112 protein-coding genes and 1 pseudogene (2 of these 113 only partly in view) are annotated in these 111,233 nt (G+C 61.3%); 49 read left to right on the forward strand and 64 right to left on the reverse strand.

Annotated elements, in window-relative coordinates; translation table 11 throughout:
• Both rbbA and AC1MDC_RS15180 read left to right on the forward strand, forming a co-directional pair.
• Positions 1–519, forward strand: partial view of a ribosome-associated ATPase/putative transporter RbbA gene (gene rbbA / locus AC1MDC_RS15175; protein WP_085696898.1) — the end only. The gene continues 2,202 nt to the left of window position 1, outside the view; 519 of the gene's 2,721 nt are visible here — the last part of the coding sequence; the start codon falls outside the window, past its left edge; its stop codon occupies positions 517–519.
• A complete protein-coding gene (locus AC1MDC_RS15180; RefSeq protein ID WP_085702352.1) occupies positions 519–1,637 on the forward strand; it encodes an ABC transporter permease in 1,119 nt (372 codons plus the stop codon). The genes rbbA and AC1MDC_RS15180 overlap by 1 nt, the downstream gene beginning before the upstream one ends.
• 16 nt (positions 1,638–1,653) lie before the next feature.
• Here AC1MDC_RS15180 and AC1MDC_RS15185 read toward each other — a convergent pair whose 3' ends face one another.
• Positions 1,654–2,061, reverse strand: coding sequence for a flagellar basal body-associated protein FliL (locus tag AC1MDC_RS15185; RefSeq protein ID WP_027610485.1), 408 nt, complete (start codon positions 2,059–2,061; stop codon positions 1,654–1,656).
• Between the two features lie 150 nt (positions 2,062–2,211).
• Here AC1MDC_RS15185 and AC1MDC_RS15190 point away from each other — a divergent pair, with 150 nt between their 5' ends.
• Positions 2,212–3,189: an NADPH:quinone oxidoreductase family protein gene (locus AC1MDC_RS15190; protein WP_480393272.1), complete on the forward strand. Its 978-nt coding sequence runs from the start codon at positions 2,212–2,214 to the stop codon at positions 3,187–3,189.
• A gap of 51 nt (positions 3,190–3,240) precedes the next feature.
• Here AC1MDC_RS15190 and AC1MDC_RS15195 read toward each other — a convergent pair whose 3' ends face one another.
• Positions 3,241–3,849: an energy transducer TonB gene (locus AC1MDC_RS15195; protein WP_085696895.1), complete on the reverse strand. Its 609-nt coding sequence runs from the start codon at positions 3,847–3,849 to the stop codon at positions 3,241–3,243.
• Positions 3,850–4,175: 326 nt separating this feature from the next.
• On the opposite strand from AC1MDC_RS15195, the gene glpT reads away from it, so the two are divergent.
• Positions 4,176–5,525, forward strand: a complete 1,350-nt coding sequence (gene glpT / locus AC1MDC_RS15200) for a glycerol-3-phosphate transporter (RefSeq protein ID WP_085696894.1) — start codon at positions 4,176–4,178, stop codon at positions 5,523–5,525.
• Here the strand turns inward: glpT and AC1MDC_RS15205 are convergent.
• From AC1MDC_RS15205 to AC1MDC_RS15235, 7 genes are all read right to left on the reverse strand, one after another.
• A complete protein-coding gene (locus AC1MDC_RS15205) occupies positions 5,501–6,169 on the reverse strand; it encodes a gamma-glutamylcyclotransferase (protein ID WP_480393273.1) in 669 nt (222 codons plus the stop codon). The two genes, glpT and AC1MDC_RS15205, sit on opposite strands and share 25 nt — an antisense overlap.
• Positions 6,170–6,366: 197 nt before the next feature.
• The gene (locus AC1MDC_RS15210; protein ID WP_480393274.1) at positions 6,367–7,335 is read right to left on the reverse strand and encodes a CDP-6-deoxy-delta-3,4-glucoseen reductase; all 969 of its coding nucleotides are present in this window, start codon (positions 7,333–7,335) and stop codon (positions 6,367–6,369) included.
• Positions 7,335–8,801 (reverse strand): 4-hydroxy-3-polyprenylbenzoate decarboxylase, encoded by a 1,467-nt coding sequence (gene ubiD, locus AC1MDC_RS15215; RefSeq protein ID WP_085696891.1) that lies wholly within the window; start codon positions 8,799–8,801, stop codon positions 7,335–7,337. The genes AC1MDC_RS15210 and ubiD overlap by 1 nt, the downstream gene beginning before the upstream one ends.
• An 80-nt stretch (positions 8,802–8,881) precedes the next feature.
• The gene (locus AC1MDC_RS15220; RefSeq protein ID WP_085696890.1) at positions 8,882–10,837 is read right to left on the reverse strand and encodes an acyltransferase family protein; all 1,956 of its coding nucleotides are present in this window, start codon (positions 10,835–10,837) and stop codon (positions 8,882–8,884) included.
• A 134-nt stretch (positions 10,838–10,971) separates the two neighbouring features.
• A complete protein-coding gene (gene rho / locus AC1MDC_RS15225; RefSeq protein ID WP_007951825.1) occupies positions 10,972–12,231 on the reverse strand; it encodes a transcription termination factor Rho in 1,260 nt (419 codons plus the stop codon).
• 249 nt (positions 12,232–12,480) lie between these two features.
• The gene (gene trxA, locus AC1MDC_RS15230) at positions 12,481–12,813 is read right to left on the reverse strand and encodes a thioredoxin TrxA (RefSeq protein WP_085696889.1); all 333 of its coding nucleotides are present in this window, start codon (positions 12,811–12,813) and stop codon (positions 12,481–12,483) included.
• Positions 12,814–12,933: 120 nt separating this feature from the next.
• Positions 12,934–13,641 (reverse strand): FadR/GntR family transcriptional regulator, encoded by a 708-nt coding sequence (locus AC1MDC_RS15235; RefSeq protein WP_007951828.1) that lies wholly within the window; start codon positions 13,639–13,641, stop codon positions 12,934–12,936.
• A gap of 256 nt (positions 13,642–13,897) precedes the next feature.
• On the opposite strand from AC1MDC_RS15235, the gene AC1MDC_RS15240 reads away from it, so the two are divergent.
• The 5 genes from AC1MDC_RS15240 (at position 13,898) to ppx (ending at position 18,495) form a co-directional block, all read left to right on the forward strand.
• On the forward strand, positions 13,898–14,683 hold the full coding sequence (locus tag AC1MDC_RS15240; RefSeq protein WP_085696888.1) for a transporter substrate-binding domain-containing protein: 786 nt from the start codon (positions 13,898–13,900) through the stop codon (positions 14,681–14,683).
• Between the two features lie 21 nt (positions 14,684–14,704).
• Entirely contained in the window at positions 14,705–15,385 is a 681-nt protein-coding gene (locus AC1MDC_RS15245) for an amino acid ABC transporter permease (protein WP_480393275.1), read from the forward strand.
• Entirely contained in the window at positions 15,382–16,032 is a 651-nt protein-coding gene (locus tag AC1MDC_RS15250; protein WP_085696886.1) for an amino acid ABC transporter permease, read from the forward strand. Before AC1MDC_RS15245 ends, AC1MDC_RS15250 begins: the two co-directional genes overlap by 4 nt.
• A complete protein-coding gene (locus AC1MDC_RS15255) occupies positions 16,019–16,756 on the forward strand; it encodes an amino acid ABC transporter ATP-binding protein (protein WP_011336491.1) in 738 nt (245 codons plus the stop codon). The genes AC1MDC_RS15250 and AC1MDC_RS15255 overlap by 14 nt, the downstream gene beginning before the upstream one ends.
• 236 nt (positions 16,757–16,992) lie before the next feature.
• Positions 16,993–18,495: an exopolyphosphatase gene (ppx, locus tag AC1MDC_RS15260; protein ID WP_085696885.1), complete on the forward strand. Its 1,503-nt coding sequence runs from the start codon at positions 16,993–16,995 to the stop codon at positions 18,493–18,495.
• Positions 18,496–18,562: 67 nt separating this feature from the next.
• Here the strand turns inward: ppx and ppk1 are convergent, their stop codons facing one another.
• Together ppk1 and hemB are read right to left on the reverse strand one after the other, a co-directional pair.
• Complete coding sequence (ppk1, locus tag AC1MDC_RS15265; RefSeq protein ID WP_227233862.1) at positions 18,563–20,788, reverse strand: polyphosphate kinase 1; 2,226 nt, start codon at positions 20,786–20,788, stop codon at positions 18,563–18,565.
• Between the two features lie 18 nt (positions 20,789–20,806).
• On the reverse strand, positions 20,807–21,820 hold the full coding sequence (gene hemB, locus AC1MDC_RS15270; protein WP_085696883.1) for a porphobilinogen synthase: 1,014 nt from the start codon (positions 21,818–21,820) through the stop codon (positions 20,807–20,809).
• A 208-nt stretch (positions 21,821–22,028) separates the two neighbouring features.
• Here hemB and AC1MDC_RS15275 point away from each other — a divergent pair, with 208 nt between their 5' ends.
• On the forward strand, positions 22,029–22,685 hold the full coding sequence (locus AC1MDC_RS15275) for a DedA family protein (RefSeq protein WP_085696882.1): 657 nt from the start codon (positions 22,029–22,031) through the stop codon (positions 22,683–22,685).
• Here AC1MDC_RS15275 and AC1MDC_RS15280 read toward each other — a convergent pair.
• Positions 22,666–23,901, reverse strand: coding sequence for a sterol desaturase family protein (locus AC1MDC_RS15280; protein WP_480393276.1), 1,236 nt, complete (start codon positions 23,899–23,901; stop codon positions 22,666–22,668). The two genes, AC1MDC_RS15275 and AC1MDC_RS15280, sit on opposite strands and share 20 nt — an antisense overlap.
• Positions 23,902–24,016: 115 nt before the next feature.
• Between AC1MDC_RS15280 and elbB the strand changes: the two genes are divergently transcribed.
• A complete protein-coding gene (elbB, locus tag AC1MDC_RS15285) occupies positions 24,017–24,685 on the forward strand; it encodes an isoprenoid biosynthesis glyoxalase ElbB (protein WP_480393277.1) in 669 nt (222 codons plus the stop codon).
• A gap of 139 nt (positions 24,686–24,824) precedes the next feature.
• On the opposite strand, the gene AC1MDC_RS15290 is transcribed toward elbB, so the two are convergent.
• Together AC1MDC_RS15290 and AC1MDC_RS15295 are read right to left on the reverse strand one after the other, a co-directional pair.
• Complete coding sequence (locus tag AC1MDC_RS15290) at positions 24,825–25,280, reverse strand: YaiI/YqxD family protein (protein WP_085696946.1); 456 nt, start codon at positions 25,278–25,280, stop codon at positions 24,825–24,827.
• 4 nt (positions 25,281–25,284) lie between these two features.
• Entirely contained in the window at positions 25,285–27,180 is a 1,896-nt protein-coding gene (locus tag AC1MDC_RS15295) for an FTR1 family protein (protein ID WP_480393278.1), read from the reverse strand.
• Positions 27,181–27,331: 151 nt separating this feature from the next.
• On the opposite strand from AC1MDC_RS15295, the gene AC1MDC_RS15300 reads away from it, so the two are divergent.
• The 5 genes from AC1MDC_RS15300 (at position 27,332) to AC1MDC_RS15320 (ending at position 32,063) form a co-directional block, all read left to right on the forward strand.
• A complete protein-coding gene (locus AC1MDC_RS15300; protein WP_085696878.1) occupies positions 27,332–28,705 on the forward strand; it encodes a COG3014 family protein in 1,374 nt (457 codons plus the stop codon).
• Positions 28,706–28,907: 202 nt separating this feature from the next.
• A complete protein-coding gene (locus AC1MDC_RS15305; protein ID WP_480393279.1) occupies positions 28,908–30,302 on the forward strand; it encodes a COG3014 family protein in 1,395 nt (464 codons plus the stop codon).
• A 15-nt stretch (positions 30,303–30,317) separates the two neighbouring features.
• Positions 30,318–30,692 (forward strand): YcfL family putative periplasmic lipoprotein, encoded by a 375-nt coding sequence (locus AC1MDC_RS15310; protein WP_085696877.1) that lies wholly within the window; start codon positions 30,318–30,320, stop codon positions 30,690–30,692.
• Between the two features lie 36 nt (positions 30,693–30,728).
• Positions 30,729–31,316 (forward strand): penicillin-binding protein activator LpoB, encoded by a 588-nt coding sequence (gene lpoB / locus AC1MDC_RS15315; protein ID WP_007951848.1) that lies wholly within the window; start codon positions 30,729–30,731, stop codon positions 31,314–31,316.
• Between the two features lie 3 nt (positions 31,317–31,319).
• Positions 31,320–32,063 carry a penicillin-binding protein activator LpoB gene (locus tag AC1MDC_RS15320; protein WP_480393280.1) on the forward strand — a complete coding sequence of 248 codons (744 nt, stop codon included), beginning with the start codon at positions 31,320–31,322 and terminating at the stop codon, positions 32,061–32,063.
• Between the two features lie 60 nt (positions 32,064–32,123).
• On the opposite strand, the gene AC1MDC_RS15325 is transcribed toward AC1MDC_RS15320, so the two are convergent.
• The 3 genes from AC1MDC_RS15325 to AC1MDC_RS15335 form a co-directional block, all read right to left on the reverse strand.
• Entirely contained in the window at positions 32,124–32,756 is a 633-nt protein-coding gene (locus AC1MDC_RS15325) for a LysE family transporter (RefSeq protein WP_064600316.1), read from the reverse strand.
• 115 nt (positions 32,757–32,871) lie between these two features.
• On the reverse strand, positions 32,872–33,453 hold the full coding sequence (locus AC1MDC_RS15330; protein WP_011336505.1) for a mechanosensitive ion channel family protein: 582 nt from the start codon (positions 33,451–33,453) through the stop codon (positions 32,872–32,874).
• On the reverse strand, positions 33,453–35,363 hold the full coding sequence (locus AC1MDC_RS15335; RefSeq protein WP_480393281.1) for an ATP-binding cassette domain-containing protein: 1,911 nt from the start codon (positions 35,361–35,363) through the stop codon (positions 33,453–33,455). Before AC1MDC_RS15335 ends, AC1MDC_RS15330 begins: the two co-directional genes overlap by 1 nt.
• A 50-nt stretch (positions 35,364–35,413) precedes the next feature.
• Between AC1MDC_RS15335 and AC1MDC_RS15340 the strand changes: the two genes are divergently transcribed.
• A complete protein-coding gene (locus AC1MDC_RS15340) occupies positions 35,414–35,875 on the forward strand; it encodes a TIGR02444 family protein (protein WP_480393282.1) in 462 nt (153 codons plus the stop codon).
• Here the strand turns inward: AC1MDC_RS15340 and AC1MDC_RS15345 are convergent.
• A complete protein-coding gene (locus tag AC1MDC_RS15345) occupies positions 35,872–37,095 on the reverse strand; it encodes an AlgP family protein (RefSeq protein WP_480393283.1) in 1,224 nt (407 codons plus the stop codon). The genes AC1MDC_RS15340 and AC1MDC_RS15345 overlap by 4 nt on opposite strands.
• Positions 37,096–37,287: 192 nt before the next feature.
• On the opposite strand from AC1MDC_RS15345, the gene AC1MDC_RS15350 reads away from it, so the two are divergent.
• Positions 37,288–37,953 (forward strand): FKBP-type peptidyl-prolyl cis-trans isomerase, encoded by a 666-nt coding sequence (locus AC1MDC_RS15350; protein ID WP_085696871.1) that lies wholly within the window; start codon positions 37,288–37,290, stop codon positions 37,951–37,953.
• A gap of 60 nt (positions 37,954–38,013) precedes the next feature.
• Here AC1MDC_RS15350 and AC1MDC_RS15355 read toward each other — a convergent pair whose 3' ends face one another.
• The 7 genes from AC1MDC_RS15355 to AC1MDC_RS15385 all read right to left on the reverse strand — a co-directional run bounded on the left by AC1MDC_RS15355 (position 38,014) and on the right by AC1MDC_RS15385 (position 44,414).
• Positions 38,014–38,472, reverse strand: a complete 459-nt coding sequence (locus AC1MDC_RS15355; RefSeq protein WP_007951863.1) for an Rsd/AlgQ family anti-sigma factor — start codon at positions 38,470–38,472, stop codon at positions 38,014–38,016.
• A 185-nt stretch (positions 38,473–38,657) separates the two neighbouring features.
• Positions 38,658–39,209, reverse strand: a complete 552-nt coding sequence (locus AC1MDC_RS15360; protein ID WP_480393284.1) for a disulfide bond formation protein B — start codon at positions 39,207–39,209, stop codon at positions 38,658–38,660.
• A gap of 220 nt (positions 39,210–39,429) precedes the next feature.
• Positions 39,430–40,668, reverse strand: a complete 1,239-nt coding sequence (locus tag AC1MDC_RS15365; protein ID WP_085696869.1) for a heme biosynthesis protein HemY — start codon at positions 40,666–40,668, stop codon at positions 39,430–39,432.
• Positions 40,665–41,807: a uroporphyrinogen-III C-methyltransferase gene (locus tag AC1MDC_RS15370; RefSeq protein WP_085696868.1), complete on the reverse strand. Its 1,143-nt coding sequence runs from the start codon at positions 41,805–41,807 to the stop codon at positions 40,665–40,667. The genes AC1MDC_RS15365 and AC1MDC_RS15370 overlap by 4 nt, the downstream gene beginning before the upstream one ends.
• A 16-nt stretch (positions 41,808–41,823) precedes the next feature.
• The gene (locus AC1MDC_RS15375; protein WP_085696867.1) at positions 41,824–42,591 is read right to left on the reverse strand and encodes a uroporphyrinogen-III synthase; all 768 of its coding nucleotides are present in this window, start codon (positions 42,589–42,591) and stop codon (positions 41,824–41,826) included.
• Entirely contained in the window at positions 42,588–43,529 is a 942-nt protein-coding gene (gene hemC, locus AC1MDC_RS15380; protein WP_227233879.1) for a hydroxymethylbilane synthase, read from the reverse strand. Before hemC ends, AC1MDC_RS15375 begins: the two co-directional genes overlap by 4 nt.
• 138 nt (positions 43,530–43,667) lie before the next feature.
• Positions 43,668–44,414 carry a LytR/AlgR family response regulator transcription factor gene (locus tag AC1MDC_RS15385; protein WP_085696865.1) on the reverse strand — a complete coding sequence of 249 codons (747 nt, stop codon included), beginning with the start codon at positions 44,412–44,414 and terminating at the stop codon, positions 43,668–43,670.
• Between the two features lie 474 nt (positions 44,415–44,888).
• Between AC1MDC_RS15385 and argH the strand changes: the two genes are divergently transcribed.
• Positions 44,889–46,283, forward strand: coding sequence for an argininosuccinate lyase (gene argH, locus AC1MDC_RS15390; RefSeq protein WP_480393285.1), 1,395 nt, complete (start codon positions 44,889–44,891; stop codon positions 46,281–46,283).
• 126 nt (positions 46,284–46,409) lie between these two features.
• On the opposite strand, the gene AC1MDC_RS15395 is transcribed toward argH, so the two are convergent.
• A complete protein-coding gene (locus tag AC1MDC_RS15395) occupies positions 46,410–47,069 on the reverse strand; it encodes a glutathione S-transferase family protein (protein WP_480393286.1) in 660 nt (219 codons plus the stop codon).
• Positions 47,070–47,192: 123 nt separating this feature from the next.
• Here AC1MDC_RS15395 and AC1MDC_RS15400 point away from each other — a divergent pair, with 123 nt between their 5' ends.
• From AC1MDC_RS15400 to AC1MDC_RS15410, 3 genes are all read left to right on the forward strand, one after another.
• Positions 47,193–47,477, forward strand: a complete 285-nt coding sequence (locus AC1MDC_RS15400) for a hypothetical protein (RefSeq protein WP_085702337.1) — start codon at positions 47,193–47,195, stop codon at positions 47,475–47,477.
• A gap of 191 nt (positions 47,478–47,668) precedes the next feature.
• On the forward strand, positions 47,669–47,914 hold the full coding sequence (locus AC1MDC_RS15405) for a TIGR02647 family protein (RefSeq protein ID WP_085696861.1): 246 nt from the start codon (positions 47,669–47,671) through the stop codon (positions 47,912–47,914).
• Between the two features lie 195 nt (positions 47,915–48,109).
• Positions 48,110–50,953, forward strand: a complete 2,844-nt coding sequence (locus tag AC1MDC_RS15410) for a class I adenylate cyclase (protein ID WP_480393287.1) — start codon at positions 48,110–48,112, stop codon at positions 50,951–50,953.
• Positions 50,954–50,959: 6 nt separating this feature from the next.
• Here the strand turns inward: AC1MDC_RS15410 and rnk are convergent, their stop codons facing one another.
• The 3 genes from rnk to cyaY form a co-directional block, all read right to left on the reverse strand.
• A complete protein-coding gene (rnk, locus tag AC1MDC_RS15415; RefSeq protein WP_480393288.1) occupies positions 50,960–51,370 on the reverse strand; it encodes a nucleoside diphosphate kinase regulator in 411 nt (136 codons plus the stop codon).
• Positions 51,371–51,498: 128 nt separating this feature from the next.
• On the reverse strand, positions 51,499–51,723 hold the full coding sequence (locus AC1MDC_RS15420; RefSeq protein ID WP_085696858.1) for a DUF1289 domain-containing protein: 225 nt from the start codon (positions 51,721–51,723) through the stop codon (positions 51,499–51,501).
• Between the two features lie 4 nt (positions 51,724–51,727).
• Positions 51,728–52,060, reverse strand: coding sequence for an iron donor protein CyaY (gene cyaY, locus AC1MDC_RS15425; protein ID WP_085696944.1), 333 nt, complete (start codon positions 52,058–52,060; stop codon positions 51,728–51,730).
• Between the two features lie 239 nt (positions 52,061–52,299).
• Here cyaY and lptM point away from each other — a divergent pair, with 239 nt between their 5' ends.
• The 6 genes from lptM to AC1MDC_RS15455 are packed head-to-tail and all read left to right on the forward strand — an operon-like array spanning position 52,300 to position 56,907.
• Positions 52,300–52,473: an LPS translocon maturation chaperone LptM gene (gene lptM, locus AC1MDC_RS15430; protein WP_085696945.1), complete on the forward strand. Its 174-nt coding sequence runs from the start codon at positions 52,300–52,302 to the stop codon at positions 52,471–52,473.
• Positions 52,474–52,482: 9 nt separating this feature from the next.
• Complete coding sequence (gene lysA / locus AC1MDC_RS15435; RefSeq protein ID WP_085702335.1) at positions 52,483–53,730, forward strand: diaminopimelate decarboxylase; 1,248 nt, start codon at positions 52,483–52,485, stop codon at positions 53,728–53,730.
• Positions 53,731–53,734: 4 nt separating this feature from the next.
• Entirely contained in the window at positions 53,735–54,565 is an 831-nt protein-coding gene (gene dapF / locus AC1MDC_RS15440) for a diaminopimelate epimerase (RefSeq protein ID WP_085696856.1), read from the forward strand.
• A gap of 13 nt (positions 54,566–54,578) precedes the next feature.
• On the forward strand, positions 54,579–55,304 hold the full coding sequence (locus tag AC1MDC_RS15445) for a DUF484 family protein (RefSeq protein ID WP_007951894.1): 726 nt from the start codon (positions 54,579–54,581) through the stop codon (positions 55,302–55,304).
• A 2-nt stretch (positions 55,305–55,306) separates the two neighbouring features.
• Positions 55,307–56,206, forward strand: a complete 900-nt coding sequence (xerC, locus tag AC1MDC_RS15450; RefSeq protein WP_007951897.1) for a tyrosine recombinase XerC — start codon at positions 55,307–55,309, stop codon at positions 56,204–56,206.
• Entirely contained in the window at positions 56,203–56,907 is a 705-nt protein-coding gene (locus AC1MDC_RS15455) for an HAD family hydrolase (protein WP_480393289.1), read from the forward strand. The genes xerC and AC1MDC_RS15455 overlap by 4 nt, the downstream gene beginning before the upstream one ends.
• A gap of 65 nt (positions 56,908–56,972) precedes the next feature.
• Here the strand turns inward: AC1MDC_RS15455 and sutA are convergent, their stop codons facing one another.
• The 4 genes from sutA to glnK form a co-directional block, all read right to left on the reverse strand.
• Entirely contained in the window at positions 56,973–57,299 is a 327-nt protein-coding gene (gene sutA, locus AC1MDC_RS15460; protein ID WP_007951900.1) for a transcriptional regulator SutA, read from the reverse strand.
• 102 nt (positions 57,300–57,401) lie between these two features.
• Entirely contained in the window at positions 57,402–57,827 is a 426-nt protein-coding gene (locus tag AC1MDC_RS15465; RefSeq protein WP_085696853.1) for a secondary thiamine-phosphate synthase enzyme YjbQ, read from the reverse strand.
• Positions 57,828–58,041: 214 nt separating this feature from the next.
• The gene (locus AC1MDC_RS15470; protein ID WP_007951904.1) at positions 58,042–59,379 is read right to left on the reverse strand and encodes an ammonium transporter; all 1,338 of its coding nucleotides are present in this window, start codon (positions 59,377–59,379) and stop codon (positions 58,042–58,044) included.
• 37 nt (positions 59,380–59,416) lie between these two features.
• Complete coding sequence (gene glnK / locus AC1MDC_RS15475) at positions 59,417–59,755, reverse strand: P-II family nitrogen regulator (RefSeq protein ID WP_002555808.1); 339 nt, start codon at positions 59,753–59,755, stop codon at positions 59,417–59,419.
• Between the two features lie 398 nt (positions 59,756–60,153).
• On the opposite strand from glnK, the gene AC1MDC_RS15480 reads away from it, so the two are divergent.
• Complete coding sequence (locus tag AC1MDC_RS15480) at positions 60,154–60,414, forward strand: accessory factor UbiK family protein (protein ID WP_011336527.1); 261 nt, start codon at positions 60,154–60,156, stop codon at positions 60,412–60,414.
• 395 nt (positions 60,415–60,809) lie between these two features.
• A complete protein-coding gene (locus AC1MDC_RS15485; RefSeq protein WP_480393290.1) occupies positions 60,810–61,337 on the forward strand; it encodes a BRO-N domain-containing protein in 528 nt (175 codons plus the stop codon).
• Here AC1MDC_RS15485 and AC1MDC_RS15490 read toward each other — a convergent pair.
• Complete coding sequence (locus AC1MDC_RS15490) at positions 61,332–61,601, reverse strand: HigA family addiction module antitoxin (RefSeq protein ID WP_085696851.1); 270 nt, start codon at positions 61,599–61,601, stop codon at positions 61,332–61,334. The genes AC1MDC_RS15485 and AC1MDC_RS15490 overlap by 6 nt on opposite strands.
• A 487-nt stretch (positions 61,602–62,088) precedes the next feature.
• Between AC1MDC_RS15490 and AC1MDC_RS15495 the strand changes: the two genes are divergently transcribed.
• Positions 62,089–63,582, forward strand: coding sequence for a YifB family Mg chelatase-like AAA ATPase (locus tag AC1MDC_RS15495; RefSeq protein WP_480393291.1), 1,494 nt, complete (start codon positions 62,089–62,091; stop codon positions 63,580–63,582).
• Between the two features lie 105 nt (positions 63,583–63,687).
• Here the strand turns inward: AC1MDC_RS15495 and AC1MDC_RS15500 are convergent, their stop codons facing one another.
• Both AC1MDC_RS15500 and AC1MDC_RS15505 read right to left on the reverse strand, forming a co-directional pair.
• Positions 63,688–65,664 carry a methyl-accepting chemotaxis protein gene (locus AC1MDC_RS15500; RefSeq protein ID WP_085696849.1) on the reverse strand — a complete coding sequence of 659 codons (1,977 nt, stop codon included), beginning with the start codon at positions 65,662–65,664 and terminating at the stop codon, positions 63,688–63,690.
• 184 nt (positions 65,665–65,848) lie between these two features.
• Positions 65,849–66,769 (reverse strand): LysR substrate-binding domain-containing protein, encoded by a 921-nt coding sequence (locus AC1MDC_RS15505; protein WP_085685856.1) that lies wholly within the window; start codon positions 66,767–66,769, stop codon positions 65,849–65,851.
• A 158-nt stretch (positions 66,770–66,927) separates the two neighbouring features.
• On the opposite strand from AC1MDC_RS15505, the gene AC1MDC_RS15510 reads away from it, so the two are divergent.
• Complete coding sequence (locus AC1MDC_RS15510) at positions 66,928–68,322, forward strand: NorM family multidrug efflux MATE transporter (RefSeq protein WP_480393292.1); 1,395 nt, start codon at positions 66,928–66,930, stop codon at positions 68,320–68,322.
• A gap of 39 nt (positions 68,323–68,361) precedes the next feature.
• Here AC1MDC_RS15510 and AC1MDC_RS15515 read toward each other — a convergent pair whose 3' ends face one another.
• Positions 68,362–70,032, reverse strand: coding sequence for a putative bifunctional diguanylate cyclase/phosphodiesterase (locus tag AC1MDC_RS15515; RefSeq protein ID WP_480393293.1), 1,671 nt, complete (start codon positions 70,030–70,032; stop codon positions 68,362–68,364).
• 264 nt (positions 70,033–70,296) lie between these two features.
• On the opposite strand from AC1MDC_RS15515, the gene rep reads away from it, so the two are divergent.
• Entirely contained in the window at positions 70,297–72,306 is a 2,010-nt protein-coding gene (gene rep, locus AC1MDC_RS15520) for a DNA helicase Rep (protein WP_039765244.1), read from the forward strand.
• A 57-nt stretch (positions 72,307–72,363) separates the two neighbouring features.
• Positions 72,364–72,936: a xanthine phosphoribosyltransferase gene (locus AC1MDC_RS15525; RefSeq protein ID WP_075946495.1), complete on the forward strand. Its 573-nt coding sequence runs from the start codon at positions 72,364–72,366 to the stop codon at positions 72,934–72,936.
• 67 nt (positions 72,937–73,003) lie between these two features.
• Here the strand turns inward: AC1MDC_RS15525 and AC1MDC_RS15530 are convergent, their stop codons facing one another.
• The 6 genes from AC1MDC_RS15530 to dadA all read right to left on the reverse strand — a co-directional run bounded on the left by AC1MDC_RS15530 (position 73,004) and on the right by dadA (position 79,096).
• Positions 73,004–74,926 (reverse strand): acetyl-CoA hydrolase/transferase C-terminal domain-containing protein, encoded by a 1,923-nt coding sequence (locus AC1MDC_RS15530; RefSeq protein WP_480393294.1) that lies wholly within the window; start codon positions 74,924–74,926, stop codon positions 73,004–73,006.
• A 136-nt stretch (positions 74,927–75,062) separates the two neighbouring features.
• A complete protein-coding gene (locus AC1MDC_RS15535; protein ID WP_039765242.1) occupies positions 75,063–75,479 on the reverse strand; it encodes a c-type cytochrome in 417 nt (138 codons plus the stop codon).
• 181 nt (positions 75,480–75,660) lie between these two features.
• Complete coding sequence (locus tag AC1MDC_RS15540; RefSeq protein ID WP_003229444.1) at positions 75,661–76,209, reverse strand: cupin domain-containing protein; 549 nt, start codon at positions 76,207–76,209, stop codon at positions 75,661–75,663.
• Between the two features lie 88 nt (positions 76,210–76,297).
• Complete coding sequence (gene alr, locus AC1MDC_RS15545) at positions 76,298–77,371, reverse strand: alanine racemase (RefSeq protein ID WP_085612071.1); 1,074 nt, start codon at positions 77,369–77,371, stop codon at positions 76,298–76,300.
• A gap of 95 nt (positions 77,372–77,466) precedes the next feature.
• Entirely contained in the window at positions 77,467–77,820 is a 354-nt protein-coding gene (locus AC1MDC_RS15550) for a RidA family protein (protein ID WP_085696845.1), read from the reverse strand.
• Entirely contained in the window at positions 77,792–79,096 is a 1,305-nt protein-coding gene (gene dadA / locus AC1MDC_RS15555; protein WP_085685869.1) for a D-amino acid dehydrogenase, read from the reverse strand. The genes AC1MDC_RS15550 and dadA overlap by 29 nt, the downstream gene beginning before the upstream one ends.
• A 154-nt stretch (positions 79,097–79,250) precedes the next feature.
• Here dadA and AC1MDC_RS15560 point away from each other — a divergent pair, with 154 nt between their 5' ends.
• A complete protein-coding gene (locus AC1MDC_RS15560) occupies positions 79,251–79,739 on the forward strand; it encodes an Lrp/AsnC ligand binding domain-containing protein (protein ID WP_003177284.1) in 489 nt (162 codons plus the stop codon).
• A 4-nt stretch (positions 79,740–79,743) separates the two neighbouring features.
• On the opposite strand, the gene AC1MDC_RS15565 is transcribed toward AC1MDC_RS15560, so the two are convergent.
• Positions 79,744–80,097: a YkgJ family cysteine cluster protein gene (locus tag AC1MDC_RS15565; protein ID WP_480393295.1), complete on the reverse strand. Its 354-nt coding sequence runs from the start codon at positions 80,095–80,097 to the stop codon at positions 79,744–79,746.
• Positions 80,098–80,242: 145 nt separating this feature from the next.
• Between AC1MDC_RS15565 and AC1MDC_RS15570 the strand changes: the two genes are divergently transcribed.
• Entirely contained in the window at positions 80,243–81,553 is a 1,311-nt protein-coding gene (locus AC1MDC_RS15570; RefSeq protein WP_234206153.1) for an NAD(P)/FAD-dependent oxidoreductase, read from the forward strand.
• A 34-nt stretch (positions 81,554–81,587) separates the two neighbouring features.
• Here the strand turns inward: AC1MDC_RS15570 and AC1MDC_RS15575 are convergent, their stop codons facing one another.
• The gene (locus AC1MDC_RS15575; RefSeq protein ID WP_480393296.1) at positions 81,588–81,833 is read right to left on the reverse strand and encodes a DUF1127 domain-containing protein; all 246 of its coding nucleotides are present in this window, start codon (positions 81,831–81,833) and stop codon (positions 81,588–81,590) included.
• A gap of 179 nt (positions 81,834–82,012) precedes the next feature.
• On the opposite strand from AC1MDC_RS15575, the gene AC1MDC_RS15580 reads away from it, so the two are divergent.
• Positions 82,013–83,434 (forward strand): aminotransferase-like domain-containing protein, encoded by a 1,422-nt coding sequence (locus tag AC1MDC_RS15580; protein WP_085696840.1) that lies wholly within the window; start codon positions 82,013–82,015, stop codon positions 83,432–83,434.
• Here the strand turns inward: AC1MDC_RS15580 and AC1MDC_RS15585 are convergent.
• From AC1MDC_RS15585 to AC1MDC_RS15625, 9 genes are all read right to left on the reverse strand, one after another.
• Positions 83,431–83,958 (reverse strand): hypothetical protein, encoded by a 528-nt coding sequence (locus AC1MDC_RS15585; protein WP_480393297.1) that lies wholly within the window; start codon positions 83,956–83,958, stop codon positions 83,431–83,433. The genes AC1MDC_RS15580 and AC1MDC_RS15585 overlap by 4 nt on opposite strands.
• Before the next feature lie 13 nt (positions 83,959–83,971).
• A complete protein-coding gene (locus AC1MDC_RS15590; protein ID WP_480393298.1) occupies positions 83,972–86,395 on the reverse strand; it encodes a fimbria/pilus outer membrane usher protein in 2,424 nt (807 codons plus the stop codon).
• Entirely contained in the window at positions 86,395–87,105 is a 711-nt protein-coding gene (locus tag AC1MDC_RS15595) for a fimbria/pilus chaperone family protein (protein WP_480393299.1), read from the reverse strand. The genes AC1MDC_RS15590 and AC1MDC_RS15595 overlap by 1 nt, the downstream gene beginning before the upstream one ends.
• Before the next feature lie 101 nt (positions 87,106–87,206).
• On the reverse strand, positions 87,207–87,857 hold the full coding sequence (locus AC1MDC_RS15600) for a DUF1120 domain-containing protein (protein WP_085696836.1): 651 nt from the start codon (positions 87,855–87,857) through the stop codon (positions 87,207–87,209).
• 221 nt (positions 87,858–88,078) lie between these two features.
• The gene (locus tag AC1MDC_RS15605) at positions 88,079–88,621 is read right to left on the reverse strand and encodes a DUF1120 domain-containing protein (protein WP_227233907.1); all 543 of its coding nucleotides are present in this window, start codon (positions 88,619–88,621) and stop codon (positions 88,079–88,081) included.
• A gap of 13 nt (positions 88,622–88,634) precedes the next feature.
• On the reverse strand, positions 88,635–90,059 hold the full coding sequence (locus AC1MDC_RS15610; protein WP_480393300.1) for a fimbria/pilus outer membrane usher protein: 1,425 nt from the start codon (positions 90,057–90,059) through the stop codon (positions 88,635–88,637).
• Positions 90,056–91,018, reverse strand: a complete 963-nt coding sequence (locus tag AC1MDC_RS15615) for a fimbria/pilus outer membrane usher protein (protein WP_480393301.1) — start codon at positions 91,016–91,018, stop codon at positions 90,056–90,058. Before AC1MDC_RS15615 ends, AC1MDC_RS15610 begins: the two co-directional genes overlap by 4 nt.
• A complete protein-coding gene (locus AC1MDC_RS15620) occupies positions 91,018–91,725 on the reverse strand; it encodes a fimbria/pilus chaperone family protein (protein WP_085702324.1) in 708 nt (235 codons plus the stop codon). Before AC1MDC_RS15620 ends, AC1MDC_RS15615 begins: the two co-directional genes overlap by 1 nt.
• Positions 91,726–91,854: 129 nt before the next feature.
• Entirely contained in the window at positions 91,855–92,517 is a 663-nt protein-coding gene (locus AC1MDC_RS15625; RefSeq protein WP_480393302.1) for a DUF1120 domain-containing protein, read from the reverse strand.
• A 344-nt stretch (positions 92,518–92,861) separates the two neighbouring features.
• On the opposite strand from AC1MDC_RS15625, the gene AC1MDC_RS15630 reads away from it, so the two are divergent.
• Positions 92,862–94,430, forward strand: coding sequence for a phospholipase D family protein (locus AC1MDC_RS15630; protein WP_085696831.1), 1,569 nt, complete (start codon positions 92,862–92,864; stop codon positions 94,428–94,430).
• 21 nt (positions 94,431–94,451) lie between these two features.
• On the opposite strand, the gene AC1MDC_RS15635 is transcribed toward AC1MDC_RS15630, so the two are convergent.
• Together AC1MDC_RS15635 and AC1MDC_RS15640 are read right to left on the reverse strand one after the other, a co-directional pair.
• Positions 94,452–95,597: an MFS transporter gene (locus tag AC1MDC_RS15635; protein ID WP_480393303.1), complete on the reverse strand. Its 1,146-nt coding sequence runs from the start codon at positions 95,595–95,597 to the stop codon at positions 94,452–94,454.
• A 183-nt stretch (positions 95,598–95,780) separates the two neighbouring features.
• Complete coding sequence (locus AC1MDC_RS15640; RefSeq protein WP_085696828.1) at positions 95,781–97,274, reverse strand: aldehyde dehydrogenase; 1,494 nt, start codon at positions 97,272–97,274, stop codon at positions 95,781–95,783.
• A gap of 235 nt (positions 97,275–97,509) precedes the next feature.
• Here AC1MDC_RS15640 and AC1MDC_RS15645 point away from each other — a divergent pair, with 235 nt between their 5' ends.
• Positions 97,510–97,872 (forward strand): cupin domain-containing protein, encoded by a 363-nt coding sequence (locus AC1MDC_RS15645; RefSeq protein WP_085696827.1) that lies wholly within the window; start codon positions 97,510–97,512, stop codon positions 97,870–97,872.
• An 81-nt stretch (positions 97,873–97,953) separates the two neighbouring features.
• Positions 97,954–98,175: a hypothetical protein gene (locus tag AC1MDC_RS15650; protein WP_480393304.1), complete on the forward strand. Its 222-nt coding sequence runs from the start codon at positions 97,954–97,956 to the stop codon at positions 98,173–98,175.
• 155 nt (positions 98,176–98,330) lie between these two features.
• On the opposite strand, the gene rpmG is transcribed toward AC1MDC_RS15650, so the two are convergent.
• From rpmG to AC1MDC_RS15665, 3 genes are all read right to left on the reverse strand, one after another.
• Positions 98,331–98,486, reverse strand: a complete 156-nt coding sequence (gene rpmG / locus AC1MDC_RS15655) for a 50S ribosomal protein L33 (RefSeq protein ID WP_003177274.1) — start codon at positions 98,484–98,486, stop codon at positions 98,331–98,333.
• A gap of 11 nt (positions 98,487–98,497) precedes the next feature.
• On the reverse strand, positions 98,498–98,731 hold the full coding sequence (gene rpmB / locus AC1MDC_RS15660) for a 50S ribosomal protein L28 (RefSeq protein WP_003177273.1): 234 nt from the start codon (positions 98,729–98,731) through the stop codon (positions 98,498–98,500).
• Between the two features lie 199 nt (positions 98,732–98,930).
• Positions 98,931–99,098, reverse strand: a complete 168-nt coding sequence (locus AC1MDC_RS15665) for a hypothetical protein (protein WP_170929695.1) — start codon at positions 99,096–99,098, stop codon at positions 98,931–98,933.
• Positions 99,099–99,177: 79 nt separating this feature from the next.
• Here AC1MDC_RS15665 and AC1MDC_RS15670 point away from each other — a divergent pair, with 79 nt between their 5' ends.
• Positions 99,178–100,764 carry an ABC transporter substrate-binding protein gene (locus AC1MDC_RS15670; RefSeq protein ID WP_085696825.1) on the forward strand — a complete coding sequence of 529 codons (1,587 nt, stop codon included), beginning with the start codon at positions 99,178–99,180 and terminating at the stop codon, positions 100,762–100,764.
• A gap of 36 nt (positions 100,765–100,800) precedes the next feature.
• On the opposite strand, the gene radC is transcribed toward AC1MDC_RS15670, so the two are convergent.
• Positions 100,801–101,475, reverse strand: a complete 675-nt coding sequence (gene radC, locus AC1MDC_RS15675; RefSeq protein ID WP_085696824.1) for a RadC family protein — start codon at positions 101,473–101,475, stop codon at positions 100,801–100,803.
• 135 nt (positions 101,476–101,610) lie between these two features.
• Between radC and coaBC the strand changes: the two genes are divergently transcribed.
• The 7 genes and pseudogenes from coaBC (at position 101,611) to AC1MDC_RS15710 (ending at position 106,889) form a co-directional block, all read left to right on the forward strand.
• Positions 101,611–102,819, forward strand: coding sequence for a bifunctional phosphopantothenoylcysteine decarboxylase/phosphopantothenate--cysteine ligase CoaBC (gene coaBC, locus AC1MDC_RS15680; protein ID WP_085696823.1), 1,209 nt, complete (start codon positions 101,611–101,613; stop codon positions 102,817–102,819).
• Positions 102,820–102,824: 5 nt separating this feature from the next.
• Complete coding sequence (dut, locus tag AC1MDC_RS15685; RefSeq protein WP_007954445.1) at positions 102,825–103,280, forward strand: dUTP diphosphatase; 456 nt, start codon at positions 102,825–102,827, stop codon at positions 103,278–103,280.
• A 262-nt stretch (positions 103,281–103,542) separates the two neighbouring features.
• Positions 103,543–104,919, forward strand: a pseudogene (locus AC1MDC_RS15690) (phosphomannomutase/phosphoglucomutase); the annotation flags it as partial.
• A 24-nt stretch (positions 104,920–104,943) separates the two neighbouring features.
• Positions 104,944–105,849: an acetylglutamate kinase gene (argB, locus tag AC1MDC_RS15695; RefSeq protein ID WP_007954443.1), complete on the forward strand. Its 906-nt coding sequence runs from the start codon at positions 104,944–104,946 to the stop codon at positions 105,847–105,849.
• Positions 105,850–106,051: 202 nt separating this feature from the next.
• Positions 106,052–106,264 (forward strand): hypothetical protein, encoded by a 213-nt coding sequence (locus AC1MDC_RS15700; protein ID WP_085702321.1) that lies wholly within the window; start codon positions 106,052–106,054, stop codon positions 106,262–106,264.
• Positions 106,265–106,425: 161 nt separating this feature from the next.
• Positions 106,426–106,692, forward strand: a complete 267-nt coding sequence (locus AC1MDC_RS15705; protein ID WP_480393305.1) for a hypothetical protein — start codon at positions 106,426–106,428, stop codon at positions 106,690–106,692.
• An 11-nt stretch (positions 106,693–106,703) separates the two neighbouring features.
• Positions 106,704–106,889 (forward strand): hypothetical protein, encoded by a 186-nt coding sequence (locus AC1MDC_RS15710; protein ID WP_371918963.1) that lies wholly within the window; start codon positions 106,704–106,706, stop codon positions 106,887–106,889.
• A 64-nt stretch (positions 106,890–106,953) separates the two neighbouring features.
• Here AC1MDC_RS15710 and pyrE read toward each other — a convergent pair whose 3' ends face one another.
• Positions 106,954–107,598, reverse strand: a complete 645-nt coding sequence (pyrE, locus tag AC1MDC_RS15715) for an orotate phosphoribosyltransferase (protein WP_007954442.1) — start codon at positions 107,596–107,598, stop codon at positions 106,954–106,956.
• A gap of 82 nt (positions 107,599–107,680) precedes the next feature.
• On the opposite strand from pyrE, the gene AC1MDC_RS15720 reads away from it, so the two are divergent.
• Positions 107,681–108,460: an exodeoxyribonuclease III gene (locus AC1MDC_RS15720; RefSeq protein ID WP_007920349.1), complete on the forward strand. Its 780-nt coding sequence runs from the start codon at positions 107,681–107,683 to the stop codon at positions 108,458–108,460.
• An 80-nt stretch (positions 108,461–108,540) separates the two neighbouring features.
• On the opposite strand, the gene gltS is transcribed toward AC1MDC_RS15720, so the two are convergent.
• From gltS to rph, 3 genes are all read right to left on the reverse strand, one after another.
• Positions 108,541–109,749 carry a sodium/glutamate symporter gene (gene gltS, locus AC1MDC_RS15725; RefSeq protein ID WP_085696820.1) on the reverse strand — a complete coding sequence of 403 codons (1,209 nt, stop codon included), beginning with the start codon at positions 109,747–109,749 and terminating at the stop codon, positions 108,541–108,543.
• Positions 109,750–110,138: 389 nt separating this feature from the next.
• The gene (locus AC1MDC_RS15730; RefSeq protein ID WP_085696819.1) at positions 110,139–110,507 is read right to left on the reverse strand and encodes a DUF4870 domain-containing protein; all 369 of its coding nucleotides are present in this window, start codon (positions 110,505–110,507) and stop codon (positions 110,139–110,141) included.
• 29 nt (positions 110,508–110,536) lie between these two features.
• Positions 110,537–111,233: the 3' portion of a ribonuclease PH gene (rph, locus tag AC1MDC_RS15735; protein ID WP_003229494.1), read on the reverse strand. Its footprint extends 26 nt past the window's final position; the window shows 697 of its 723 coding nt (coding positions 27–723); its start codon lies off the right edge, out of view — the gene reads right to left on this strand; the stop codon is at positions 110,537–110,539.

Below are 111,233 nucleotides of genomic sequence, written 5' to 3' on the forward strand. Positions count from 1 at the left end.
CGCGAGAAAGAGCTGGGCTCAATCACCAACTTCTACGCCACGCCCCTGACCCGCCTCGAATTCCTCCTGGGCAAACAAATGCCTTATCTGCTGGTCAGCCTGGTCAACCTCGCCGTGCTCACGGCCATGAATCGCTGGTTGTTCGGCGTGCCCTTCAAGGGCAGCCTGCCGACCCTTGCGTTCGGCGGGCTTTTGTATGTACTGGCCACCACCAGCATGGGCCTGCTGATTTCAGCGTTCACCCGAACACAGATTGCGGCGATCCTCGGCACCATGATCATCACCAGCCTGCCGACCATTCAGTTCTCGGGTCTGATCGTGCCGCGTTCTTCGCTGGAAGGGGCCGCCGCCGTGATGGGCGTGCTGTTCCCGGCCGGTCACTTCCTCGACATCGCCGTAGGAACGTTCACCAAAGCTCTGGACCTGCGCCAGCTCTGGCCACAATGCCTGGCGCTGGGCGGCTTTTTTATCGGGTTCACCGGTTTGAGCCTGATCATGCTGAAAAAGCAGGAGGCGTGATGCACAAGCTCGCACATATCCTGCGATTGGGCCTCAAGGAGCTGACGAGCCTGCGCCATGACAGCGTACTACTGCTGTTCCTGTTCTATGCCTTCACCGTAGCCATCTATATGCCAGCCGCCGGTTCGGTGATCGGCGTGCATAACGCCAGCGTGGCGATTGTCGACGAGGATCACGGCGCCCTTTCGCGCCAATTGGCCGAGGCGCTGCAACCTCCGGAATTCCAGACGCCGGTACCGCTGCCCTACGAGCAACTGGATGAGGTCATGGATAGCGGCCGCTACACGTTCGTCATCAACATCCCCGCCAGTTTTCAGACAGACCTGCTCGCGGGTCGCCAGCCAGCCCTGCAGGTCAACGTCGACGCCACTGCCATGAGTCAGGCGTTCATGGGCGCCGGCTACATCAGCCGAATATTTCAACGTGAGTTATTGGCTTACTCAGGCCAGGGTGATGTGCAGACCGGGTCTGCGGTGCAACTGACGACTCGAGCCCTGTTCAATACCAATCTTGAGGGCGGTTGGTTTCTGGCCGTGATTCAGATCGTCAACAACATCACTATTCTGGCGATTGTTCTGACCGGCACCGCGCTCCTGCGCGAGCGCGAACACGGCACACTGGATCATTTGCTGGTGCTGCCGCTGACCGCACTGGAAATCATGCTGGCGAAAGTCTGGAGCAATCTGCTGGTGGTGGTGCTATGCACCTGGCTGTCCCTGGAAGTGATTGTCAAAGGTGCGTTGGGCGTACCTTTATCCGGCTCATTGAGCCTGTTCTTGCTGGTTACGGCCGTTTATCTGTTCGCCAGCACCGCGCTGGGCATATTTCTGGCAACGCTGGCGCGTTCGACACCGCAGTTCGGCCTGCTGGCCATCCCGGTGATTATCCCGATGTTGCTGTTGTCCGGGGGCAGTACACCGCTGGACAGCATGCCGCAGTGGTTGCAATGGGTCATGCAAGGGTCACCGTCCACCCACTTCGTCAGCCTCGGCACCGCGATCCTGTTCCGCGACGCCGGGCTGAGCGTGGTGTGGCCTGACTTGCTGGCGCTGGTCGTCATCGGTTTGCTGTTCTTTTTCATCGCCCTGGCACGGTTTCGCAAGAGCCTGGCGTCCTGAACAACCGCGACAACATTTACTGAATGATCAGGTTGTTGAACAACAGATCCTCGACCACCGGCTTGCCGGTCTCGTCATTCATCACTTGCTGGGTCTGCTTCAAGGCTTCCTGACGCAGTTTTTCCTTGCCTTCGATGCTGCCCATCGCTTCGGTGGTTTGCTGAGTGAACAGCGCCACCAGTTGATTGCGAATCAGCGGCTCGTTGGCCTTGACCAGTTTGGTCGCCTCTTCGCCGGTCACCCGCAGTGCCACGTCGGCCTTGTAGACCTTCAGCTTCGGCGTGCCATCCAGCCCGTAGTTGCCCACGAACGGCGGGCTCAGGGTGATGTAGTTGACCTTCGGCGCCTCGCCCTCTTTGGCTTCTTCGGCCAGCGCTGCCACAGGCAGAGACAGGGCCAGCAACAACATGATCCACGCTTTCACAATTCGCTCCTTATCCGGTTTGCGGCCTAGCATAACGACCCGCCGCGCAAGCACAAGCTTATGGCGGACTATCAGGGCCGGGCATGCTCGTTGACCCGTTGACTGCCACACCTACACTTATCGGCCATCACTCCCAAAGGAATAGCCCTGATGAAAGCCGTGCTGTGCAAAGCCTTCGGCCCTGCCGAATCGCTGGTGCTGGAAGACGTCGCCAGTCCTGTCGCCAAGAAGAACGAAATCCTGCTGGACGTGCACGCCGCCGGGGTCAACTTCCCGGACACGCTGATCATCGAGGGCAAGTACCAGTTCAAGCCGCCCTTCCCGTTCTCCCCGGGTGGGGAAGCCTCCGGCGTGGTCAGCCAAGTGGGTGAAAAGGTCTGTCACCTGAAGGTCGGCGACCGGGTCATGGCCCTGACGGGCTGGGGCAGCTTTGCCGAGCAGGTCGCAGTGCCGGGCTACAACGTGCTGCCGATCCCGCCGTCGATGGATTTCAACACTGCCGCCGCGTTCAGCATGACCTACGGCACGTCGATGCACGCCCTCAAACAGCGCGGCAACCTGCAACCGGGTGAAACCCTGCTGGTACTCGGTGCCTCCGGCGGCGTTGGTCTCGCCGCCGTGGAAATCGGCAAAGCCATGGGCGCCCGGGTGATTGCCGCCGCCAGCAGCGCGGAAAAACTCGCCGTCGCCAAGGCTGCCGGTGCTGACGAACTGATCAACTACAGCGAAACCAGCCTCAAGGACGAGATCAAACGCCTGACCGACGGCCAGGGCGCCGACGTGATCTACGACCCGGTCGGCGGCGACCTGTTCGACCAGGCTATCCGCGCCATCGCCTGGAACGGCCGCCTGCTGGTCGTCGGCTTCGCCAGCGGACGCATTCCCGAACTGCCGGTCAACCTCGCCCTGCTCAAGGGCGCGGCGGTACTCGGCGTGTTCTGGGGTTCCTTCGCCCAGCGCCAGCCGCAGGACAACGCCGCAAACTTCCAGCAACTGTTCGGCTGGTTTGCCGAGGGCAAGCTCAAGCCGCTGGTGTCGCAGGTCTACCCGCTGGGCAATGCCGCGGAGGCGATCAATGATCTCGGGCAGCGCAAGGCTGTGGGCAAGGTTGTCGTCAGCGTGCGCTAAACGGAAAAAGCTGTCTGGTCATGTACCTGACCAGACAGGCATGCACTGTTCTCATAAAACCTTGCGAATGTCTTCCGGCAGAAGGGTGACGTATTTAAGGCCTGGACTCTTTTGGCAGCGCGTCACAATGCTGGGAACACGCTTGTTCATTTTGGCAACCATGGCCAGGCGTTGCTCCATCGGGATCTGTCCCTGGAAAAACGTATTTGCCAGATAACCGCGCACATAATGAAACGGTGCAGCATCCACCCAGGCATGTCTTGGATAGTGCGCCAGCAAACTGTTGAACTCGCGGCATTTGAGATCCTTCAGCCACAGATTGACACCGTCGGGAGAGTCGAATCCGAACGTCATCGGGGCGATTATTTCCTGCTCTGGCGGGCGTTCTCCTTCAACAGTCCACGGTTTAAAGCGCCATTGCGCCAGCGCTTTTTTGACCGCATCGGACAGTTCGGCATGATCGCTTTTCAAAATGCCGACCTTACTCACCGCTCCGTCTGCACTGACGGTAAAGCTTACTTTGACGCCTCCGGTAAACCCGGCCCGTTGCAGCCCCGGAGGGTAGATTGGTTTCGGATGATGTTCCGGAATCAAAAATACCTCGGCCGCCCAGGTACTGCCCGCCACCAACAGCAAAACCAACAACATCCACCAGCGCATGATTCCTCCCCTCGCGACCCGAATGCCCGATCAGGCATCTGCGAAAAGGTTAAGGCGCGCCCCTCCAAAATAGAACGTCGCGGCTTCTGCGTTGCAAGCAGGAGATTTCCTCAAAACTTGCCCTACGTCTCGCTGAAACCCTGCAGGAAGCCGCCGAAGTAACCTTTCCCACAGCGCCCCTCACTTATATCTGAGCGACATGTTCATAAAGGAACGTGCGACTTCCAACATTTCCACTGTTTTGTCGATGGGAAGCGGTGCTATTTTCGGTAACGAAACTGTAACATTCGCATCCGCAGTCAAAACAAGAAATCTGGAGCTCTTGAATGTTTGCTTTCTTTCGTCCTGCCGCACATCAGGCTCCATTGCCTGAAGAAAAAATCGACAGCACCTACCGACGCCTGCGTTGGCAGATCTTCGCCGGCATCTTCTTTGGCTACGCGGGTTACTACCTGCTGCGCAAGAACTTCTCGCTGGCCATGCCGTACCTGATCGACGAAGGCTACAGCCGTGGCGATCTGGGCCTGGCGATGTCGGCGATCGCCATTGCGTATGGCTTGTCCAAGTTCCTCATGGGCCTGGTCTCCGACCGCTCCAACCCGCGTTACTTCCTGCCCTTCGGCCTGCTGGTATCGGCCGGGGTCATGTTCATTTTCGGTTTCGCGCCTTGGGCAACGTCCAGCGTGACCATGATGTTCATCCTGCTGTTCATCAACGGTTGGGCCCAGGGCATGGGCTGGCCGCCGAGCGGACGCACGATGGTGCACTGGTGGTCGCAGAAGGAACGTGGCGGCGTGGTGTCGGTGTGGAACGTGGCGCATAACGTCGGGGGCGGCCTGATCGGCCCGCTGTTCCTGGTCGGCATGGGCCTGTTCAACGACTGGCACGCAGCGTTCTACGTTCCGGCCGCTGTTGCTCTGGCGGTAGCGGTGTTCGCGTTCGTGACCATGCGCGACACCCCGCAATCGGTTGGCCTGCCGCCGATCGAGAAGTACAAGAACGACTATCCGGAAGGCTACGACGCCAGCCACGAAGACGAATTCAGCGCCAAGGAAATCTTCGTCAAATACGTGCTGCGCAACAAAATGCTCTGGTACATCGCCATGGCCAACGTCTTCGTTTACCTGCTGCGCTACGGCGTACTGGACTGGGCGCCGACCTACCTGAAGGAAGCCAAGGGTTTCACTGTAGATAAAACCTCGTGGGCCTATTTCTTCTACGAATGGGCGGGGATTCCAGGCACGCTGCTGTGCGGCTGGATGTCAGACAAGATCTTCCGTGGCAACCGTGGCCTGACCGGCATGGTGTTCATGGCGCTGGTGACCGTGGCGACCCTGGTTTACTGGCTGAACCCGGCCGGCAACCCGACCATCGACATGATCGCGCTGTTCTCCATCGGCTTCCTGATCTACGGCCCGGTGATGCTGATCGGCCTGCAGGCGCTGGAGCTGGCACCAAAGAAAGCCGCCGGTACTGCTGCGGGCTTCACCGGTCTGTTCGGGTATCTGGGTGGTTCGGTCGCGGCCAGTGCAGCGATGGGCTACACCGTGGACCATTTCGGCTGGGATGGCGGTTTCGTGTTGCTGGTGGGCGCTTGCCTGCTGTCGATGGCCTTCCTGGCCCCGACCCTGTGGCACAAGCAAGTCGCCAGTCAGACCCGCGAAGCAGTCGCCTGATCGGCCTTTGACCTGCAGCGCTTGAGCCGCGCCTCCAGATTCCGGTCTGGCATGGCGTGGCTGCGCAGGGCGTGAGCGGTCTGCTCGACATAATCGCGAGTCGTGCCGTAACGCCCGCAAGCGCTTTCGAACACCTGGCTCAGCACATGATCCGGCAAGTTGCCGGCATAGCTGGGCAGGTGTCGCTCCAATACGAATCCCAAGGCCTGAACCTGGCTGCCATCTTCGAGTCGGCAGTTGAGCCAGTGTGGGCGATAGGACGGGAACGGCATCTCGCGCTTCCACAACGCATAGAGCGCGCTGTCCAGGTTGTCTTCCGGCAACCGGTAGGCAAAGCCGCTGCATGAACCGCCCCGGTCCAGACCAAAGACCAGACCCGGCATTTCCGGCGTGCCGCGATGCTCGTGGGACCACAGGTACAAGCCACGATGGTAGCCATGCACTCGACCGCGCACACGCTCGGCGGCGGTGCATTCCGGCCGCCAGATCAGCGATCCGTAGGCGAACAGCCACACCGGCCCGCCCTTGTGGCGCGCCATGGTCGATTGCATGGAAGCGAGAAGTTGTTCGTGCGTCAGCTGCGGCCCGAGATCGAGCCGCGGAGGGTAAGCCAGGTTCAGAAAAGCGTTTTCAATGGCGCTCATGGCGAATAGCGTTCAGCTCCCCGCGGGTGAAGAATTACTTAATAGAACGCACCGCTGTAACAATAAGGCACATATGTTTTAAAGCAATTGGAGTGCCATGGCACAGTTCTTAATTTATTGCCTGATTGATATATAACCTACCGGCATTTATGCAATTACATAAATACCGATCGGCTATATAGAGAGTTATAAAGAATTCAGGAACGGGGCGCGTAAGCGAACACATCCGCACGCATCTGATGGGCATCCATCCCCGCTTCCACCAGCGCATCCAGCGTGCCGTAGACCATGGCCGGCGAGCCGCTGGCGTAGACGTGCAGCGGTTTCAGATCGGGAAAATCCTCACACACCGCCTCATGCAACATGCCGCAGCGCCCTTCCCAACCGCATTGATCACTGACGACCTTGTGCAGGAACAGGTTGGGCAACTTCAGCCATTCGTCCCAATGTTCGATTTCGTAGAAGTCTTCCGGGCGACGCACGCCCCAGTACAAGTGCACCGGCTGTTTGAAGCCGTTGGCCCGGCAATGTTCGATCAGGCTGTGGATCTGACCCATGCCGGTGCCGGCGGCGATCAGCACCAGCGGCCCGTCCGGCAATTCCGCCAGATGGGTGTCGCCGAACGGCAGTTCGACCCGCACCATCGGGTTGCGCCTGAGCTGATCGATCAGGTTCAGCGCACTGGATTCGCGCGCCAGCACATGGATTTCCAGATCGCGCCCGCCGTGGGGCGCCGAGGCCATGGAGAACGCCGACTTCTCGCCGTTCTCGCGCTCGATCATCAGGTACTGACCGGCGTGATAGCGCGGCGGCTTGCCGGCCGGTGCCCGCAGGCGCACACGAAAGGTATCGCCACCGACGTCCCGGCATTCGATGACCTGACACGACACACTGCGCACGGGCAGTTCTCCCAGCGCGAGCACGCCATCCCACAGCACGATGCAGTCTTCCAGCGGCTCCGCTATGCAAGTGTAGAACTCACCGTGGTCGTGCACCTTGCCGGCCTGTTCGACCCGGCCTTCCACCAGCAGCGCCGCACACACATGGCAATTGCCGTTGCGGCAGCTCTGCGGGCATTCATAGCCCAGGCGCCGCGCACCATCGAGAATCCGCTCTCCGGGCCGTATCTCGAGCACCACTCCGGAGGGCTGCAGGGTTACACGCATCAATCTATTCCTAACTGATTCCAGATGGCATCGATCCGTTGGGTGACGGCATCATCCTTGACGATGACGCGGCCCCACTCGCGAGTGGTTTCGCCCGGCCACTTGTGGGTGGCATCCAGGCCCATCTTCGAGCCGAGCCCCGACACTGGCGAGGCAAAGTCGAGGTAGTCGATCGGCGTGTTGTCGATCATCACCGTGTCGCGCTTGGGGTCCATGCGCGTGGTGATGGCCCAGATCACGTCGTTCCAGTCTCGCGCGTTGATGTCGTCGTCGGTGACGATAACGAACTTGGTGTACATGAACTGTCGCAAAAACGACCAGACACCCAGCATCACGCGCTTGGCATGGCCCGGATACGCCTTCTTCATCGTCACCACGGCCATGCGGTACGAGCAGCCTTCCGGCGGCAGGTAGAAGTCGGTGATCTCCGGGAACTGCTTCTGCAGGATCGGCACGAACACTTCGTTCAACGCCACGCCGAGAATCGCCGGCTCATCCGGCGGACGGCCGGTGTAGGTGCTGTGGTAGATCGGTTTGATCCGGTGGGTGATGCGCTCGACGGTGAACACCGGGAAGCTGTCGACTTCGTTGTAGTAACCGGTGTGGTCGCCGTACGGGCCTTCATCGGCCATTTCGCCCGGATGGATCACGCCTTCGAGGATGATTTCAGCGGTGGCCGGCACTTGCAGGTCGTTGCCACGGCACTTCACCAGTTCTGTGCGGCTGTCGCGCAGCAGACCGGCGAAGGCGTATTCGGAGAGGCTGTCCGGCACCGGGGTGACCGCGCCGAGAATGGTCGCAGGATCCGCACCGAGGGCCACGGACACCGGGAACGGCTGACCCGGATGCTTCTCGCACCACTCGCGGAAATCCAGCGCGCCACCCCGGTGGCTGAGCCAGCGCATGATGACCTTGTTACGGCCAATCACTTGCTGACGGTAGATGCCGAGGTTCTGCCGATCCTTGTTCGGGCCCTTGGTGACGGTCAGGCCCCAGGTAATCAGCGGTGCCACGTCGCCCGGCCAGCAGGTCTGCACCGGCAACATCGCCAGATCGACGTCGTCGCCTTCGATGACCACTTCCTGGCACGGCGCGTCTTTGACGACTTTCGGCGCCATCGCAATGATCTTGCGGAAGATCGGCAGCTTCGACCACGCATCCTTCAAGCCCTTCGGCGGCTCCGGCTCCTTGAGGAACGCCAGTAGCTTGCCGATTTCGCGCAGCTCGCTGACCGACTCGGCGCCCATGCCCATCGCGACCCGCTCGGGAGTGCCGAACAGGTTGCCGAGCACCGGAATGTCATGGCCGGTCGGTTTCTCGAACAGCAGCGCCGGGCCCTTGGCCCGCAGCGTGCGGTCGCACACCTCGGTCATCTCCAGCACCGGCGAGACGGGAATCTGGATGCGTTTCAACTCTCCGCGCTGCTCAAGCTGCTGCACGAAATCCCGAAGATCCTTGAATTTCATTGACGATGGCACCCTCAAAATAGGCGTACATCCTACCTGCTCTGACGGGCAAACAGCAGCCCGTCAGCATCAGGCCTCGCTCAATTGTGGCTCGTACCCAGCAGCAGAGGCGCAAACAGCGGGCTCAGCCGGGAGCTCCCCGCGTCCGAAAGATGATCCTCATCCTTGTACTGCGAATGACCGTTGACCTCGATGCTGCAGACGCCGTTGGCGCACATCAGCGGCGTTGGATCGATCACGTGCACACCCGGATCAGCGGCGCTCATTGAGTCGAACAGGCTGCTGAGGAAATGCTGGCGCGCCAGATGTTCCTCAAGCGGACGACCCAGCCCTTCGGCTGACCTTCCGATCCGCGCCAGGCTGGTCAAGCGGTTGACGATGCCTTTGCGTTGCAGCGGCACCTCCTTGAACAGCCAGACTTGCGCCCCCGTCGCTCTCAATGCGGCAACTCGCGCTTTCAGCGCTGCGGCCATGCGTTGCTCGGCCTGGACGGTATCGTCTTGCGAATTGAGCAGCACCTTCTTGTCGCCGTCTTCGCGGCCATACACGTAAAGGCTCCAGTTGGACGCCAGCACCACATCCTTGATGCCGAGACTGCGCACGCGTTCCATGGTCCGTTCGTTGAAATCCTTGCAGCGCTGACGCGGGTCGTCGCTGAGAATCGGCGGGCACGCGCTCATGCTGTACAGCCAAACCGGACGCCCCTCGCGACGGGCATTATTCTCGATAGCCGGCAGCAAGGCGGCGGCGTGGCTATCGCCCCAGAACAATTGAGTGGCCGGAACATCCCCACTGCCACCCACCAGACAAGCCTTGTCCAGCTCTTTATCCTGAGTCACCAACATGCATTTCATCTGCCCCGCATGCCACTCACGGGACTGTGCATACTCCAGCGCTTTACCGGTCAGACGTTGAGGGACGCCACCGGCGGAACGGATCGCCGACCCCGTCGCCACAAGTGCAACGATGGCCGCCAGACTGCCTGCCAGCACTGCATTACGCGAGGCGAGCAAGCGTTTTTCGCGAAACGGCAGCTCGATATAGCGCAGACTCAGCCAGGCCAGACCCAGCGCCAAGGCTATCCAGCCGATTGCTTCAACAGGCTGAATGCCATCGATGGAAATCGCGTTGGCATAGACAAACACAGGCCAATGCCAAAGATAGAGCGAATACGAAAGCAAGCCGACCCAGACCAACGGCCGCAGACTCAAGAGCCGCCCGGTGAGGCTCGCACCTTGCGCGCCCGACCAGATCAACGCCGTCGTCCCCAGTACCGGCAACAAGGCTGCCCAACCCGGAAACACGGTGGACTTGTCAAAAGTGAACACCGCAACCAGTACTGCCACCAGACCGGCCAGCCCCACAGCCTGATACAACCAGGGACGCACCGCCTGTTTCGGCGCCGGCATGACCGCGAGCATCGCGCCGCAGAGCAACTCCCACGCCCGGGTAGGCAGCGAGAAGAAGGTGAATTCCGGCTTGTGTTCGATGTTGGCGATGTTCAAGCCGAACGATACCAGCAACACGGCGAACAGCATCCAGCGCCAATGGCGGAAATAGCGGATCAGCACCGCCATCAACAGCGGAAAGAAGATGTAGTACTGTTCTTCTACCGCCAGCGACCAGGTGTGCAGCAGCGGCTTCAGATCCGAGGCTGGCTGAAAGTAGCCGTCCTCTCGCATGAACAGAATGTTGGAGATGAAAAGCGACTGATAGCGCACTGTTCGCCCGAGTTCGGCGAAGTCCTTGGCCGTCAGCAGCAACCAGCCCAATGCCAGCGTCACCAGCATGACCACACTCAGGGCAGGAATGATGCGGCGGGCACGGCGTGCCCAGAAATCAATGAAGCTGAAGCGCTGAGAGCTGATTTCGCGGAACAGGATCGTTGTGATCAGGAAGCCGGAAATGACGAAAAAAACGTCAACCCCGACAAAGCCGCCACTGAATGTACTGAATCCGAAATGAAACAGTACGACCGGAATAACCGCCAGAGCTCGTAATCCGTCGATATCACGGCGATTGCCAAACGTGTGCATGATCTTTCTCGTTCTGGATACAGAGTCCTTGGAAAGCGCGAAAGTTATCAGCCACGTACATTTCAATCCAGATACAAATAATCCGTTGCAAAAAAAAGCGCCCTTATAGGGCGCTTTATTCAAACAACAGCGAATTACTTGCGCTTCATCGACAGGAAGAATTCGTCGTTGGTCTTGGTCGTTTTCAGCTTGTCGACCAGGAACTCGATGGCCGCCACTTCGTCCATCGGGTGCAGCAGTTTGCGCAGGATCCACATACGCTGCAGCTCATCGTCGGCAGTCAGCAGCTCTTCGCGACGGGTACCGGACTTGTTGATGTTGATGGCCGGGAACACACGTTTCTCGGCGATACGACGATCCAGTGGCAGCTCCATGTTGCCGGTGCCCTTGAACTCTTCGTAGATCACTTCATCCATCTTCGAGCCGGTTTCAACCAGCGCGGTGGCGATGATGGTCAGCGAGCCGCCTTCTTCGATGTTGCGCGCGGCGCCGAAGAAACGCTTCGGTTTCTCCAGGGCGTGGGCATCGACACCACCGGTCAGCACCTTGCCGGAGCTCGGAATTACGGTGTTGTAGGCACGGGCCAGACGGGTGATGGAGTCGAGCAGGATCACCACGTCCTTCTTGTGTTCGACCAGGCGCTTGGCCTTCTCGATCACCATTTCAGCCACTTGTACGTGACGGGTCGGCGGCTCGTCGAAGGTCGAGGCAACCACTTCGCCGCGCACGGTGCGCTGCATTTCGGTCACTTCTTCCGGACGTTCGTCGATCAACAGCACGATCAGGTGAACTTCAGGATTGTTACGGGCGATGTTCGCCGCGATGTTCTGCAGCATGATCGTTTTACCGGCCTTCGGCGGTGCAACGATCAGACCGCGCTGGCCTTTGCCGATCGGGGCGCACAGGTCGATCACGCGACCGGTCAGGTCTTCGGTGGAACCGTTGCCGGCTTCCATCTTCATGCGCACGTTCGGGAACAGCGGAGTCAGGTTCTCGAAGAGAATCTTGTTCTTCGCGTTCTCAGGACGATCGAAGTTGATCGTGTCGACCTTGAGCAGGGCGAAATACCGCTCGCCTTCCTTCGGAGGGCGGATCTTGCCAACGATGGTGTCACCGGTGCGCAAGTTGAAACGGCGGATCTGGCTCGGCGAGACGTAGATGTCGTCAGGGCCGGCGAGGTAGGAAGCGTCAGCGGAGCGCAGGAAGCCGAAGCCGTCCTGGAGAATCTCCAGCACGCCATCACCGGAGATTTCCTCACCGCTTTTAGCGTGCTTTTTCAGCAGGGAGAAAATCACGTCCTGCTTGCGCGAACGGGCCATATTTTCTATGCCCATCTGTTCGGCCAATTCGAGCAGTTCGGTAATCGGCTTTTGCTTGAGTTCAGTCAGATTCATATAGGAATGACGTAATCATTTATGGAGGGGGGAAATTAAGCTTTTGGCTTAATGAGGCCGCGCCGCGGAGAAGGCGACAGGATCGCGTACTTATTCGAAAAGGAGTGCGTCGGCGACGGCTAGCAGGGGGCAGTGGAGAAACCAGTGCGGGGCCGAATGTATCACCTGAGTTTCGGAGCGTCTAGCCCTGAATACGCAAAAAGCCCCGCAAATTGCGGGGCTTTTCAAGGACAGTCTTTACCGCAACGCTTAGATGTTGGCGTCGAGGAAAGCTTTCAGCTGAGACTTCGACAGCGCGCCGACCTTGGTCGCTTCCACGTTGCCGTTCTTGAACAGCATCAGGGTTGGAATACCACGCACGCCGTGCTTGGCAGGGGTTCCCTGGTTTTCGTCGATGTTCAGTTTGGCAATGGTCAGCTTGCCTTCGTATTCCTCTGCAATCTCGTCCAGAACCGGAGCGATCATTTTGCAAGGGCCGCACCATTCAGCCCAGTAGTCGACCAGGACAGCGCCTTCGGCCTTGAGTACGTCGGCTTCGAAGCTAGCGTCGCTAACGTGTTTGATCAGATCGCTGCTGCTCATGGAATTCTCCAGGTTGTAAGCAAAAAAACGTGGCCCATCATAGCCGCCCTTCCCTTGTTCAGGAAGCCGCAGATGATTGAGTCTTGCTATGGCACCCGATGAGTTTGGGTATAGCTCAAGTCACGCGCTGGCGGGGGCAATGAAGGAAATTCCGGTGCGCAGGGCCGCGTTGCGCACGTGTTCCTGCATGGCTTTCTGCGCGGCGGCAGAGGCCCGGCGAGCCAGGGCGCGGAGGATCTTGCGGTGTTCCTGCCAGGTTTCCATGGCCCGCTCGGCGCGGATGAACGGTAGTTTCTGGCTCTCCAGAAAGATGTCGGCACTGGCGGTAAGGATGCTCAGCATCGCCTGATTGCCGCTGGCCAGCAGGATCCGCCGGTGAAATTCGAAATCCAGTTTCGCCGCCGCCTCGAAGTCGCCGGCGCGCAGTTGCTCGCGCATGGCCGCGACGTTGTCTTCCAGTTCGTCCAGATCAAACGTGCTCAGCGTCACCGCCGCCAGACCGGCCGCAAACCCTTCCAGCGCATAGCGCAATTGAAAGATTTCCAGCGGCGAAGCCTGGGCTGCAAACGGCCACGCCGGCGCGCCCTCGCCGCGCGGCAATTCCACCGGCGCCTGCACGAACACGCCTTTGCCCGGCTGGATGCTGACCACGCCCAGCGCACTCAAGGACGACAACGCCTCACGCAGCGACGCGCGACTGACACCCAACTGAACCGCCAGATCCCGTTGCGAGGGCAGCGCATCGCCGGGGCCGAAGCCCTGCTCGGTGATTAGTTTGCGGATCGCTTGCAGCGCCACTTCGGGTACGGCGCGGGAGATCGAGTTCATGGTTTTCCAGACGAACCAGGCCAAGGTGCGGCCAGTTGTAAAGCTATTCGAGGCATCAGGCAAGTCGTGCCCCAGCGGGGTTCGACAGGGCGCGTCGATGCGCTATCGCAGTGCGAAACGCGATCCGACTGTTCAGACCAGTAAGACCGAACAAACCCGCTAAACCCGTGGCTTTGCGGGGCCGAACCTCTGTCTTGGCACGGCCCATGCTCTGTCCGATCGCACATTTCACTTCCCGCCGATCCGGAGATTGTCCATGACGAAGCGTTACAGCGCCCTCCTCGCCGCCCTGTTTGCCGGTCTGATGCTGAGCCAGGCCCCCGCCCATGCCGACGGTCTGGATGACGTGGTCAAGCGCGGCACCTTGAAAGTCGCCGTGCCTCAGGACTTCCCGCCGTTCGGTTCGGTCGGCCCGGACATGAAGCCGCGCGGCCTCGATATCGACACCGCGAAACTGCTGGCCGAGCAGCTCAAGGTCAAACTCGAACTGACCCCGGTCAACAGCACCAACCGCATTCCATTCCTGACCACCGGCAAGGTTGACCTGGTGATTTCCAGCCTCGGCAAAAACCCCGAGCGCGAGAAGGTCATCGATTTTTCCCGCGCCTATGCGCCGTTCTACCTCGCCGTGTTCGGTCCGCCGGACGCAGCCGTCAACACTCTCGACGACCTGAAGGGCAAGACCATCAGCGTCACCCGTGGCGCCATCGAAGACATCGAGCTGACCAAGGTCGCTCCCGAAGGCGTGACCATCAAACGCTTCGAAGACAACAACTCGACCATCGCCGCCTACCTCGCAGGGCAAGTCGACCTGATCGCCAGCGGCAACGTGGTGATGGTCGCGATCAGCGAAAAGAACCCGAAACGCGTTCCCGCGCTGAAAGTGAAACTCAAGGATTCGCCGGTCTACGTCGGCGTGAACAAGAACGAGCCGGCGCTGCTGGGCAAGGTCAACGAGATCCTGGCCACTGCCAAGGCTGACGGCGCGCTGGAAAAGAATGCGCAGACCTGGCTCAAAGAGCCGCTGCCGGCCGACCTCTGACCGGCGCCGCGGGAGACTTTAATGGCCTATCAGTTCGATTTCTTGCCGGTGGTGGAAAACACCGGCCTGCTGCTGCGCGGGGCGTTGTTTACCCTTGAGCTGACGGCCATCGGCGCGCTGCTCGGGGTTGGCGTGGGCATCGTCGGAGCGCTGGTGCGGGCGTGGAAGATCCGTCCGTTCTCGGCGATCTTCGGCGTGTACGTGGAGCTGATCCGTAACACGCCGTTTCTGGTGCAACTGTTCTTCATTTTCTTCGGCCTGCCGTCCCTCGGCGTGCAGATTTCCGAGTGGCAGGCGGCGGTGCTGGCGATGGTGATCAACCTCGGTGCCTATTCGACCGAGATCATCCGCGCCGGCATCCAGGCAATTCCGCGCGGGCAGCTGGAAGCAGCGGCCGCCCTGGCGATGAGCCGTTTCGAAGCGTTTCGCCACGTGGTGCTGCTGCCGGCGCTGGGCAAGGTCTGGCCGGCACTGAGCAGCCAGATCATCATCGTCATGCTCGGTTCGGCGGTGTGTTCGCAGATTGCCACCGAGGAGTTGAGCTTCGCTGCCAACTTCATTCAGTCGCGCAACTTCCGCGCCTTTGAAACCTACGCCCTGACCACCCTCATTTATCTGTGCATGGCGCTGTTGATCCGTCAGTTGCTGAACTGGCTCGGCCGGCGCTACCTGTCCAAAAGCAGCGCAAGGAGCAGCCAATGAGCGACTTCACGTTCTGGGACATCCTGCGCAACCTGCTCACCGGCCTGCAATGGACGCTGGCGTTGTCGCTGGTGGCGTTCATCGGCGGCGGGGTCGTCGGGTTGCTGATCCTGATCATGCGCATCTCGAAAAACCCGCTGCCCAGCAGCATCGCCCGCACCTGGATCGAACTGTTCCAGGGCACGCCGCTGTTGATGCAGCTGTTTCTGGTGTTCTTCGGCGTGGCACTGGCCGGCGTCGAGATTTCGCCGTGGATGGCGGCGGCGATTGCCCTGACGCTGTTCACCAGCGCCTATCTGGCGGAGATCTGGCGCGGCTGCGTCGAGGCGATTCCCAACGGTCAGTGGGAAGCGTCGTCGAGCCTGGCGCTCAATCCGCTGGAGCAACTGCGCTACGTGATCCTGCCGCAGGCGCTGCGCATCGCCGTGGCGCCGACCGTGGGCTTCTCGGTGCAAGTGGTCAAGGGCACCGCCGTGACCTCAATCATCGGCTTCACCGAACTGACCAAGACCGGCGGCATGCTCGCCAACGCCACCTTCGAACCGTTCATGGTCTACGGCCTCGTCGCCCTGGGCTACTTCCTGCTCTGCTACCCCTTGTCCCTCAGTGCGCGCTACCTGGAAAGGAGACTGCATGCCTCTGCTTAGAATTTCCGCTCTGCATAAATACTACGGCGATCACCATGTGCTCAAAGGCATCGACCTGAGCGTCGAGGAAGGCCAGGTGGTGGCGATCATTGGTCGCAGCGGCTCGGGCAAATCCACCCTGCTGCGCACCCTCAATGGCCTGGAATCGATCAACGACGGCGTGATCGAAGTCGACGGCGAATACCTCGACGCTGCCCGCGCCGACCTGCGCAGTCTGCGGCAGAAAGTCGGCATGGTGTTTCAGCAGTTCAACCTGTTCCCGCACCTGACCGTTGGCGAAAACGTGATGCTCGCGCCGCAAGTGGTGCAGAAAGTGCCCAAGGCCAAGGCGCAAGAACTCGCGCGGCGGATGCTGGAACGTGTGGGTCTGGGCGAGAAGTTCGATGCCTTCCCGGAGCGTCTCTCCGGCGGCCAGCAACAGCGCGTGGCGATTGCCCGGGCGCTGGCGATGTCGCCGAAGGTGCTGCTGTGCGACGAGATCACCTCGGCGCTGGACCCGGAGCTGGTCAACGAAGTGCTCAGCGTGGTCCGCCAACTCGCCAAGGAAGGCATGACGCTGATCATGGTCACCCACGAAATGCGCTTCGCCCGGGAGGTCGGGGACAAACTGGTGTTCATGCATCAGGGCAAGGTGCACGAGGTGGGCGATCCGAAAGTGCTATTTGCCGATCCGCAGACGCCGGAACTGGCGAATTTCATCGGCACTGTGGAAGCAACTGCCTGAAACGGCCTGCTACCCGATCATTCCCAGGGAATGCAGCCCGGGACGCTCCGCGTCCCAAAAGCGGACGCAGAGCGTCCATTGAGGCATTCCCACGCAGAGCGTGGGAACGATCAGCGTCATTGACCGCGCAGCGGTCATTGACTTTATGCGCTGAATCAAGGGTTTGAACCCTGCGCGTTGGCGGCAGCGTTTGATCGTGGCACGATGGCGGGGTTATCGACCGAGACCCCCTGACCATGCCCCAATCCCAAGCCAAGAATCTGTCCCTGATCGCCGCGATCGACCTGGGCTCCAACAGCTTCCATATGGTCGTGGCCAAGGCCCAGAACGGTGAAATCCGCATTCTCGAGCGGCTCGGAGAAAAGGTTCAACTGGCCGCCGGCATCAACGATGAGCGTCAGCTCAACGAAGAGTCCATGCAGCGCGGGCTCGACTGCCTCAAGCGCTTTGCCCAACTGATCAACGGCATGCCCCTGGGCGCCGTGCGGATCGTTGGCACCAACGCCCTGCGTGAGGCGCGCAACCGTGGCGAATTCATCCGCCGCGCCGAAGAAATCCTCGGCCATCCGGTGGAAGTCATCTCCGGTCGTGAAGAGGCGCGCCTGATCTACCTGGGCGTGTCCCACACCCTCGCCGACACACCGGGCAAGCGTCTGGTCGCCGACATCGGCGGCGGCAGCACCGAATTCATCATTGGCCAGCGTTTCGAACCGCTGCTGCGCGAAAGCCTGCAAATGGGCTGCGTGAGCTTCACCCAGCGCTATTTCAAGGACGGCAAGATCACCCCGGCCCGCTACGCCCAGGCTTACACGGCGGCGCGCCTGGAAATCATGAGCATCGAACACGCCCTGCACCGCCTGACCTGGGATGAGGCCATCGGCTCCTCGGGCACCATCCGCGCCATCGGCCTCGCGCTAAAGGCCGGCGGCCATGGCACCGGCGAAGTGAACGCCGAAGGCCTGGCGTGGCTCAAGCGTCGCCTGTTCAAGCTTGGCGATGTCGACAAGATCGATTTCGAAGGCATCAAGCCTGACCGCCGCGCGATCTTCCCGGCGGGCCTGGCGATTCTCGAGGCGATCTTCGATGCTCTTGAACTGCAACGCATGGATCACTGCGAAGGCGCACTGCGTGAAGGCGTGCTGTACGACCTGCTGGGCCGCCATCACCACGAAGACGTGCGCGAACGCACCCTGACCTCGCTGATGGAGCGCTACCACGTCGACCTGGAACAGGCCGCGCGGGTCGAGCGCAAAGCCCTGCACGCCTTCGATCAAGTGGCCGTGGATTGGGAGCTGGACGACGGCATCTGGCGCGAACTGCTGGGCTGGGCGGCGAAAGTGCATGAAGTCGGGCTCGACATCGCTCACTATCACTACCACAAGCACGGTGCCTACCTGATCGAGCACTCGGACCTCGCCGGCTTCTCCCGCGAAGACCAGCAAATGCTCGCCCTGCTGGTGCGCGGCCACCGCCGCAACATCCCCAAGGACAAGTTTGCCGAGTTCGGCGACGACGGCGACAAGCTGATCCGTCTGTGCGTGCTACTGCGTTTCGCCATCCTGTTCCACCACATTCGTGGCACCCAGGCGATGCCGCAGGTTGCGCTGCATGCCAACGGCAACCACCTCGACGTGGAATTCCCGGAAAACTGGCTGGATGAAAACCAGCTGACCCAGGCCGATTTCGGGCTTGAAGCCGAATGGCTGACGCGGGTGGGGATTGTTCTGACCGTTCACTGAGTGACAAGTCAGGCGCAAAAAAGGCGATCCGGATGGATCGCCTTTTTTATTTCTTTGAAACCTGCGGTCAGCTGCTCACCGGCAGAATCGGGCTGCCCAAACGCTCCAGCAACGTCGCCTGCGCACTGCGCGGGTTCTGGTTGCCGGTCGGCGTGTTGCGGATGTAGCGGCCGTCCGATTGCAGGCTCCAGCTGTGGGTGTTGTCGGTCAGGTACAGCTCCAGCTCTTTCTTGACCCGGGTCAGCAGCTTCTTGCCCTCAACCGGGAAGCAAGTCTCGACGCGCTTGTCGAGGTTGCGCTCCATCCAGTCGGCGCTGGAGAGGAACATCTGCTCCTCGCCACCGTTGAGGAAGTAGAACACCCGGGTGTGCTCGAGGAAGCGGCCGATGATCGAGCGCACGTGAATGTTGTGCGAAACCCCGGCGATGCCCGGACGCAGGCAGCACATGCCGCGCACCACCAGATCGATGCGCACGCCGGACTGGCTGGCCTTGTACAGCGCGCGAATGATCTTCGGATCGGTCAGCGAGTTGAACTTGGCGATGATGTGCGCCGGTTTGCCGTCGAGCGCAAATTGCGTCTCGCGGGTGATCATGTCGAGCATGCCCTTCTTCAGGGTGAACGGCGCATGCAGCAGCTTCTTCATGCGCAGCGTCTTGCCCATGCCGATCAACTGGCTGAACAGCTTGCCGACGTCTTCGCACAAGGCATCGTCCGAGGTCAGCAGGCTGTAGTCGGTGTACAGACGGGCGTTGCCGGCGTGGTAGTTACCGGTGCCGAGGTGCGCGTAACGCACGATCTCGCCGGCCTCGCGACGCAGGATCAGCATCATCTTGGCGTGGGTCTTGAAGCCGACCACGCCGTAGATCACCACCGCACCGGCCGCTTGCAGACGGCTGGCCAGTTGCAGGTTGGATTCTTCGTCGAAACGCGCCCGCAGCTCGATGACCGCCGTCACTTCCTTGCCGTTACGCGCGGCGTCCACCAGCGCATCGACGATTTCCGAGTTGGCGCCGGAACGGTACAGGGTCTGGCGCACGGCCAGAACGTGCGGATCCTTGGCAGCCTGGCGCAGCAGGTCGACCACCGGGGTGAACGATTCGAACGGGTGCAGCAGCAGGATGTCCTGCTTGCTGATCACGCTGAAAATGTTCTCGCTGTTTTGCAGCAGTTTCGGGATCTGCGGCGTGAACGGCGTGTATTGCAGTTCCGGATGGCTGTCCAGCCCGGTGATGCTGAACAGACGCGTCAGGTTCACCGGACCGTTGACCTGGTACAGCTCGGTCTCGCTCAGGTTGAACTGCTTGAGCAGGTAGTCCGACAGGTGTTTCGGGCAAGTGTCGGCGACCTCCAGGCGCACGGCGTCACCGTAACGACGGGAGAACAACTCGCCACGCAGGGCGCGGGCCAGGTCTTCGACGTCTTCGGAATCGAGCGCAAGGTCGGCGTTTCGAGTCAGACGGAACTGGTAGCAGCCTTTTACCTTCATGCCCTGGAACAGGTCATCGGCGTGAGCGTGGATCATCGACGACAGGAACACATAGTTGTCACCAGGGCCGCCGACTTCTTCCGGCACCTTGATGATCCGCGGCAGCAGGCGCGGCGCCGGGATGATCGCCAGACCGGAATCGCGCCCGAAGGCGTCGATACCTTCGAGCTCGACGATAAAGTTCAGGCTCTTGTTCACCAGCAACGGGAACGGGTGCGTCGGGTCGAGACCGATCGGGGTGATGATCGGCGCGATCTCGTCGCGGAAATAGCGGCGGACCCAGGTCTTGAGCTTGGTTGTCCAGTTGCGCCGACGGATGAAGCGCACCTGATGCTTTTCCAGCTCGGGCAACAGAATGTCGTTGAGAATCGCGTACTGGCGGTCCACGTGACCGTGCACCAGCTCGCTGATGCGGGCCAGGGCCTGATGCGGTTGCAGGCCGTCAGCGCCGGCCTGTTCACGGGCGAAGGTAATCTGTTTCTTGAGGCCGGCGACGCGGATCTCGAAGAATTCGTCGAGGTTGCTGGAGAAGATCAGCAGGAACTTCAGCCGCTCCAGCAACGGGTAGGACTCGTCCAGCGCCTGTTCCAGCACGCGGATGTTGAACTGCAGTTGCGATAATTCACGGTGGATGTACAGGCTGCTGTCATCCAGGCCGGGAATCGCGATCACCGGTGCCGCCGCGGCAGGCTCGGTTGCCGGCGCGGGTGGCGCAGGCTCCAGTTCCGGCGGGGTTTCGGTAATCTGCTCGACCACGGGTTGAGCTTCTTTTACGGCAACTTCAGTGAGTCCTTCGGTATTCATCGAATGTTCCTGGGAGGGCTATTTCTGCTCTCGTAACAATTGAGCGGCACGGACAGCAAAGTAAGTGAGGATGCCATCAGCGCCGGCACGTTTAAAGGCGGTCAGGGATTCGAGGATCACGCCTTCACTCAACCAGCCATTCTGGATCGCCGCCATGTGCATGGCGTATTCACCGCTGACCTGATAGACGAAGGTCGGCACTTTGAAGGCATCTTTTACCCGGAACAAAATGTCCAGGTACGGCATGCCGGGCTTGACCATGACCATGTCCGCGCCTTCAGACAAATCCGCGCCCACTTCGTGCAGCGCTTCGTCGCTGTTGGCCGGGTCCATCTGATAGGAGGCCTTGTTCGCCTTGCCCAGGTTCGCGGCCGAACCCACGGCATCGCGGAACGGGCCGTAATAGGCGCTGGCGTACTTGGCCGAGTAGGCCATGATCCGCACATTGACGTGACCGGCCAGCTCCAGCGCTTCGCGGATTGCCTGGATGCGGCCGTCCATCATGTCCGACGGGGCAACCACCTGGGCGCCTGCAGCGGCATGAGACAAGGCTTGCTTGACCAGCGCATCGACAGTGATGTCGTTCTGCACATAGCCTTCTTCATCGAGAATGCCGTCCTGACCGTGAGTGGTGAACGGGTCGAGGGCAACGTCGGTAATCACGCCCAACTCGGGGAATCGGTCACGCAGGGCGCGGGTAGCGCGCTGGGCGATACCTTGCGGATTCCAGGCTTCGGCGGCGTCGAGGGATTTGAGCTCCGGCGGGGTGACCGGGAACAGCGCCAGCGCCGGAATCCCCAGTTCGACCCATTTGGCGGCCTCTTCCAGCAGCAGGTCGATGGTCAGGCGCTCGACACCGGGCATCGAGGCCACGGCTTCGCGGCGGTTTTCACCGTCGAGCACGAACACCGGCAGGATCAGGTCATCGACCGTCAACACGTTCTCACGCACCAGTCGCCGGGAAAAATCGTCACGGCGATTGCGACGCAGACGGGTGGCAGGGAACAGACGGTTGGCTGGGGTAAAGCTCACGGCAGACTCCTGAGCCCGCGCAAACCGGCGAGCGTGACAGTTATAGATGGCCATTATGACGGTCGTATGACAGTTATGTGCACCCCTGCGACAGGTAGTCGCTTTCCATTGTCCGTGTAGGAAATGTTCACGTCGAGACACATTTCGACACTTTCCTGAATGTGTCCGAAGGGTTAGGCTGCGCGTTCATTTCGCCAGCACCCAGACAATGCTCCAACAATTTCTGCATGACTTCGGCTACTTTGCCCTGTTTCTCGGGACGTTTTTCGAAGGCGAAACCATCCTGGTGCTCGCGGGCTTCCTCGCGTTCCGTGAATACATGGACATCAAACTGGTGGTGGTCGTGGCGTTCTTCGGCAGCTATGCCGGGGATCAGCTGTGGTACTTCCTGGGCCGCAAACACGGACGCAAATTGCTGGCGCGCAAACCGCGCTGGCAGATGATGGGCGACCGCGCGCTGGAACACATCCGCAAGCACCCGGACATCTGGGTCCTGAGCTTTCGCTTCGTATACGGCCTGCGCACGGTGATGCCAGTGGCGATCGGCCTGTCGGGCTATCCGCCGGGACGTTATCTGCTGCTCAACGGTATCGGCGCCGCGATCTGGGCCACCGCCCTGGCCGCTGCCGCCTATCACTTCGGCGCTGTGCTCGAAGGCATGCTCGGCAGCATCAAGAAGTATGAGTTGTGGGTGCTGGGCGCACTGCTGGTGCTCGGCCTGGGCCTGTGGCTGCGCCGCCGGTTCAAGAATGCCCGGCTGGCGAAAAAGGTCTACGAGGAAGAACAGGCCGAGCAACTGGCCAAGGCCGAACAGCACAAAGCCGACATGGCCAAGGCTTCCGACCCTAAGACGCCAGCCGAGTAAGTCGCTGGCGGCAGCAATACAGCCCGATGCCGCTGAGCAGGCTGTAACTGAGCAGGCCGACCCATATCCCCGGGCTGGCCGGCCACAGCCCGACCAGCGGCGCCAGCCACACCAGCGGCAGGTTCGATGCCAGCCGCAGCGCTTCCAGCCTTCCCGCCCACGGACGATTCTCCAGGGCCACGCCTAACACGAACAGACCGAACGCCACCGCGCTCCAGCCAAGCAGCAATGCAGCGGTGGACAGACTGTGTTCCAGATTCAGCAGGTAACTGCCCAGCGCCACGTACACACCGAACTGCAACCCCACGTACCACTGCCGACGGCTGTCCAGCGTCACCTCGAATTTGCGGAACTGACGCAGGTCCGGCTTGCTCATCGGGTACTTCGCCGCGACGTCCGCCGGACGCCAGCCGGTGCGCATGAACCAGATCCTAATTTTGTCCCACGTGCGCTCGGCCCGACGCGCGTCCTCCCACAGCTGCGCGTAGAACTGCAGGTTGGCCCACAACGGATTCCAGCTCGCCAACGGCGTGGTCACGCCAAAAATCACCGGTTCATTGTCGTCCTCTTCCTGGAACGAGCCGAACAGACGGTCCCAAATAATGAACACCCCGCCGTAGTTGCGATCCATGTAGAGAGCGTTCTGTGCATGGTGGGCCCGATGATTGGACGGCGTGACGAAGCACCACTCGAACCAGCCGAGCTTGGGAATATGCCGGGTGTGGACCCAGAACTGATACAGCAGATTCAGCGCCGCAACACTGACGAACACCAGCAGCGGCACACCGAGTACCGCCATCGGCAGGTAGAAAATCCAGCTCAGCAGAAACCCGGTGCTGGTCTGGCGCAAGGCGGTGGAAAGGTTGTAGTCCTCGCTCTGGTGATGCACCGAATGCGCGGCCCAGAGGATGTTGCGTTCATGGCCCATGCGATGCAGCCAGTAATAGCAGAAGTCATAGAGAACAAAGGCCAACACCCACACCCAGACGCTGTCCGCAGGCAACCTGACCAGCGCCAGATGCTCAAGGGCAAACGCATAGGTCACCAGGCCAACACCCTTGGTCAGCAGGCCGGTGGTGGTCGACAACACGCCGGTGCTGATGCTGTTCACCGCATCGGCCAGGCGATAGTTGCTCACCCCGCGCCAGCGGTCGGCGATGAGTTCGGCCGCCATCAATACGAAGAAAAACGGCACCGCATACAGAATGAAGTTCATGACGTGCCCTGGTCGAAATCTGTAGCACAGATCCTAGGTGTAGCCGCGGCTGCACCCTATGGCAACGAGCGACAAATTAGTGGACATTTAACGCCATGAATCTGGAGAGAAACCCATGAGCAAAAAAGTTGCAGTGATCTTGTCCGGTTGCGGCGTGTACGACGGCGCCGAGATCCAAGAGAGCGTCATCACCCTGCTGCGCCTCGACCAGCGCGGCGCTCAGGTGCAGTGCTTCGCCCCGAACATCGCGCAATTGCATGTGATCAACCACCTGACCGGTGAAGAAATGCCCGAGTCGCGCAGCGTGCTGGTGGAATCGGCACGCATCGCCCGGGGCAACGTCAAGGACCTGCGCGAGGCCGATGTCGAGGACTTCGATGCGCTGATCGTGCCCGGCGGTTTTGGTGCAGCGAAGAACCTGTCGAACTTCGCCAGCGAAGGCGCCGGCTGCACCGTACAGCCGGAAGTGCTGGCGCTGGCCGAAGCCTTTGCCGAAGCGGGCAAGCCTGTCGGCCTGATCTGCATCTCGCCCGCGCTGGCCGCAAAAATCTATGGCCCGGGCGTGACCTGCACCATCGGCAACGATGCCGACACGGCCGCCGCCATGAACAAGATGGGCGCCACCCACGAAGACTGTGCGGTGACCGACATCATCGAAGACAAGGCGCGCAAACTGGTGACGACCCCGGCGTACATGCTGGCGCAGACGATCAGCGAGGCGGCTTCGGGGATTAACAAGCTGGTGGATCGGGTGTTGGAACTGACCCACGAAAACGACGCCTGACCGGCGATAGCGATCGTTCCCACGCTCCGCGCGGGAATGCAGCCTTGGACGCTCCGCGTATGCCTTGCATCGGCGGTGAGGCTGGGACGCGGAGCGTCCCGAGAGGCATTCCCACGCAGAGCGTGGGAACGATCAACGTTCAGGTTTTGCGGGTGAGCCTGGTGAGGATCCGATCCAGCGCGTTGGCAAACGCCTGCTTCTCCCGGTCACCGAACGGTGCCGGGCCGCCGCTGACCTGGCCCTGTTCACGCAAGTCGGTGAACAGGTTGCGCGTCGCCAGCCGCTCAGCCATGTTCTGCGCGTCGAACTCCTTGCCTCGCGGGTCCAGCGCCGCCACACCCTTCTTCACCAGCCGGTCGGCCAGCGGGATGTCGCTGCAGATCACCAGTTCGCCCGGCACCGCGTGTTCCACCAGATAATCATCCGCCGCATCCGGGCCACTCGGCACCACGATCAGCTTGACGATCGCCAGCGCCGGTTTGCTCTGCGGCTGCCCCGCCACCAGCACCACCTCGAAGCGGCGCTTGAGGGCGAACTTCACCACCAGTTCTTTAGCCATCTTCGGGCAGGCGTCGGCATCGATCCATACGCGCATCATCTCAGGCCGCCACCCGGCGCTTTTCCGCCACCCGGCTGCGACCGTAGAGCACGATGATCGCCGCAATCGCCACGGCCTGCGCCGTCAGCGAATAGGCATCGGCGTGAATCCCCAGCCAGTCGAAATCGAAGAACGCCACCGGCCGGGTGCCGAAGATCCCAGCTTCCTGCAACGCCTTCACGCCGTGGCCGGCGAATACCACCGACAACGCGCAGAGCAGCGCTGCGTTGATGCTGAAGAACAGCGCCAGCGGCAGTTTTGCCGAACCGCGCAGGATCACCCATGCCAGACCGAACAGCAGCACCAGTGCCGTCGCGCCACCGGCGAGTACCGCGTTATGCCCGGCGGGACCGGCCTGCAACCACAGGGTTTCGTAGAACAGGATCACTTCGAACAGCTCGCGGTACACCGAGAAGAACGCCAGGATCGCGAAGCCGAAACGCCCGCCGCCACCGACCAGGCTCTGTTTGATGTAATCCTGCCAGGCCGCCGCGTGGCGACGGTCGTGCATCCACACGCCAAGCCACAACACCATGACACTGGCGAACAGCGCCGTGGCGCCTTCGAGCAGTTCACGCTGGGAGCCGCTGACATCGATCACGTACGCCGCCAGCGCCCAGGTGCCAAGGCCCGCCAGCAGCGCCAGACCCCAGCCGATGTTGACGCTGCGCACCGCCGATTGCTGGCCGGTATTGCGCAGGAACGCGAGGATCGCCGCCAGCACCAGAATCGCTTCCAGACCTTCGCGCAGCAGAATCAGCAGGCCGGAAATGTAGCTCAGCGACCAGCTCAGACCGTCGCTGCCCAGCAGACCGGCAGATTCCTTGAGTTTGGCCTTGGCCGCGTCCAGACGCTGCTCGGCCTGCGCCACCGGCAAACCGTCCTGCAGCGATTGCCGATAGGCCATCAGGGATTTTTCGGTGTCTTTACGCACGTTGGCATCGACGTTGTCCAGCGAGCTTTCGACCAGTTCGAAGCCTTCCAGATACGCCGCCACCGACAGGTCATAGGCTTGATCGTGCTCACCGGCACGGTACGCCGCCAGGCTGTTGTCCAGCGTCGCGGCGGTGTAGTCGAGCAACTGCGCAGGGCCGCGCTTGACTTGTGGCGGCTGCGCCCGTTGCACGCGGAAGATCGCAGCGGCTTCAGCGCCCTCGGCAGCCTGCACTTCGGCCGGAGTCTGACGGGCAAGGTCGGCGATGTTGTAGGTCTTGTCGGATTTGGCCGTGGCCGGATCGGCGCTGAACTGTGCGATATAGGTCGCCAGGTCCCAGCGCTGACGATCATCCAGTTGATCGGCGAAGGCTGGCATGTCAGTGCCTTCGACGCCCTGACCGAGGGTGCTGTAGATCGCATACAGACTCAGGTGATCCATCCGCGCAGCGTCGCGCAGATTGGCTGGCGCCGGCGTCATGCCAAGGCCCGCCGGGCCGTCACCGGCACCCGTGTCGCCGTGGCACACCGAGCAGTTTTGCGCGTAGAGCGGCGCGCCACGGGTCGGATCGGGCGTGATGATCGGGGCCTGGCTGACTTCATAAGCCACCGCCAGTTTCGCCCCCAGTTGCCGGGCCTGACGGGCCACGTCCGCGCCGTCCTGTTTCGCCGTGATGGCGGCGTGCAAGGCAGTGACACCCTGTTCCAGCGCCGCCTTCTCAGGTTTGGCCGGCAGGCCGGCGATCAGCCCTTGCAGCACTTGGGTGAATTCCAGCTGCTCGCGGTATTCACCGTCGTCGATGACCTTGCCAGCCTGCACCGTCGGCGGGTAATCGGCGCTGATGTAATCGAGCAGGTGCAGCGCTTGCGGTGCGCCTTCCACGGTGTCGGCCAGCAGATTGAAGCTGCTCAGCGCGCACAACGGGAACACCAGCCAGGCCAGAAATCGGGACGCGGCAGTCATGAATGAGTCTCAAGTGGAAATGCGAAGTTACATATTGTTCACGTCGAGGGAGCCTGACTCAAGCTTTCTCTCCAATCGCCGGCACTTGGCCATCGCCCGCCCATATAATCCGACACCTCCCGCCTTACTGTTCAAGGAAGAGCTGCACTCCATGCGCCAATGCCTGCTGTTCCCGATGTTAATCGGCACGCTCCTGCTACTTAGCGGATGCGCCGCTTACCGCAATTACGACCTGGAAATGCAGCAAACCAACGACCGGCTGATGCTCGGCGACTATCAGGGCGCACTGGATGTGCTGGAGTGGCACAACCCCTGGGAAGACAAGGACCTGCTCTACTACTTCGAGAAGGGTTCGATTCTCAGCTTTGCCAACGCACGCCCGCAGAGCCAGAAAGCCTGGCGCAGCGCCGACCGGATGGTGTTCCAGCGCGAAGAAGCCGTGCCTTCCGCCCCCATGAAGCTGCTCAACCGGTTTGCCTATGAAATGGGCACCATGCTGGTCAACGACAAGCTCAGTCGCTACGAAGGCTATGACTACGAAAAAGTCATGCTGACCACACAGATGGCCCTCAACCAATTGGGTGAAAGTGATTTCGACGGCGCCCGGGCAGACATCAAGAAGACCCACGAACGTGAAGCACTGATCGCCCGTCAGCGGGAGCGCCAGTATGAAGAGCTCGAGGAACAGGCCAAAGCTCAAGGCATCGTCGTGCAATACAAGGATCTGCAGGGCTATCCCGTCACCACCCTGGATGCGCCGGCGGTGATTGAACTGAAAAACGGTTACCAGAGTGCTTTCAGCCATTACCTGGCCGGGTTCACCTATGAAGCGCTGGGTGAACGGGATCTGGCCGCACCGGGTTATCGCCAGGCGATCGAGTTGCGCCCAAACACGCCCTTCCTCGAACAGGCGTTGCGCAATCTCGACAAACCGCCGGCCAAGGATGATGAAAGCGATGTTCTGATCGTCGTCCAGAGCGGTCTGGCGCCGGCCCGCAGCTCGGTAACAGTGCCGATCCCGGTGCGGCTCAATGAAAATCTGGTCATTACCGCGCCGATCTCGTTCCCCATTCTGGTGCCGGACACCGTCACACCGGCGTTCGACCACATCCTGGTGGATGGCCGCAAGCGGCGGCTGACCATGATCAACAGCGTTACCGACATGGCATTCCGTACGTTGCGCGACGACATGCCGGCGATCATTTCCCGGGCGATGTTCCGCGCCAACATGGCCGCCATTTCCCAGGCGCAGGAAAACGAGCGCAATCCGGCCAAGGCCTCGCTGGTCGTCACCGAGCACGATCCCTTTGAGGAGGCCGATACCCGAACGTGGCGCACGCTCCCCGACAAGACACTGGTGGCACGCATTCGACTGAAGAAAGGCGATCATCGATTCAATGCGCCCAATGCGCCCGGAGCGTCATCGGTCATCCTGCGCATCGACCGCGATCACCAGTTGGTCAACCTGCGAGTTCTGAGAGATGTCGCCAACGTAATCGGCAATGCCAGATTGCCGGATAAGTAATGGCACCTAACTAACCGGTGCAATTAAAAAGCTATTACATAGCCAGCATCGCCCGCTTATAATGCCGCGCCCGCGCTATCGCGATGCGGCATTAAAGCTCCTCTTTTTATGAGGAATTGGCAGGAGGCCAATGCCACTGTCGATCGGTCCCAGCAGCCCGACCCGCACCCGAGGCTGTCGCTACTCATGGAAGAAGTACCCCATGGCATTCCGCGCTCCCACTCTGATCGCGCTCAGCGCCGTCACCCTGCTGTCCGGCTGTTCGGCGTTTCGCAACTACGATTCCGAACTGGCCCAGACCAACCAGCAACTGGCTACCGGCAACGTCGACGCCGCCCTGACCCTGCTGGAAAAGAACAACACCGGCCCGGACAAGGACCTGCTCTATTACTTCGAAAAGGGTGAACTGCTGCGCGCCAAGGGCGATCTGTCCGGCAGCCAGAACGCCTGGACCAGCGCCGACCAGGTGGTGGGCAAGTGGGAAGACTCGGTCAAGCTCGACACCGACAAGTACCTGGCCCAGTTCGGCAGCTTCCTGGTCAACGACAAGGTGCGCCGCTACGAAGGCTACGACTACGAAAAAGTCATGCTGACCACGCAGATGGCCCTGAACCTGCTGGCGGTCAATGATTTCGACGGCGCCCGTACCGCAATCAAGAAGACGCACGAACGTGAAGCGGTGATCGCCGACCTGCGCGACAAGGAATACCTCAAGAGCGAAGAGGAAGCCGAAAAAGAAGGCATCAAGACCGAATACAAGGACTTGCAGGGCTATCCGGTCGCCAGCCTCGACGCGCCGGAAGTGATCAGCCTGAAAAACAGCTACCAGAGTGCGTTCAGCCACTACCTGGCCGGTTTCGTCTATGAAGCCCTGGGCGAGAAAGACCTGGCTGCGCCGGGCTATCGCAAGGCTGCCGAGCTGCGCCCGAACACCCCGCTGCTGGAGCAGGCGCTGGTCAACCTCGACAAGCCGGTCAAGAGCGACGACAGCGACATCCTGATCGTGGTGCAAAGCGGTCTGGCGCCGGCCCGCGATTCGATCCGCGTGCCGTTGCCGCTGCCAATCTCCAACAACGTAGTGATCACCCCGCTGTCGTTCCCGATCATCAAACCTGACACCTCCACCGCGACCTTCGCGCAGATCGGCGTCGATGGCCAGCAGGTCGACCTGACCGCACTGAACAGCACCACCGCCATGTCCCGCCGCGCGCTGCGCGATGACATGCCGGGGATCATCCTGCGCACCACCGTGCGCGCGATCACCAAAGGTGTGGCGCAAAAGAAGATCAACGAAACCAACCCGCTGGCCGGTCTGGCGGTCGGTATTTCTTCAGCTGTGCTCGAAGGTGCCGATACCCGTACGTGGCGCACCCTGCCGGACACCACACAAGTGGTCCGTCTGCGCCTGAAAAAGGGTGAGCACCAGGTTACTCTGCCGAGCGCCGTCGGGGGCTCTCAGGTCAAGGTGACCGTCGATCAGCGTTACCAGGTGATCACCCTGCGCGCCGTCGGCAATCAGGTGTTCGCCGCCGGCCTCGCCGCCCACGTCACCCCGAGCGCTGGCGCCACCGCCGTGGCCAGCCTCAAACAACCTTAAGAACGGAGTCTTTGCATGCGCCTCAAACTCATCGCCGTCGCCGCCTTCGCCCTTCTGGCGAGCGGCTGCGCCACCCCGCCACCGCCGGAGCCGGGCAGCGCCGCGAGCAAGGTCGTGGCCATGGGCCCGCAGAAACACATCGTGGTCGGCGCGATGCGCGTGGCCCGCGAAAACGGCTTCATGACCGTCAACGTGCAGTTGAGCAACACCCTCAACAGCAACAAGACGTTCTACTACCGCTTCGCCTGGCTCGGGCCGGAAGGGTTCCCGATCGCCGAAGAAGAAGTCTGGAAGAGCCAGATGATGTACGGCGCCCAGACCAGCTTCATCCAGGGCATTGCCCCGACGCCGAAAGCCGTGGACTTCCGTCTGGAACTCAAGACGCCTTAAGCCCGACACCCTATTTCCGATTCAGAGACCATTCCCATGTTTGCACGCTTTTCCTTCATCGCCGTCCTCGCCCTGCTGGCCTCCGGTTGCGCCAACACTTCGCCGACCCTGGGCAGCAAGAACATCAGCTACGGCGACACCAAGGCCGTTGAAACCGTGACCAACGAGTTCGGCTCCACCGACCTGCAGATGATCGCCGAATCGATGACCCGTTCGCTGGCCCAGTCCGGCATCCTGCAGGGTCGCCCTGTGGTGCAGGTCTACGACGTGAAGAACAAGACCAGCGAATACATCGACACCCGCGAAATCACCACCAGCATCAAGACCCAGCTGATGAAGTCCGGCACCGCCCGCTTCGCCAGCGACAACACTGCGATGCAGAGCCAGGTCGACCAGCTCAAGCTGCAAAATCAGAGCGGCCTGTACAAGAAGAGCACCGTGGCCAAGACTGGCAACATGATCGCCGCCAAATACCGTCTTGAAGGTTCGATCAGCTCGATCGTCAAGCGCAGCAGCGACTACAAGGACGTCTTCTACAAATTCAGCCTGCAACTGATCGACGTTGAAAGCGGTCTGGCCGAGTGGATGGACGAAAAAGAGATCCGCAAAACCACGGAGCGTTAATCGATGCGCGCATGGATTGGCATGATGGCCCTGGCTTGCGCGTTCAGCGTGCAGGCGGCCCCGAAAGTCGCGGTGACGGATCTGGCGTACCAGGAACGTGTGGAGCAATACATCCACATCGTTTCGGCACAGAACAATTACCGCGAAGGTTATTACAGCGCCAGTGGGTCTTCGAGCTACAACGAGCTCGAAGCCACCACCAGCTACATCGAACAGACCGAACTGCGTAAATTCACCGGTGACATCAAGGGTGAAATCCTGCGTACCGGCATGTTCCAGCTGGTGCAGGGCACGCCGTACACCGCGTCCTCCAAGGGTGACGTCTACGACGTGATCAAGCGGATCAAGGCCGGCAACTTCAAGGGTGCCGATTACGTGCTGTTCGGCACTGTATCGGACATCGACTTCACCCAGGACGTGAACGAGCTGGCGAACACCGACAGCTACTCCGCCGTGCTGGGCCTGACGCTGGTGGCTGACTTCAGCCTGATCAACACCAAGACCTACGAAATCACCTCGGCCTTCACGGCGATGGGTGAAGCGCAGGACACCAAACTGGTGAACCACCGCGACATCAAGATCTCGCTCAACCGCCCGCGGGTGGTGCGTGACGTGTCGAAGGCGCTGGGCGAAGACGTGGCCGGGCAACTGAGCATGCAGCTCGGCGGTGGCGGTCACGAGCAGCCGCGTGAACCGCAGCAACGTAACAATCTGCCGCGTGATACGGCGCCAGTGATTCTGCGCTGATTAACAGCCGGAAACGAAAAAGGCGACCTGCAAAGGTCGCCTTTTTTGTGCCTGTACGCTTTACGCAGCAGCTTTGCGCAACGTCGCCATGAACGCCGCGGCGCCAATGAACAGCCCGGCAAACGTGCGGTTCATGCGTCTCTGCTGAGTCGGTGTGCGCAACAGGCGCAGCACCTTCGAAGCCAGACCGGTGTAGCCGGCCATGACGATCAGGTCGACCGCAATCATGGTCACGCCGATCACCACGTACTGGATCAACAGCGGCGCATGCGGATTGATGAACTGCGGCAGCACCGCCAGCATGAACACCAGGGCCTTGGGGTTGCTGATGTTCACCAGAAAGCCACGGAACACCAGGGCCAGCGGTTTGCCGATCGGCCGGACCGCCGCGTCGTCACTCATGTCCATCGGCAGTGCGCGCCACTGCTTGATCGCCAGATAAACCAGGTAGGCGACACCGAACCATTTGATCGCGTGGAACGCGGTGGCCGAAGCGGTGAGAATCGCGCCGACACCGGCGCCGACGATGGCGATCTGCACAGCCAGGCCGATCTGCAGGCCCAGGGCATTCCAGTAGCCGCGCCAGAAACCGTACTGCAGGCCGCTGGACATCGACGCAATGGCGCCGGCACCCGGAGAAAGGCTGATCACCCAGCAGGCGGCAAAAAACGCCAGCCATGTTTGAAGCTCCATCGCACACCTCGACTTCGGACTCGTGACAATCCTCAAAGCTAATGCGGATTTGGCTGGATGACTACCGATTTTTTGCAGGATGTTGCGGCCGCCGACCAACGCGGCCGGCGCGCGATCACTTTTCGAAACCGCTGGAAGGGAACACATCCGTGCCGCGCCAGCGTCGCACCGAACGCTGGAAGAACAGGCTGTTGGGCACTTGCACCATGGCGCTGCCGGTGCCGAGTTCTTCGGCTTCGATCAAGGTGGTGTAGAGCAGATTGATCGCTACCACCCGACCTTTGACGCCGGGCTTGTCGGTGGTGTCCACCAGTTCGACCACGTCGCCGAGACGAAACGGACCGACGGTGAAGATCAGAATCGCGCAGAGCAGGTTCGACAGCACGCTCCACATCGCGAAAAAGGCCACCGCCGCCACCGCGACGAAGCCCGACAACGCAGTCCAGAGCACCGTGGCCGAGACTCCAAGGCGTTCCAGCACGAAGATCAGCGCACTGCCCATGATCAGCCAGCGCAGACCGCCGCGCAGCGGCATCAGCAACTGCGGCGGGAACGGATACTTCTCGCCCAGGCGGGTCAGGAATCGGGCGACGACACGCTGGGCGAAGTAGCCGGCCAGCAGGATCAGCAGAATCTGCACGCCGAGCCAGATCGGCTCGACCCACATCGCCGGCAATGGAAGTTTGAAGGCTTCCATCAGGACAACGCCTCCAGCTCCGCCTGCATGCTTTCCAGCGTTTCCAAGGCTTGCATCCACGCTTCTTCAAGTTCGCCTTCGCGGACTTTCAGCCTGGCCTGCTCGGCCAGCAGGTCACGCAATTCGCTCTTGCGCGCCGGCTCGTAGATGTCGCTGTCGCCAAGGCTGGCATCGACCTTCGCCAGCTTCTCGTGCAGCTTGCCGAGCTCGGCTTCGAGCTTGTCAGCCTCGCGCTTGTGCGGCGCCAGTTGCTGACGCAACGCAGCGGCGGCCTGACGCTGGGCCTTCTTGTCAGTCTTGTCCGGATTGACCGGCGTGTTGCTGACCGGGGCGTTGCGCTGGCGGTATTCGACCAGCCAACGAGCGTAATCCTCAAGATCGCCGTCGAACTCTTCGACCTTGCCGTCCGCGACCAGGAAGAAGTTGTCGGTGGTGCTCTTGAGCAGATGCCGATCGTGGGAAACCACCAGCACCGCACCACTGAATTCCTGCAACGCCATGGTCAGCGCCAGGCGCATTTCCAGATCCAGGTGGTTGGTCGGTTCGTCGAGCAGCAACAGGTTCGGCCGTTCCCAGGCGATCAGCGCCAGGGCCAAACGGGCCTTTTCGCCACCGGAGAAATTCAGCACCGGCTCGTCGATCCGCGCACCGCGGAAGTCGAAACCACCGAGGAAGTCGCGCAGGGTCTGCTCGCGCTCGGTCGGCGCCAGACGCTGCAAGTGCAGCAACGGGCTGGCCTTGGCATCCAGAGAGTCGAGCTGATGCTGGGCGAAGTAGCCGACCACAGTGTTCTCGCCACGGGTCAGGCGCCCGGCCAGCGGCGACAGCTCGCCGGCGAGGTTCTTGATCAGGGTCGATTTACCGGCGCCGTTGGGGCCGAGCAGACCGATTCGCGCACCGGGGGTCAGTTGCAGCTTGACCTTCTCCAGCACGGTTTTCTCGCCGTAACCCAAACGCGCATCGGACAGGTCGATCAGCGGGCTGGAGATCTTGGTCGACTCGCGGAACACGAAGTCGAACGGCGAGTCGACGTGGGCCGCCGACAGCTCTTCCATCCGCTCAAGCGCCTTGATCCGGCTCTGGGCCTGACGGGCCTTGGTGGCCTGGGCCTTGAACCGGGCAATGTAGCTTTCCATGTGCGCACGCTGCGCCTGCTGCTTCTCGTAGGCCTGTTGCTGCTGGGCCAGACGCTCGGCGCGGGCGCGTTCGAACGCGGTGTAGCCGCCACGGTAGAGCGTCAGCTTGCGCTGATCGACGTGGGCCACATGATCGACCACTTCATCGAGGAAATCCCGGTCGTGGGAAATCAGCAGCAAGGTGCCGGGGTAACTTTTCAGCCACTCTTCGAGCCAGATGATGGCGTCGAGGTCCAGGTGGTTGGTCGGTTCGTCGAGCAGCAGCAGGTCTGACGGGCACATCAAAGCCTGCGCAAGGTTCAGACGCATCCGCCAGCCACCGGAGAAATCTCCTACCTGACGATCCATCTGCTCATTGGTGAAACCGAGACCGGCCAGCAACTTGCGCGCCCGCGCATCGGCGGTGTAACCGTCGGCGCTGTCGAGTTCGGCGTGCAGGCGCGCCAGAGCAGCCCCGTCGTGGGCCTCTTCGGCCGCTGCGAGGTCACGCTGGACCTCGCGCAGGCGCAGGTCGCCATCGAGCACGTAGTCGACCGCCAGACGCTCGAGGGTGTCGACCTCCTGGCGCATGTGGGCGATACGCCAATCGGCCGGCAACAGGCAATCGCCCGAGTCCGGGTGCAACTCACCGCGGAGCAAGGCGAACAGGCTGGATTTGCCGGCGCCGTTGGCACCGATGAGGCCGGCTTTGTGGCCGGCGTGCAGGGTCAGCTCGGCGTCTTCTAGCAGACGTTGCGGGCCACGCTGTAAAGTCAGGTTCTGAAGTCGGATCATAATGGCGGCGGAGTCTACCAGCTTCGTCCGCAACTGGCGCGAGTAGCACGATGTCCTCTGACCTGTGGAGCTTTGCCCTTGCCGTCTACGCCCGTCCCGGTGTGGAGGATGCCTGCCTGCGCCTGCAATCGGCAGGGGCCAATGTGTGCCTGATGCTGTGTGGCTTGTGGCTGGAACAGCGCGATGTGACCTGCGACGAGGGGCGCGCCCGGCAGCTTCTGGAACTGACAGAGCCTTGGGACCGGGAAGTAGTCCAGCCGTTACGCGCATTGCGCATGCAGTGGAAAGCCCTGGCCGACACCGATCCGGTGCTCAAGGGGATGCGCGAGCAGATCAAGGGATTGGAGCTGGAGGCTGAGCGTGCGCTGCTGTCGCGACTTGAAGGCGCCGCGCAAGGCTGGAAGCGTGACTCCAAGGAATCGAGTGACTGGCTGAACGTGCTGGCCGGCCCGGCGGCCAACCTGAACCGCGACGCGCTGCAAGTGCTGCGCGTCGCGGCGACCGGCGCTTAGGAAGCGCTGGACGGATTGCTGGTGACGCTCGACACCGGCGCCGGGGATGGCGTGGTTGCGGTGGTCGAGGTAGTGGCGGCCGGTGCCGGTGCTGCAGTCGGAGCCGGGGTTGCCGGTGCGGCAGGTTTGGCAGCAGGCGCAGTGGCAGGTTTTGCTGCAGCTGGTTTTGCTGCTGGCTTGGCGGCAGCTGGCTTGGCAGCGGCAGGTTTTTTCACCGCAGGTTTTGCAGCAGGTTTCGCTGCTGGCTTGGCGGCCGGTTTGGCAGCGGGTGCTGGCTTGGCTGCGGTGGTTGCAGGCTTCGCGGCGGCAGCCGGTTTGACGGCTGGTTTGGCAGCGGGTTTTGCCGCAGCTTTTGCCGCAGGTTTCGCCGCCGCTTTGGCAGCAGGTTTCGCAGCAGGCTTGGCAGCGGTTTTCGCCGCAGGCTTGGCAGCAGCAGTTTTGGCGGCTGGTTTGGCAGCGGCTTTAGCGGCTGGTTTTGCTGCCGGCTTTGCAGCCACTTTGGTGGCTGGCTTGGCAGCAGGTTTCGCAGCTGCAGTGCTTGCCGGAGCGGCCTTCGCAGCAGCGGTTTTCGCCGCAGGTTTGGCAGCTGGTTTTGCAGCAGCCGGCTTGGCAGCAGCTGGTTTGGCAGCAGCTGGTTTGGAAGTCGCTGGTTTGGCTGCTGTGGTTTTGGCCGCAGGTTTAGCAGCGCTGGCGGCTGCAGGTTTCTTCGCGGCTGGTTTTGCAGCGGCTTTCACTGGCGCTTTTGCAGGGGCTTTGACCGGTGCTTTTGCAGCAGGTTTGGCAGCCGCTTTTTTCGCAGGCGCCGCTGCCGGTTTGGCCGAACGCAGGGACAATGCCTTGCCGACGGCCTCTTGAACACGACCGACACCCTGGGCCAGTTTCAGGCTTTCCTGGGCATCGCGCTTGAGTTGCAGAATGTAGCTGCGGGTATCGGACTGACGCTCCTTCAGGGCATCAAGCAGATCTTCGAGTTCCTTCACGGCAGCCTTGGCCTTGGTCTGCGCCTTGGCTTTACCGGCCGCTGCTGCGTCCTGCAATTTGGTGCGGGATTTGTGCAGCTTTTCTTGTGCCTTGCCGCGCTGCTTTTCCAGTTTGGCGAGCAGTTTTTCAGCATCAGCCAAGGCTTGGGAGCAAGCGTTTTCCAGATGCTCGAGCAAGCTGCCCGAGAGTTGTTGGAGTAAATGCAACGGAGTGTTTACAGGCTTCTTGGTGGCCGACATGGTTTACCTCCTGGCTGACGTGAGTGCGGCTCATACTAGACCTCTGCTGCTACCGCCGCTAGGGCATGTTGACAGTATCGAAAGCACTCGGTTGCAGGCTTGCGAAAAACTTCTGCGCATTGGCAAAAGCAGTTCACCGTTGCAGACGTTCGCGCTGGCATAATCCACCGCAATTCAGGACGGAGAGTGCCCATGTCGCGCTACCTTTTTTTATCCCTCTGCATGATTTTTTCCTTGGCGCAGGCCGACGAAAAAAACACTGCAAACGATGCCCACGATCTGGCTTACAGCCTGGGTGCCAGCCTCGGTGAACGGCTGCGCCAGGAAGTGCCGCAGCTACAGATCCAGGCGTTGATCGAAGGTCTGCAACAGGCCTATCAAGGCAAACCGCTGGCACTGAGCGAGGCACGCATCGAGCAGATTCTGGCCGATCACGAATCGCAGACAGCCGAGCAGGCAGCGATGCCTTCGACTGAAGCCGCGATGGAAAACGAGCGACGTTTTCTCACCGCCGAAAAAGCCAAACCGGGTGTGAAGGAACTGGCCGACGGCATCCTGCTGACCGAGCTTTCGCCGGGGAACGGCACGAAGGCCGGCCCGGATGGAAAAGTGCAGGTGCTGTATATCGGCCGACTGCCGGATGGCACCGTGTTCGATCAAAACACACAACCACAGTGGTTCAATCTCGACAGCGTGATCGCCGGCTGGCGCACGGCGCTACAGAACATGCCCGTGGGCGCGAAGTGGCGTCTGGTGATTCCGTCGGATCAGGCTTATGGCGCTGACGGTGCCGGCGACCTGATCGCGCCGTTTACACCGTTGGTGTTCGAAGTGGAATTGCGCGGCGCGACCAGTTGATCGCCCAATAAAAAACGGTGCGCCTGGGGCGCACCGTTTCTGGTTCTTGCGAGGCCGGATTCAGGCCTGAACCGAATCCTCTTCCTTGTGTGCGGTATGCAGCACTTCGATCAGGCAGTCTTCCAGTTCGAAGCGCTCGTGGAGCAGGCCGCCCAGCTCCTTGAATTTCTCAGCAACGCATTTGCCTTCATCGCAAAGGTCGTTGAATGCGAGCAGCTTTTCGGTGATGACATCGATCCGTGGGTAGATCGTCTCGGCCAGTTCCAGGCCGCGCTTGTCGTTGAAGGCCTTGGCCTCGCCCGTCAGCTGTTCGTAGATCTCGAAGTGGCCGGCCGAGACGTAATCGACCAGCACGCCGCAGAACTCCTGCAAGGGCTTTCGATCCTCGGACAGCGCCTGAGGCTTGGCGCCCAGCTTGTCATAGGCAGCGATCAACTCCTCACGCTCCTGCAGCCAGCGGTCGATCAGCAGATGAACTCCACCCCAGCGTTCCTGAGCATTCTGACAACTTTCGAGCATGGCGATCTCTCTTCCCTTGTGGGTCATGCTGCTCTACACCCGCGCCCCTTCTTGTGGCTAATGCTTTGAGAGGCGGCCAGGCAGAGCGTCATCGAGCAACACAATTCCAATGACACGTGCGGGCCAGATTATGCCCGCACGACTATGGCTTCAAGGTACGCAGGAGAGAAAGTTCATACAAGTGTTTAATCCCTGACCAGCACCGGGTGCGACGGTTGGCCGCGCAGCGGTCGCTGCAAAGCCATCCAGACCTGTCGCAGCAACTGATAAAAAGCCAGGATCGACATCCCCACAAAGAACAGCAGACTCCACTCCGGAATGCTCAGATCGAACAGCGTCCAGGACAATTCCGCACAATCGGCGGTGTCGTTGAACATGCGCATCAGTGCGCACAACCACGGCAGGCTGCTGAACATCTCTTCCGGCCCGGGCCCGCAATGCGCCAGTCTTTGCAGGGAATCACTTTGCAACAGCACTTGCCGCCAGGCCGCCGTCATGCCGCCAAGACTGGTCAACAATGCCATCACCCAATACAGCGACAGACCGACACGTTGCGGCCCATGGATCGCAGCCATACCACAACAAAGGGTGAGGACACTCATGAACAGACGCTGGACCAGACACAGGCTGCAAGGCACCAGACCGACCGCGTATTCGAGGTAATAGGAAGCTCCCAGGGCCAGAATCCCCGCAGTGAAAGCCATAAAGAACAGGGAGCGTGAGCAGGCCAAAGACATGGCTTATCCGTAAAAATAAAGACAGGCAGTTACGGTAGAGGAAAGCGCCTCGGGCTTTCAAGGCAGGTCACTGGCGACACTTCATCAGAAGTGTAGGGAAATCCCGACAAGCACAGAAGGATTCGGTGCAGTCCACTGTAGGACTTTGCTCAGGAAGGGATTTACGGGTAACTATTCAGTCACCGGAAGAAAAAGGAGGAGCATCGCTCCTCCTTTCTGATCACGCTCGAACAGCTACGGGTAATGGCGCAGCCAGCAGGCGTTCATCCAGCATCCCGAGCCCTTCCTGGAACAGCAGATTGCTGCGCTCGGTGTCACCCAACCGGGCCAGCAGGCGAGCCAACTCGGCGCAGGCCTCCGGATTACGCTGCACTCGCAGGCTGCTTTCCAGATAATCCCGCGCCTTGCCCCACAGACTGGCTTGCAGGCACAAACGCCCCAACGTCAGCAGCAGGCTGGCGTCGCCCGGATGATCCTTGAGCCAGCCTTCAGCCGCCTGCAACTGACGCGCCGGATCACTGCCGCGCACCAGACCGTAAAGGCGTGCCAGATGGCTGTCGTACTTGCGCTTGAGCGCCGTGCGCAGCACTTCTTCCGCTTCGACCTGGGCACCCAGTTGGCGCAACTGCTCGGCGTAGGCCAGCACCAGCGCCGGTTCCTGGCGCTGGGCAGAAGTCAGCTGCTGCCAGGCTCGGTTGAGCGACTGCAAACCGACTGCGCCATCCTCTTCACGCTGGGCCGCCAGGGACAGATTTTCTCCCCAGGCGCGACGCTCGAGCTCGGTCAGCTCAGCCGGTGGCAGGACTTTGTCCTTGCGCAGCTCCGGCAACAGCCGGATCACGGACGACCAGTCACCGCGCTGCTGATGCAGGCGCTGCAACTGACGCAAAGTCTGCACATTGTGCGGATGGCGCTCGTGCATCGCCTGCAAAGTGACCAGCGCGCCATCGGTATCGCCACGATCGGTCTGCAACTGCGCATGGCTGAGGGCGATCGCCAGCTCGGCCTGCGGCTGACGCTCGAGGGCGCGCTCCAGCAGGCGATCGCTTTCCTCGTAGTGGCCTTGTTCGTTGGCGGCGCGAGCGGCGCCCAGGTAATACAGCAACGGTTGACGCTCGGCTTCGGCGGCCCGGTAAAGGTGGCGCTGGGCACTGGCCCAGCGACCTTCGGCCAGGTCGAGCTGACCATGCTCGATCGCCACCTGCACACGGCGACTGCGGTTGCGTCGCGACCATGGATTGACCACGCCGCCGGAGGTCAGCACCAACTCGACCAGCGCCTTGATGCCCCAGACCAGCAGCCACAGCACCGCGACCACCGCCAGGGTTGCCCAGAGGCTCGATTCATAACGAAAGCTTTTGTAGGCGACCAGCACGTAACCGGAATGCTCGGCAATCGCCAGGCCCAGCGCCGCCGTTGCCGCGATCACCAGAAACACGATCACATACAGGCGCTTCATGGTGTCGCCTCCTGAGCGGTGCTCGCGGCCGGTTTGGCGAAGGGTTTCACTGATTCCTCGGCGTTGACGTTACGGCGCTCCAGATACGCCTGCACCGCGCTCAACGTTCCGGCCAGATCCGGCGTGTTGACGGTAACCGGTTGCTTGCTCAGTTCCGCGACCTGCTCGAGCATGATTTTGCTCTGCGGGTTGTCCGGATTGAAGTTGCCGGTGAGAACGTCACGCGCCTCGGCCAGGGCCTGGGTGTACACCGGCGCCTGGCCGTTGAGCGCAGCCCATTGCGCCTGCTCGAGCGAAAGGCTCAGGGCCAGACGCACCTGACTCAGACTCTGGCCAGCAAGCAGCGGCCGGACGTTTTTGTCAGCGTTGAAATCGATGCGGATGTAACGCGAGATCTGATCCCACCACTGCGCCCAGCGACTGGCGCCATCGCCGTCGGAAGTCAGGCCCAGCAGCGAATCGCCGCGATCCTTGTATTCCGGCGCCAGCTCGGTGAGACCGACGACCTGATCGCGCAAGGCGCCCAGGCGCAGAAACAGCCCGGTGCGATCCGGCTGTTCGGTACTGCGCAGCGCCACAAGGGTTTTCGCCACTTGCTCGCGGGCGGCGAACGAACCGGGATCATTCTGCTCACGCAGGATTTCGTCGGCACCCTGCACCAGTGCCTGAGCGCTGCTGATGTCCTGCAGGGCGGAAAGACGCAGACTGGCCAGACGCAGCAAGTGTTCGGCCTCGGCCAGACGCCAGTCCTTGCGGCTGGCGCCGAGGACGGTTTCCAGACGCTGATTGAGGCGCTGCTGATCGCCCTGAAGCTGGGTCACCAGACGCTGGCGATCGGCAAGTTCATCGGCGCCGGGCAATTGCCCGAGACGCTCGGTCAGTCGTTGCTCGTTGAGCTTCAGGGTCTGTGCCTGATCGTTCAACGCTTGAACCTGACTCAATTGATTTTGAGTGTTGGCCTGCAGGTGTCGCACCTGCCAGACACCCCAGCCACCCACCGCAACACCGGCGGCGCCGAGCAGCAGCGCGAGAATGGCCAATCCGTTGCCTCGGCGCGGTTCGGCGGCCGGTGGCGGTGCATCAACCGGTGCATCGATCACAGGTTGAACGTCATCTTTAGGCAAGGTTGTTTCGCTCACGTATCCATCCTTTGCATTAGAGAACGGGCACGGGATGCTCCCGTAACGCCGTCAGCAAAGCCGCGGCACTCGCGCCGCGACAATCCACAACTGTTCGGGCCCCGGCGGCACTGGCCTGCTCGGCAACCCTTGGGCTTGGAACAAACAACGGCAACTGCGCAAGCACAGGCCAGGTATCGCCGGCCAGTTGGCGCAGGTGCTCGAAACCCTGTCCACTGCTGACCACCAGCCCGTTCAGGCGTTCCGCTGCAATCCTGCGAGGCAGCTCCTGCGGCGCATAGTCCGGCAGGTCGCGACGGTACAACTCCAGATATTCGACACTAGCACCAAGCGCGCGCAGGCGCTCGGCCAGCAATTCGCGTCCGCCCTCTCCGCGCAGGATCAACACCTGCGAACCGGGGACGGCCACCGCCGCCAGAAGACGCGGCAATTGCAGCAAGGCTTCGCTGTCGTCGCCCGCGTCCGGGAAGCTCACATCCAGCCCCCGATCCCGAAGGATCGCGGCGGTCGCTGCACCCACGCTGAACCATGGCATCGTCGGAGTCGACAGACCCAGAGAATCGAGCAGATCCACCGCGATCCGCGCCGCCGGCTTACTGACCACGATCACGGCGCTATAACGCGGCAGTTGCGTGATCGTGTGGCGCATTGTGTCAGAGACCGGCAGTGGCGCAATTTCCAAAAGCGGCAGACAGCTGCTGAAAAACCCTTGTTCGGCCAGCACGGCGGCGAGCGCCGAACAGTCCTCCGCCGGGCGCGTCAGCAGCAGGCGCCAAGCGGTCACTCGTGACCTGCCTCGCCGTAGACTGCCTTGAGAATATCGTCGGCGCCCTGGCTGAGCAGGTCTTCGGCCACCTGCACGCCCAGCGTCTGGGCTGCGGCACGCGGCGCACGGGCCTGTGCGCTGAGCAGCTTGCCACCGCTCGGTTCGCCCACCAGACCGCGCAGCCACAATTGATCGCCTTCGAGCACGGCGTAGCAGGCGATCGGCACCTGGCAGCCGCCATTCAGATGTTTGTTGAGGGCACGCTCGGCCGTGACACGGTCAGCGGTGTCGGCGTGATGCAGGGGTGCGAGCAGGGCATGGATTTCCGTGTCGGCACTGCGGCACTCGATACCGACGGCGCCCTGGCCACCGGCCGGCAGGCTGTCGTCGACGCTGATGGCCGAGGTGATGCGGTCTTCGAAACCAAGACGGATCAGACCAGCTGCCGCGAGGATGATCGCGTCGTACTCGCCGGCGTCAAGCTTGGCCAGACGGGTGTTGACGTTGCCGCGCAGGAAACGGATTTCCAGATCCGGACGACGGGTCAGCAACTGCGCCTGACGACGCAGGCTGGAGGTACCGACGATGCTGCCGGCAGGCAATACATCGAGGCTGGAATATGCATTGGAGACAAACGCGTCACGCGGATCTTCGCGCTCGCAGATGCAGAACAGACCGAGGCCTTCGGGGAAATCCATCGGCACGTCTTTCATCGAGTGCACGGCGATGTCGGCTTCGTTTTCCAGCAGCGCGGTTTCCAGTTCTTTAACGAAAAGGCCCTTGCCGCCGATTTTCGACAGGGGCGAATCAAGCAGCTTGTCGCCACGACTGACCATGGGCACCAGCGTCACCAGCAGGCCCGGGTGGGCTGCTTCCAGACGAGCTTTGACGTATTCGGCCTGCCAGAGGGCCAGAGCACTTTTGCGGGTGGCGATGCGGATTTCGCGAGAGGACATGGATCAATCCGTACTGAATAGATACGGCGGATAATAACAGCTCAGCCAAATCCACTTTGACCTGAATCAGAAACGGCGTGGCCTCCCTGGCCTGCAATGCCTGGTGAAAAGAACGAAGAACCGCCCGGAGCCTGCGGCCTAAAGCCCCTGCATCATTTTGCGCACGCCCGCCACATGCCGGCGGCTGACGATCAGCGCGTCACCGTTCAGACCCTTGAGGAACAACTGGAAGTGGCCCAGCGGTGTGCGTTGCAGTCGCTCGATGCGGTCGCGGGCGACCAGCGCGTTGCGGTGGATCCGCACGAAGCGCTCGCCGAATTCGTCTTCCAGTGCCTTGAGCGGCTCATCCAGAAGAACTTCGCCGGCTTCGTGGCGCAAGGTCACGTATTTGTGGTCGGCAATGAAATACACCACCTGATCCAGCGGGATCAGTTCGATGCCTTTACGGGTGCGGGCGCTGATGTGGCTGCGCGGGCCGTTACCGCTTTCGGCGGCAGGACGGGTCAGGGCCGAGAGCTGGGCCCGGTTGGGACGTTCAGCCCGTTTCAGGGCGTCATGCAGATGTTCGGTTCGCACGGGTTTCACCACATAGCCCACGGCGCTGGCCTGAAGGGCTTCCACGGCAAATTCATCGGGACCTGCGCAAAACACCACGGCTGGCGGGGTCTCGCGTTCGCACAGACGGGCAGCCACCTGCAGGCCATCGAGGCCCGGCATGCGAATATCGAGCAGCACGATATCCGGCTTGTGGCTGTCGATCAGCGCCAACGCCTCTTCGCCATTGGTGGCGCTAGGCTCCAGGACTGTGTAGCCCTCGAGCTCGCTCACCATTCGGGCGAGGCGCTCGCGGGCCAGTGGTTCGTCATCAACGATCAGGACATTCATATTGCGCTGGATTCCTGCGTGAGTCTCGCACAAGGATAGCGTAGACAAGTGGAGTGACGTCCGTCACCGCGATCCACGCTAAGACTAGCGCGAGCGTCAAAAAGTGCCGTACGTCGGCCGGCAATATTTGCCGACACGAGCAACGTACCGACTGACGCCCGTCGCCGACTGCGTTTTACGCAGGGTATGCCAATGGCCAATACACCCACCCCTCTCTCTTCTTATAGTCGGTGGCCGGACCTTTGCGCGATCCGCCGCCACGTCGACCCCTATGTCCTACTGTAGACGCTCGTCAGGCCGATATTGCTCAATCGAAAAATATCCTTGCGCAAATCCCCCGCAGACACCGGCGACTATGGAGGAGGACATGAGAAAAAAACGTATCGACCAGTGTCAGCGACAGGATTGGCAACCCTGTTATTATCCGCGCCAGCGTTTCACGCCTTCTTTCTTCAAGCCGATACGAGCGAATTCATGAGCACTGACAAGACCAATCAGTCCTGGGGCGGCCGCTTCAGTGAACCCGTCGACGCCTTCGTCGCCCGCTTCACCGCCTCCGTCACTTTCGACCAGCGCCTGTATCGCCACGACATCATGGGCTCGATCGCCCATGCCACCATGCTGGCCAAGGTCGGCGTGCTGACGGATGCCGAGCGCGACAGCATCATCGATGGCCTGAAGACCATCCAGGGCGAAATCGAGGAAGGCCAGTTCGACTGGCGCGTCGACCTCGAAGACGTGCACATGAACATCGAAGCACGCCTGACCGACCGCATCGGCATCACCGGCAAGAAGCTGCACACCGGCCGCAGCCGCAATGACCAGGTCGCCACCGACATCCGCCTGTGGCTGCGTGACGAGATCGACCTGATCCTGAGCGAAATCACCCGCCTGCAAAAAGGCCTGCTGGAGCAGGCCGAGCGCGAAGCCGCGAGCATCATGCCGGGTTTCACCCACCTGCAGACCGCTCAGCCTGTGACCTTCGGGCACCACATGCTGGCCTGGTTCGAAATGCTCAGCCGCGACTACGAGCGTCTGGTCGACTGCCGCAAGCGCACCAACCGCATGCCGCTGGGCAGCGCCGCGCTGGCCGGTACCACCTACCCGATCGACCGCGAATACACCGCGCAACTGTTGGGCTTCGACGCCGTCGGCGGCAACTCGCTGGACAACGTGTCCGACCGGGACTTCGCCATTGAATTCTGCTCCGCCGCAAGCATCGCGATGATGCACCTGTCGCGCTTCTCCGAAGAGCTGGTGCTGTGGACCAGCGCGCAGTTCCAGTTCATCGATCTGCCGGACCGCTTCTGCACCGGCAGCTCGATCATGCCGCAAAAGAAAAACCCCGACGTGCCGGAACTGGTACGCGGCAAGACCGGCCGTGTGTTCGGCGCCCTGATGGGCCTGCTGACCCTGATGAAAGGCCAGCCACTGGCCTACAACAAGGACAACCAGGAAGACAAGGAACCGCTGTTCGACGCCGCCGACACCCTGCGCGACTCGCTGCGTGCCTTCGCCGACATGATCCCGGCGATCAAACCGAAACACGCCATCATGCGTGAAGCGGCGCTGCGCGGTTTCTCCACTGCCACTGACCTGGCCGACTACCTGGTGCGCCGTGGCCTGCCGTTCCGTGATTGCCACGAGATCGTCGGTCACGCGGTGAAGTACGGCGTCGACAACGGCAAGGATCTGGCCGAGATGAGCCTGGAAGAACTGCGTCAGTTCAGCGATCAGATCGAACAGGACGTGTTCGCCGTGCTGACCCTGGAAGGCTCGGTGAATGCCCGTGACCACATCGGCGGCACAGCGCCGGCGCAGGTCAAGACTGCCGTGATTCGCGGCCAGGCGCTGATCGCCAGCCGCTAAAAGCCAAAAGCATCGCTGGCAAGCCAGCTCCCACAGGTTCAGTGTCGAACATGCAATTGTGTTTCAACTGAAAACCCTGTGGGAGCGGGCTTGCCCGCGATGACTGATTTCAGAACGCTACAATTTCTACTTTTTGGCCGCGATCATCGCCAAAAACGCCGGCATCTCCGCATCCTTGTCCGCCTCGATCTTCTGCACGTGCGGATTCTGCTCAAGCCGCTCCAGCAGCGCCCTGGCCTTCGGCATTTCCGCCAGCAAATCCAGACCGAACAGCTTGTGCCCCACCGCAGCCGCCAGCGGCACGCTGTAGAGGAAGTACAAATCCGCAATGCTCAGGCTGTCGCCCGCCACATACGGGTCGAACTTGCCGTAACGTCCCAGCGCCGCAAAACCCAGCAGCAATTCAGCCTTGGTTTTCTCTTTGATCGCCTCCGGCAGCGCCGTACCGAAAAACGCTTCGCCATAACAGGCACGGGCCGGCAGCTCGATATACAGCTCGATTTCCTTGGCCACTGCCAGCACCTGGGCACGGGCGAACGGCTCGGTCGGTAACAACGGGACACCCTGCTGACTGCTTTCGAGGTATTCGAGCATCACCATCGTTTCGTTGATGTAACCGCCTTCGGCCCCCAGCACCGGCACCTTGCCGCGCGGGCTGATGGCCAGAGATTCAGGCGTCGGCGTCGGGTAGAACGTGACCTCTTCGAACGGCAGGCCTTTTTCCAGCAGCGCCAGTTTGACCATGTTGTAGTAGTTGCTGACGGAGAATCCATAGAGCTTGAACATCACATAGCCTCCAGGCCGTGCGGGGTGGGCAGTGCCTGTTTATAGATCGCCCGGGGGATTCTCGCCAGCAGCATCACGCCGCTGAATGCGGGTAAACTGGCGCCTTTCCTTGAGGAGCCTGCCATGAGCGAGCCGACTGACATCGACAATGATGAAGAAGAGTTCACCGAATCGACGCTGATCGAAGCGATCGAGAACCAGATCGAAAGCGACAACCCGCCAGCGGCCAAGGCAACCTTCAACAAGCTGACGCTGGTCGGCTACGAGCGCGAAGACATCCTGAACCTGATGGCCCATGTGCTGGCCTACGAAATCGATTCGATGCTCGACGATGACCGCGCGTTCGATACCGAATGGTACGAAACAGCGCTGCGCGCATTGCCGGAACTGCCACCGGAAAAGCAGTAACCGGTCTCGCCCTGTGGGAGCAGGCCTGCTCCCACACAATTTGTCATCCATCTCCACGGCCTTCTGCCGACCCCTGACTACACTGGAATCCACCCTGGGACAAAAACCCTGACACGCGCACTGGACAGGCCGCGCCGGCAGGTTCACCTTAGGGGCGCTGTCGTCCAATTCCTAGAAAGTCTGGAGTCCTTATGTCGCTTACCCCTGAGTTGGTTGCCGAACTGGAAGTCCTCGCACTCTTCAACCTGGACAGTTCCCAGGAAGGTCTGAAAATTCATCAGACCGCTGCCCCGAAGCACATTGCCGCCGCACAACGCCTGTTTGAAAAAGAACTGACAGACCAGCCTGATGGCGGTTACCTGACCAGCCTCGGTCGCGATGCCGCACAAAACGTGCAAACCGTACTGACGATTCTCAAAGAGCAGCAAAACGCCTGATCCTCCCGACTTTGCCCACGGAAACCCCTGCCACGGGATTTCCGCGGGCCAGCCATGAACGTTGCCCATCGCCCAACGTTGGAAATCTGACGTCAAAAAAACAAATTCAGCTTAAAACTCCTGCTGCTCAGGCGCTAAACTCCCGGACACCCGAGACCCCTTGCCTCCGAGCCCTGCGCGCCGGTTTGAGCCGACATGACCCGCACCCATGAAATCCGCCCCGACCTGGACGAAGGCATCGACCGCAAGGTACTCAGCCAGCTACGTGCACGTTTTCTGAAACTCAACGAAGGTCGCCTGAACCGGGCACTGGAAGGCCTGTCGACGCGCCAGCAAAGTGTGCTGACGCTGCTGCCGCTGTTTTTTCACGTCAATCATCCGCTGTTGCCCGGTTATGTCTCGGGCGGTACGCCGGCCGGGCTGTCGAATTACGAACCGGACGCCGACGCGCTGGCCGAAGCCCAGCGCCTGACCCGCTCGTTCTCCTACAAACCGCGACACGGCAGCAACCCGCCTCGACCGATTCATGGGCTGTTCCTGATGGGCAGCCTCGGCACGCTGGCCCAGGCCGATCAGAGCGACATGGACGTTTGGGTCTGCCATGCCCCCGACCTGAGCGACAGTGAACTGGCCGAGCTGCGCAAGAAATGCCAGTTGCTCGAAACCTGGGCTGCCAGCCAAGGGGCAGAAGCGCATTTCTTCCTGATCGACCCGGTGCGCTTCGTCAAAGGCGACCGCGACACCCAGCTCAGCTCTGAAGATTGCGGCACCACCCAGCACTATCTGCTGCTGGACGAGTTCTATCGCACCGCGATCTGGCTCGCCGGGCGCACGCCGATCTGGTGGCTGGTGCCGGTCTACGAAGAACGCGCCTATGACGCGTACACCCACACCCTGATTTCCAAGCGGTTTATCCGCAACGATGAAACCCTCGACCTGGGGCCGATGGCGCACATTCCGCCGGGCGAGTTTGTCGGCGCCGGGCTGTGGCAACTGTTCAAGGGCATCGAGTCGCCTTACAAGTCGGTGCTCAAGCTGCTGCTGACCGAGGTTTACGCCAGCGAGCATCCACAGGTGCAATGCCTGAGCCTGCGCTTCAAGCAGGCCGTATTCGCCAACCGGCTGGACCTCGACGAGCTGGACCCGTACATGGTGGTTTACCGGCGGATCGAGGAATACCTCACGGCGCGCAACGAACCGGAGCGTCTGGAACTGGTGCGCCGGGCGCTGTACCTCAAGGTCAACCGCAAGCTCACCGGCAACACCCGCACCCAGAGCTGGCAGCGTTCACTGCTGGAACGACTGGCCAGCGAATGGCATTGGGACCAGCGGCAACTGGCACTGCTCGACAGCCGCAGCCAGTGGAAAGTCCGCCAGGTCAGCGCCGAGCGCCGGGCCCTGGTCAACGAGCTGAATTACAGCTACCGCTTTCTGACCCAGTTCGCCCGCACCGAACAGACCGTCAGCCTGATCAACAAGCGCGACCTCAACGTTCTCGGCCGGCGCCTGTACGCCGCGTTCGAGCGCAAGGCGGACAAGGTCGAGTTCATCAATCCCGGCATCGCCCCGGATCTGGCCGAAGACACCCTGACCCTGGTGCAATCGCCGAACAAAAAGGAACCGGGCCAAACCCAGTGGGGCCTGTACAACGGCAGCCTGACGGCGCTGGAGTGGGAACATTTCGCGCCGATCAAGCGCAGCCGCGAGTTGCTGGAACTGCTGACCTGGTGCCACCGCAACGGCGTGATCGACAGCAGCACCCGACTGGCCCTGCACCCCGGCACCAGCGACCTGAGCGAGTTCGAGCTGTTCAACCTGCTCGGCAGCCTGCAGCAATGCATCGCCCTGCCCTTGTCGACCGTTGCCGAAGAACCGCTGCTGCGCGCCGCCGTGCCGAGCGAAGTGCTGATGCTGGTGAATGTCGGGGTCGACCCGCTCAAGCATCACCGCGACCTGAACATCCTGATGACCACCGAGCGTACCGATTCGCTGAGCTACGCCGGTGTGCGCGAGAACCTGGTGCTGACCCTGGATCAGGTCACGCTCAACAGCTGGAACGAGGTACTGGTCAACCGCTTTGACGGTCCGCATGCCTTGATGGACTGCCTGCGCGATTACCTCAACAACCTGCCGCGCGGACCGCAACAACCATCGCTGCGAGTGCGTTGCTTCTGTCACAACCGCGCGCAATTCATCGCCCGCCGGGTGGAAGAAATCGTCGACACCGCGCAGACACTGCTGTTAAGCGATTTGAATCACCGCTACCTGATCCAGGTGCAGCAGCACTATCACGTGCTGGAACTGGTGCCGGGCCAGGTCAGCCATGTGGCCCTCGCCACCCTGCCGGCGCTGCTTGATTACCTTGGTGAGGAACAGCCGCGCTACAGCCCGCTGCACCTGGATCCGATGGCGCTGGAAGACCACGACCTGGCGCTGATCCTGCCGATGGGCCAGCCCGAATGCATTCAGGTGTTCTACCGGCTCACCGAACAAACCGCCGAACTGTACGTACTCGACGAGTTCAACGCGCTGTGGCAGCAGCACTTGCCCTATCACGACGAGCAAAGCCTGTTGGTGCCGTTGCAGCGATTCCTGCAATCGATCCAGTTCCGCCGCGAAGCGCTGCTGCCGATGGACTCGGGCCACGCCGTCAGCCTTGAAATCTTGTATTACCAGTTATTGCCATCAGGGACGGGACGCGCGCGACGAGTCGAAATGCGCCCGGCGCCGCAGACGCCGGTCAACAAACCGTTCTACGACGTGCAGGCGATCGTCGGTAAAGCCGCACCCGGCGAAGTGCAGGTCACGCTGTATTGCAATCAACGGGAATTCAGCGAGCTGGAACATGGCGACCAGCTGTTCAGCGTGGTCGCCCGGGAGATCGTCGGGCAGCGCCGGGAAACCGAGCGCTACCGCTGCTACATCACCGACCTCGACCTGTCGGGTGTGATCGGTGACGGGCAGAGCTCAAGCAATCTGTATCTGCGTTACAAGGCCGACCTGGAACGCTCTCTGAACGAGGCGCTCGAGCAGGTCTGAGGCGGGTTATTCCGGGAAATCGCCGCCGTTGGCCGGCTGCGACTCGACGTCCAGCAAGGTCAGTTTCAAGGTCTTGCCACCCGGTGCCGGCCAGTCGATGTGCTGACCGACTTTGAGGCCCAGCAGCGCACTGCCGACCGGGGCCAGGATCGAGACTTTGCCTTCGTCGGCGTTGGCGTGCTTCGGGTAGACCAGGGTCAGGTGGTAGTCCTTGCCACTGCTCTCTTCACGGCAGTGCACACGGGAATTCATCGTCACGACATCGGCAGGCACTTCATCGTGACCGACCAGGGTATCGGCGCGGTCCAGTTCGGTTTGCAGCGCGATCACGCCCGGCAGCGAGTCATCCAGGCTGTCGATCAGGCGCTCCAGACGTTGCACGTCCAGACGGGTAAGGGTGATGGAAGGTGCGGTCATGATCCGGGCAGACTCCTTTCTTCTGCACACAAAAAAAGCAAAACCCCGCCAAAAAAGACGGGGTTCTCACCAGGCCTCGATGGGTTGAGGCGTTTCCGGACACTATCACAGCTCAAAAAATATACAAGCTACGCTCCGGCGAGCTGCCGGCGCTGAGCCGCCTGCGCACAAATCACGCGACGGCGCTCGTCATCGGCCGAACGCCACTCGCGGATGTCTTCGACATGGCGCATGCAGCCGCGGCAGACCTTCTGCTCATCCAGCCGACAGACGCCGGTGCACGGCGAAGGCACGGCCGGGCTGACGTTGCTGTAGAGCGGCTTCGGCGGACGGACGGGCGCGGTATCAGTCACGAAATCACAGGCCTTCGAAATCGAATTCGGTGCCGGCCTGCTGCTTGACGATGCGCTCCAGCATTTCGCCCAGCTGCTCTTCGCTCTTGTCGCACATCCAGCGTTCGCTTTCTTCGTCGTAGTCGAAGTGGAAACCACCGGACACTGCGGCCAGCCACAGCTGACGCAGCGGTTCCTGACGACTGAAGATCAGCTGGGTGCCGTTCTCGAACTTGACGGTCAGCACACCGGCCGAGTTCTCCATGTCGATGTCCATGTCGCTGTCGTCGAAGATGTCTTCCAGTTTTTCCTGGGTTTCATCGACCAGATCGTGGAAACGGGCTTCGGACAAACTCATTGCGGCAACCTCAAAAAATGTCTGATCAGGCTCAAGCGCCGCAAGATACGGACGCTGCCGGCCGATTGCAAAGGATAACGACCAAGCGCCCTGCCCGGCGACGAAATATCCACCCGCCACGCGGGAAAAGTTTCCGCGCCGCAGCCCGAGCCCCGCCGGACGGGAGTTCCGTCGCATAGGCAAGCTGCCGGGTGGCCGGTATACTCCGGCGCAATTAACGCATATTCAAGGATTTCGCCATGAAGCGCCTGATCTCTTCCATCGCTGCGATCGTCGCGGTTGCCTGCCTCGTTTCGGCTTGCGGTCAGAAAGGCCCGCTGTACCTGCCCGATGAAGATCAGGACCCGGCCGAGCAAGCCCAGTCTTCGCAAAAGCAGCCTGTCTCCAAGGCACACAAGCACGACGTTTACTAAGGGATCGCCATGGACGCTTTTAACTACCGTGGCGGGGAACTGTTCGCGGAAGGTGTGGCGCTGTCCGCCATCGCCGATCGCTTCGGCACACCGACCTACGTCTACTCCCGCGCCCATATCGAGGCCCAGTACCTGGCCTACGCCGATGCGCTGGCCGGCATGCCGCACCTGGTCTGCTTCGCGGTCAAGGCCAACTCCAACCTCGGTGTCCTGAATGTCCTGGCCCGCATTGGCGCCGGCTTCGACATCGTCTCCCGTGGCGAACTGGAACGCGTACTGGCCGCCGGCGGCAGCCCGGACAAGATCGTGTTCTCCGGCGTCGGCAAGACCCGTGACGACATGCGCCGCGCGCTGGAAGTCGGCGTGCATTGCTTCAACGTCGAATCCACCGACGAGCTCGAGCGCCTGCAGCTGGTCGCCGCCGAGCTGGGCGTTCGCGCGCCGATCTCGCTGCGCGTCAACCCGGACGTCGATGCCGGCACCCACCCGTACATTTCCACCGGTCTCAAAGAGAACAAGTTCGGCATCGCCATCGCTGACGCCGAAGACGTGTACGTGCGTGCCGCGCACCTGCCGAACCTGGAAGTGGTCGGCGTTGACTGCCACATCGGTTCACAACTGACCTCCCTGCCACCGTTCCTCGATGCCCTCGACCGCCTGCTGGATCTGGTCGATCGCCTCGGCGATTGCGGCATCCACCTGCGCCACATCGATCTCGGTGGCGGCCTGGGTGTGCGTTATCGCGATGAAGAGCCGCCATTGGCCGCCGATTACATCAAGGCCGTGCGCGAGCGCCTGGTCGGTCGCGACCTGGCACTGGTGTTCGAACCGGGCCGCTTCATCGTCGCCAACGCCGGCGTGCTGCTGACCCAGGTCGAGTACCTCAAGCACACCGAGCACAAAGACTTCGCCATCGTTGACGCGGCCATGAACGACCTGATCCGCCCGGCGCTGTACCAGGCCTGGATGGACGTGACCCCGGTCAAGCCACGCGAGACCGCTGCGCGTACCTACGACGTCGTCGGCCCGATCTGTGAAACCGGCGATTTCCTCGCCAAGGAACGTGAACTGGCGCTGGAAGAAGGCGATCTGCTGGCCGTGCATTCGGCCGGTGCCTACGGTTTCGTGATGAGCTCCAACTACAACACTCGCGGCCGTGCCGCCGAAGTGCTGGTGGATGGCGATCAGGCTTTTGAAGTGCGTCGCCGCGAGACCGTGGCCGAGCTGTTTGCCGGCGAAAGCCTGCTGCCGGAGTAACCCCATGCTGCTGCGTTTTACCAAGATGCACGGCCTGGGCAACGACTTCATGGTCCTCGACCTGGTCAGCCAGCACGCGCACATTCAGCCCAAGCACGCAAAAATGTGGGGCGACCGGCACACCGGCATCGGTTTCGACCAGTTGCTGATCGTCGAGGCACCGAGCAATCCGGACGTGGATTTCCGCTACCGGATCTTCAATTCCGACGGCTCCGAAGTGGAGCAGTGCGGCAACGGTGCGCGCTGCTTCGCCCGCTTCGTGCTCGACAAGCGCCTGACCGCCAAACGGAAGATCCGCGTCGAGACCAAGGGCGGCATCATTGAACTGGACGTGCGTAACGACGGCCAGATCGGCGTGAACATGGGCGCCCCGCGTCTGGTGCCGGCGGACATTCCGTTCCAGGCGCCGGAGCAGGCCCTGAGCTATCAGGTCGATGTCGACGGTACGCCAGTCGATCTGGCGGCGGTGTCCATGGGCAACCCCCATGCGGTGCTGCGGGTCAGCGATATCAACACTGCACCGGTGCATGAACTGGGGCCGAAAATCGAACACCATCCGCGCTTCCCGGCACGGGTCAACGTCGGTTTTCTCCAGGTCATCGATCGCCATCGCGCGCAACTGCGCGTGTGGGAACGCGGCGCCGGGGAAACCCAGGCCTGCGGCACCGGTGCCTGCGCTGCTGCTGTAGCGGCGATCAGTCAGGGGTGGATGGATTCGCCACTGCTGATCGACCTGCCGGGCGGGCGTCTGTCCATTGAATGGGCAGGCCCCGGCCAACCGGTGTTGATGACCGGCCCGGCAGTGCGCGTATACGAAGGACAAGTGCGTCTTTGAGTGAGCAGAAGCCATGACCGATAAGCCTCAGGTACCCGCCCGACAGTCCGGTGAATCAGCGTCCGAGAGCCTGGAGGCGGCAGCGGTTGCCGCGTACCTGGAGGCTCATCCGGACTTCTTCGTCGAGCATGAAGAACTGCTGCCGTCCCTTCGCATCCCCCATCAACGCGGCGATACCGTCTCGCTGGTGGAGCGTCAGATGGCCATTCTGCGCGACCGCAACATCGAGATGCGTCATCGCCTCTCGCACCTGATGGACGTCGCCCGGGACAACGATCGCCTGTTCGACAAGACCCGTCGCCTGATTCTCGCCCTGATGGACGCTGCCACTCTGGAAGACGTGGTGATCAGCGTCGAAGACAGCCTGCGCCAGGATTTCCAGGTGCCCTTTGTCAGCCTGATCCTGCTCGGCGACAACCCGGCCCCGGTCGGTCGCTGGGTGACCCACGCCGATGCGCAAACCGCCATCGGCGGCCTGCTCACCGAAGGCAAGAGCGTCAGCGGCAGCCTGCGTGAACACGAGCTGGACTTCCTGTTCGGCGAAGAGCAACGCAAGCAGATCGGCTCCACCGCCGTAGTCGCCGTCAGCCATCAAGGCATCCACGGGATTCTGGCTATCGCCAGCCGTGATCCGCAGCACTACAAGAGCTCGGTCGGCACGCTGTTCCTCAGCTACATCGCCGAAGTCATGGGTCGCGTGCTGCCACGGGTCAACAGCTCCCTGCGCTCGGTACGCTGAGCATGGAACGACAACTGGACGCTTACTGCGAACACCTGCGCAGTGAGCGGCAGGTGTCGCCGCACACCCTGTCGGCCTACCGCCGCGATCTCGATAAAGTCCTCGGCTGGTGCAACAAACAGAACATCGGCAGCTGGCAGGCACTGGATATCCAGCGTCTGCGCAGTCTGATCGCCCGCCTGCATGCCCAGGGCCAGTCCTCGCGCAGCCTGGCGCGCCTGCTCTCGGCGGTGCGCGGGCTCTATCACTATCTGAACCGCGAAGGCCTCTGCGATCACGATCCGGCCACCGGCCTGGCACCGCCCAAAGGCGAGCGCCGCCTGCCGAAAACCCTCGACACTGACCGCGCCCTGCAACTGCTTGAAGGTGCTGTGGAGGACGATTTTCTCGCGCGGCGCGATCAGGCGATTCTGGAGTTGTTCTATTCCTCCGGCCTGCGCCTGTCGGAGCTGACCGGGCTCAATCTCGATCAGCTCGATCTGGCCGACGGCATGGTTCAGGTGCTGGGCAAGGGCAGCAAGACGCGCCTGTTGCCGGTCGGCAAAAAGGCCCGGGAAGCGCTGGAACAATGGCTGCCTTTGCGGGCGCTGACCAATCCGGCGGACGATGCCGTGTTTGTCAGCCAGCAAGGCCGACGTCTCGGCCCGCGCGCGATTCAGGTGCGGGTCAAACTGGCGGGCGAGCGCGAACTGGGGCAGAACCTGCACCCGCACATGCTGCGGCACTCCTTCGCCAGCCACCTGCTCGAATCCTCCCAGGACCTGCGCGCGGTGCAGGAACTGCTCGGCCACTCGGACATCAAGACCACCCAGATCTATACCCACCTGGACTTCCAGCATCTGGCGGCGGTCTACGACAGCGCCCATCCACGGGCCAAACGCATGAAAGGCGACGATTCATGAGTATCCAGTTGATCACCTTCGACCTCGACGACACCCTGTGGGATACCGCCCCGGTGATCGTCAGCGCCGAAGCGGTTTTGCGCGAATGGCTGAGCGAACATGCGCCGAATCTGGGCGCGGTGCCGGTGGAGCATCTTTGGTCGATCCGCGAGCGGGTGCTGGCCAACGAACCGGGACTCAAGCACCGCATCAGCGCGCTGCGCCGGCGAGTGCTGTTCCATGCGCTGGAGGAAGCCGGCTACGCCCACGACGAAGCGTCGGAACTGGCAGACAAGAGTTTTGAAGTGTTTCTGCATGCGCGGCATCAGATCGAGGTGTTCCCGGAGGTCGAGCCGATCCTGGAAACCCTCGCCAGGCACTACGCCCTCGGCGTGGTCACCAACGGCAACGCCGATGTGCGTCGTCTCGGGCTGGCGGACTACTTCAAGTTCGCGTTGTGCGCCGAAGACATCGGCATCGCCAAGCCGGATGCGCGACTCTTCCACGAAGCGTTGCAACGCGGTGGCGTGAGCGCCGAAGCCGCCGTGCATATCGGCGATCATCCGGGGGATGACATCGCCGGGGCGCAGCAGGCCGGTCTGCGAGCGATCTGGTTCAACCCGGCCGGCAAGGTCTGGGAAGCGGAACGCCTGCCGGATGCCGAGATTCGCAGCCTGACCGATCTGCCCGCGGTGCTCGCCCGCTGGAACAGCCGCCGCTAGATTTCTTTCGCCCATGAAAAAGCCCGCAGCGACGGCGGGCTTTTTCAGCAAGCAAGCGGCACGCCTCAGATAGGGCGGCTGCCGTACTTGTTGTCCGGCTTCTTGGGCGGATCGGCGACCACGTTGGCCTCCACTTCCTGAACCTTGCCACCGCGCGCAAGGAACTCTTCCATGGCCTTGGCCAGGGCATCGCGCTCCTTGTTCTTGGCTTCGATGCTCGGCAACTCGTCGACCGATACCGCAGCCTTGGCCTTGCCTTTGGCAGCCGGGGCCGGCGTATCGTCACCGCCATCGTCTTCAGCAACGTCTTCCGCTGCTGCTTCCAGACCGTCTTCGGCCTCGTCTTCGTCGCCTACTTCGAGGTCGTCGTTTTCCAGATCATCGTCGCTCATGTTCTACCTCATGACTTGCGAAAAGCAGATTAGTTATAGACCAGCTTTAGCGACTGTCGAAAGTCGCCGGAAAAAAATCGGTAACCATTGGTGACCAACGGTTTATGCCTCTTCACCGTGCAAGGTGGCGAGGACTTTACGGGCACCGCCATGATCACGGTGCTCGCCCAGGTAAACGCCTTGCCAGGTGCCCAGTGCCAGTCGGCCCGCCGTTATCGGCAAACTGATCTGACAGCCCAGCACGCTGGCCTTGAAGTGCGCCGGGAGGTCGTCCAGGCCTTCGTCGTTATGCTCATAGCCGTCTGCTCCTTGTGGGATCAGACGATTGAAAAATCGTTCGAAGTCGCGACGTACCGCCGGATCGGCGTTCTCGTTGATGGTCAACGACGCCGAGGTATGCTGCAGCCACAAATGCAACAGACCGACCCGGCATGCCTTGAGTTCGGGCAGGCCGGCGAGCAACTCGTCCGTCACCAGATGAAAGCCCCGGGGCCGCGCCCGCAGGGTTATCAGAGTCTGTTGCCACATACAGTTCTCCGCACGTTCGGGGCGCATTCTAGCGCGCTCTGGAAAAAAACAAAGGCCCTGATGTTCCTTCAATGATGTAAGCCTTTGGCCGCAGAAAAACACACGTCGTAAACACGACCAAAGCCGTACGAAAAATCCTTTCAGCTATATCAGGGAAGACAAATTCCAGACAAAAAAATGCCCGGCAAGCCGGGCAAGTTTTTGCGGCGCGTGCTTACAGGTTGTAGCCGCGCTCGTTGTGTTGTGCCAGATCCAGGCCAACCGATTCTTCTTCCTCGGTCACGCGCAGACCCATCACGGCATCCAGCACCTTGAGGATGATGAAGGTCACGATCGCGGTGTAGATCACGGTGAAGCCGACGCCTTTGCACTGAATCCAGACTTGTGCGGCGATGTCGGTGACGGTGCCGAAGCCACCCAGCGACGGTGCGGCGAACACACCGGTGAGGATCGCGCCGAGGATACCGCCGATACCGTGCACGCCGAAGGCATCCAGGGAGTCGTCATAACCGAGTTTGCGTTTCAGGGTGGTGGCGCAGAAGAAGCACACCACGCCCGCTGCCAGACCGATCACCAGTGCGCCCATCGGGCCCACGGTGCCAGCGGCCGGAGTGATCGCAACCAGGCCTGCAACCACACCGGATGCGATACCCAGTGCGCTTGGTTTGCCGTGGGTGATCCACTCGGCGAACATCCAGCCCAGTGCGGCAGCGGCGGTCGCGATCTGAGTCACCAGCATCGCCATGCCGGCGGTGCCGTTGGCGGCTGCGGCGGAACCGGCGTTGAAGCCGAACCAGCCAACCCACAGCATCGCCGCGCCCATCAGGGTGTAACCCAGATTGTGTGGCGCCATCGGGGTGGTCGGGAAGCCTTTGCGTTTACCCAGTACCAGGCAGGCAATCAGACCGGCCACACCGGCGTTGATGTGCACCACGGTGCCACCGGCGAAGTCGAGCACGCCCCAGTCCCACATCAGGCCGCCATTGCCGGACCAGACCATGTGCGCGATCGGTGCATAGACCAGGGTGAACCAGATGCCCATGAAGATCAGCATCGCGGAGAACTTCATCCGCTCGGCGAACGCACCGACGATCAGCGCCGGGGTGATGATCGCGAAGGTCATCTGGAAGGTGATGAAGACCGCCTCGGGGAACAGCGCCGCCGGGCCGGTCAGGCTCGCTGGCGTGACACCGGCCAGGAACGCCTTGCCGAATCCACCCACGAACGAGTTGAAGTTGACGACGCCTTGCTCCATGCCGGTGGTGTCGAACGCGATGCTGTAGCCATAAATGACCCACAGGACGCTGATCAGGCCGGTAATGGCGAAGCACTGCATCATCACGGAAAGAATGTTTTTCGACCGGACCATACCGCCGTAGAACAGCGCGAGGCCGGGAATGGTCATGAACAGTACGAGGGCTGTGGAGGTGAGCATCCAGGCGGTGTCGCCGGAGTTCAGGACTGGAGCTGCCACTTCGTCTGCCGCCATGGCCAGGCCGGGCATTACGATAGACAACAGGGCTCCTAGCCCTGCGAATTTACGCAGAGTCATATTGTTTTCTCCTGGGGCGTTGGGTTTGTGGCGGCGTTTAGATCGCGTCGGTATCGGTTTCGCCGGTACGGATGCGGATCGCCTGTTCCAGATTGACCACGAAGATCTTGCCGTCACCGATCTTGCCGGTGTTGGCAGCCTTGGTTATCGCCTCGATAACCCGATCCAGATCCTTGTCGTCGATGGCAACGTCGATTTTCACCTTGGGCAGAAAATCGACCACATACTCCGCGCCGCGATACAGCTCGGTGTGACCCTTCTGCCGACCGAAGCCTTTGACTTCAGTAACGGTAATGCCCTGCACGCCGATTTCGGACAGCGACTCGCGCACGTCGTCCAACTTGAACGGCTTGATGATGGCAGTGACTAGCTTCATGAAACTCTCTCCCGAATTGGTGGACTTGCCCCAGGAAAACAAACCCGACTCAAGTCTAAGCGCAGTGCCTGGCTTTGTAACGCTTCGTTGTCGACGCCAGCTAACCGCTCCAGACGAAACTCCCCGCTCCGTCTGCCGCACTGCATTCGTCACAGCGACTGCATCAGTGCATGGGTCGAAGGTGACTAAGCAGAAAGCTTGCCATCTCGCCAAAAACCCCTGATTTCAATCCCTTGGCCGCTGTCGCAGATGCCATCACCCAAATGGCACTCGGGATACGCACAACAACGGTGCGCGGCCGTGCATCCAGTTGCGCGAAAAGCGTGCATCCGTGCCTGCGTCAATGACTATAGACACTGCGTGATACACTGCCGGCCATTGTTTCCAGGACATATCCCATGCTCGCGCCCAAAGACTTCCTCGACGCCCTGAGCGGCACCGCCTCCCGCCTGTTCAGCGGCGATACGCCCTTGCCAAAAGCCGAAATCGAAAGCCAGTTCAAGATGCTGCTGCAAAGTGCCTTCAGCAAACTGGACCTGGTGAGCCGCGAAGAGTTTGACAGTCAGATGGTGGTACTGGCGCGCACTCGCGCCCGGCTCGAAAGCCTTGAGGCGAAGGTGGCTGAATTGGAAGCGAAGCTGACGCCGCCGGCTGAGTAACACCTCGTGTCTTTGTGAAAGCGGCCCCTTGTGGGAGCGGGCTTGCCCGCGAATGAAGGTCGGAACGACCTTCCCGCCATTCAGGATTCGCTATTGACTCTCGGCAGAATCCTACAGCTTGCAACCCCGCCGTCCGATTGCGTCGTGAAGCCCTGATTCCTAAGCTCACCCAATGCTGAATGTTCAGCACTGGGTTTGGCGACCCGGAAAGCTTAAGGCGCACGACAACCATGATGGCGGCTGTGTTTACCGCCACATCGAGTCATGGCGGTTGTGCGTGGGAGACCTTCGGGTCTGCCGGGTTCCTTTTGCTCCGGTTCGCCAACCCGCGTACGACTGCCACCCAATTGTTTGGCGACAATTGAGGGCAGCCCTAAAGCAAAAGGAGCTGTTCAATGAATAACGAAGAGACGTATCTCACTCCTCAGGTTTTCACCCGCTACAAACTCCCCCTCCACGCCCTGCTCATCCAGAACCAACCCTGGTTCTCCGCCCGCGACCTGGGCCGCCTGCTGCACATTTACCTCAACGAACGCATGCTGCGAAAACTCGACCCCGACCAATACCAAACCCGCAAAACCCTGATCCACAACCAGATCGAAAACACCCTCCTGATCAGCGAGTCCGGCATCTACGCCCTCCTCGTCTATCACTACTGCCCCGAATACCGAGCGCTACGCGAATGGCTCACCCATCAAGTCATCCCCACCCTGCGCGACGCCCAGCACCCCACCACAAGCGAACGCCCACAGCTAAGCCTGCTGAATTGGCCCGAGATGTCGTTGAGTTTGCTGCACTGGAATAACCAGCCGTGGATTCGGTTGCAGGATGTGCCGTTGATGGTGGTAGAACGGGAAATGCTAAAGCGCCCAGAACCGGGCACTTGGTGGAAGAGGGCTTCGCGGATGCTGCAATCGCTATAGGCCCGCATGCCGGAGCTGGGCCCTGCGTAAATCGTAAGTCGACTGAAGACTCATCCAGAACTCAGGCGGGGTGTTGAGGTGAATTGCCAGTCTGATTGCCAGATCGGCGCAGATCCTGAGCTGGCATTTCACAAGCTTCTCGATCTCGGTTTCAGGCCAGTTCGTGGGCATGGCCAAGTCCATGACAGGCATGCCCAACGGCTCCATGAACTCCTTATTCAGAACCTCGCCGGGATGAATCGAGCGCATACCATTGCGGTTCATTTTTCGCCTCCAGAGGCTGCATTGAGCGGCCAAACTGGAGCACCCGACTTTGCAATACAAGACCGTCGAGTCGCTTTCACTAGCGTCCTACAACTATTAGGGCATGCCCCTACAAAAATCAGCGTCTGCGCCTATTTAAGTTGTCCTTACGCCTGTCATTACATTAGCGACACCCATCAGGATGGAGGTCTCTGTGAAGGATAAAAAGAGAAAGACAAAGCTACTTCAGGTTGTTGAACTACACCTCGAAGCACTTCGACTGGCTGGAAATTTGTCAGCCAATCAACGGAGGTTTATTGAAGTTGCCGTTACGTGCGGACCTGAGCTTGAGCCAAGTGGTCTGTTAGCAGGCAGAAGATGAATGCATAGGCCCGCACAACCGCTTTCTGATACGTCTTGTAAACCTCTACTCAAACGCTAGAACCCCGCTCAACTACCCTTCAAAAACCCGCAGGAAGCGGCCCCCGATTCAACACAAGGAACGACCATGTCCCTCGCCATCGTCCACAGTCGCGCCCAGATTGGCGTGGATGCTCCCGCTGTCACCGTCGAAGTCCACCTGGCCAACGGCTTGCCCTCGCTGACCATGGTCGGCCTGCCCGAAGCGGCGGTGAAAGAGAGCAAGGACCGGGTGCGCAGTGCGATCATCAATTCCGGGCTGCAGTTTCCGGCGCGGCGGATCACGCTGAATCTGGCGCCGGCGGATCTGCCCAAGGATGGCGGGCGGTTCGATCTGGCGATTGCGCTGGGGATTCTGTCGGCGAGTGTGCAGGTGCCGACGTTGACGCTCGATGACGTGGAATGTCTGGGTGAGCTGGCGTTATCCGGCGCTGTGCGGGCGGTGCGCGGGGTGTTGCCTGCGGCGCTGGCAGCGCGCAAGGCCGGGCGGACGCTGGTGGTGCCACGGGCGAATGCCGAGGAGGCTTGTCTGGCTTCGGGACTAAGGGTGATTGCGGTGGATCATCTGCTGGAGGCCGTGGCGCATTTCAATGGACATACACCGGTCGAGCCTTATGTCTCGGACGGGCTGATCCATGCCGCCAAACCCTATCCCGACCTGAATGAAGTACAGGGCCAACTGGCCGCCAAACGGGCGCTGCTGATTGCCGCCGCTGGCGCACACAACCTGCTGTTCAGCGGGCCACCCGGGACGGGCAAGACGTTGCTGGCCAGTCGATTGCCGGGGTTGCTGCCACCGCTGGCCGAGAGTGAAGCGCTGGAGGTGGCGGCGATTCAATCCGTCGCCAGTGGAGCGCCGCTGACCCATTGGCCACAGCGCCCGTTCCGCCAGCCGCATCACTCGGCCTCCGGGCCGGCACTGGTCGGTGGCAGCTCAAAACCGCAACCCGGCGAAATCACCCTCGCCCATCACGGCGTGTTGTTTCTCGATGAGCTGCCCGAGTTTGATCGCAAGGTGCTGGAGGTTCTGCGCGAACCGCTGGAATCCGGCTGCATCGTGATCGCAAGGGCCAAGGAACGGGTGCGCTTTCCCGCGAGATTCCAGCTGGTGGCGGCGATGAATCCCTGTCCCTGTGGATATCTGGGCGAACCAAGTGGTAAGTGCTCCTGCACGCCGGACATGGTGCAGCGCTATCGCAACAAACTGTCGGGGCCGTTGCTGGATCGGATCGATTTGCACCTGACGGTGGCACGAGAGGCGACAGCGCTGAACCCTGCGGTGAAACCGGGAGATGACAGCGCCAGCGCGGCCACATTGGTCGCCGAGGCCCGCGAGCGTCAGCAAAAACGCCAGGGCTGCGCCAATGCGTTTCTCGATTTTCCGGGGCTGAAGAAGCACTGCAAGTTATCCACAGCCGATGAAGCCTGGCTGGAGACGGCGTGCGAAAGACTGATCTTGTCGTTGCGCTCGGCGCACCGGTTGCTCAAGGTGGCGAGGACATTGGCGGATCTGGAGAAATGCGCGGATATCAGTCGCGAGCATCTGGCCGAAGCGTTGCAATACCGGCCGGCGACTCAGTAAATGCCGCGATGGTGGTGGGCCAAAACGCGAGCAGGCTCGCTCTCACAGGTCCTACAAGAAGCCTGGGGAAGCGAGCCTGCTCGCGATAGCTACTTCAAAGAGGCCTCAACGGAAGCGGTCGACCTCCTGGCGCAGGTCGGCTGCCAGGCCTTCCAGTTCCTTGGCGGTGATTGCCAGGTTGGACACCACCTCGCGCTGCTCGCTGTTGGCCATCGCGATGCTCTGCAGGTTGCTGCTCAACAGCGTCGCGGTGCTGCTCTGTTCCTGGGTCGCGGTGGTGATCGCGGCAAATTGCTGGCCTGCCGAACGGCTCTGCTCATCGATCCGCGCCAGCGCCGATGCGACGTTGGCGTTACGCGACAGGCCTTCCTGCATCAGCACGTTGCCTTGTTCCATGGTGCTGATGGCGTTGCCGGTTTCCTGCTGGATGCTATGGATCATGCCGGAGATTTCATCGGTCGCCTGACGAGTGCGCGACGCCAGATTGCGCACTTCGTCGGCCACCACGGCAAAACCCCGACCCTGTTCACCGGCACGGGCCGCTTCGATGGCGGCGTTGAGTGCCAGCAGGTTGGTTTGTTCGGCAATCGAGGTGATCACGCTGACGATGCCGCCGATTTCCTGGGAGCGCTGACCCAGCGTGTTGATCACGGTCGCCGTGGTGTTCAGTGCGCCGGCAATCTGCTCCAGCGAGGACGACGCTTCTTCCATCGACGTGCGACCGATCTGGGTCTGCTGAGCGTTTTCCTGGGCCAGACGCTGGGTGTTGCCCATGTTGTCGGCAATGTTCAGCGACGTGGCGGAGAACTCTTCAACCGCACCCGCCATGCTGGTGATTTCGCCAGACTGCTGCTCCATGCCTTCATAGGCGCCGCCAGACAGGCCGGACAGCGCTTGAGCCCGACGGTTGACCTCTTCCGAGGCGCGGCGGATGTGCTCGACCATGGTCGACAGCGCCTGGCTCATCTGGTTGAAGGCGCGGGCCAACTGGCCGATTTCGTCATTGCTCGACACGCTCAGACGCACGCTCAGATCACCGGCACCCAGGGCTTCCGCCTGACGTACCAGATCACCCAAAGGCGCCAGTTTGCTGCGCAGCAACCAGACCACGGAGCCGACCGCCAGCAACATTGCCAGCAGACTGCCGATGGCCAGTTGGGTACCCACGCTCCAGGTCACCGCGCGAATCTCGGCCTTCGGCATGCTCGCCACCACCGACCACGGGCCGCCTTCGAACGGCACGGCAATGCTGTAGAAGTCTTCGGACTTGTCGCTCCAGAACCGACCTTTACCCGGCGTTTTCGCCAGATCATTGATCACAGGAACCGCTTGATCCAGCGCCTGCACGCCAGCCGGCGCCACCAGCCATTGGTTCTTTTCGTCCAGCAGTGCCAGCGAGCCGGTCTGGCCGATGCGGAAGCGCTTGAGGTTTTCGAACTGGGCGTTCTGCGCGTCGGTGTAATCGAAGCCGACGAACAACACAGCAATCACCTTGCCGCTGCTGTCACGCACCGGGGTGTATTGAGTCATGTAGGAGCGATCGAACAGCAAGGCGCGGCCAACGTAACCCTGCCCCGCCATCAACTTCGCGTAGGCCGGGTGAGCGTGATCGAGCAAGGTGCCGATGGCGCGACTGCCATCCTGCTTGGTCAGCGAGGTGCTGACCCGCACGAAGTCTTCGCCGCTGCGCACGAACAGCGTGGCGACACCCGCCGTCATCTGCTTGAACTCGTCGACTTCCTTGAAGTTGTTGTTCAGCACTTCGCTGCCCAGATGCAGGCCTGGGGTCTGGGTGCCAGCGACGTTGACCGGCTCGCCCGGATGAATGCTCAGGCCGGCGCTGAAGCGCTTCTCGAACAATCCGCTCAGGCGCTGGGTGCTTTCACGCAGCGTGCCGTGGAAAGTGCTCAACTGATCGGCGAGCAGGCGTGCCTCGCTGGCCAGGTGTTCTTCACGAGTGGCGAGGTTGGCGGTGTCAAGCGAACGCAGGGCGAACACCGTACTGCCGCTGATGACAATCGCCAGTATCACGGCGAGCGCGAGGCCCAGCTGCGAGGCGATCCGAGCGCGAGGTTGAGACATGGACAGCTCCTGGCCGAGCCACGGGATCCTCCTTGATCCTGACTCGGAAATTTTTCTAATAGTGGGGGTGAATCGTGGATACCGGCACGACGGTTCCACATGCACGTATTCGGCGGTAAAACCGAATACTTGAGCGAATAGCAGGGTTATGGCGAAAGGCCGGCATTGTGCAGGCTCGAACGTTTCAGCTCAAGCGTGTGACCGCCGGCAGCGTCATGGCGCGGACTTCGCCTTGCAGGAAGTCGCTCAGGCGGCGCAAACGTTCACCTCCCGGACGGGTTTTTGGCCACACCAGGTAATAATTCAGTCCGCTGGCGACCGCCGTCGGCCACGGCAGACTCAGGCGTCCTTGCGCGACATCCTCGGCCACCATCAGCAAATCCCCCATGGACACACCGTAGCCCCGGGCCGCCGCAATCATCCCGAGTTCCAGGGTATCGAACACCTGCCCGCCCTTGAGTGACACCTGATCCGACAACCCCATGTGTTCCAGCCAACTGCGCCAGTCCCGGCGATCCGGCGTCGGGTGCAGCAATTCGGCGCTGGCCAGCCGTGCCACGTCCCAGGGCTGGTCGTTGAGCAGATTCGGCGCGCCGACCGGAATCAGCTCCTCTGGAAACAGCAGGCTGGCTTCCCAGTCCGGCGGGAAATGCCCGTCACTGAGCAACACCGCGCAATCGAAGGGCTCGTTGTTGAAGTCCACCGAATCCACGTCCATCCAGGCGCTGGTCAGTTGTACCTCGTTGCCCGGCTGCAGATGGCGGAAGCGACTGAGCCGCGCCAGCAACCAGCGCATGGTCAGGGTCGACGGAGCTTTCATGCGCAGGATGTCATCTTCGGCGCGCAAGGTATTGCAGGCTCGCTCCAGGGCGGCGAATCCCTCGCGGATGCCCGGCAGCAGCAGGCGCGCCGACTCGGTCAGTTGCAGATTGCGACCGCTGCGATGGAACAAGCGGCAGGCGAAATGCTCTTCGAGTGTGCGGATGTGCCGGCTCACCGCACTTTGCGTGATTGACAACTCTTCGGCGGCCCGCGTGAACGAACTGTGACGGGCCGCCGCTTCGAATGCGCGCAGGGCATACAAGGGTGGAAGACGACGGGACATGCACAACGCTCCAATGGCGGGATTGCGCCAACTTAGCAGAATCGTCGCAGGATGAGTTTTAATCATGCCACCCATCCTTTTTATCCCTTTGTGCAACCCGCACCAAACCCTGAGAATCGACGGTCTCCTGCTCCCTCTTTTATATGGATGTGAACACCATGCAGCGTCCTGTGCGTACCGAACTCTGGGCCATCCTGCGGCTGGCGGGGCCGTTGATTGCTTCGCAGTTGGCGCACATGCTGATGGTGCTGACCGACACCCTGATGATGGCGCGCCTCAGTCCCGAAGCGCTGGCCGGAGGTGGTCTGGGCGCAGCCAGCTATTCGTTCGTGTCGATTTTCTGCATCGGCGTAATCGCGGCGGTCGGTACCCTGGTGGCGATTCGTCAGGGCGCCGGCGACATCATCGGCGCCGCCCGCCTGACTCAGGCCGGGCTATGGCTGGCGTGGCTGATGGCACTCGGTGCCGGGTTGCTGTTATGGAATCTGAAACCGGTGCTGTTGCTGTTCGGCCAGACCGAGACCAACGTCAACGCCGCCGGGCAGTTCCTGATCGCCCTGCCCTTCGCCCTGCCCGGCTACCTGAGTTTCATGGCCCTGCGCGGTTTCACCAGCGCCATCGGCCGGGCAACACCGGTGATGGTCATCAGCCTCGCCGGCACGGTGGCCAACTTCCTGCTCAATTACGCGCTGATCACCGGCATGTTCGGCCTGCCGAAACTGGGGCTGACCGGTATCGGTCTGGTCACGGCGATTGTTGCCAACTGCATGGCACTGGCGCTGGCCTGGCACATCCGCCGGCATCCGGCCTATAACGCCTACCCGCTGCGTGAAGGCCTGTCGCGGCCGAACCGGCAGTACCTCAAAGAACTCTGGCGCCTGGGCCTGCCGATCGGCGGCACCTATGCAGTGGAGGTCGGACTGTTCGCCTTCGCGGCGCTGTGCATGGGCACCATGGGCAGCACCCAACTGGCGGCGCATCAGATTGCGCTACAAATCGTCTCGGTGGCATTCATGGTGCCGGCAGGGATGTCGTATGCGATCACCATGCGCGTCGGCCAGCATTACGGCGCTGGGCAATTGAGCGATGCGCGGATGTCCGGGCGGGTCGGTATCGTCTTCGGTGCAGTGGTGATGCTGGGGTTTGCGATGGTGTTCTGGCTGCTGCCTAATCAACTGGTCGGTTTGTTCCTCGACCATAACGACCCGGCATTTGCCGAGGTGATTCATCTGGCCGTGAGCCTGTTGGCCGTGGCGGCGTGGTTCGAGCTGTTCGACGGCACGCAGACCATTGCCATGGGCTGCATCCGCGGACTCAAGGATGCCAAGACCACCTTCCTCGTCGGGCTCGGTTGCTACTGGCTGATCGGCGCGCCGGCAGCGTGGTTGATGGCGTTCCATCTGCACTGGGGGCCGACCGGCGTCTGGTGGGGTTTGGCTCTGGGCCTGGCCTGCGCGGCAATCAGCCTGACACTGGCGTTCGAATGGAAGATGAAGCGGATGATTCGACTGGAGCCGCAATCTCAAGGATTCAAGATTGCTCAGCCGGAATGACGGGCTACGGGAGCAACCCTGCTCCCGTAAGCTTGTTGGTCAGACCACAATGCCCAGCGGAGGCTGGCTGGCGTCAGCAATCAGATAGTCAATCAACTCCGCCAACGGCAACGGTTTGCTGATCAGGTAACCCTGCACCTGATCGCAGCCGAAACCGCGCAACAGATCCAGTTGCTCGCGGGTTTCCACCCCTTCGGCCACCACTTCCAGGTGCAGGTTGTGCGCGAGATTGATCATCGCGTGCACCAGTTTGCGGTTTTCTTCGCGTTGCTCCATGCCGCCGACGAAACTCTTGTCGATCTTCAGCAAGGTGATCGGCAGGCTGTTGAGGTGCACGAACGACGAGAACCCGGTGCCGAAGTCATCCAGCGAAAAACGCACGCCGAGGCGACCGAGCGCGTCCATGGTCTGCTTGACCAGATCGCTGCGGCGCATCACGGCGGTTTCGGTGAGTTCGAATTCCAGCCATTGCGCCTCGACACCGCGCTCGGCGATCAAGCGGCTGAGCGTCGGCAGCAACTGGCTGTCCTGAAACTGGCGGAACGACAGGTTGATCGCCATGTGCAGCGCCGGCAGACCGCGCTCGCGCAACGCCTGCATGTCACGCAGGGCCCGGGAAATCACCCAATAACCCAGCGGCACAATCAGGCCGCTCTGCTCGGCCAGCGGCACAAATTCGCTCGGCGCAAGCAAGCCGCGCTCACTGTGACGCCAGCGCACCAGCGCTTCGAGGCCGACGATCTGGCCATCCTGCAGATTCAGGCGCGGCTGGTAATGCAGCTCCAGCTCATCGCGGCGCAAGGCCCGGCGCAGCTCGCTTTCGAGGTCGGCCATGCTCCGCGCGTTGCGGTTGATCCGTTCGTTGAAGATGTGAAACGTGCAGCCCTGGGTGCTCTTGGCCTGTTGCATGGCGATGTGCGCGTGCCACATCAGCGGATCGGCACCGCCCTGGGCCCGGGCATGAGCGATGCCGAGGCTGGAACCGATCAACAGGCTTTCGCCATCGACCCAATAAGGTTCGGCCAGGGCTTCGGTGATGCGTTCGGCCATCCATTCCGCCCGTTGCGGGGCGCGGCGGGTGTCGATCAGCAGGGCGAATTCGTCGCTGCCCAGGCGTGCCAGTTGATCGCCGACTTCCAGCTGACTTTTCAGCCGTGCGACGACTTGCAGGATCAGGCGATCGCCGGCCTGATGGCCGAGGGCGTCGTTGGCGTGGCGGAAGTTGTCGAGATCGAGGTGGCCGAGGGCCAGGCCGCGACCGTCGTTTTCGGCGAGGCGCGCCGTGAGCAGGGTCTGGAAGCCCTGGCGGTTGGCGATGCCGGTCAGCGGATCCTGTTCGGCCAGGCGTTGCAGGGTGTTTTCCAGCACGCCGCGTTCGCGCACATGCCGCAGGCAACGCCGGAGCATGCCGGCATCGAGGGCATCGAACACCAGCCAGTCGCTGACGCCATCGGGCGCGGTCGCCGGCTCCTGTTCCAAAAGCAATACCGTCGGCAGGCTGCAACGGCCGGGCGCCGGCTGCAACGCGGGAACGGTCAACAACACCGCGTGGCGGTTGTCTTCGAACAGGCTGCTGACCGACTCCCAGTTCGGCGCGCTGATCAGCACCGCCGCACTCCCCAACGGAGCCAGACACTCGCGCAATAACGCTGTCCACGCTGGCTCTTCGGCCAGTAGCAGCAAACGCAAGGGTTCGACAGGCGTAGTCAAGCTGACTCCCTAGACTCTGCAATGATGTGGGCGGCGGGCATTATGCCGTTGCGGCAACCAATGACCAAACGACAACGGATATCAAAACGTTATTTTGTGTCACGAATGAGAACATTAGCCGCAAAATCACCGCGCATCCTGCGTGAAAGTAACAAAACCGGCAAATTTCAATCGCGTGCTGCGTCACAAGTCGGAGAGAGCAGCACAAATCGCTGAGCCTGTTAAAATGCCGGCCCATTTCGTCAACGACTCCCGAATTTCCGTATGTCCCGACTCAATCCCCGGCAGCAAGAAGCCGTGAACTACGTCGGCGGCCCTCTATTGGTGCTCGCCGGTGCTGGCTCCGGCAAGACCAGCGTGATCACGCGCAAGATTGCGCACCTGATCCAGAACTGCGGCATCCGCGCCCAGTACATCGTCGCCATGACCTTCACCAACAAGGCCGCGCGCGAGATGAAGGAACGGGTCGGCACCCTGCTGCGCCCCGGCGAAGGTCGCGGCCTGACGGTCTGCACCTTCCACAACCTGGGCCTGAACATCATCCGCAAGGAACATGAACGGCTGGGCTACAAACCCGGTTTCTCGATCTTCGACGAAACCGACGTCAAGTCGCTGATGACTGACATCATGCAAAAGGAATACGCAGGCGACGACGGCGTCGACGAGATCAAGAACATGATCGGCGCCTGGAAAAACGACCTGATCCTGCCGGCCCAGGCCCTGGAAAACGCCCGCAACCCGAAGGAACAGACTGCCGCCATCGTCTACACCCACTACCAGCGCACGCTCAAGGCGTTCAACGCGGTGGACTTCGACGACCTGATCCTGCTGCCGGTGAAGCTCTTCGAAGAGCACGCCGACATCCTCGAAAAGTGGCAGAACAAGGTGCGTTACCTGCTGGTCGACGAATATCAGGACACCAATGCCAGCCAGTATCTGCTGGTGAAAATGCTCATCGGCAAGCGTAACCAGTTCACCGTGGTGGGCGATGACGACCAGTCGATCTACGCCTGGCGCGGCGCACGGCCGGAAAACCTGATGCTGCTCAAGGACGACTATCCGTCCCTGAAAGTGGTGATGCTGGAGCAGAACTACCGCTCCACCAGCCGCATCCTGCGTTGCGCCAACGTGCTGATCTCGAACAACCCGCACGAATTCGAGAAGCAGCTGTGGAGTGAGATGGGCCACGGCGACGAGATCCGCGTGATCCGCTGCCGCAACGAGGACGCCGAAGCCGAGCGCGTGGCGATGGAAATTCTCAGCCTGCACTTGCGCACCGACCGCCCGTACAGCGATTTCGCGATCCTCTATCGCGGCAACTACCAGGCCAAGCTGATCGAGCTGAAACTGCAGCACCATCAGGTGCCGTACCGTCTGAGCGGCGGCAACAGCTTCTTCGGCCGCCAGGAAGTGAAAGACCTGATGGCCTACTTCCGCCTGATCGTGAACCCGGACGACGACAACGCCTTCCTGCGGGTGATCAACGTGCCGCGCCGCGAGATCGGCTCTACGACCCTGGAAAAACTCGGCAACTACGCCACCGAACGCAAGATCTCGATGTACGCCGCCACCGACGAACTCGGCCTGGGCGAGCATCTGGACAGCCGCTTCACCGATCGCCTGTCGCGCTTCAAGCGTTTCATGGACAAGGTGCGCGAGCAGTGCGCCGGCGAAGACCCGATTTCGGCGCTGCGCAGCATGGTCATGGACATCGACTACGAGAACTGGCTGCGCACCAACAGTTCCAGCGACAAGGCCGCGGACTACCGGATGAGCAACGTCTGGTTCCTGATCGAAGCCTTGAAGAACACCCTGGAAAAAGACGAAGACGGCGAAATGACCGTCGAGGATGCCATCGGCAAACTCGTTCTGCGCGACATGCTCGAACGTCAGCAGGAAGAAGAGGACGGCGCCGAAGGCGTGCAGATGATGACCCTGCATGCGTCCAAGGGCCTGGAATTTCCTTACGTGTTCATCATGGGCATGGAAGAGGAAATCCTCCCGCACCGTTCCAGCATCGAAGCCGACACCATCGAAGAAGAACGCCGACTGGCCTACGTGGGCATCACCCGCGCGCGCCAGACCCTCGCGTTCACCTTCGCCGCCAAGCGCAAACAGTACGGCGAGATCATCGACTGCGCGCCCAGCCGCTTCCTCGATGAGCTGCCGCCGGACGACCTGGCCTGGGAAGGCAACGACGACACACCGACCGAAGTCAAAGCCGTGCGGGGCAATAGCGCATTGGCAGATATACGAGCGATGTTAAAGCGCTAGAATTGACCACTTTTTTAAAACCTTAGGGCGCACAAGGCGCCAACAGAGGACAGCTTCATGGAAGCCCTGCACCAGAAAATCCGCGAACAAGGCATTGTGCTTTCCGACCAGGTCCTGAAGGTCGACGCCTTCCTGAACCACCAGATCGACCCGGCCCTGATGAAGCTGATCGGCGACGAATTCGCCACGCTGTTCAAGGATTCGGGCATCACCAAGATCGTCACCATCGAAGCGTCCGGCATCGCCCCGGCGATCATGACCGGTCTGAACCTCGGCGTGCCGGTGATCTTCGCCCGCAAGCAACAGTCCCTGACCCTGACTGAAAACCTGCTGTCGGCGACGGTCTACTCGTTCACCAAGAAGACCGAAAGCACCGTGGCCATCTCCCCGCGTCACCTGACCAGCAGCGACCGCGTGCTGATCATCGACGACTTCCTGGCCAACGGTAAGGCATCCCAGGCGCTGATCTCGATCATCAAACAGGCCGGCGCCACCGTCGCGGGCCTGGGCATCGTGATCGAGAAATCGTTCCAGGGCGGCCGTGCGGAACTGGATTCGCAGGGTTACCGCGTCGAGTCGCTGGCTCGCGTGAAGTCGCTGGCGGGCGGCGTCGTGACCTTCATCGACTGATCACTGACTCAACTGCGCCGCAATACTTGTGGGACCAAGCTCGCTCCCACAGTGTTTTGTGTAGCGGTTACTGCGCGGTGGCCTTCAGGCCCGTAAGCAATAACCGCTGAAACAGGTCTTCCTTCAGGCCTTCCGGGTGGGTCAGCTGCATGCGCGCCAAATGCTCCGGATACAGCGAAGCCTGCGGCGCATCCAGCGCGGCCTTGCCCAGTTCCAGAATCTCGGTCAGCTTGAATTTGCTCTTGAGCCAGTTCAGCGCCCGTAACAGATCCTTCTCGACCTCAGTGAAATCACAGCCCAGCGGATATTCCGGAAACAGGTTCGGATGCCGTGCGGCAATCGCCTGCAAGCGTTGTGGGGTGTTGTCGGTAAAGCGCGGATCGAGACGGAAATCCTTCGGCAGCTTGCCGACCTTCTGCGCCTGTTCGATCAGGCCTTGCTGGAAGCGCGAGTCGCTGATGTTCAACAGCGCCTCGATCACCACCGCATCCGATTTGCCGCGCAGGTCGGCGATGCCGTACTCGGTGACGACGATGTCACGCAGGTGCCGTGGAATCGTGCAGTGGCCGTACTCCCAGACAATGTTCGAACTGACATCGCCGCCGGACTCGCGCCAGCTGCGCAGCAGCAGAATCGACCGCGCATCGTGCAGCGCATGGCCCTGGGCAACGAAGTTGTACTGCCCGCCGACGCCGCTGAGCACCCGCCCGTCTTCCAGTTGATCCGCCACCCCGGCGCCCAGCAGGGTCATGGTGAACACGGTGTTGATGAAGCGCGCATCGAGGCGTTGCAGGCGCTTGAGCTCTTCCTGACCATACAGCTCGTTGATGTAGCTGATACGGGTCATGTTGAATTCGAGGCGTTTGCTCAGCGGCAACTCGCGCAAGCGCTTATAGAAACTGCGCGGCCCGAGGAAGAAACCACCATGAATCGACAAGCCGTCGGTTTGCGCCGCCTCGTCGAGAGTCCCGGCGTTGGCCTGCTCCTGAGTCTGCACATCCGGGTAGACCTTGCGCCGGATGATCCCGGCTTCGGCCAGCACCAGCAGGCCGTTGACGAACATTTCGCTGCAACCGTACAGGCCCTTGGCGAACGGTTCGATGCCGCCCTCGCGTTCGATTAACTGTGCCCACTGGCTGAGGTTCACATCGGCCAGCAAGTGCTTGTACGAGGCGTTGTCAGCCTGACGCGCCAGCAACGCAGCGGTCAGCGCATCGCCCATCGAACCGATGCCGATCTGCAAGGTGCCGCCATCGCGCACCAGGGTGCTGGCGTGCAGACCGATGAAGTGATCCTGAAACCCGACGGGCATGTTCGGCGTGGAAAACAGCGTGCTGCTGTCCTTTTCATCGATCAGCAGGTCGAAGGTGTCGATATCGATTTCGGCATCGCCCGGCATGTACGGCAACTCGGTGTGCACCTGGCCGACCAGCAGAATGGTCTCCCCCGCCGCCCGGCGTTTGGCGATCATCGGGAACAGGTCGAGGGTGATGTCCGGGTTGCAGCTCAGGCTCAGGCGATCGGGATGTTCGCTGCTGCTGGCGAGCAACTGCGCCACCAGGTTCAGGCCGGCAGCATTGATGTCGCGGGCCGCGTGGCTGTAGTTGCTGCTGACGTAATCCTGCTGGGCCGGCGCGCTGTTGAGCAGGCTGCCGGGCTGCATGAAGAACTGTTCGATGCGAATGTTGGACGGCAGGCTGTCGCGGTGCAGGTCGGCGAGGAAGTCCAGCTCCGGGTAATCGCCAAACACCCGCTCGACGAAGGGTTCGATGAAGCGCTTCTGCAACCCATCGCCCAATGCCGGACGGCCGAGGCACAGGGCGGTGTAGATCGTCAGTTGCCGTTCGGGCAAACCGGCGATGCGGCGGTACAGCGCGTTGACGAAGGGGTTGGGTTTGCCCAGCCCCAGCGGCAGGCCCATGTGGATATGCGCCGGCAACCGCGCCAGTACGTCGTCCACTGCCTGTTCGATCGAACACAACTGCACCATCTGAAGCCTCCTGCCCGTTCCGTGAATAGAGGTACGACCGAGATTGCCGGTTGTTTGCTGCAAAGAACAGCCTCAGGCCCAAATCGCGCGTACAAAAAAACCGTCCGAAGACGGTTTTTTTCGTCGAAAGCGCGGCTTATTTCAGACCGGACATCTTCTGGATCGCGCCCTTCAGCTCTTCATCGGAGCAGTCGGCGCAGGTGCCTTTCGGTGGCATGGAGTTGATGCCGGTGATGGCCTTGGCCAGGATGCCGTCGAGGCCGCCCTGGTGATCGGCGCGCTCTTTCCAGGCCGCGGTGTCACCGATTTTCGGTGCGCCCAACAGGCCGGAGCCGTGGCAAGCGTTGCAATGTTTGGCAATCACTTCGTCCGGCGTCTTGGCACCGCCACCGCCGCCTGCCGAAGCAGCGACTTCCATCCCCTTGCACTCTTGCCCTTGAACACACACCTGGCCGACCGGCTCGAGGCGTTTGGCAATGTCGTCATTCGTCGCAGCTTGAGCGCTGACAGCCCAGAGGGCCAGTACGGTTGCTGGTGCAGCCAGCATTTTCATAATTAGGTTCACGCGTTCACCCTCAATGGTGGCTATTCACGCCTGCGGCCACGGTTCGCAGGCGGGCGCAAGTATAGCGGTTAGCCCGCTTCACTGAAACAACCCCAAAGTCGAAGGGGTTATATCGCGCTGTGGAACAACGGTTCGGGTGCCTTCGCCGTGTGGCCTGGCGCCTCTTTGTTTAAAAATTCGCCGGCGTGGCTGCGCTGATTAGTCGCGCCGGCGCATCGAACGGATTACGGAAACGATGCGGCTTGGTACTTTCAAAGTAGTAGCTGTCGCCGGCTTCGAGGATAAAAGTTTCAAGACCCACCACCAGCTCCAGGCGTCCTTCCACCAGAATCCCGGTTTCCTCGCCTTCGTGGGTGAGCATTTCTTCGCCGGTATCGGCGCCCGGCGGATAGATTTCATTGAGGAACGCAATGGCCCGGCTCGGGTGCGCGCGACCGACCAGTTTCATGGTCACGGCGCCGTCGGAAATGTCGATCAGCTCGTTGGCCTTGTAGACGATCTGAGTCGGTTTTTCCTGCAGGATCTCTTCGGAAAAGAACTCGACCATGGACATGGGAATCCCGCCCAGAACTTTCCTCAGCGAACTGATCGAAGGGCTGACGCTGTTCTTTTCGATCATCGAAATGGTGCTGTTGGTGACGCCCGCGCGCTTGGCGAGTTCACGCTGGGACAGTCCTTTGAGCTTGCGGATCGATTGCAGTCGTTCACCGACGTCCAAGGCGGGAGCCTCCTGATGCTGTAGAAATATTGAGCGTTATCATGGCGACAGCGTTCAGTATTTACAACACTTGGGCCCCGCTTGCGCTTTAACCCTCGGAATAGAGCCTTGGCACCCGACGCAGGTTGCAGAAGATCTGGTACGGAATGGTGTCCGCCCACTTCGCCACGTCGCTGGCGAGGATGTTTTTGCCCCACAGCTCGACAGTCGAACCGAGGCCGGCTTGCGGCACGTCGGTCAGGTCGATGCACAGCATGTCCATCGACACCCGGCCAAGAATGCGGCTGCGCTGGCCGGCCACCAGCACCGGCGTGCCGGTCGGTGCCTGACGCGGATAACCGTCGGCGTAACCCATGGCAACCACGCCGATGCGCATCGGTTTGTCGGTGATGAATTTGGCGCCGTAGCCCACCGGCTCGCCGGCCGGCAGTTCGCGCACGCTGATGACTTTCGACTCCAGCGTCATCACCGGTTGCAGACGCTCGGCCACGGCGTTGGCTTCTTCGAACGGGGTGGCGCCGTAGAGCATGATGCCCGGGCGCACCCAGTCGCTGTGAATCTGCGGCCAGCCCAGCACCGCCGGCGAGTTGCGCAGGCTGACTTCAGCCGCCAGGCCCTGACGTGCCGCTTCGAACACCGCAACCTGATCGGCGCTGCTCTGCTCGTGCAGCTCATCGGCCCGGGCGAAGTGGCTCATCAGCACGACTTTCGCCACCTTGCCGCTGGCCAGCAAACGCTGGTAAGCCGCCGGGTAATCCTTCGGATGCAGGCCGACACGGTGCATGCCCGAATCGAGCTTCAGCCACACGGTGATCGGTTTGCTCAATGCCGCCTGCTCGATAGCTTCGAGCTGCCACAGCGAATGCACCACGCACCAGAAATCGTGCTCGACGATCAGCGCCAGTTCGTCCGCCTCGAAAAAGCCTTCGAGCAACAGCACCGGTGCACGAATCCCGGCAGCTCGCAGCTCCAGCGCTTCTTCGATGCACGCCACCGCGAAGCCGTCCGCTTCAGCTTCCAGCGCCTGGGCACAACGCACTGCGCCATGGCCATAGGCATCGGCCTTGATCACCGCCAGTGCCTTGGCACCGGTGACTTCACGGGCGATACGGTAGTTGTGACGCAGGGCTTGAAGGTCGATCAGGGCACGGGCAGGACGCATGGCAGCAGACTTCTTGGCGGTCATGGAAATAAAAACCGGCGCTGGCTGACGGCGTGAACCGCCAACAGCACCGGGAGAGGGATCTTTACAACGGGTTACGGTAATGCAGCGACGATGGAGATCTCGACCAGGATGCTCGGCTTGGCCATCTTCGCCTCCACCGTGGCGCGGGCCGGGGCGGCTCCCTTGGGCAGCCACTGGTCCCACACCGAGTTCATGCCGGCAAAGTGCGCCTCGATGTCCTTCAGGTAGATCGTCGCCGACAGCAGATGCTGCTTGTCGGTGCCGGCCAGATCGAGCAGACGCTCGATGTTGGCGAGTACGTCGCGGGTCTGCTGTTCGACACCGGCATTGAAGTCATCGCCGACCTGCCCGGACAGATACACCGTACCGTTGTGGCTGACGATCTGACTCATGCGCTCATTGGTGAGCTGGCGCTGGATTGCCATGCTTCGCGGACTCCTGGGTGGTGTTGCCATAACGGGAAATATCGAGGCCTTCGGCGCTGATCTGAGGTTTTTTCTTCGCCATCAGGTCGGCCAGCAAGCGACCGGAGCCGCACGCCATGGTCCAGCCGAGGGTGCCGTGACCGGTGTTCAGGAACAGGTTCTTGAACGGGGTGGCACCGACGATCGGCGTGCCATCCGGGGTGGTTGGGCGCAGGCCGGTCCAGAAACTCGCTTCGGCCAGATTGCCGCCCCGAGGATAAAGGTCGTTGACGATCATCTCCAGGGTTTCGCGCCGGCGCGGGTTCAGCGACAGGTCAAAACCGGCGATCTCCGCCATGCCGCCGACGCGGATGCGGTTGTCGAAACGGGTGATCGCGACCTTGTAGGTCTCGTCGAGAATGGTCGACGTCGGGGCCATGTCCGGATTGGTGATCGGCACGGTCAGCGAGTAGCCCTTCAACGGATACACCGGGGCCTTGATACCCAGCGGCTTGAGCAGTTGCGGCGAGTAACTGCCGAGGGCGAGTACGTAGCGGTCGGCGGTTTCCAGCTTGCCGTCGATCCACACGCCGTTGATGCGGTCGCCGGCGAAGTCGAGGCGCTGGATGTCCTGACCGAAACGGAATTCCACACCCAGTTTGGTGGCCATTTCAGCGAGGCGAGTGGTGAAGATCTGGCAGTCACCGGTCTGGTCGTTCGGCAGGCGCAGGGCACCGGCGAGGATGTCGGTGACACCCGCCAGAGCCGGTTCGACGCGGGCAATGCCGGCGCGGTCGAGCACTTCAAACGGCACGCCGGACTCTTTCAATACGGCGATGTCCTTGGCGGCGTTATCCAGTTGCGCCTGGGTGCGGAACAACTGAGTCGTACCGAGGCTGCGGCCTTCGTAGGCGATGCCGGTCTCGGCGCGCAATTCGTCCAGGCAGTCACGGCTGTACTCGGACAGGCGGACCATGCGCTCCTTGTTCACCGCGTAACGGTTGGCGGTGCAGTTACGCAGCATCTGCGCCATCCACAAGTATTGGTCGATGTCGGCAGTGGCCTTGATCGCCAGCGGCGCGTGACGTTGCAGCAGCCACTTGATGGCCTTGAGGGGCACGCCCGGCGCAGCCCACGGCGAGGCGTAGCCCGGCGAGACCTGGCCTGCGTTGGCGAAACTGGTCTCCATGGCCGCGGCGGGCTGCCGGTCGACCACCACCACTTCAAACCCGGCACGGGCCAGATAGTAAGCACTGGCGGTACCGATGACGCCGCTACCCAAGACCATAACGCGCATTTTTGTATCCCTCTCGCGGCGTGCCGCGTACGTCTGTTGTTAGAGCAATGATGCGCGCAGTGTAAAAAAGATTCGCCAGTGCTTTTCACTGTATAAGCGCCTATATTTGGCGACAATTCTCGGCAAAAACCCTTTTCACGGAGGCGCATCCCCTATGCGTACCAACACTCAGACCAAACGTGAGCTGGACAAGATCGACCGCAACATCTTGCGGATCCTGCAGGCGGACGGGCGGATTTCATTCACCGAACTGGGCGAGAAGGTCGGGCTCTCCACCACGCCGTGTACCGAGCGGGTGCGGCGCCTGGAGCGTGAGGGAATCATCATGGGCTACAACGCCCGCCTGAATCCGCAGCACTTGAAGGGTAGCCTGCTGGTGTTCGTCGAGATCAGCCTCGACTACAAATCCGGCGATACTTTCGAAGAGTTCCGACGTGCGGTGCTGAAGTTGCCCCACGTGCTGGAGTGCCATCTGGTGTCAGGGGATTTCGACTATCTGGTGAAGGCACGGATTTCCGAGATGGCCTCGTACCGCAAGCTGCTGGGCGACATCCTGCTCAAGCTGCCGCACGTACGTGAATCCAAGAGCTACATCGTGATGGAAGAAGTGAAAGAGAGCCTGAGCCTGCCGATTCCGGACTGAACGCTCAGACCAGCACCTGTCGGTTTTCCGCCATGTACTCGAACACCTGCTTCTCGACCCTCGGGTGAATCAGCTCCGCCGGCCGCCGGCCGTTGGGGCACGGCAAGGTCTGGGTCGTTCCGAACAACCGACAGATCAACGGCCGCTCGTCATACACCGTGCAGCCATTCGGCCCCAGGTGCACACAGTTGAGTGCTTCCATGGCCGCGTCCTGCTCGGCGCGCGTCTTGCGCGGGAGGCGGGACATTTCCTCGGGTGAGGTGGTCACCGGCCCGCAACAGTCATGGCAGCCCGGCACGCACTCGAACGTGGGAATCTGCTGACGCAGGGTGCGGATTTTCTGACTGTTGCAGCTCATTGCAGCATTAACCGGAGCGAAATAGGCGGCAATTGTGCCGCAAAAGCCGTGTTCCAGACACCACGGGCCGACCAATGTTGCCCGGCCTCGGGCCTGCGGCTTATGCTCCGTCAAATTTTCTCGACACCCGCTCAGGATGACGCCCATGAATGCCCGCGCCCAAGCCACCGCGAGCCAGCACCACGTTGCCTCTTACTACGCCGCCAGCAGCCTGCCGCAACCCGACCATCCGGTGCTGCAAGGTGAACTGATCGCCGACGTGTGCGTGGTCGGTGGCGGTTTCTCCGGGCTGAACACCGCGCTGGAATTGGCTGAACGGGGCTTGAGCGTGGTGCTGCTGGAAGCGCACCGGATCGGCTGGGGCGCCAGCGGTCGCAACGGCGGGCAACTGATTCGCGGGGTCGGTCATGGCCTCGATCAGTTCGCCAACGTGATCGGCGCCGACGGCGTGCGGCAGATGAAACTCATGGGCCTGGAAGCGGTGGAAATCGTCCGCCGGCGCGTCGAGAAATTTCAGATCCCTTGCGACCTGACCTGGGGTTACTGCGACCTCGCCAACAAACCCTCCGACCTGGAAGGTTTTGCCGAAGACGCCGAAGAGTTGCGCAGCCTCGGTTATCGCCATGAAACACGTCTGCTGCAGGCGAACGAGATGCACACCGTGGTCGGTTCCAGACGCTACGTAGGCGGTTTGATCGACATGGGTTCCGGGCATCTGCACCCGCTGAACCTGGCACTCGGCGAAGCCGCCGCGGCGCAGCAAGCGGGGGTGAAGCTGTTCGAGCAATCGGCGGTGACCCGTATCGATTACGGCCCCGAAGTCCGCGTGTACACCGCGCAAGGCTCGGTACGGGCGAAAACCCTGGTACTCGGCTGCAATGCCTATCTCAACAATCTGAATCCACAACTCAGCGGCAAGGTGCTGCCGGCCGGCAGCTACATCATCGCCACCGAACCGCTGAGCGAGGAGCAGGCCCACAACCTGCTGCCGCAGAACATGGCGGTCTGCGACCAGCGAGTGGCGCTCGACTACTACCGGCTCTCGGCGGACCGGCGCCTGCTGTTCGGCGGCGCGTGCCATTACTCCGGGCGTGACCCGAAGGATATCGGCGCGTACATGCGGCCGAAGATGCTCGAAGTCTTTCCGCAACTGGCCTCGGTGAAGATCGATTATCAGTGGGGCGGGATGATCGGCATCGGCGCCAACCGTCTGCCGCAGATTGGCCGGCTCGCCGACCAGCCGAATGTGTATTACGCCCAGGCCTATTCCGGTCACGGCGTGAATGCCACGCACCTGGCGGGCAAGCTGCTGGCCGAGGCCATCAGCGGCCAGCACGGCGGTGGCTTCGACCTGTTCGCCAAAGTGCCACACATCACCTTCCCCGGCGGCAAGCATCTTCGTTCGCCGCTGCTGGCGTTGGGGATGTTGTGGCATCGCCTTAAAGAGCTGGTGTGAGCTCGTTCCCACGCAAAGCGTGGGAACGATCCCTCTAAATCCGCCAGAACGGCTTCAACCCCTCCTCCAGCGCCTGTTCGCGGGTCAGCCCGATATCCTTGAGCTGTTCCGGCGTCAGGCGCAGCAACGCCTTGCGCGTGTGCAGACGATGCCAGAACAGACCCCAGCGACTCAGGCCGGACTGTGCGTTGCGCAGGATCTCATTGCGCGCGTTGTCCTGTTGCCCAGCCTCCAGTTCCTGACTGTGTAACGTCAGCCGCACATCGCTCAAGCCGTTCATTTTTGTCGCTCCTGTTTACTTGGGTAGCCAGAGATTCCATGATGCGCGGGCGAGCAAAAGCATTACAGATTCAACACATCTGTATTATTTCCATACAGATTTGTTGTTCCCGAGACTGAATTGTCGATTTACGCCGCATCTGTACTGGTTTTTCGAATCATCTGCATCGAGGCAGTGCCATGACCCTGTACGTGAACCTTGCCGAACTGCTCGGCACCCGCATCGAACAAGGCTTCTACCGTCCTGGTGATCGCCTGCCGTCGGTGCGCGCCCTGAGCGTGGAACACGGGGTCAGCCTGAGCACGGTGCAGCAGGCCTACCGGATGCTGGAAGACAGCGGACTGGCCACGCCCAAACCCAAGTCCGGGTACTTCGTGCCGGTCGGTCGCGAGTTGCCGGAACTGCCGGCGGTCGGGCGCCCGGCGCAACGGCCGGTGGAGATTTCCCAGTGGGATCAGGTGCTGGAACTGATTCGCGCCGTGCCGCGCAAGGACGTGGTGCAACTCGGTCGCGGCATGCCGGATATCTCGTCACCGACGATGAAACCGCTGCTGCGCGGCCTGGCCCGTATCAGCCGCCGTCAGGACATGCCCGGTCTGCATTACGACAACATCCACGGCACCCTCGAACTGCGCGAACAGATCGCCCGGCTGATGCTCGATTCCGGCTGCCAGTTGAGCGCCAGCGATCTGGTGGTCACCACCGGTTGCCACGAAGCGCTGTCCACCAGCATCCACGCGATCTGCGAGCCCGGCGACATCGTCGCGGTGGATTCACCAAGCTTTCACGGCGCCATGCAGACCCTCAAGGGGCTGGGCATGAAAGCGCTGGAAATCCCCACCGACCCGCTCACCGGCATCAGCCTCGAAGCCTTGGAACTGGCGTTGGAGCAATGGCCGATCAAGGTCATCCAGCTCACGCCCAACTGCAACAACCCGCTTGGCTACATCATGCCGGAGTCGCGTAAACGCGCCCTCCTCACCCTGGCCCAGCGCTTCGACGTGGCGATCATCGAGGACGATGTGTATGGCGAACTGGCCTACACCTATCCACGTCCGCGCACGATCAAATCCTTCGACGAAGATGGCCGTGTCTTACTGTGCAGTTCGTTTTCCAAGACTCTCGCGCCGGGGCTGCGCATCGGCTGGGTCGCGCCCGGTCGCTATCTCGAACGGGTGCTGCACATGAAATACATCAGCACCGGTTCTACAGCCCCACAGCCGCAGATCGCCATCGCCGAATTTCTCAAGGCCGGGCACTTCGAACCACATTTGCGGCGGATGCGCACGCAATACCAGCGCAATCGCGACGTGATGATCGACTGGGTGACCCGTTATTTCCCGGCCGGCACCCGCGCCAGCCGCCCGCAGGGCAGCTTTATGCTCTGGGTCGAATTGCCGGAAGGTTTCGATACGCTGAAACTGAATCGTGCGCTGCACGACCAGGGCGTACAGATTGCCGTCGGCAGCATCTTTTCCGCCTCCGGCAAGTACCGCAATTGCCTGCGCATGAACTACGCGGCCAAACCGACAGCGCTGATCGAAGAGGCGGTGCGCAAAGTCGGCGCGGCCGCGATCAAGCTGTTGGCCGAGGCCGATTAATCCACCGTAAAGGCGCCCTGACCTTCAAACCGCACCGGATCGACGGGGCGGCTTGAGGCGTCATCCACCCGCGCATCAAGTTCCATCTCCACTTCCAGCAGACTGCCCCGGGCACCGGTGTCCGCCCGCCACGGGACGACGCGGATCCCCGGGCGCAGAACATCGCCTTCGACCGATTGACCGCTGTCCAGCCGCCAATGCACCGCCACACCATCGAGACGCACTGCCACGATACGCAGTTGCAGCGTGCCCGCCGCCCAACGGAAACGCTGCGGATCGGCCGGGGGCGCGACAAATGCCCAGCGCATCAAGCGCACGTCGGGGCACTGCACCCGCAAATGCACGCTGCGCAGGCCGAAGCCCGGCCCCCGGCCATCGAGCGCCGTGCGTTGCAGCAGGTCGGCGCGCGTTGCGCGACCCAGGATGATGCTCGCCGGCGACAGGCTCGACTGACACGTTTCGGCACCTGACGCCGGTTCAACTACCAGGCACAGCAACACGACCAGAAACAGAAGAAATTTCATCAGATGCACTCGTTCAGGACAGTTCGGCCGGGGCGCAGGTGGCATCGACCCGCTCGATCAGTGCGCTGTCTTCAGGGGATTCGGAAAGCGGGAAACGCAACGTGCACCGCGTGTTGTCAGGGAGCTGCACATGCAGGCGCTGACCCGCTTTTGCGTCAGGCAGAAAAATCGTTCCGCCGTCCTGGACCGTTGTCAGGTAGCGGCCCTGTTCATCGTGAACACTCAACCCCTTGGCCAGCCATTGCCGGTCGACGGTCATGGCGTTGAGCAACAGGCGCCGGACCGTGACGAGCGAGAAGTCCAGATGCTGCACCGATCCGCGGGCAGGCTGCACCTGCTTCACCCCGTCGAGCACTTCAACGTTGCGCGACAGGCTGCGCGGGTCGACTTCCAGCCGTGCGGTCGACCAGGCCGGCAGGCTCGCCGCGACTGCGTGGCCCGAGCCATCGGTCCAGACCGGACCTTGAGGCGTGTGCAGTTTCACGCCCGATCGGTCACCGGCCTTGAGAACGCCGAAGGTATCGCGCAGGGGATAGGGCGACAACGTTGCGCCATCGCGATGCAGCGCTACACCACCGCGCAGCCCCACGTCGTAATCGGTCGCGCCGGATCGCTGGCCGACGCCTGCGTCGAGGCTGGTGTAGCGCGGCAGTGCATTGAAGCGCACGCCATAACTGGCCGCAGTCTCATCGCGGTATTCAGCGTTGGCGTTGTAAGCCAGGTTTTCACCCAGTACATCGCTGACGGCCACGCCCCGGCGCAGGCCGGATCGATCATCACGGCGCAAATAACCACGCAACCTTCGCTGGCCTCCGAGCGCCATTCCCAGCGTCAGGTAGGCGGAGTTGCCCAGGCGATCGGGCGCCGCATCGCCGATGGCGCGTTCCAGGTTCAACGACAGGCTGATGCGCTCAGGCCATGTGCGAGACCACGACAGGCCAAGACGCGACTGCGCCGGTTCACCCTGGGTCGAATAGCGTGACCAGGTCGCCCCGAATGCGCCCCATTGATCCGCCGAGCCCGTGACAGAAAAAACCAGGTGATCGCGACCGGGGGATTCGGCGCGGTGAAGGTCTTGATCCCAACCGGTGTCAGACAGCGTGCGAAAGTTCCGGCTCTGGCGCACCGCAACCAGACTCGTCGACAGGCTCTCGGACAGCGTCGCACCGAGCGTCAATTGCGTCTGGCTGCCCCTCACGCCACGGGAGCGTTCATCGGACAACACCTGCTTTACGCCCAGTGCGTAGCCACCGGCCCACTGCCGTTGCAGACCCCAGCCAGCCGACAGGTAGTCGGTTGCCCCCAGTACACCGGCGGTCAGTCGGGTGGCCTGTTGCCAATCCCAATCCTTGCTGATCGCGGTGAAAGAAGGTGTCGGTCGGTCGTCCGAGCCCAACCGTCGCACCGTACCCAGCGCAAAGTTGAACCCGCTCGGCCCGGCCCATTGCGCTTCGTGAAGGCTGGCCGCCGGCACGCGCAAGCGCCGCGCCTGCCCATCCTGTTCGTGGACGGTCACGTCCAGATCAATCCGGTTGCTCAGCAACGGCAGCGCTCGCAGCGTGAACGGCCCACTCGGCACCATGGTGGTGTAGATCATCACGCCGTTCTGCCGGACTTCGATGCGAGCCGGCGAATAGGCAACGCCCTCCACTTGCCCGCGCGCACCGTCCTGCGCCGTTCGCAACTGAGCGAATGCCGCTTCCGGCACGATCTGCACACCGTCGAACGACTCACCGGCAAACAGGGTCGATGCGAGATTCAATTGCCCGATCTGCAGACTGGCCTCGGCGTCCTCCAGGGTTCGCGCACCGTAGGCATACAAGTGCTCGAACCGCGAGTTGCCGGAAGTCGACGTATAGGACTGCCGGCTGCGCAGCACCCAGTCACCGGCATTCAGGCCGACCTCCGAGCCCAGGCTCTGAAACCTGTCGTGCCGGCCGTCTTGCTGGCTGCCGACCAGCAACGCGTCGTAGTTGAAAACGCCGGCCGTACCGCCATGAGCGAAATTGATGGGCGCACGCGCCGGCAACATCAGACTGTCGGTCGGCACCAGCAGATCAATCAGCTCGCGCCCCGGATCCAGTTGCGCGACCGCTTCGGGAAATCCCTCCGTCAGCGTCATGCATTGTTCCGGTTGCAGCCCGGCCATCGAAGCTGGTGGACGCACGCCCGCAGCGTTCATCCACTGGGTGTGCAAACACAATTCGCCGCGCTCGTTGAATGTCATTCGTACACGGCCTCTGGCCTGCCCGTTGACCTCAAGCGCCACGGAATGCTCGCCTTGGGTGAAACGCGGCGCCTCACGAAAGTACGCCGCCAGCGCAGGATCGATGCCGCGGTCTCTCAACACGCGGGCGTCGAACTCCAACGGTTCGGCCGCCAGCGCGTTGCCGTTGGCCGCGATCAGCAACACGCCCCAACGAGCGCAGACCTTCATCAGCGAGTAACCGGCGCGTCGTAATGGTCGACCGCAAAGCCGTAAGTCGTGGCCGGGAAAATCCTGACCGCCATCGTCTGGGTCGAGGTGTGCAGTGGCAGCTCAGCGTGCAGGCGCTCACCGGGCAGGATGTAGGTCTTGGGCAGATTCACCGAACGGGTGCCCGGCAAAGGCAAAATGGTTTTCGCCAGTCGGACCACATAGGGGCTCGGATTGACGACCTGCACACCCGAGGCGTCCATTGACCAGGTCAACCGTTTCCATGGCTCGCGCTCGATCGGCAAACCGGCAGGACGCAGAATCACCGGCAGGTTCTGGCGTACACCGAGAGCAACCCGCGCTCCGGCGGCGTCACTGGTCGGGCTGATCCCCTCGAAGATCACCCGCTTCAGGCGTTCGGTCTTCAACGGTTGCCGGTTTTGCAGAATGAATCGCACTTGCTGAATGCCGCCCGGCTCGACCCGGGCAATGGGCGGGGTGAAGATCAGCAGTACGTCGTCACTGTCCTTGATGTTTTCAACGGTGGTGTGCAGCAATGCGGGATGCGTGTCGGTATTGCGCACATTCATCACCGCTTCACCCATGCCCTCCTCCACCAGCAGCACCGGCGTCTGCGGAACCATTCCGGCGGCATGGGCCAGCGGCATTGAAAACCATGCGGACAGGCACAGCAGTGCCGTCTTCAGAGCAGACTTGAAAGAAATGAGCATCGGGATAATCCGTGAAATCCTGAATGCGATCCGGCAGGCGCCGGATCGCGCTCGCGTATACCCGCCAGTCCCGGTGCCTGAGGGACGCCGGGACGCGGCCGTCAGAGGTAGAACATGTCGAACGTCACGGAGCCGTCCAGCGGGATTTCGTTGGCAATCGGCAGGGCGTTGCTTGGGCCGATGATCGGCAGCAGATGCATCGGGAAACCGTGGTGGCGGGCAGCGACCGGACCGGTCGCGGCGCTGGCGCCCCACGAGTACAACTGCGGCGCATTGCTGACCAGCGTACTGTTCGGCACACGCCATGCCGGGGCCGCCAGCGTCCGGGTCAGCAATGTCTGGGCATTGCCGTCGGTCTCTGGAATACCGTGACGCAAGGCGAAACCACCAATACGCGTACCGCCGATTTCGCCCAGCCCGTAAAACAGCGCCGGATCGCTCTGGCCAGTACCATCACTGATGCCCGGCAGTTTGGTGCCGGCGCGGTTGTCACGCACAGACACTTCCACGGGCGCCGGCGCATCGCAATTGATGTGCAGGGACACATCGCGACCGGGCAACAGGGTCTGGGTGGTCGGATTCAGCGTCGCCGCCGAAATCTTGCGCAGGTCCACCGTGCTGCCACCGGCAAATGCCGGAATGCAGGAGGTCGGGATAATGGTGCCGATGACATTCAGGTCAACGCTTTCTGCCATAGCGATTGTTGGCAGCAGCGCCGCCGCCAGTACTGCAAGACGGTATGTCTTTTTCATAAGCCGTAATCTTCCATTTGATTGACAGTTCAGTCCCTGCAAACCAGGTATGTAATTAAGCGGGATGATGATTGCGGCTTATGAGAGATAAATCTGTAGGAAACGGGAGCGCTCAAATAGTGAAATCACGACTGGTTGAATAGGCAATTTGTACTCAGTGGCGAAATCCTACATTTCTGTGGCGAGATGCTTCGTACCGCCATGCCTCCCGAGTCCGGGTTTCAGTACGCGTTAAAGCGCACATCGATCTCGAACCGGGTCAGATCGGCAACCCGGGTCTGCGCTGACCCGACCCGCCCTTCAAGTTCCACTTCAACGTCCATGCGCTGACCTTCCAGTGCAACCCCCGCCCGCGCTGGAATCAGGCTTTGCCCGGCGGGCCAGACGGCCACTCCGGAGGCGACACCCGGTTCAAAGCCAAGCCACTGCACGGCTTTGCCATCCACCCGAACAGCCAGCACATGGACCCTCAACGTCCCTGCGCCAAATCGATAGTCCACGGCATCCGCTGCCGGCGCCGCCAGATCGAGTCGCAGCGCAGCTGGCCGTTCACATTGAACGGTGATCTGCACCCGCCGGCGCCCGAAACTCAACAGGTCATTTTCCAGGGGCTGTTGCAGCAACTGGCCGCGCGTCATCGCACCAAAATCGATGGAAGGCTGCCCCAGCCTGACTGCACAGCCCGACTGCGCCTGTGCCGGCTCGGCGGTGAACACGGTACTCAGCAACGCCAGACCTATCGTGGCGCTATTCAAACGATGCATGGTGACTGACTCCTTAAACCGCGTGGCAGGTGGCATGCGCTGTTTCGTACAGTGCTTGCGTATCGGGTTGTTCGCCGAGGCTGTAGGCCAACCGGCAGCGACTGCCATCGGGCAGCACCACGTGCAAAATCGTGTCTGGCCGGGCATCGGGCAGAAAGATCGTGCCGGCCTCCAGTACGTTGGTGATGTACTGCCCCTGCGCGTCGAAAACAGCTCCGCCCTTGCGCAAAAGAACGTTATCGGCGGTGCGCGCCTGCAACAGCAGACGACGTGCGGTGACCATGTCGAACGCCAGATACGCCACCGCGCCACGTCCGGCTTCGACTTCCTGAAAAGCGTTGTGCACATCGATGTTGCGCCCCAGGCTGGCCGTGTCGAGCTCGACGCGGCCTCTGCTGTATGCCGGCAGACTGGCCGCCACGGCGTGCCCGGAATAGTCGGTCCAGACCGGGCCGCGCGGGGTGTTCAACTTGACGCCCGCGCTGTCACCGGCCTTGAGCAAGGCGAAGGTTTCGCGCAGCGGATAAGGCGACAAAGTCACGCCGTCACTGTGTACCAGCGCACCGCCGCGAAGGCCGATGTCATAGTTCCGGTTGCCGGCGCCGCTGCGGGAATAGCCCATGTCCATCTGACTGTAACGGGGCAAAAGGTTGACCCGCCCGTTGAACCCGGCGCTGCCGTCATCCGGTCGCTCGGCTCCGATGCTGTAGGCCAGGGTGTCGCTGAGTTGTTCATTGAAGCGCAGACCGCTACGCGTACCGCTCACGTCGTCGTTGCGCACATAACCGTTCAACGTCTGGCGCCCGCCCAACGGCAGACTGACACTCAGATAGGCCGCGGTGCCACGAGCATCGTTGGAGGCCCCGGCGACATCCCGTTCAACCGTGAATGTCACATTGGTCCGCCGAATGCTCTGCGACCAGGCCAGGGCGACTCTGGAAGTGGCCGTCCCGTCGAACATGGAAAACCGCGAGTAACTGGTGGAAAAGCCTCCGTACAGCGGACTGCTGGTGCTGAGGTTTGCCGTCAGTTGATTGCCTACTCGCTGGAACGGTCGCTCATTGCGCGAATCCCAAGTGGTGTCCGACAGCGTGCGGAAACCCCGGGTTTGTCGGGTCAGCGCAACACTTGTCGACAACCTTTCACTCAACCGACCGCTGGCGGTCCACTGCAATTGCGTGCCGGACACAGCCTGATCCTGTGCCCGGGAAATCACCTGCCGGCCACCGAGTACCCAGCGATCGCCGACGCCGCCCTGCAATGCCCAGCCCAGCGACTCATAACCCGTACCGAACATGGCGCCGGCCGTGATCTGCCCGCGCGCCCCCCACAGCCAGTCCTTGCTGGCTGCGACGAAGGACGGCGCATCACGCTCGTCACCGGCATAGCGCCGCACCTGCCCGGCGGCCAGCGCATAACCTGCCGCCCTGCCCGTCATTGCTGACCGTCCTCTTCATGCACCGTCACTTCCAGATCCACGCTCTGGCTGAGCAACGGCAATCCCACCAACGTGAACGGCCCACCGGGCACCACGGTGGTGTAGACCAGCGCACCGTTCTGGGTCACTTCGATCCGCGCGGCGGAATAGGCGATGCCTTCAACCCGCGCACCGGCGCTGTCATCGTCCAGCGCCATCAGGGCCAATTCCGGTTGCACCTGCAACCCGTTGAACGCCTCACCGGAAAACAGCGGCGAGACCATGTTCAACTGACCCAGTTGCAGGTTGGCCCGGTAGCGTTCCGAGGTGTGCGAGGCGTAGGCATACAAATGCTCAAGACGATCCTGCCCGTCGAACTCGCTGTACACCTGGCGGCTGCGAAACGACCAGTCCGCCGTATTCAGGCCCAGCTCGGCATTCAGATTGCGAAATTGCGAAGACTGACCGGCAAAACGACTGTCCAGCAGCAAGGCGTCGTAGTTGAACAGGCCTGCCGTGCCACCGTTGAGGAAACTGCGACCGGCCGGGCGATCAGGCACCAGCGCATCGGTGGGCAACAGCAATGCGATGTGCTCCTGCGTCGGATCGACCTGCACCACCGCGTCCGGAAAATACCGGGCGAACAGCTCGCATCCTGATCCGCCCGCCGGTTCGAGGCGATGCGCCAACCGGATGCCGCCCCGCTCCAGAAGGGACGGCGTGAAACACAACTCGCCTTCGGCATCGAACGCCACCTGCACCCGCCCCTTCGCAACCCCATTGACCGACAGCGCGACGGCCTGCACGCCCTCGCGAAAACGCGGTGCCTGGCTGAAATATTCGGCCAGACGCGGATCCAGCCCACGGGACTTGAGCACGTCCTGGTTGAACTGCACGGGCAGACCCTCGGCGCTTCTGGCGACACCGGCGGTACCGAGAGCGATGATCAACGCCGCACCGGCCAGACAACTTCGATGCATTAATCCGTCACCAAAGGAGCATCGAAGTGCGCAATGGCGAAACCGTAGGTGGTCACTGGAAACAGCCGCACCTGAAGTGGCGCATGACTCGGATCAGGCGTTCCGCTCAAGGTCAGTTGCTCGCCGGGCAGCACATAGGTGCGACCCAGATCCATCTCCTTCCGGCCCGGCAGCAGCGTCACCGAATGGCCCAGCCGCACCACGTAAGGGCTGGGATTGCGCACCTGGATGTCTGCGCCTTGTCGCGACCACACCAGATGCTTCCAGGGCTCGCGGTCGACCGGCAGATTCGCCGGACGCAGAATCACCGGAATGTTCTGCCGCACGCTCAGACTCACTTGCGCCTTGCCCGTCGAGTCCTGCGGCGCGATGCCCTCGAAGATCACGCGCTTCAGACGCTCAGTCTTCAAGGGTTGTGCGCTGCGCAGAATGAAACGCACACGCTGCGTCGCACCAGCCTCGACCCGTGCGACCGGCGGGGTCAGCAACAGCAATGACTCGGTGTCTTGCGGCACGTCTTCGACAGACGTGTGCAGCAGCGCGGGATGCGACTCGCTGTTGAACACATTGATGCCGGCCTCACCCACACCTTCGTCGAGCACAACGACAGGCGTCTCGGGAACCATTCCCGCCGCCCGGATCGAGCCGGGCACCCACAAGGAAACCAGCAGCACACTGGCGATGGCTTTTCGCAAAAAGGCGTTCATGACGTTGTCCACGGGCGAGCGCGCAGCCGGCATCCATGCCGGGCCACAGGCCAGCCGATTACATTGATTGGAACGGACAGGCCCGGAAGCGACCGGTGCCTGTCGATTAGTTGCGCGTTGCGCGCGGTGTCAGAGGTAGAGCAGCTCGAACGTTGCCGAGCCATTGAGCGCGATGTCAGAAGTGATCGGCAGGTTCACCGACGGGCCGATGACCGGCACCAGCGTCATGGGAAAAGTGTGCACGACGCCCGGCGTCGGGCCTGCAGACAGGGACGCGCCCCACGAATAACGAAGATTGCCGCCCTCGGCATTCTTTCCCACCAGCGTTGCGGTATCCGGAGAGTCCCAGTTGGTCATGCCCCCTTGCTTGTACATGATCATCGACGGCTTGCCATCGACTGTGGGGGTACCGTATCGCAGGCCGTAACCACCGATCTTGGTGCCTGCCACCTCGCCGATTCCGTAGATGTACAACGCCCAATCGGTGCCATCGATGACGATACCTTGCAGTTGGGTATGGGCCTGATTGTCATGCACCTTGATGGCCATGGGCGCGGAGGCCGAGCAACTTACATTCAGCGTGACATTGTGGTTGGTCAGTTCGGTCTGACTGTCGCGGTTCAGTGCCGCGGCGGAAATATTCCCCAGATCCACCGTGTTACCGCCGGTGAAGGCCGGCGTACACGTGGTCGGGATGATTTTGCCGGTAATGGTCAGGTCTGCACCGGCGGCCATGGCCAGTGCCGGACTCAGGGCACTGGCGACAGCGATTGCACGAAAGGTCTTGCGCATGAAAATTCTCACTCCATAAGAATCGAAAGATGACGGCCAGCTGCGCTTCTTCTGCTGAAAAACAGGAAATTTCCTGCCTCAGAATCAGCGCCGCCATTATTCAGATTGCTTCCTGACAGCGATGTAAGGCGAGGGAGTAATGCGCGCTGGAAAAATCGCTGTGGGGTGTAGCTGATGTGAGCCGGAAAAATCCTCAAATTGTTTAAGAAAAGGCGTCCTGCCGACAGTCATAAGCTACAAGCCGCTCTGTTTCAGGGATCGGATTAACTGCCCTCTCGAACAGGCAACAGGCGGCGTGCACCGTGCCATACTCCAGACCTCGCCCACACCCGGAACCATCCGACTTGAGCTCCAGACACTTCCTGCCGCTTGTACTGCTGCCCGCCCTGGTTCTCGCCGGGTGCGCCTCACTGGATGTCCCGCGCGAACCGAGCCAGGCATTGCCCGCCTCCGACTCCGCGTTCGGCCGTTCGATCCAGGCTCAGGCTGCGCCCTACAAGGGCCAGTCCGGCTTTCGCCTGCTGTCCAACAGCACCGAAGCGTTCACCGCCCGCGCCGAGCTGATCCGCAACGCTCAACGCAGCCTCGACTTGCAGTACTACATCGTCCATGACGGCATCAGCACCCGCATGCTGGTGGAAGAAGTGCTGAAGGCTGCCGACCGTGGCGTGCGGGTGCGAATCCTGCTGGACGACACCACCAGCGACGGCCTCGACCTGATCATTGCGACTCTGGCAGCGCATCCGCAGATCCAGATCCGCCTGTTCAATCCGCTGCACCTGGGGCGCAGCACCGGCGTGACCCGGGCGGCGGGACGCCTGTTCAACCTGTCGCTGCAACACCGGCGGATGCACAACAAGTTGTGGCTGGCGGACAACAGCGCGGCCATCGTCGGCGGGCGCAATCTGGGCGACGAATACTTCGATGCCGAGCCCAACCTGAACTTCACCGATATCGACATGCTCAGTGTCGGGCCGGTCGCCGAGCAGCTCGGGCACAGTTTCGACCAGTACTGGAACAGCGCCCTGAGCAAGCCGATCGACGAGTTCCTTTCCAGCAAACCATCAGCCAAAGACCTGCAGAACACCCGCACGCGCCTGGAAGAATCCCTGGAAGAAACCCGCAAACAGAATCATGCGCTGTATCAGCAGTTGATGACCTACCGCACCGACCCGCGGATGGATATCTGGCGCAAAGAGCTGATCTGGGCCTGGAACCAGGCGCTGTGGGACGCGCCGAGCAAGGTGCTGGCCAAGGATGAACCCGATCCGCAATTGCTGCTGACGACCCAACTGGCACCGGAGCTGACGGGTGTCAGCAAAGAACTGATGATGATTTCCGCCTATTTCGTGCCGGGGCAGCCAGGGCTGGTTTACCTGACCGGCCGCGCCGATGCCGGCGTAGCGGTGAGCCTCTTGACCAACTCGCTGGAAGCCACCGACGTGCCGGCGGTGCACGGCGGTTATGCGCCCTATCGCAAGGCGCTGCTGGAACATGGCGTGAAGCTCTTTGAGCTGCGGCGCCAGCCTGGGGATAACTACGGCAGCGGCCCGCACCTGTTTTACAGCAAGTCCTATCGCGGCTCGGATTCGAGTCTGCACAGCAAGGCGATGATCTTCGACGGCAAAAAATCGTTCATCGGCTCGTTCAATTTCGACCCGCGCTCGGTACTGTGGAATACAGAGGTCGGTGTGCTGGTGGACAGCCCCGAACTGGCGGCTCACGTGCGCGAGCTGGCCTTGCAGGGCATGGCGCCAGCACTGAGTTACGAAGCCAAACTGCAGGACGGAAAAGTGGTGTGGGTCACCGAGGACAACGGCCAGATGCACACGCTGACCAAGGAACCGGGCAGTTGGTGGCGACGCTTCAATGCGTGGTTCAGCACCACCGTGGGACTGGAGCGGATGCTGTAGCAGCCCGCTCCAACCGGCACATCAAGCGGGCTCCGGCACCTTGCCGAACGCCCCTTGCCGCGACAACAGAATCACCAGCCCGAACGCCCCGGCCGCCATCAGCCAGGGCAACGCGTGACCGCTGATCCACTGGCTGCCCGCGCCCGCCATCAACGGCCCGATCAGGCAACCGACGCCCCACAGCTGCGCGACATGCGCATTGGCGCGCACCAGCGCATCGTCGCGGTAGCGCTCGCCGATCAGGATCAGCGACAGGGTGAACAAGCCACCGGCACTGGCGCCGAACAGCACCCACAGCGGCCAGATCAGCAAAGTGTCGAGCAGCATCGGGATCGCCAGACTCGACAGCATCAGCACCACGGCGCAGCCGGTGAACAAAGTCCGGCGCGACAGGTAGTCGGCCAACGCACCGATGGGCAATTGCAGGAGCGCATCGCCCACCACCACGGTGCTGACCATCGCCAGCGCAATCTCTGCGGTGAAACCCTGTTGCAGGCAATACACCGGCAACAGCGTCAGGATCATCGCTTCGAACGCGGCGAACAGCGACACCGCCCAGGCGATCGCCGGCAGTTCACGAGCGAAACCCCACAGATCGCCGAAGGTCACGCTGCTGGCCTCGCTGCTTGGCGCGCCGCTGCGGCCCAGCAGCAGAAACGGCGAAGCGATCAGCAGACCGACACCCACCCAGAAACCGTAATCGTGATCGGTGCCGAGTGCGCCCAACAGCAACGGACCGGACAGTTGGCTCAACGCGTAACTGCTGCCATACAGCGCGACCAATCGCCCGCGCCAGTGCTCGACCACCAGTTGATTGATCCAGCTCTCGCCGAGAATAAACACGATGGTCAGGGCCACGCCGATCATCAGCCGCAGCACCAGCCAGATCGGGTAGCTCGGCAGCAACGCCAGCAGGCCGATGGACAGCGCCCCGGCCCACAGGCACAGGCGCATCAGGTTCGCCGTACCGAAGCGTGCCGCCAGATGACTGGAGACCTTCGCCCCCAGCAACACACCGATGGCCGGCATCGCCGCCATCACACCGATGGCGAACGAGCCGTAGCCCCAACCCTCCAGACGCAACGACACCAGCGGCATGCTGACGCCGAGGGCCAGGCCAACACTCAAGACAGACGCCAACACGGCGAAATACGTCGCCCAACGCATGGTCCACGCTCCTGTGGATAATTTTTATGTGCACCACAAAACACTGTGGGAGCGAGCTTGCTCGCGATAACGGTTTCACATTCAGCAAATGTGCTGACTGATACACCGCTTTCGCGAGCAAGCTCACTCCCACAGGGATCTTTGTATCGTTCGGGGCCCGCCTGAGCAGGCTCCGTCAACGGTTTACAGCTTGATCCAGGTTGCCTTCAGCTCGGTGTATTTGTCGAACGCGTGCAGCGACTTGTCGCGACCGTTGCCCGACTGCTTGAAGCCGCCGAACGGTGCGGTCATGTCGCCGCCATCGTACTGGTTGACCCACACGCTACCGGCACGCAGGGCCTTGGCGGTCAGGTGCGCCTTGGAAATGTCCTGAGTCCAGACCGCTGCCGCCAAACCGTAAGGCGTGTCGTTGGCGATGTTGATCGCTTCCTCGGCGGTATCGAAGGCAATGACCGACAGCACCGGGCCGAAGATCTCTTCCTGGGCAATCTTCATCGCGTTGCTCACGCCGTCGAAGATCGTCGGCTCGACGTAGGTGCCACCGGTTTCCTGAAGGATGCGCTTGCCGCCGGCCACCAGTTTGGCGCCGTCGGTGTGTCCCGACTCGATGTAGGACAGCACGGTGTTCATCTGCTGGGTGTCAACCAGCGCACCCACGTTGGTGGCCGGATCCAGCGGGTTGCCCGGTTTCCAGGCTTTCAGCGCCTCGATCACCATCGGCAGGAATTTGTCCTTGATCGAACGCTCGACCAGCAGACGGGAACCTGCGGTGCAGACCTCGCCCTGGTTGAAGGCGATGGCACTGGCGGCGGATTCGGCGGCGGCTTGCAGGTCCGGCGCATCGGCGAACACGATGTTCGGACTCTTGCCGCCGGCTTCCAGCCACACGCGTTTCATGTTCGATTCGCCGGAATAGATCATCAGTTGCTTGGCGATCTTGGTCGAACCGGTGAACACCAGGGTGTCGACATCGTTATGCAGCGCGAGCGCCTTGCCGACGGTGTGTCCGTAGCCCGGCAGAACGTTCAGCACGCCTTTCGGAATACCGGCTTCAACGGCCAGTTCGGCGATGCGGATGGCGGTCAGCGGGGATTTTTCCGACGGCTTGAGGATCACCGAGTTACCGGTCGACAGGGCCGGGCCGAGTTTCCAGCAGGCCATCATCAGCGGGAAGTTCCACGGCACGATGGCACCGACTACGCCCACAGGCTCGCGGGTTACCAGACCCAGTTGGTCGTGTGGGGTGGCGGCGACTTCGTCGTAGATCTTGTCGATCGCTTCACCGCTCCAGCTCAGGGCTTGGGCGGCACCCGGTACGTCGATGTACAGCGAATCGCTGATCGGCTTGCCCATGTCGAGGGTTTCGAGCAGGGCCAGTTCTTCGGCGTGCTGCTTGAGCAGGCCGGCGAAACGGATCATGGCGGCTTTGCGTTTGGTCGGCGCCAGGCGCGACCAGACGCCGGAATTGAAAGTGGCGCGGGCGTTTTCCACGGCGCGCTGGGCGTCGGCGGCGTCACAGCTGGCAATCTTGCCCAGCAGACGGCCATCGACCGGGCTGATGCACTCGAAGGTCTCGCCGGAGACGGCATCGGTGTACTCGCCATTGAGGTAGGCGCGGCCTTCGATCTTCAGGTCGCGGGCGCGTTGTTCCCAGTCGGCACGAGTCAGGGTGGTCATTCGAGTGTCCTCCTCTTGTTCAATACGAGCGCCGCGATCGTCGCGGTCGTCCTCAGGAATACTGCCCGGCCAGCCTGCTTTTCGGCCCAAGGCACCCGCCACCCTAAACCAGCGGCCGGGGTTGTTTCAATATATTTGACATAAGGCAGTTATACAGCCTTGCGGTGTTCAATTTAATCAACATAGACTTTGACCCTTTCACGCCACCGCGCCGTCATCACGGGAGAAAACAACAATGAACATCCAGAACGTCGTCGACATCAGCCTGACCATGGACCAGGCCGAACGCTACCGCCCGGACCCGGCCAAAGTGCTCAAGGGTGATCCCGAGCAGGCGGTGTTCAATCAGTACGACAGCCCCTGCGGGCAAATGGGCGTTGGCGTGTGGGAAGGTGCGGTGGGTCAGTGGACGGTGAACTACACCGAGCACGAATACTGCGAAATCCTGCAAGGCGTTTCGGTGCTGCGTGACGGCGAAGGCAATGCCAAGACTCTGCGTGTCGGCGACCGCTTCGTGATTCCGGCCGGTTTCCGTGGCACCTGGGAAGTGCTGGAGGCGTGCCGCAAGATTTATGTGATTTTTGAAGACAAAAAATAAATACATATCGCACGGAGTGCCGGAGAAGAGTGAAAAATCCTGACGTCCACAAAGGACATTCAATCATAAGGATATGAAAACATGACTCAGGAAAACGCATTTCAACTGATCAGCCATCTGATCGGTACTCCATTTGTACCGGCCGTCAGGGCCTACATCAAGGAGCTCACCGGCTACTCCGTCAAAGATCCAGACGAACAGGAACAGGAACAGGAACAGGAAGATCTTGAAAACGTCGAGACCCTGATCGTCGACCTCAACCCCATGCGTGGAATTATCTGGTTCAATCTGAACCGAAAATGATCCGACGGATTTGAAACTCCCCCTCTCAAGAAGGCCTGCACCGAAAGGTGCAGGCCTTTTTTGTGGATCAGGATCACGGCAGCGACGACTTTTCGGCAACAAAAAAGGCCCGTATCGTGAGATACGGGCCTTTTTCGTAAGTCGGGAAAAATCAATTACTTGATTTTGCCTTCCTTGTAGATCACGTGCTTGCGAACAACCGGATCATATTTCTTGATCTCGATTTTGTCCGGGGTAGTACGCTTGTTCTTGTCGGTAGTGTAGAAGTGACCAGTACCGGCGCTCGAGATCAAACGAATCAATTCACGCATGATTAGCTCCCTTAAACCTTGCCGTCGCGACGCAGCTCGGCCAGCACAACGCTGATGCCACGCTTGTCGATGATACGCATGCCTTTGGCGGAAACGCGCAGGCGTACGAAACGTTTCTCTTCTTCAACCCAGAAGCGGTGATGCTGCAGGTTCGGCAGGAAACGACGACGGGTTTTGTTGTTTGCGTGGGAAATGTTATTCCCGGTTACCGGACCCTTACCGGTAACTTGACATACTCTAGACATGCCTCAGCCCTCTAAAACCACATGCCCAACCCGGCATGGGTTGGCCGCTTAATCTCTAGTCATTGTGGCGCCAGGCGCCGCGATTCTTTAGAGGTCTTACCGGCTACACCTACAAGCGAAGGAACCGGGCCCCTAGAAAAGAGCGCTGCTTTATACCAGAAAGACCACGGAGCAACAACTTTCCGTGTGCAAAGAATGGTCAAAAAGCCGCTTTTTCTGCCTGCAGGCGCCTTGGATAAAGGCTGCCGGCAATTTTTACCATTCGTCGAAGAAAATCGATCATACCCGCTGTCGAGACTTTTCCTGCCGTCTCTTCCGACAAATCCTCAGCCGCGAAGCCGCGAAAATGCAAAAAGGGGATAGTCATTTGCAATCGCGACCACTAGGGTAGGCCTTTTCCAGACTGCACTTGCAGATGGGCCTTCGATCTGTAAAGGAAGCCGACCATGCGCCTCGCTGCCCTCCCCCTGCTCTTCGCCCCGCTGTTACTGAGTCCACTGGCCCAGGCCGCCGCCCTGAGCGTCTGCACCGAGGCCAGTCCCGAAGGGTTCGACGTGGTGCAGTACAACTCGCTGACCACCACCAACGCCTCGGCCGATGTGCTGATGAATCGCCTGGTGGACTTCGACACCGCCAGCGGCAAGGTCGTCCCGAGCCTGGCCGACAGCTGGGAAGTCAGCACCGATGGCCTGACTTATGTCTTCAAGCTGCACCCGCAGGTGAAGTTCCACAGCACCGAGTACTTCAAGCCGACTCGCGAACTGACCGCCGAAGACGTCAAGTTCAGCTTCGACCGCATGCTCGACCCGGCCAACCCGTGGCACAAAGTCGCCCAGAGCGGTTTCCCTCATGCCCAGTCAATGCAACTGCCAACGCTGATCAAAAAGATCGACGCACTGGATCCGCTGACCGTGCGCTTCACCCTCGATCACCCGGACTCGACGTTCCTCGCGACCCTGAGCATGGGTTTCGCCTCCATTTATTCTGCTGAATATGCCGACAAGCTGCTGAAGGCTGGCGCAACCGACAAGTTGAACAGCCAACCGATCGGCACCGGCCCGTTCGTGTTCAACCGGTTCCAGAAAGACGCTTCGATCCGCTACAAGGCCAACCCGGACTACTTCCGCGGCAAACCGGCAGTGGATCCGCTGATCTTCGCCATTACCCCGGACGCCAACGTGCGCCTGCAAAAGTTGCGGCGTAATGAGTGCCAGATTGCCCTGTCACCCAAGCCATTGGACGTACAGGCCGCAAAAGAAGAACCGACGCTGAAAGTCGAAAAGACTGACGCGTTCATGACCGCATTCGTCGGCATCAACAGTCAGCATCCGCCGCTGGACAAGCCGGAAGTGCGCCAGGCGATCAACCTCGCTTTCGACAAGGCCAACTACCTTAAAGCCGTGTTCGAGGACACCGCCGAAGCCGCCAACGGCCCATATCCGCCGAACACCTGGAGCTACGCGAAGAACCTGCCGGGTTACCCGCACGACGTGGACAAGGCCAAGGCATTGCTGGCCAAGGCCGGACTGAAGGACGGTTTCCAGACCACCATCTGGACGCGCCCGTCCGGCAGCCTGCTCAACCCGAACCCGAGCCTCGGCGCACAACTGCTGCAATCGGATCTGGCGGAAATCGGCATTCAGGCAGAAATCCGCGTGATCGAATGGGGCGAGCTGATCCGTCGTGCCAAGGCTGGCGAGCATGACCTGCTGTTCATGGGCTGGGCCGGTGACAACGGTGATCCGGACAACTTCCTCACCCCGCAGTTTTCCTGCGCGGCGGTGAAGTCCGGCACCAACTTCGCCCGCTACTGCAATGCCGACCTGGACAAACTGATCAGCGCCGGCAAGACCACCAGCGAACAAGGTGTGCGCACCAAGCTGTATGAGCAGGCGCAGGCGCAGATCCAGCAGCAGGCGCTGTGGCTGCCGCTGGCGCATCCGACGGCGTATGCGCTGACGCGCAAGGATGTGCAGGGTTATTCGGTGAGCCCGTTCGGTCGGCAGGATTACTCCAAGGTCACCCTCAAGTAATCCGCCCCGGCTTGCAGCGACTGCAGTCGCTGCAAGCTACATCCAGCCACACTCCGCCATCGACAGTGGTTCCCCGTCACCAACGATGAAGTGATCGAGCACCCGCACGTCGATCAGCTCCAAAGCCTTCTGCAAGCGTTTGGTCAATAATCGATCAGCCTGGCTGGGATCGGTGTTACCTGACGGATGGTTATGGCACAGGATCAGGGCCGCCGCGTTATTGGCCAACGAGCGCTTCACCACTTCGCGGGGATGCACCGCCGTATTGTCGATCGAGCCGCGAAACAGCGTCTCGAAGGTCAGCACTTGATGTTTGGAGTCGAGAAACAGGCAACCGAACACTTCGTGCGGCTCGTGGCGCAGCATCGCCTTGAGGTAATCGCGGACCACCTGTGGATTCTCCAGCGCCGTTTTCTGCCGCATGCGCTCGGCCAGATGTCGCCGCCCCATCTCCAGCACAGCCTGCAGTTGGGCAAACTTCGCCGGCCCCAGGCCCAATTGCTCGCTGAACGCCCCGAGATCAGCCTCCAGCAACGCCCGCAGGCTGCCGAACTGATTCAACAAGTGTCGCGCCAGATCCACCGCGCTTTTACCGGATACGCCGGTTCGGAGAAAAATCGCCAGCAATTCGGCATCGGAAAGACTTCCCGAGCCCTGTTCCAACAGCTTCTCCCGCGGCCTTTCCGCCGCCGGCCAATCGCGAATACTCATACACGTTCCTTGTCTGTGGGCGCCGCTGTTCCATAGCGGTCGCTGTGATATCGTAGCCCATCTTTTTTGCGGGCGAATTCACCCTGGGGAGGGGGTTTCGCCACGCATGTCACCAACGAAATGAAAGGCAGACCTATGCAGCGGCTGTATCGGAAACGCATCGTTCTGGGCGTCGGCGGCGGCATTGCTGCCTACAAGAGCGCCGACCTTGTGCGCCGCCTGATCGATCAGGGCGCCGAAGTGCGCGTGGTCATGACCCGTGGCGGCAGCGAATTCATCACCCCGCTGACCATGCAGGCCCTGTCCGGCCACCCGGTTCACCTGGATCTGCTCGACCCGGCCGCCGAAGCGGCGATGGGCCACATCGAACTGGCCAAGTGGGCCGATCTGGTGCTGATCGCCCCGGCCACCGCCGACCTGCTGGCCCGTCTGGCTCAAGGCATTGCCAATGATTTGCTGACCACGCTGGTGCTGGCCACCGACGCCGTTGTCGCGGTCGCTCCAGCGATGAACCAGGCCATGTGGCGCGACCCGGCGACCCAGGCCAACCTGCAACTCCTTGAAAGCCGTGGCCTGAAGACCTTCGGCCCGGCCTCCGGCAGCCAGGCCTGCGGCGACGTCGGCATGGGCCGCATGATGGAAGCCACCGATCTGGCCCAGCTCGCGGCGGACTGCTTCCAGCGTCAGGCACTGACCGGCAAGCATGTGGTCATCACCGCCGGCCCGACCCAGGAAAACATCGACCCGGTGCGCTACATCACCAACCACAGCTCCGGCAAAATGGGCTTCGCCCTGGCGGAAGCGGCGGTGGAAGCCGGCGCCCGCGTCACGCTGATCAGCGGCCCGGTGCACCTGCCGACGCCGGATCGCGTCACCCGTATCGACGTGGTCAGCGCCCGCGACATGCTCGCCGCGTGCGAAGCCGCGATCCCTTGCGACATCTTTATCGCCTCGGCGGCGGTCGCGGACTACCGTCCGGAAGTCGTCGCCCCACAAAAATTGAAAAAAGATCCTACGAGCGGTGACGGCTTCGTCCTGCAAATGGTGCGCAACCCGGACATCCTGGCCACCATCGCGACCCGTTCCGACCGTCCGTTCAGTGTCGGCTTCGCCGCCGAGACCGAACACCTGCTCGACTACGCTGCACGCAAGCTGAAGGACAAGAATCTCGACCTGATCGTCGCCAACGACGTCGCCAACCCGAGCATCGGTTTCAACAGCGAAGAAAACGCCTGCAGCGTCATCGACCGTGGGCTGCACGCCACGGTTTTCGCCCAGACCAGCAAGAGCAAGATCGCTCGCCAGCTCGTCACCTTTATCGCCGAACGTCTGAACCAGGTTTAATTTACATGCACGCTTTGCAAGCCAAGATCCTCGACCCACGCATCGGTACCGAATTCCCGCTGCCGCAATACGCCACACCGGGCTCCGCCGGCCTCGACCTGCGCGCCATGCTGCAAGAGGACATCGTGATCAAACCGGGTGAAACCGTGCTGATCCCTACCGGGCTGTCGGTGTACATCGGTGACCCGAACCTCGCCGCGTTGATCCTGCCACGCTCGGGCATGGGCCATAAGCACGGCATCGTGCTGGGCAATCTGGTCGGCCTGATCGACTCCGACTACCAGGGTCCGCTGATGGTGTCCTGCTGGAACCGTGGCCAGACCGAATTCACCATGCCGGTCGGCGAGCGTCTGGCGCAGCTGGTGCTGGTGCCGGTGGTGCAGGCGCACTTCGAAATGGTCGAAGAGTTCGTCGAAACCGAGCGTGGCGCTGGCGGTTTCGGCCATTCCGGCACCAAGTGATCGATTAGAAATCCATCGTGGCGAGTGCGTGTTGCTTGCCACGAAATTCAAAATGTCATCTGCAAGGTTTAGCGCCGAAAATCAAGGTATTGGCAGGCCAAAGCCACGCCGTACAAGGCGTCATGGCCCTTTCACACCACGAACTCTCTGTGAAAACCGCCGTCATACCCTTCAGTTTGAGCTTGCCGTCGAATGAATCGCCGGCGTGTCCAGCCACTTTCGAGATGGAGCATTTTCGCAGATGAGCACCCCCGCCCAAGTCGCCCCGAAGCTTCCCGACAGCATCTTCCGCGCCTACGACATTCGCGGCACCGTGCCGGAATTCCTCAATGCCGAAACCGCCTACTGGATCGGCCGCGCCATTGGCTCCCAAAGCCTGGCCCAGGGCGAACCGAACGTATCCGTTGGCCGTGACGGCCGTCTGTCCGGCCCCGAACTGGTGGCAGAACTGATTCGCGGTATCGCCGAAAGCGGTTGCCACGTCAGCGACGTCGGCCTGGTGCCGACCCCGGCGCTGTACTACGCCGCCAACGTGCTGGCCGGCAAATCCGGCGTGATGCTCACCGGCAGCCACAACCCGTCGAACTACAACGGCTTCAAGATCGTGATCGCCGGCGACACCCTCGCCAATGAGCAGATCCAGGCCCTGCACGAGCGTCTCAAGACCGGCAACCTGAGCAGCGGCACGGGCAGCGTGACCCAGGTCGAAATTCTCGACCGCTACACCACCGAAATCGTCCAGGACATCAAACTGGCCCGGCGCCTGAAAGTCGTGGTCGACTGCGGCAACGGCGCGGCCGGCGTGATCGCCCCGCAACTGATCGAAGCGCTGAACTGCGAAGTCATCCCGCTGTTCTGCGAAGTCGACGGCAACTTCCCGAACCACCACCCGGACCCGGGCAAGCCTGAGAACCTCGTCGACCTGATTGCCAAGGTCAAGGAAACCAAGGCTGACATCGGCCTGGCCTTCGACGGCGACGGCGACCGCGTCGGCGTGGTGACCAACACCGGCACCATTGTGTTCCCGGATCGCCTGCTGATGCTGTTTGCCCGTGACGTAGTGGCGCGCAACCAGGACGCGGAAATCATCTTCGACGTCAAATGCACCCGCCGTCTGATCCCGCTGATCAAGGAATATGGCGGCCGGCCGCTAATGTGGAAGACCGGTCACTCGTTGATCAAAAAGAAAATGAAACAATCCGGCGCGCTGCTGGCCGGCGAAATGAGCGGGCACATTTTCTTCAAGGAGCGCTGGTTCGGTTTCGATGACGGCATTTACAGTGCCGCACGGCTGCTGGAAATCCTCAGCAAGGAAAAATCTTCGGCCGAGGAGCTGTTCGCGACCTTCCCGAACGATATTTCCACGCCGGAAATCAATATCCATGTGACCGAAGAGAGCAAATTCAGCATCATTGATGCACTGCACGATGCGCAGTGGGGCCCAGGCGCCGACCTGACCACCATTGACGGCGTGCGGGTCGACTACGCCAAAGGCTGGGGCCTGGTGCGCGCGTCCAACACCACACCGGTGCTGGTGCTGCGCTTCGAGGCCGATGACGAGGCGGAACTGCAGCGCATCAAGGCTGTGTTCCATGCCCAACTGAAACGCGTTGCACCTGATCTCCAACTACCGTTCTGATTGCTGATTCACCCGGAGCCCTGAATGACCCTCGAACGCGATGCCGCCGCCAACACTGCCAAGGTCCTGTCCGAAGCGCTGCCTTACATCCGCCGATACGTCGGCAAGACCCTGGTGATCAAATACGGCGGCAACGCGATGGAAAGCGAGGAGCTGAAAACCGGCTTCGCCCGCGACATCGTGCTGATGAAGGCCGTGGGCATCAACCCGGTCGTGGTTCACGGCGGCGGCCCGCAGATCGGTGATCTGCTCAAGCGCCTGTCGATCGAAAGCCATTTCGTCGACGGCATGCGTGTCACCGACGCCGCGACCATGGACGTGGTGGAAATGGTCCTCGGCGGCCAGGTCAACAAAAGCATCGTCAACCTGATCAACCGTCACGGCGGCAGCGCCATCGGCCTGACCGGTAAAGACGCCGGGCTGATTCGTGCGAAGAAGCTCACCGTCACCCGCCAGACCCCGGAGATGACTCAGCCGGAAATCATCGACATTGGCCATGTGGGCGAAGTGGTCGGGATCAACACCGAACTGCTGAACCTGCTGGTCAAGGGCAACTTCATCCCGGTGATCGCGCCGATCGGCGTGGGTGAAAACGGCGAGTCGTACAACATCAACGCCGACCTGGTGGCCGGCAAGGTTGCCGAAGCACTGAAAGCCGAGAAGCTGATGCTGCTGACCAACATCGCCGGCCTGATGGACAAGTCGGGCACCGTACTGACTGGCCTGAGCACTCAGCAGGTCGACGACCTGATCGCCGACGGCACCATCTACGGCGGCATGCTGCCGAAAATCCGCTGCGCGCTGGAAGCGGTTCAGGGCGGTGTCGGCAGCTCGCTGATCATCGACGGCCGCGTACCGAACGCGATCCTGCTGGAAATCTTCACCGACACCGGTGTGGGCACGCTGATCAGTAATCGCAAGCGTCCCTGATCGCTGAAAGATAAAAGATCGCAGCCTGCGGCAATTCCTGCAAAAACGAATTTCGCGTGTATGAAATTTCTGCAGGAGATGACGAAGTCTGCGATTTTTTTGTGCGCGAAAGAAATATCCGACGCTCATCAGCGAAGCGTCCTACATCGCGAAAGCAGCAATCTTCATAGGATCTTCCCTGAATTCACAGGAGATCTTCCCCATGCAAAAAAACCACGTACCGTATGGCAGTGACGTTTCAGCAGGCACCTACAAATGTGCAGACTGTGGACGCCAGTACTCCAATCAATCGAAAACCTCGCTTCCGCCCTGCCCTGACTACCAACCCAGCACCCACGTGCTCAATGGCTGGAACATCTTGAGCGGTCAGGGCGATGCAGTGGCAGATCCGTATCCGGATCAGTCCTCCAAATAATCGTGGAGAACTGAATCATGCAGATCTCATTCACGATCGACGCCGACGCTTTCGAGCAGGAGTAAAAGGAACCGGTCAAAAAAACCCTGCGCATCGGCGACGCGGAAATTGCCCACGCTCTTCAGCGTATCGCCAAGGCCAGCCTGACCGAGTACCTGAAAATGCTGGTCGAGGGCGGCATGCCCAGCCGGGCCGAGGAAGCCAGGCAGGATCGTCTCCTTTACCTGATTCAAAGCTACTTCGGGCAGACATTACCGACCGAATCGCAAATCTCGACCATTTTTCAACTGACCCAGAGTCAGAGCAAAACCTTGCTGAAGAACACCGTATCGCGCTTTCGCAATCAGCTCGATGACATCCTGCAGCAGAGCATGCGCGCAGTCGCCAGAAGATCAAAAACGCCTTTTACTGGCGTGCGCTACCACTGACGTGCGCCTTTGTGGCGCTGTTTTACGTCAATCTGCCAGCCGCCGTGCGCATTATCGACAGCAGCACACTGGATCTGTGGGACTTCGATGTTGATCGCACACTGTACGTGATGGTGGTTGGGGCGCTGCTGGCATTTGCGTTGACCAATACGATCCTGACGCTGAAATTGCTTAAAAAATGGCACATGCTGCGTTAGCTGAAAACCAAAAGACCCCGCTCAGCCTGACTGAGCGGGGTCTTTTTTTGCCTGGAAGAAGCGATCAGACGCCGAACTGGGCGCGATAGGCTTCAACGGCTGGCAGGTGCTGCTTGAGCTGCGGATCGTCAGCCAGGAATTCCAGCACCTGATTCAGCGAAACGATGCTGATGACCGGGATGCCGAAATCACGCTCGACTTCCTGGATTGCCGATAGCTCACCGTTGCCGCGCTCCTGACGGTTCAGGGCGATCAGCACGCCGGCAGCCTTGGCGCCGTCCTGGGAAGCAATGATCTGCATCACTTCACGGATCGCGGTGCCGGCAGTGATCACGTCGTCGATGATCAGCACCTCACCGGTCAGCGGTGCACCGACCAGGCTGCCGCCTTCGCCGTGAGCCTTGGCTTCCTTGCGGTTGAAGCACCATGGCAGATCACGGTTGTGGTGTTCGGCCAACGCCACGGCAGTGGTTGCCGCCAACGGGATGCCTTTGTAGGCCGGGCCGAACAGCACGTCGAACGGAATACCGCTCTCGGCGATGGCTGCGGCGTAGAAACGGCCCAGCTGTGCCAGCGCGGAGCCCGAGTTGAACAGGCCGGCATTGAAGAAGTAAGGACTGGTGCGCCCGGACTTCAGGGTGAACTCACCGAAGCGCAAAACGCCGCGATCGATGGCAAAACGAATGAAATCGCGCTGATACGCTTGCATGAAAAAAACCCCAAATACCACGGATTTAGCTAATTAGCTTGACGCCGTGTATCATACACGCACGCGATTTTTGGGGCCATTTATGCGGATCATCAGTGTGAACGTCAATGGTATTCAGGCTGCAGTCGAGCGCGGTTTGCTCAGTTGGCTGCAGGCACAGAATGCCGACGTCATCTGCCTGCAGGACACCCGTGCCTCCGCCTTTGAACTGGACGACCCAGCCTTCCAACTGGACGGCTACTTCCTTTATGCCTGCGATGCTGAAGTCCCTGCCCAAGGCGGCGTGGCTTTGTATTCGCGGTTGCAACCGAAGGCTGTCATCAGCGGTCTCGGCTTCGAGACGGCCGACCGCTACGGGCGCTACCTGCAAGCAGATTTCGACAAAGTCAGTATTGCCACCTTGCTGCTTCCTTCGGGGATGAACGGCGATGAAGACTTGAACCAGAAGTTCAAGCTCATGGACGACTTCGGCAAGTACCTGGACAAACAGCGGCGCAAACGTCGCGAGTACATTTATTGTGGCTCGCTGTACGTCGCGCAGCAGAAGCTCGACATCAAGAACTGGCGCGACAGCCAGCAATCTCCGGGCTTCCTGGCGCCAGAACGCGCCTGGATGGACGAGATTGTCGGCAACATGGGCTATGTAGACGCCCTGCGCGAAGTCAGCCGCGAAGGCGACCAGTACAGCTGGTGGCCGGACAACGAACAGGCCGAGATGCTGAATCTGGGCTGGCGTTTCGACTACCAGATCCTGACCCCGGGCCTGCGGCGCTTCGTGCGCAGCGCACGCCTGCCGCGTCAGCCACGGTTCTCGCAGCACGCGCCGCTGATCGTCGACTACGACTGGACGCTGACCATCTAAGCGTCGTTTCGCAGTAGAAAAAATGCCCGTATCGCAGGATACGGGCATTTTTTTGCGTCAAACCCAGGCTGGAACGCGCGTCAGACCGCGGCGAAGAACGGCAGCGCCAGATACAACTTGATCACTATGACGTTGATGATATCGATGAAAAATGCACCCACCATCGGTACGACCAGAAACGCGATCTGCGACGGCCCGTAACGCTGCGTCACCGCTTGCATGTTGGCGATGGCGGTAGGCGTCGCACCGAGGCCGAAACCGCAATGCCCGGCCGCCAGCACTGCCGCGTCGTAATTGCGGCCCATGATCCTGAACGTCACGAACACCGCGAACAGCGCCATGACCAGCGTCTGCACGGCCAGGATAATGAAGATCGGCAACGCCAGGGCTGCCAGATCCCACAACTTGAGCGACATCAGCGCAATGGCCAGAAACAGCGACAGACTGACGTTGCCCAGCACCGAGACTTCCCGCTCGAATACCTGATACAGGCCCAACGCCGAGAGGCCGTTACGCAACACGACGCCCACAAACAAGACACAAACGAATGTCGGCAACTCGAATGCCGTGCCGTGCAGCAGCCCGTTCAGGAGATTGCCCACCAGCAGGCTGACCGCGATCAGCGCCAGTGTTTCGATGAACGAGAACGGCGTGATCGAGCGCTCCCTGTTCGGCTGCTCGAACCCCTTTGGCAGACGCGGCGCCTCCTGCGCATGACAACCAGGCACCTCGACACGTTTGATAAGCAGACGGGCAACCGGCCCACCGATCAGTCCACCCAGTACAAGACCGAATGTCGCCGAGGCCATCGCCAGCTCGGAGGCGGAGGCCAGACCGTATTTCTCGCTGAATACCGTTCCCCACGCGGCACCGGTTCCATGACCACCGGCCAGTGTGATGGAACCCGTCAACAGCCCCATCAGCGGGTCAAGCCCCAGCAATGTGGCGAGTCCGATGCCCATGGCGTTCTGCAGGATCAGGAGACCGGCGACCGCTAATATAAATATCCCTACTACGCGACCGCCCTTTTTGAGGCTGGCGAAGTCCGCACTCAGACCGATAGTGGCAAAAAACGCCAGCATGAGCGGTGCCTGCAGCGAGGTATCGAATCGGACTTCTATATCGAGCGCTCGCAATACCAGAAGAACCACAGCAACCAACAGGCCACCCGCAACCGGTTCGGGAATATTGAAATTGCGCAGTACACCAACACGGGTCACAAGACCACGTCCCAGCAGAAGTACAAGAGAAGCGGCCACGAGCGTGCCGTAGAAATCGAGCTGAATCATCTGGTTTATTCTTGGCTATATATTCGCAGGCGAACTTTTCCCTGGTTACGCCTCACGAATCGGCTGGCTGTTTCAACACTGGAAACACTGAAATTCAAGAGCCTTCGATGGTCTGAATATATCGAAATATTTCTGAAGGAATATGACGTGCGGCAACCTTAACAAGCGCAAAGTCATGCTGCCAATGCCCATTGGCCGCATCGAGGCATTACAGTTGTGACTAAAAATGTAAGACCGATGAATATATAAAATTTCTTTTGCCATTCATCGTAGACAGATTATTCCTACAAGGAACTCAGGTTTATTAAGTTGCAAAAAAAGCCCTGGCAGGCCAGGGCTTTTTAAATATGCAGAATTGATTATTCCAACATGCACCTTTCGGTTGAATGCTATTTGATCAAGCGCCAGGTAAACGGATAACGGTAAGGAAAACCTTCATTGGCTTTTACGCCACCGATGATTGTCAGCACCAGCGCCGCAATGGCCAGCAGGCCGAACAGCACGAACCCGATGATCACCAGCATCAGTACGAAGCAGATCATTGAAGCAATCGCCACGGTGATCTGGAAATTCAGCGCTTCCTTGCCCTGGGCGTCGATGAACGGATCGGTCTCGCGCTTCATCTGCCACAGGACCAGTGGCCCGATCAGCGTTCCGAACGGAATCCAGATCCCCAGCAAGGCGGACAAGTGACAAAACATCGCCCATTGGCGAACCTCCTGGCTCGGCTTGGGCAACAACTCTTGCTCATCACTCATCTCGTCCTCCTTGCGGGTTGCGAACCTGCTCAGTCGGCCAGCGCAGCCTTTTGCAGCTCGAAGATCTCGTTCATGCCTTTCTTGGCCAGTTCCAGCATCGCGTTCAGCTCTTCAGGCTGGAACGGCGCGCCTTCAGCGGTGCCCTGCACTTCGATGAAACCACCGGTGCTGGTCATCACCACATTGAGGTCGGTCTCGGCGGCGGAATCTTCAAGATAGTCCAGATCCAGCACTGGCTCGCCCTGGTACATGCCAACAGATACGGCACCGATCATTTGCTTGAGCGGGTCGCCACCTTTCAGGCCGCCGCGCTTCTTGATCACTTTCAGTGCATCGACCAGCGCAACCATGGCGCCGGTGATCGACGCGGTACGGGTGCCACCGTCGGCCTGGATCACGTCGCAGTCGACGTACAGGGTGACGTCGCCCAGCTTGGACATGTCCAGTGCAGCGCGCAGGGAACGGCCGATCAGGCGCTGGATTTCCAGGGTGCGACCGCCCTGCTTGCCACGGCTCGCTTCACGCTGGTTACGTTCACCGGTAGCACGCGGCAGCATGCCGTATTCGGCGGTCAGCCAGCCCTGGCCCTGACCTTTAAGGAAACGCGGCACGCCATTTTCAACGCTGACGGTGCAGATGACTTTGGTATCACCGAATTCGACCAGTACGGATCCCTCGGCGTGTTTGGTGTAGTTGCGGGTAATGCGGATCGAGCGGAGCTGATCG

The organism is Pseudomonas sp. 1, assembly GCF_056626735.1.

Excerpts from the sequence above, each read along its gene's own strand:
- AC1MDC_RS15180 (WP_085702352.1), top strand. The coding sequence starts at position 519 with ATGCACAAGCTCGCACATATCCTGCGATTGGGCCTCAAGGAGCTGACG.
- AC1MDC_RS15190 (WP_480393272.1), top strand. The coding sequence starts at position 2,212 with ATGAAAGCCGTGCTGTGCAAAGCCTTCGGCCCTGCCGAATCGCTGGTG.
- AC1MDC_RS15195 (WP_085696895.1), bottom strand. The coding sequence starts at position 3,849 with ATGCGCTGGTGGATGTTGTTGGTTTTGCTGTTGGTGGCGGGCAGTACC.
- glpT (WP_085696894.1), top strand. The coding sequence starts at position 4,176 with ATGTTTGCTTTCTTTCGTCCTGCCGCACATCAGGCTCCATTGCCTGAA.
- AC1MDC_RS15205 (WP_480393273.1), bottom strand. The coding sequence starts at position 6,169 with ATGAGCGCCATTGAAAACGCTTTTCTGAACCTGGCTTACCCTCCGCGG.
- AC1MDC_RS15210 (WP_480393274.1), bottom strand. The coding sequence starts at position 7,335 with ATGCGTGTAACCCTGCAGCCCTCCGGAGTGGTGCTCGAGATACGGCCC.
- ubiD (WP_085696891.1), bottom strand. The coding sequence starts at position 8,801 with ATGAAATTCAAGGATCTTCGGGATTTCGTGCAGCAGCTTGAGCAGCGC.
- AC1MDC_RS15220 (WP_085696890.1), bottom strand. The coding sequence starts at position 10,837 with ATGCACACGTTTGGCAATCGCCGTGATATCGACGGATTACGAGCTCTG.
- rho (WP_007951825.1), bottom strand. The coding sequence starts at position 12,231 with ATGAATCTGACTGAACTCAAGCAAAAGCCGATTACCGAACTGCTCGAA.
- trxA (WP_085696889.1), bottom strand. The coding sequence starts at position 12,813 with ATGAGCAGCAGCGATCTGATCAAACACGTTAGCGACGCTAGCTTCGAA.
- AC1MDC_RS15235 (WP_007951828.1), bottom strand. The coding sequence starts at position 13,641 with ATGAACTCGATCTCCCGCGCCGTACCCGAAGTGGCGCTGCAAGCGATC.
- AC1MDC_RS15240 (WP_085696888.1), top strand. The coding sequence starts at position 13,898 with ATGACGAAGCGTTACAGCGCCCTCCTCGCCGCCCTGTTTGCCGGTCTG.
- AC1MDC_RS15245 (WP_480393275.1), top strand. The coding sequence starts at position 14,705 with ATGGCCTATCAGTTCGATTTCTTGCCGGTGGTGGAAAACACCGGCCTG.
- AC1MDC_RS15250 (WP_085696886.1), top strand. The coding sequence starts at position 15,382 with ATGAGCGACTTCACGTTCTGGGACATCCTGCGCAACCTGCTCACCGGC.
- AC1MDC_RS15255 (WP_011336491.1), top strand. The coding sequence starts at position 16,019 with ATGCCTCTGCTTAGAATTTCCGCTCTGCATAAATACTACGGCGATCAC.
- ppx (WP_085696885.1), top strand. The coding sequence starts at position 16,993 with ATGCCCCAATCCCAAGCCAAGAATCTGTCCCTGATCGCCGCGATCGAC.
- ppk1 (WP_227233862.1), bottom strand. The coding sequence starts at position 20,788 with ATGAATACCGAAGGACTCACTGAAGTTGCCGTAAAAGAAGCTCAACCC.
- AC1MDC_RS15275 (WP_085696882.1), top strand. The coding sequence starts at position 22,029 with ATGCTCCAACAATTTCTGCATGACTTCGGCTACTTTGCCCTGTTTCTC.
- AC1MDC_RS15280 (WP_480393276.1), bottom strand. The coding sequence starts at position 23,901 with ATGAACTTCATTCTGTATGCGGTGCCGTTTTTCTTCGTATTGATGGCG.
- elbB (WP_480393277.1), top strand. The coding sequence starts at position 24,017 with ATGAGCAAAAAAGTTGCAGTGATCTTGTCCGGTTGCGGCGTGTACGAC.
- AC1MDC_RS15290 (WP_085696946.1), bottom strand. The coding sequence starts at position 25,280 with ATGCGCGTATGGATCGATGCCGACGCCTGCCCGAAGATGGCTAAAGAA.
- AC1MDC_RS15295 (WP_480393278.1), bottom strand. The coding sequence starts at position 27,180 with ATGACTGCCGCGTCCCGATTTCTGGCCTGGCTGGTGTTCCCGTTGTGC.
- AC1MDC_RS15300 (WP_085696878.1), top strand. The coding sequence starts at position 27,332 with ATGCGCCAATGCCTGCTGTTCCCGATGTTAATCGGCACGCTCCTGCTA.
- AC1MDC_RS15305 (WP_480393279.1), top strand. The coding sequence starts at position 28,908 with ATGGCATTCCGCGCTCCCACTCTGATCGCGCTCAGCGCCGTCACCCTG.
- AC1MDC_RS15310 (WP_085696877.1), top strand. The coding sequence starts at position 30,318 with ATGCGCCTCAAACTCATCGCCGTCGCCGCCTTCGCCCTTCTGGCGAGC.
- lpoB (WP_007951848.1), top strand. The coding sequence starts at position 30,729 with ATGTTTGCACGCTTTTCCTTCATCGCCGTCCTCGCCCTGCTGGCCTCC.
- AC1MDC_RS15320 (WP_480393280.1), top strand. The coding sequence starts at position 31,320 with ATGCGCGCATGGATTGGCATGATGGCCCTGGCTTGCGCGTTCAGCGTG.
- AC1MDC_RS15325 (WP_064600316.1), bottom strand. The coding sequence starts at position 32,756 with ATGGAGCTTCAAACATGGCTGGCGTTTTTTGCCGCCTGCTGGGTGATC.
- AC1MDC_RS15330 (WP_011336505.1), bottom strand. The coding sequence starts at position 33,453 with ATGGAAGCCTTCAAACTTCCATTGCCGGCGATGTGGGTCGAGCCGATC.
- AC1MDC_RS15335 (WP_480393281.1), bottom strand. The coding sequence starts at position 35,363 with ATGATCCGACTTCAGAACCTGACTTTACAGCGTGGCCCGCAACGTCTG.
- AC1MDC_RS15340 (WP_480393282.1), top strand. The coding sequence starts at position 35,414 with ATGTCCTCTGACCTGTGGAGCTTTGCCCTTGCCGTCTACGCCCGTCCC.
- AC1MDC_RS15345 (WP_480393283.1), bottom strand. The coding sequence starts at position 37,095 with ATGTCGGCCACCAAGAAGCCTGTAAACACTCCGTTGCATTTACTCCAA.
- AC1MDC_RS15350 (WP_085696871.1), top strand. The coding sequence starts at position 37,288 with ATGTCGCGCTACCTTTTTTTATCCCTCTGCATGATTTTTTCCTTGGCG.
- AC1MDC_RS15355 (WP_007951863.1), bottom strand. The coding sequence starts at position 38,472 with ATGCTCGAAAGTTGTCAGAATGCTCAGGAACGCTGGGGTGGAGTTCAT.
- AC1MDC_RS15360 (WP_480393284.1), bottom strand. The coding sequence starts at position 39,209 with ATGTCTTTGGCCTGCTCACGCTCCCTGTTCTTTATGGCTTTCACTGCG.
- AC1MDC_RS15365 (WP_085696869.1), bottom strand. The coding sequence starts at position 40,668 with ATGAAGCGCCTGTATGTGATCGTGTTTCTGGTGATCGCGGCAACGGCG.
- hemC (WP_227233879.1), bottom strand. The coding sequence starts at position 43,529 with ATGTCCTCTCGCGAAATCCGCATCGCCACCCGCAAAAGTGCTCTGGCC.
- AC1MDC_RS15385 (WP_085696865.1), bottom strand. The coding sequence starts at position 44,414 with ATGAATGTCCTGATCGTTGATGACGAACCACTGGCCCGCGAGCGCCTC.
- argH (WP_480393285.1), top strand. The coding sequence starts at position 44,889 with ATGAGCACTGACAAGACCAATCAGTCCTGGGGCGGCCGCTTCAGTGAA.
- AC1MDC_RS15395 (WP_480393286.1), bottom strand. The coding sequence starts at position 47,069 with ATGTTCAAGCTCTATGGATTCTCCGTCAGCAACTACTACAACATGGTC.
- AC1MDC_RS15400 (WP_085702337.1), top strand. The coding sequence starts at position 47,193 with ATGAGCGAGCCGACTGACATCGACAATGATGAAGAAGAGTTCACCGAA.
- AC1MDC_RS15405 (WP_085696861.1), top strand. The coding sequence starts at position 47,669 with ATGTCGCTTACCCCTGAGTTGGTTGCCGAACTGGAAGTCCTCGCACTC.
- AC1MDC_RS15410 (WP_480393287.1), top strand. The coding sequence starts at position 48,110 with ATGACCCGCACCCATGAAATCCGCCCCGACCTGGACGAAGGCATCGAC.
- rnk (WP_480393288.1), bottom strand. The coding sequence starts at position 51,370 with ATGACCGCACCTTCCATCACCCTTACCCGTCTGGACGTGCAACGTCTG.
- cyaY (WP_085696944.1), bottom strand. The coding sequence starts at position 52,060 with ATGAGTTTGTCCGAAGCCCGTTTCCACGATCTGGTCGATGAAACCCAG.
- lptM (WP_085696945.1), top strand. The coding sequence starts at position 52,300 with ATGAAGCGCCTGATCTCTTCCATCGCTGCGATCGTCGCGGTTGCCTGC.
- lysA (WP_085702335.1), top strand. The coding sequence starts at position 52,483 with ATGGACGCTTTTAACTACCGTGGCGGGGAACTGTTCGCGGAAGGTGTG.
- dapF (WP_085696856.1), top strand. The coding sequence starts at position 53,735 with ATGCTGCTGCGTTTTACCAAGATGCACGGCCTGGGCAACGACTTCATG.
- AC1MDC_RS15445 (WP_007951894.1), top strand. The coding sequence starts at position 54,579 with ATGACCGATAAGCCTCAGGTACCCGCCCGACAGTCCGGTGAATCAGCG.
- xerC (WP_007951897.1), top strand. The coding sequence starts at position 55,307 with ATGGAACGACAACTGGACGCTTACTGCGAACACCTGCGCAGTGAGCGG.
- AC1MDC_RS15455 (WP_480393289.1), top strand. The coding sequence starts at position 56,203 with ATGAGTATCCAGTTGATCACCTTCGACCTCGACGACACCCTGTGGGAT.
- sutA (WP_007951900.1), bottom strand. The coding sequence starts at position 57,299 with ATGAGCGACGATGATCTGGAAAACGACGACCTCGAAGTAGGCGACGAA.
- AC1MDC_RS15465 (WP_085696853.1), bottom strand. The coding sequence starts at position 57,827 with ATGTGGCAACAGACTCTGATAACCCTGCGGGCGCGGCCCCGGGGCTTT.
- AC1MDC_RS15470 (WP_007951904.1), bottom strand. The coding sequence starts at position 59,379 with ATGACTCTGCGTAAATTCGCAGGGCTAGGAGCCCTGTTGTCTATCGTA.
- glnK (WP_002555808.1), bottom strand. The coding sequence starts at position 59,755 with ATGAAGCTAGTCACTGCCATCATCAAGCCGTTCAAGTTGGACGACGTG.
- AC1MDC_RS15480 (WP_011336527.1), top strand. The coding sequence starts at position 60,154 with ATGCTCGCGCCCAAAGACTTCCTCGACGCCCTGAGCGGCACCGCCTCC.
- AC1MDC_RS15485 (WP_480393290.1), top strand. The coding sequence starts at position 60,810 with ATGAATAACGAAGAGACGTATCTCACTCCTCAGGTTTTCACCCGCTAC.
- AC1MDC_RS15490 (WP_085696851.1), bottom strand. The coding sequence starts at position 61,601 with ATGAACCGCAATGGTATGCGCTCGATTCATCCCGGCGAGGTTCTGAAT.
- AC1MDC_RS15495 (WP_480393291.1), top strand. The coding sequence starts at position 62,089 with ATGTCCCTCGCCATCGTCCACAGTCGCGCCCAGATTGGCGTGGATGCT.
- AC1MDC_RS15500 (WP_085696849.1), bottom strand. The coding sequence starts at position 65,664 with ATGTCTCAACCTCGCGCTCGGATCGCCTCGCAGCTGGGCCTCGCGCTC.
- AC1MDC_RS15505 (WP_085685856.1), bottom strand. The coding sequence starts at position 66,769 with ATGTCCCGTCGTCTTCCACCCTTGTATGCCCTGCGCGCATTCGAAGCG.
- AC1MDC_RS15510 (WP_480393292.1), top strand. The coding sequence starts at position 66,928 with ATGCAGCGTCCTGTGCGTACCGAACTCTGGGCCATCCTGCGGCTGGCG.
- rep (WP_039765244.1), top strand. The coding sequence starts at position 70,297 with ATGTCCCGACTCAATCCCCGGCAGCAAGAAGCCGTGAACTACGTCGGC.
- AC1MDC_RS15525 (WP_075946495.1), top strand. The coding sequence starts at position 72,364 with ATGGAAGCCCTGCACCAGAAAATCCGCGAACAAGGCATTGTGCTTTCC.
- AC1MDC_RS15530 (WP_480393294.1), bottom strand. The coding sequence starts at position 74,926 with ATGGTGCAGTTGTGTTCGATCGAACAGGCAGTGGACGACGTACTGGCG.
- AC1MDC_RS15535 (WP_039765242.1), bottom strand. The coding sequence starts at position 75,479 with ATGAAAATGCTGGCTGCACCAGCAACCGTACTGGCCCTCTGGGCTGTC.
- alr (WP_085612071.1), bottom strand. The coding sequence starts at position 77,371 with ATGCGTCCTGCCCGTGCCCTGATCGACCTTCAAGCCCTGCGTCACAAC.
- AC1MDC_RS15550 (WP_085696845.1), bottom strand. The coding sequence starts at position 77,820 with ATGGCAATCCAGCGCCAGCTCACCAATGAGCGCATGAGTCAGATCGTC.
- dadA (WP_085685869.1), bottom strand. The coding sequence starts at position 79,096 with ATGCGCGTTATGGTCTTGGGTAGCGGCGTCATCGGTACCGCCAGTGCT.
- AC1MDC_RS15560 (WP_003177284.1), top strand. The coding sequence starts at position 79,251 with ATGCGTACCAACACTCAGACCAAACGTGAGCTGGACAAGATCGACCGC.
- AC1MDC_RS15565 (WP_480393295.1), bottom strand. The coding sequence starts at position 80,097 with ATGAGCTGCAACAGTCAGAAAATCCGCACCCTGCGTCAGCAGATTCCC.
- AC1MDC_RS15570 (WP_234206153.1), top strand. The coding sequence starts at position 80,243 with ATGAATGCCCGCGCCCAAGCCACCGCGAGCCAGCACCACGTTGCCTCT.
- AC1MDC_RS15575 (WP_480393296.1), bottom strand. The coding sequence starts at position 81,833 with ATGAACGGCTTGAGCGATGTGCGGCTGACGTTACACAGTCAGGAACTG.
- AC1MDC_RS15580 (WP_085696840.1), top strand. The coding sequence starts at position 82,013 with ATGACCCTGTACGTGAACCTTGCCGAACTGCTCGGCACCCGCATCGAA.
- AC1MDC_RS15585 (WP_480393297.1), bottom strand. The coding sequence starts at position 83,958 with ATGAAATTTCTTCTGTTTCTGGTCGTGTTGCTGTGCCTGGTAGTTGAA.
- AC1MDC_RS15590 (WP_480393298.1), bottom strand. The coding sequence starts at position 86,395 with ATGAAGGTCTGCGCTCGTTGGGGCGTGTTGCTGATCGCGGCCAACGGC.
- AC1MDC_RS15595 (WP_480393299.1), bottom strand. The coding sequence starts at position 87,105 with ATGCTCATTTCTTTCAAGTCTGCTCTGAAGACGGCACTGCTGTGCCTG.
- AC1MDC_RS15600 (WP_085696836.1), bottom strand. The coding sequence starts at position 87,857 with ATGAAAAAGACATACCGTCTTGCAGTACTGGCGGCGGCGCTGCTGCCA.
- AC1MDC_RS15605 (WP_227233907.1), bottom strand. The coding sequence starts at position 88,621 with ATGCATCGTTTGAATAGCGCCACGATAGGTCTGGCGTTGCTGAGTACC.
- AC1MDC_RS15610 (WP_480393300.1), bottom strand. The coding sequence starts at position 90,059 with ATGACGGGCAGGGCGGCAGGTTATGCGCTGGCCGCCGGGCAGGTGCGG.
- AC1MDC_RS15615 (WP_480393301.1), bottom strand. The coding sequence starts at position 91,018 with ATGCATCGAAGTTGTCTGGCCGGTGCGGCGTTGATCATCGCTCTCGGT.
- AC1MDC_RS15620 (WP_085702324.1), bottom strand. The coding sequence starts at position 91,725 with ATGAACGCCTTTTTGCGAAAAGCCATCGCCAGTGTGCTGCTGGTTTCC.
- AC1MDC_RS15625 (WP_480393302.1), bottom strand. The coding sequence starts at position 92,517 with ATGCGCAAGACCTTTCGTGCAATCGCTGTCGCCAGTGCCCTGAGTCCG.
- AC1MDC_RS15635 (WP_480393303.1), bottom strand. The coding sequence starts at position 95,597 with ATGCGTTGGGCGACGTATTTCGCCGTGTTGGCGTCTGTCTTGAGTGTT.
- AC1MDC_RS15640 (WP_085696828.1), bottom strand. The coding sequence starts at position 97,274 with ATGACCACCCTGACTCGTGCCGACTGGGAACAACGCGCCCGCGACCTG.
- AC1MDC_RS15645 (WP_085696827.1), top strand. The coding sequence starts at position 97,510 with ATGAACATCCAGAACGTCGTCGACATCAGCCTGACCATGGACCAGGCC.
- AC1MDC_RS15650 (WP_480393304.1), top strand. The coding sequence starts at position 97,954 with ATGACTCAGGAAAACGCATTTCAACTGATCAGCCATCTGATCGGTACT.
- rpmG (WP_003177274.1), bottom strand. The coding sequence starts at position 98,486 with ATGCGTGAATTGATTCGTTTGATCTCGAGCGCCGGTACTGGTCACTTC.
- rpmB (WP_003177273.1), bottom strand. The coding sequence starts at position 98,731 with ATGTCTAGAGTATGTCAAGTTACCGGTAAGGGTCCGGTAACCGGGAAT.
- AC1MDC_RS15665 (WP_170929695.1), bottom strand. The coding sequence starts at position 99,098 with ATGACTATCCCCTTTTTGCATTTTCGCGGCTTCGCGGCTGAGGATTTG.
- AC1MDC_RS15670 (WP_085696825.1), top strand. The coding sequence starts at position 99,178 with ATGCGCCTCGCTGCCCTCCCCCTGCTCTTCGCCCCGCTGTTACTGAGT.
- radC (WP_085696824.1), bottom strand. The coding sequence starts at position 101,475 with ATGAGTATTCGCGATTGGCCGGCGGCGGAAAGGCCGCGGGAGAAGCTG.
- coaBC (WP_085696823.1), top strand. The coding sequence starts at position 101,611 with ATGCAGCGGCTGTATCGGAAACGCATCGTTCTGGGCGTCGGCGGCGGC.
- dut (WP_007954445.1), top strand. The coding sequence starts at position 102,825 with ATGCACGCTTTGCAAGCCAAGATCCTCGACCCACGCATCGGTACCGAA.
- argB (WP_007954443.1), top strand. The coding sequence starts at position 104,944 with ATGACCCTCGAACGCGATGCCGCCGCCAACACTGCCAAGGTCCTGTCC.
- AC1MDC_RS15700 (WP_085702321.1), top strand. The coding sequence starts at position 106,052 with ATGCAAAAAAACCACGTACCGTATGGCAGTGACGTTTCAGCAGGCACC.
- AC1MDC_RS15705 (WP_480393305.1), top strand. The coding sequence starts at position 106,426 with ATGCTGGTCGAGGGCGGCATGCCCAGCCGGGCCGAGGAAGCCAGGCAG.
- pyrE (WP_007954442.1), bottom strand. The coding sequence starts at position 107,598 with ATGCAAGCGTATCAGCGCGATTTCATTCGTTTTGCCATCGATCGCGGC.
- AC1MDC_RS15720 (WP_007920349.1), top strand. The coding sequence starts at position 107,681 with ATGCGGATCATCAGTGTGAACGTCAATGGTATTCAGGCTGCAGTCGAG.
- gltS (WP_085696820.1), bottom strand. The coding sequence starts at position 109,749 with ATGATTCAGCTCGATTTCTACGGCACGCTCGTGGCCGCTTCTCTTGTA.
- AC1MDC_RS15730 (WP_085696819.1), bottom strand. The coding sequence starts at position 110,507 with ATGAGTGATGAGCAAGAGTTGTTGCCCAAGCCGAGCCAGGAGGTTCGC.